Below are 115343 nucleotides of genomic sequence, written 5' to 3'. Positions count from 1 at the left end.
CGGCAAAAATGCTTTTAGTAGAACTGAATCGTTTTAAGCCACTACCCCAAAATTTAGATAAATGGGAATTAAATGTGCCAATAATATATGCACTAAAGGATTAAAAAATGCAATACTATTTAGATAAAGGTGGAGTAATTATGTATATATTATTCGCTATGGCAATAGTAGGAACGATAATAATAATATGGAAAATAGCTTCTATTACGCTTTTTAAATTTCGTACAAGAAATATTGATTTACCATCAGATAGAGCAGAATTAAGAGCAGCCGCTTTAATTGCACCACTTGAGATGGGGCTTACAACTCTTAAGATTGTATCAACGATATCACCACTTTTAGGGCTTCTTGGCACGGTTCTTGGGATATTTATGGCATTTGAAGGGATTATGATTCATGGACTTGGCGACCCAACACAGTTTGCAAAAGGTATTTCAACTGCACTAATCACAACGGTTGGTGGATTAGTTGTAGCGATTCCAGCTTATATATTTTACAATTATTTTATCGGTGAATTAGATAAAACAGAGCAGATATTAATACAAAAAATAGCAGGAATTTATGAAGCGTCGTGAGCCCTTAGGGTTAGATATGACTCCTATGGTTGATATTATATTTATTTTATTGATTTTTTTCTTAGTGAGTTCTGTTTTTAAAAAAGAGGAACTCGCTCTTATGCTTGAACTTCCTAACGCGGGAGCAAGTAAAGAAGTACAAGAGAAAAAAACTCTTAGTATTGAATTATCAAAAGACTCACTTGCAGTTAATGGAGATAAAGTAAGTTATGAAGAGATAATGTTCAAGGTACTGCCTTTAGCAAAAGATGGAAAGATGATAATGTTTTACATTGATAAAGATGTTCCATATTCTCGAGTAGTACGAATTTTAGACTTGTTAAAAACACACTCTTTAAATAAATTGGCATTGATAACAAAACAAGAGGAGTAGTAAAATTTAATTTATAAGGAGAGGGAAATAAGGGGTAAGTAGTTTTATAAAAAAGTAAGATAACTTTTTTATATTTGTTTAATGATAATGCTTATTATTATCATATGTAAAGGAAAGTAATGAAAAATAAAATATATTTAAGTTTGTTAGTAAGTAGTATATTAATAAATTCTATAAATGCAGCTGATGATTTAAGAGATGTTATTGTAACAGCAAAAACACAAAGAACAGCACTAGATACAGCAGGGAGTTTTTCTGTTATTACAGCAGAAGACATAAAAAAAACAGGGGCGTCATCAATACAAGAAATTTTAGAAGGTGTTGTTGGTTTAAATATGGGAATGAATGACTCCTCTATTAACGGTAGACAAAATATCAGTATTCGTGGTACCGACTCTAAAGATACACTTATTTTGGTGGATGGAGAGAGAATTTCTGGAAGTGACGCACAGATTGGTCATAGTGATTTTCAGTACAACTGGATACCTATTAATGCTATTTCAAAGATAGAAGTGATTCGTGGACCAATGAGTGCACTTTATGGTTCAAGTGCAATTGGTGGAGTTATTAACATAATAACTAAAAAACCAGTAGAAAAAATTCAGGGAGATATAACCTTAGAAGGAGGAGATAGCTCAAGAGATGGAGGGGAAAATATAGATTTTTCAGTTTCAGGAGGCGGTAAAATAACAGACAGCTTTTCAATAATTGGGTATGCAAATTCTAAAACCACAAAACCTGAAGATGTAGATAAAACTACAGAAGTAGAGGGTAAAAAGATTAAAAACTTGATGTTAAAAGCTTGGTTTGATATAGATGCTACTCAGCAAATAACAGCATTTGCAATTTTAGGAAATGAAATAAGAGAGACTAATGAGTATAAAGAGTTATATAACATTGATAAAACTCACTATTCGATAGGTTATCAAAAAGACTTTAGCGATATTAGTTTAAATGTAAAATATTACAAAAATACTTCAGATTCTCATACCGATCAGTTTGAATATACTCATAAAATGGGTGATGATACACTTAATGCAGAATTAAAAATTGCTTCGTTTGATAATAATTTCATAGTATTTGGCGGGGAGTATAGAAAAGAAAAGTATAGAAAAAAATATGATGATGCGGCAGATGACACAAGTAAAGGGTTTGAAGATTCAATAAACTATGCTTCTGTATATTTGCAAGATGAAATTGAAATAGGAAGTAGTACAATCCTTACCATAGGTGCTAGATATGACAAGCATGAGAGGTTTGGTGGAGAGTTTTCCCCTAAGGCAAACCTTGTATATAAGTTGAGTGATAATAGCAGACTTAAGGCTGGATATGGTCATGGTTTTAGTGCCCCAACGGTTACGCAGAACTCAAGTGAGTACGGTGTTGCAATTCCTGTAGAATTTTATCCAGCAGGACCTCCATTTAATGGAATGCCTAAAACTTTTCATAGGTTTCATGGTAATGACAATCTAAAACCTGAAAAATCTGATACATTTGAGATAGGATATGATTATGAAAAAGATCAGATAACATTTGTAGCAACTTATTTTCATACTGAACTAACAGATCTCATAGATAATCTTCATACAGGAGATACAATAGTTGGACCAATGACTTACAGAGAGTATCTTTACTCAAATGTAGGTAAAGCTAGAATAGATGGTGTTGAATTGGAATTTACTCAAAATAAAATCTTTGATACACTTGATTTTAATTTAAACTATACATTCCTTGACACTGAAAATAAAGATACAAAAAAGGAATTGCATAATCGACCTGCACACACAGCTAACTTAAAGCTTTCAATTGACCTTCCATGGGAGATTGGTAGTGATTTTAGAGTTAACTATGTAGGAAGTCAAAAAGCATCTGATGGTGCAACTATAGATGACTATGCTACTTTAGGTTTGCAATTTTCTAAAGAGTTTCTAGAAGATTTAACACTTAGAGCAGGAGCTGAAAACTTAAGTGATGTAAAACATATTGGTGAGGGACAAAATAAGTATTATATTAGAGGACGATATGTATATGCTAGATTAAACTACTCATTTTAGAGAAAAAAACTCAAATGTTGATTAAAGTCAATGATAATTAATATCATTACTGATATGATGCAATAATTAATATTTGAGGAAATAAAATGAAAAACTTTATAAATGTTTTTTTACTACTAACGCTAACAATTAGTTTGCTTCAAGCTAATGAGAAATTAGAAAAGATTGTTATTGCAGGACCTTTTGCATCTGTATCTCATCCTATCTTACATATGATTGAGAGAGGTGCATTAAAAGATGTTGCAAAAAAAGTTGAGTTTCGATTATGGAAAAACCCTGATGAACTTAGAGCAATCGTTATAAAAGGGGATGTTGATTTTGTAGCAATTCCTACAAATACAGCAGCGATTTTAAACAATAAGGGTGTAGATGTAAAACTTTTAAATGTTTCTGTCTGGGGAATTCTTGGCATGATAAGTCGAGATAAAAATCTGAAAACTTTAAAAGATTTTAAAGGTAAAAAGATTGCGATTCCTTTTCGTGCAGATATGCCAGACATCGTCTTTAAACAACTTCTAAAAAAACAAGGTCTAGACCCTAAAAAAGATTTTGAGTTAGTCTATGTAGCTAGTCCTATAGATGCTATGCAGATGTTAATAATGAGAAGAATAGACCACTCTCTTCTCGCTGAACCTGCGATTTCAGTGGCTCTTCGTAAAACAAAATCATTCCCTATTAGTATAGTCGCTCCTGATTTATATAGAAGTGTAAACTTGCAAGATGAGTGGGCAAAAGTCTTTAATACAGACAACAATGTTCCTCAGGCTGGAATGGCTGTACTTGGTAGAATGAAAGATGCTCATGTTATTTCTAGATTTATGCAAGAGTATGATAAATCACTTGAGTGGTATATGTCTAACCCTAAGCAAGCAGGTGTTTTAGTAGCAAAAGAGATAAAAATGCTAAGCGAAGATGGTGTAGCTGATTCTATTTCACATTTAAATATGAAAAGTATATCAGCTCGAGATTCTAAAGAAAAAATGGAATTCTTTTTCAATATTTTAAAAGAAGAGGACCCGAAGAGTATTGGTGGCAAACTTCCTCAAGATAGTTTTTATTACAAAGCTCCTTAGATGAAATTTGCTCTAAAAATACTTAAAGATTTTCCAGCTTACTTGTGGAGTGGTTGGGGGTCAATAGCATCTATCTTTCTTTTCATAGCTGTTTGGGATATGGGAAATCAAATTTATGGAGATTTGGTTCTTCCATCTCCAGAAGAAACCTTTAGAACACTTTATATAATGCTTGGCGATAAAGAAATCTTAGAGCAGATAAATATAACCTTGTATCGTGCTTCTGTTGGTTTTGGTATCTCTTTACTTCTTGGTTCTACTCTTGGACTTATTGCAGGTTTCTTTGTAACAGCATCTATGATGAGTCGTCCTATTGTTACTATTTTGGTTGGAATGCCTCCTATCGCATGGATAGTTTTAGCGATGATTTGGTTTGGTATGGGAGATGAGACTGTTATCTTTACTGTTATCGTTGCCTCTTTTCCCATAATCTTTGTTGGTGCACTTCAGGGGACACGAACACTTGATGGCGACTTAAAGGAGATGGCTGATAGTTTTAAGCTACCTTGGCACATGAAGTTTTTAGATGTTTATTTTCCTCATATATTTTCTTATGTTTTTCCTGCTTGGGTAAGTGCGCTAGGTATGGCTTGGAAGATAGTTGTAATGGCTGAACTTTTAGCTACAAGTGATGGCATCGGCGCAACACTTGCAGTTGCAAGAAGTCAGTTAGACACTCCAACCGCGCTTGCTCTTGTTGTCATTATGATAGGTTCACTTATGTTTATAGAGTACATAGTGCTAGAGCCAATCAAAAGAGAGGTTGAACTATGGAGAAGTTAGAGGTAAAAAAGTTAAATCATCATTTTGGTTTTACAGAGATATTAAGAGATATTAATTTTACTCTACATAAAGGTGAAGTCTTATCTATCGTTGGACCTAGTGGCGGTGGAAAAACTACACTTTTGCATCTTTGTGCAAACTTGTTAGATGTAGAAGAAGGAAGTGTGATTAACACATTTAAAAGTAGTGCTTTTGCTTTTCAAGATGCAAGACTTCTCCCTTGGAAAAATGTTATAGATAACATCTCTTTAGGTTTGTTAGGTGCAGGTGTAAATAAAAAAGAGGCAATAGCTAGCTCAAGAGAGATTGCTATAAAGTTTGGTCTTGAAGAGAGTGACTTTGAAAAATTTCCAAAAGACTTAAGTGGAGGAATGCGTCAACGCGTTAGTTTTGCAAGAGCCTTAGTTCTAAAGCCATCTCTTCTTTTTCTTGATGAACCTTTTTCTGCTTTAGATATAGGGCTAAAAAAAGAACTTCAAGCCATACTTATAGAAATGATTGAAAAAAAAGAGATAAGCATACTTTTTATAACACACGATTTGATGGAAGCGATTAGACTTAGCGATGAAATACTCCTTTTAAAAGCCGACCCAGGACATATTGTTAAAAAGTTTTCATATGCACTTGCTCAAAAGAAAAGAGATGATAAATATGTTTATAATGAGAGTGCTAAAATATTGCAAGATGAAGAGATCATAGATACATTTGAATTGGAGTTAAAGTAATGAGTGAAAAACAACAAGAAGAAAAATTACGAGCTACAAACCATTATCTTTACTATCCTGATGAAAAAAATGTTCCCCCATATTTAGCGTATGGATTTAGACCAATATTTTTACTTTTAGCTCCATACATAGTTATTAGTATGGTTCTTTGGGGGCTTGTTTGGAGTGGAACTTTAAGTATTCCTTTTATGCAAGATGTTTTAACTTGGCATGTTTATGAGATGTTATATGGACTTATAACAGCAGGTGTTTTGGCATTTCTTGCAACAGGACTTCCTGAACTTTTCCCTGGACTTGTTCCATTAGTTGGAAAACGACTAAAGTATGTTGTTATGCTTTGGTTAGCAGGACGCGTTAGTTTTTGGCTTATAGATATTACGGGCATCTATCTAACAGCATTTTTAAACCTTGCGATGCTTGGTTGGATTATTTGGTTTGCTAAAGATGCAGTTCTAGATAAACTTCAAAGACATGCATCTATCGGTTATACGGCAGTTGCTTTGTTTATTATAGAAGTATGGTTTTTTGCATCTCAGGCTGGTTTTGTGCAAACGACAGGACTGGATATCTTAAAAGTAGCACTTGGGGCAATTGTAGTTATAGTTTTGTTAGCTCTGAGACGAGTAAATATGGAAGCTATCAATGAACTTATGGAAGACAAAGGCATTGATGATGTTTTTATATCTCGTCCTCCAAAAACAAATTTAGCTATTTTTATGGTTATTATTTTTACAACTGTTGAATTTTTGTACCCTCAAAACTCAGCTTTAGCTTGGCTTGGTTTTGGAGCGGGAACCGCGATATTAGGCATAACAAGTGAGTATAAACTTAAAGATGAATTTATACTTAATCAGCCCTATGTTATATATCTAGCATCTATATATGTTTTGTTTAGTATTGGTTATGTACTTATGGCTTGGGATTTATTGAACCCTGATATCAATGGTATTAATCACTTTAGACACTTTATAACAAGTGGAGGAATCGGACTTTCCTATATAGTAGTTATGTTAATAATCTCTTGGGTACACACAGGACGAAAGCTAACATCAAATATATATACGCATCTAATGGTCTTTTTAATTATTTTAGCAACATTTATGAGAGGTTTGATTCCATTTTTTGATGAGTACACAAGCGAATTATATCTATACTCTTCGCTAATATGGAGCTTACCTTTTGTTATCTATATGGTACAGTTTTCTAAATTCTTGGTAAATGAAAGAGCAGATGGGATTAAAGGCTAGTTTTAGCCTTTAAAACCTTTTCTTATAACCATGGCAGTATGGTTGTGAGCCTTTTTTGTTATAGTAGTTTTGATGACCTTCATCTGCTTTATAAAACTCTACAGATGGAAGAATATTAGTTGCAATGTCAAATCCATTTTCATCTAAAAGAGCTATGAGTTTTTTAATAGTGTTTTTTTCATCTTCATTGTTTATGAAAACCGCACTTAAATATTGTTCACCAATATCAGGACCTTGACCATTTGTTTGAGTTGGGTCGTGAATCTCAAAAAATGTTCTTGCAATTTTTTCAAAAGAGATTTGACTTTTGTCATAAACAACTTCAACAGCCTCTAGATGCCCAGTTTTTCCAGCAACAACTTCATAGTATCCTGGATTTTTAACATGACCACCCATAAAACCAGAGCGAACTTCTTTAACTCCATCTAGTTTTTCTAAGTAATACTCAACTCCCCAAAAACATCCACCAGCAAAGTAAGCGTAAGACAGAGCAGAATCTTTTTTCTCTTTTTTAGCATCTAGATTTAAAGAGATAGAATTTACACAGTGTCTAGTGTTTTTATCTGTAAAACCTTCGCCCTCAAAAACATGACCAAGATGTCCACCACATTTAGCACAAACAATTTCTACGCGTCTTCCATCTGCATCTGGAACTCTTTTAACTGCTCCCTCTATCGCGTCATCAAAACTTGGCCAACCACAATTTGAATCAAATTTAGCACTAGATTTGTAAAGAGGAGTTTCGCATATTTTACAAGTATAAACGCCATTTGACTTTTCATTTGTGTATTTACCAGAGTATGGAGACTCTGTACCTTTGCTTATAAGTACATATTTTTCTTCATCACTGAGTGTATCTATTTTGCCCTTCCAAGGCTTCAAATCCATTGCATTCATCATAGTTAGTAGTAGTATAAAAGAAATAAAGAATTTCATACCACGCTCCTTAATTTATAATTTTACTTATTATATGAGAGAAGTTTTAAATAAAGTGCTTAAAAAATTCTACTACTCTTTTTTCAAGATAGTATTTAGGTTTAAAAAAGGAGCCTTGTATAAAACCAACATGACCGCCATTTTGATGTACTTCTAGTTTTACACATGGAGATATTTCATCTTTATTTGGAAGAATTTTTGGTGTCATAAAAGGGTCGTCTAAAGAGTGAATAATAAGAGTGTTAGTTTGTATATGTTTTAAAAACTGTTTTGAACTTGATTTTGTGTAGTAGTCCTGTGCAGATGCAAAACCATGAATAGGAGCAGTATAAGCATCATCAAAATCCCAAAAAGTTTTTAAGTTTTTTATATCTTTTTCTTCTAAATTTATGAGAGTTTTAAAATCATGTGTTTTAAACTTTTCTCTTAAAGAATCATTTAGATTTTTTACAAGGATGTATTGGTAAAATTTTGAAAAACCATTATCTATGTAATCTGCACAAATATCTAACTGCATTGGAGCAGATACTGAAATGGCTGCTGTAATAGGGGACTGCTCAGCTAACTCACCTAAAAGTTTTAAAAGCATATTTCCACCAAGTGAGTAGCCTGTACAAAAAAGTTTGTTATTTTTATACCTGTTTTTCAAGCTATCTATAAATTCTAAAGCATCATCTGTTTTACCGCTATGATAAGAGTTAGGACTTTTATTCATAACTCCAGAACAGCTTCTAAAGTGTACAACAACGCTATTGAAACCATTTTTATCTAGTTCTTGCATTGTTCCTTGGATATAGGGAGATTTATAGGAACCAGCAAGACCATGAAAAAGCATAACAATAGGTTTTTTGGATTCTATTTCTTGGAAGTTATACCAGTAACAATCTATAAAATCTCCATCACTTAACTCAAATCGCTCTATCTCAAACTTATGTGATTTGATTTTTCTACCCCAAGGGCACCTAGTAAACATAGATGAATAGAGCGTTTGAACATGCTCGTTTTTTAGTAAAAAAGAAGGTTTAAATTGATTAATCATAATAGAAGTTTAGCGAAGTTTTAGATATAATCAATAACTTATAAAAATAGGCTTTAATATGAACAGAAAAAAGATATATAATCCAGAATCAACAGAAGATGTAAACGATAGAAAAATATTTGGTGGAGATCCAACTGGTATATTTGAGTTAAATAATATCAAATATCAATGGGCATATAATCTTTGGGAAGTGATGCTAAACAACACTTGGTTTCCAAAAGAAGTAGATATGACTCGTGATATAAATGATTATAAAAACCTTACTGAGGCTGAAAAAGCAGCTTATGATAAGGCTCTTTCGCAGTTAATTTTCATGGACTCATTGCAAACAAATAATCTTATTGACAATGTAAACCCTTATGTGACTTCTCCAGAAATAAATCTTATTTTAGTTCGTCAATCATTTGAAGAAGCGCTTCACTCACAATCTTACGCAGTAATGGTTGATAGCATCTCCACAAACTCTGAAGAGATTTATGAACTTTGGCGTACAGATATGATGTTAAAGAGTAAAAATGATGCAATTGCCGCTATATATCAAGAGTTAGCAGCAAACCCAACTGAACACAACTTTGTAAAAGCATGTTTTGCAAATCAAATTTTAGAAGGCATCTATTTTTATAGTGGTTTTGCTTATATCTATACTCTTGCTCGTTCAGGAAAGATGCTAGGAAGTGCGCAGATGATTCGTTTTATACAAAGAGATGAAGTAACACACCTTGTACTTTTTCAAAACCTCATAAACACTCTTCGTAAAGAAAGACCAGACCTTTTTACCTCAAAGCTTAAAGAAGAAGTGATAGCGATGTTTAAAGAGGCCGTAAAACTTGAAAGTGACTGGGGTAAATATATAACTCAAGGTCAAATCTTAGGTTTAACAGATGAAATAGTTGAACAATATATACAGTTCTTAGCAGATGAAAGATTAAACGCAGTCGGATTTGAGAAACTTTATAATGTAGATAACCCTATTAAGTGGGTTGATGATTTTGCAAAATTTAACGATCAAAAAACTAATTTTTTTGAAGGCACTGTAACTAACTACTCAAAAGGTTCTTTAACTTTTGATGATGATTTTTAAGAAATAAAATTAAAGGAGCAAAGATGGCACATATAGATTTACCAGAGTTTGAGCAAATGAGTCCAGCAATTCAAGGTAAAGCTAGACCAATTTTAGAAAAAACAGGAAAGCTAGGAGAGATATTTAAACTCTTAGCAATTGATGAGAAAGTATATTTTGCAACTGATGTAATGATTCAAAAGTATCTTCTTGATGAGACTTCACTATCTTATGACATCAAAGAATCTATAGCACTTCTTATTTCAGTAGAAAATGGTTGTAAGATGTGCGTAGATGTACATAAAAGCATCGCAAAAATGCTTGGACTAACAGAGCAAAGAATAGAAGAAGTTTTAAAAGGTGTAGATGCTATAAGCACTACAAAAGAAGAAAAAGCACTTTTAAACTTTTGTATAAAAGCTTCTAAAAAAGATAATTATAAAATCTTAAAAGAAGAAATAACCGCTCTTAAAGAGATGGGTTATAGTGATGTCCAAGTTATAGAAGCTGTTGCAATAACAGGTTATTTTAATTATATAAATACTCTTTCAAATGTTTTTGCTTTAGGGGAATAGTTGTACACGCTAAACTCTTTGCTCTTTGACACAACAACAGATGACTATAACACTAACTTACAAACACTTTTAAAACTCATAGATGCGTGTGATAAAAACTCGCTGATAGTTGCTCCAGAAGTTTGTCTAACAAGTTATGATTATGAAAACTTTGAAAAGGTTTTAGATTTTGCTGATGAAGCAATAAGGGAGATTAAAAAAGCTTCTTTTTCTAAAATAATTATACTTACAATCTTAGAGCGAAGAGGTACAGAAGTTTTTAATTTTGCAAAAATCTTTCATAACGGTAAAATAGTTTATGAAAGAGCAAAAGCAAGACTTTTTCGTTTTGGTGATGAGCATAAGTATATGAGTGAAGGAAGTGATGAGAACATCAAAATAGTAGAGGTTGATGGAATTAAAATAGCCATTTTTATATGTTTTGAACTTCGTTTTAAAGAGTTATGGCAAAAGTCACAAGGGGCAGATGTTATAGCAGTCCCATCTTGGTGGGGAGTTTTAAGAACGGAGCATTTTGCCAATCTAACTCAAGCCTTAGCTATTATGAACCAATGTTATGTAGTTGCAAGTGATTCTTTAAATGAAGATTGTACAAAAATGAGCGGAATTATAAGCCCTCATGGAATGGTACAAAGAAACATAGATAACCCTTGCTTAAGCCTTGAATATAGCCCCAAAGAGATAAAAGTAATGAGAAAATATATGGATGTTGGGATAGCGTAAGATAACTCTAAAGTTTTGTTATTCTCCGTAATGAGTCCACATTCTTGATATTCTTACAAGTTTTTCATCTTCAATAATTTCATAAACTATTCGATGTTTAATATTTACTCTGCGTGAGTATGAACCGCTTAAGTTTCCAACTAGTTTTTCATATGGAGGTGCTTTTTGAAATGGATTGTTTTTAATAAGTTCAATTAATTCTTTGGCTTTTTTATCTAAAGAAACAGATGAGAGTTTTTTTGCATCTTTTAAAGCTTGTTTTGAATAAGTAACTTTGTAGGCTACCATTCAATATCTTCACTAAATTCGCTATTAGGAGCATCCATAGCTTCTTTTATAGAAGTTGCCATACCTGGTATAGCGTTTAAGAATAAGGTCTCTTCAATTGCATTCCAGTCTTCTTCACAAAGCATTACAACATTATTTCTTTTTCCAGTAATCATAATAGGTTGATGTGTTTGGGCCGTTTCATCCATTATTTTATAAATGTTTATTCTAGCTTGACTCACTGTCATTACCTTTGTCATAATCAATCCTTTTTATAATAGTACCAAATATAGTACGCTTAGTCAAGTTTTATTAGATTAGAGATAGTGGTTGACTTGAGTCAATAAATTTACATAATTACCATAATGTACATTTTTTATTTTCTACAATATTAATCACAGAATTCTGTTTATCTATAAGTTCATTTATTTGATTATTATCAAGTTTTAGTTTTTGCATATAATATAAAGTTTTATAGTAGTCTTTTTTATTTTCATTAAGATTATTTTCTTCTAATAGTTCATTGATATCCCACCAATCAAGTACCAAAATACTCTTACCAATAGTCTCAAAATTTTCAATTATCAAACTTCTATCAAGTTTCATTGTCTCATATACAACATCAAAGTATTTTTCTGTGTAATTACAATAATTAAGTTTGAAATATTCAAACAGTATGTCATCTTTGTTATCTCTAATATACTTTATGTAAGTTTCTTATAATGCCCCTAAAATCTAAGACACAAATTCAGTAAGATTTATTTTCAAAAAAGCTAAAATAAGTAAGAAATATGGAGATAAATTATGAGTAGAAAAAAAGGGCAAACTTATACTGCCGAACAAAAAACAAAAATAGTCTTAGAAATGTTAAAAGAAGAGATGACAACAAGTCAGATTGCAACTAAGTATAAAATCACTTCTCAGTCTTTGGGGAAATGGAAAACTCAATTTTTAGAAAATGCATCTTTAGCATTTGATGTAGCTGGAGCAACTAAAGCATATAGAGATGAGATAGAAGAACTGAAAACTGAAAATGATGGACTAGCTAAAGCACTTGGAAAAGCAACTATCAAAGCGGAGTGGGCAACGGGAAAGTTAAAGAGCTTGGACTTTGATAATAAAAAGTCTCTAATAGAGTCTAAGCATAATAAAATATCTGTGTTAGAGCAGTGTGAAAGTCTTGGTATCAGTAGAAGTAGTTACTACTATCAACCAGTGCCAATGAGTCAAGAGAAGATAAAGTTACTTCATAGGATTGATGAAGTAGCTACTGAGAATTCTGAGTATGGTTATAGATTTATTTATGAATAACTGAAAGAAGATGGCTATGCCATCGGTAGAAATAGAGTGTTAAAATATATGGGTATCCTTGGCATACAGGCGATATATCCAATGAAGAGGAAACTCACTAGCCTCAAAAATCAAGCACATCCAATTTATGCATATCTACTCAAACAATATTGGACTAAAATTGGAAGACGAAAAACTGTATATGTACCAACTCCAAACGAAGTGTGGAGTGGCGATATTACTTATATTCGTATCAATGGTGGCTTCATGTACTTAGCTGCTGTTATAGACTGGCACTCTAAAGCTATCTTGTCCTATAAAATTTCAAACTCTATGGATACGACATTAGCAACTGATGTTCTTGAAGATGCACTTGCTAAATATCCTAAACCAAAAATATTTAACACCGATCAAGGGAGTCAATATACAAGTTATGAGCATACTCAGGTACTTAAGAATCATGACATAAAAATATCTATGAATGGCAAAGGCAGAAGTATAGATAATATTGTAATTGAAAGATTTTTTAGAACTCTCAAGCATGGCAATATTTACATCAACGATTATGAGACAATTCGAGATTTAAAAGAAGGAGTAAAATCATATATTTACAAATACAATTTTAAGAGATTTCATTCAAGTTTAGATTATAGAAAACCTATGAATGTCTATCTTGATTATTTAAAAAGTGTAGGATAAAGTAGCAGTTGCTTATGAAATTAAATCTTTAGAAATGTTGTCTTGATTTTTAGGGGCATTATAAATATCCTTAATTTTGAATAATCAACTACTTTATTTAATATGTATTAAAAATGCAAATCCAAGAAAGTCAAAGCATAGTGCAAATATGAGTTTTAAGATATAATTGCATCTAATAGATTTTAAAATATGGATGTTAGTATTGGATAGAATAACCGCGAGTAAAACACAAAGATTGGCAGATGAGTGTCATCAAAATTTTTCTTTAAGTAATGAGGTAAAAAATGCCATCGCTAAAACAAATAGAGAAGAGTTTGTTCCAGCTGGATTTAAGCATAATGCTTATAAATTAGATGCTTTGCCAATAGGTGCTGCCCAATATATAAGTTCTCCATTAACAGTTGCCAAAATGACTCAATATTTAGAGCCAAAAGGGGCAGATAGAGTCTTAGAAATTGGTTGTGGAAGTGGTTACCAAGCGGCAGTTCTCTCACATCTTTTTCGTGGAGTTTTTAGTATAGAGAGGATAGAATCCTTGATGTTAGAAGCAAAAAAAAGATTTAGAGATTTAAATATTAACAATATTCACACAAGAACAGATGATGGACAAAATGGATGGATTCAGTACGCTCCTTATGATAGGATTCTTCTTTCTGCTTCTACCAAAGAAATCCCACAAAAGTTGTTTGAACAGCTATCGGATGGTGGAATTTTAATTGCTCCTATCCAACAGGCAAACAAACAAGTCATAACCAGTTTTAAAAAAATCGGAAGCTCAATCCAAGTTAGTGAACTTGAATCGTGTTTGTTTGTTCCTATCTTAGATGGAATCCAAAAGTAGGGCTTAACATGAAAATATTAGTAACACTAACTCTTTTAATAACCCTTCTTTTTTCTTCTTCTGTGAAGTTTGAAGATGCTTATACGCTATATAAAAATGGTGACTTCGAGAAGTCCTTTGTTATGTTTGATACTTTAGCAAATAAAGGAGATTCAGATGCTGCTTATTTTCTAGGTAAAATGTATGAAAATGGAGAGGGTTGCGACAAAGACAAAGAACTTTCTGCTAAATGGTATAAAATTTCTTCAAAAAGTTACTATGAGCAAATAAAATATGATTCAAGAAGAGATATAGACAAAGAACAACGCGAACTATATAAAAGCATAGAAAAATCTAATGACTCTCAAACTCAAGATACAATAAGACAATATACACAATCTCTTTATAATATAAAAGCCTATAAAGCAAACTATTTTTTACCGATTAGTTATTTGGCTAATGGAGTATATGCTGATACGAATAACCATGAAGCAAAAGATATGGAAACAGAGTTTCAAGTCAGTATAAAGTTTGATTTTGCTTCAGATTTATTGGGATTTGGAGAGATATACTCTGTTGCATATACTCAACTTGCTTTTTGGCAACTCTACACAGACTCGGCATATTTTAGAGAAACCAACTATAATCCAGAGCTTTACATTATGATTCCTACCTCCGAATTTAATGATGGTAAATTTTTAAAAGCTGTGAAATTTTCATTTGAACATGAGTCAAATGGCAGAGGTGGTGAGGAAGAGCGGTCATGGAATTCTTTAAGCAGTAGTTTATATTTTCAATATAAATATATGTTTACAGAGTTAAAGCTATGGTATAGACTTTCTGATAATTTTGACTATAATCCAGAACTTTTGGATTATCTTGGACATGGGCATCTAAAGTTTATGTTTCCATATAAAAAGCATTTAGCAGAGGTAAAACTTAGGCATAATTTTTCTAATCATGGCGCGATAGAATTAAATTATAGTTATCCTGTTCTTGGTAGAAAAGATTTGTTTTTATATGTAAAAGGCTTTAGTGGTTATGGCGAGAGTTTGATAGATTATGACAACAAAGTAGATAAAATCGGAATTGGTTTTAGTATATCAAGATAAGAGTAAAGACAAATTATAGTAAAATATCGATAATTAAATTTAGGGAAGATGTATGGAACAAATGTATGGCATCGAGTATTCTAAACCAGAGGTGATTTTACTTCAAGATACAGGTATAGGTGTTGCAGAAACAGCAGCTAGAACTTGTTATGACTCTTTTTCAAACAGCGAAAATGAAGTTATAAATTATATAGAAAATAATCTCCCAGATTCAAAGATGTGTACTGATATAAACGCTATTGAAGAATCAAGTCTTTTAGGAGATTTATCTTGGACATATTTTCATCACTCTATTTTAGAACATGCTAATTTGTCTTTTTTAATAAGAGGAACTTCAAGAGGAGTACTTCAAGAACATGCTCGTCATCGCATCCAAGCTATAAGTGTACGAAGTACCCGTTATACAATGAGTTCTATTATAAATGCTTTTGTTGCAGCACAGGGTGATAAAGAATTTTTTATAAGTAAGATTTTGAGTTTTGATATGTTTGTTACTTGTGATGAAGGTTATAACAGAGTTGAGATAGCTTCTATGTTTGATAAACTAGTGTATCAGCAAACAAAGGTAGAAAATTTTAACTCCATCGCTATTGCTAAAAGTTCACTTGGCTTTTTGTCGGATTTTAACAATGACTCAGAGGGACTTTTTGTGGCACTTCAAAGTGGAAAGAAAAAAAGAAATGTTGGAGATGCTTTTAAGCATATTATCACTGATAATGTAAAAGTAGATATGGTTGTTACTTTTAATCTTAGAAGTCTAAAGAATTATTTTACACTTAGAGATAGTGGTGCTGCATATTTTCAGATTCGTTGGTTAGCTCAAGAGATGATGAGAGTTACCCCAACTAAATATTTAGACTTGATTGTAAAAAAGAAATAAAATATTATGTATAAATATAGTTTAATTTTAGTATTTTTATTTAGCGGTTGTTCTCATTTCACCATCAATGCATCTATGTGTGACAAAATAGCTTCTGAACCAAATACTGTGGTGCCAGAGGAATGCAGAAACTACAATGAAAAAGAAGCGGACAAAGCTTTTAATCAGACTAAACATAAACAAGAGAGCAAAGACGAAGCCCTAAAGTTTAACAAGACTAAAAATTAAAAGATTGGTTTTTTAGAATTTTTAATTTTGTTACTTCTTTGTTGTTTTGAAGGTTTAGTTTTTTAGATGCTTCTTTAGAGATTCTTCTAACTCCTAGTGTTAGTGTTATTTTATCCCCGTCTAAAATTTTACTCTCAAAAATCACATCTTTTTTTGCATAGATTAGAGTATCTTTTAATGTTTCATTTGCTAACCAAGGCATAACTTCTTTGCCATCTTTTGCTAAAATTCTTGTAAATATAAAAGGTTTTAAACTAATAGTTTTACCATTTCTTAAGATAGTCACTTGTAAAACACCTTCTCTAAAAGCTTGACCAAAAAGAGCATGGTTTGACTTATTTATGATCTTAACGATAAAATTATTGTCTTTTTTATCTATGCTAAAATCAATATATTTGCCCATCTCTTTATTCATATGATAGATGCCAGCAATCCCGTGAAAAGCATGAGTTTTACTCTCATTTAGAGTAACTTTTGTTCCACTAACTTGAGGCATATGACAAGTTACACAGTTGTTTTTATCTTTTTTATCAATCATGGCATCTAGCATTGTTATATCAAAACTATGCTCATTATTTACATGAGAGTGGCATCCCATACAAACATTACCGTTGTAATAATTTTCGTTGTTATAGTCTATCTTATGAAAAGGGGAATTTTGCGATACTTTAACCAAACCAAAGAATGAGCTTTTTGTTTGATACTCAGCTTTTTTAGAACCCTTTTTATCAGCTTGTGCTGTATAGAACTCTCTTTTTTTGTTTGTTATTAGGTTAGTGTTTGAGTTAGTTCCTTCTTTTACATCTGTTATCGTATGACAATAAACACAAGAGATAGGTTCTTCTTTTTGAATTTTGTTTTCTTTTAAGATACCAGTTGCCATTAACTCTTTATCACTAGGAGAGTGACACTTAGCACAACTGTATCCATCGGCATCTTTTGGATGTTTGTCCCAAAGAGCTTTGTGGATAGGGTTATTCACAGTTGAAGCTTTACGGTGAGAAGACTTATAGTATTCATCATAAATGATAGGGTGACATTTTTGACAAACTTTACTTTCATTTGCATAAGAAAATGAAGATATTAGAAGGAGTAGGGTTATGTATATTACTTTTTTCATATGTGGATTTTAGCATAAGTCAAAATCTAAGTTATTAATACAAATCAAGAAGGTATAATTTGGTTAATAATTATCAAGGTAGCATCTATGAGTATAGAAAAAGAGTTAATATCAAGAAGTTCTAATAAGTGTGAACTTTGTTCAAGTAGTGAAGGTTTAAATGTTTTTGAGGTTGCTCCATCTGATGGAAGTGCGGATAAAGCCATCTATATTTGTGAAAAATGTTCTAGTGAGCTAGCGAAAGAAACAGACTTTGATGAAAATCATTTTAACTGTTTAAACGATAGTATGTGGAGTGAAGTTCCCGCGGTTGTAGTTATGTCTTATCGTCTTTTAAATGCTCTTGGACGCCAAGATTTAGTTGATATGATGTATATGGAAGAAGATGTTAAAACATACGCAGATGCACAAAGCATCGGAGTAGATGCAGATGCTCTTGTGTATAAAGATGCTAATGGAGTAACACTTAAAGCGGGCGATACTGTTGTAATCACAAAAGATTTAGATGTAAAAGGAACAGGTTTTACAGCAAAACGAGGCACAGCAGTTAGAAATATCACCCTTGTTTTAAATGATGTTGAGCATATTGAAGGTCGTGTAAATGGCGTTAAAATTCACATACTTACAAAATTTCTTAAAAAGTCTTAATATAGATGTTAGCAAATGAGCGATTTCACAAAATAGACAAAGATTTTAGAAACCCTTTTGCGAGGGATAGAGATAGAATAATTCATTCAGGTTCATTTAGAAAATTAGAGTATAAAACGCAAGTTTTTTTAAATCAAGAGGGTGATTTTTTTAGAACTCGTTTAACGCATTCTTTAGAAGTTTCACAAATCGCGCGTTCTATTACTTCACACCTTGGACTAAGAGAATCTTTGGCTGAAGCGATAGCTTTAGCACATGATTTAGGGCATACTCCTTTTGGACATATTGGTGGAGATACTTTAAATGAGTGTTTGAAAGAAGATGGGTTTAAAAATGGTTTTGAGCATAATTTTCAAAGCTTTAGAGTTGTTTCATCTTTAGAAAAAAGATATAAAAATTTTGATGGATTAAACCTAACTTTTGCTACATTAGAAGGAATTTTAAAACACTCTTATCCGTATAAAAAAAGTTTTTTACCTTCTTGGATTGATGGAGCGTTTAATCTTGATACGCATCCATCGGTAGAAGCTATGATAGTTGATAGGGCTGATGAGATTGCTTATATGAGTCATGATATAGATGATGGTATCAACTCGGGACTTATTAGCTTTGAAGACTTAAAAGAAAGTGAACTAATCCAAGAGATACTTCAAAAAGTTTATGATGAAGATATATCTTTAGAAGAAGATGAGATGTTTCGTTATAGATTTAGCTCCCACTTTATAAATCATTTGGTTTATTCTCTTTTAGATTATTCAAGAGAAAAGGTAGATGTTAAAGATGAGATTCCCATAGGTTTTGATGCCGTATTAGAAACAAAAATTAAAAAGCTTAAAAAGCTACTTTTAAACAAATTATATCAACATAAAGAGATAGTTATACGCATGTTTGCAGGAAAACAGGCTATAAAAGGTCTTTATAGTGCTTTAATGCAAGAGCAAAAGATGTTACCAAAGTTTTATTTTGAGCAGTTAAAAAAAAGACATAAACACCGTGTAGTGGCGGATTACATAGCATCTATGAGTGACAGATATGCACTTAGTTTTTACAATGAAATGTACGGGAAGCTATAACTATATAGTTTTGTATATAATAAAATATATAATGGTTGAATTGATATGAAAAATATAATATTTATACTTCTTATACTTCTTTTTCCTCTCTTTGCGCAGGAACTTCAAAATACGGAGAAAGTAGAGCAAGAGAAGCCAATAGAACTTGAAAGAAAAGATGATTCAACACTAATAGAGATAAAAGATACTTCAGGTTTATCCCAAGAAGAAGTTCGCGAGGCAGTTAAAAAAGAGGAACAAAAAAATGTTTCTATCTTTCAAGCTCCATGGGAAGATCTCTCCCCTCAAGCAAAAGCATATGATTGGATTCAAACAAAAAAAGGAGAGTGGTTTAAGGGTGAAATAAAAGCCATGTATAACAATAAGTTAGAATTTGACAGTAAGGAGATGGGACTTTATACTTTTGACTTTAAAGATATTTCTCAAATAAAAAGTTTTTATGTAATAGGTGTGAATATTGAAGATGTTGCAGAATTTTCAGGAATCATACGCTTTAAAAACGATGAAATCACAATAATTCAAGGCGATAAAAAATTTACATTTACAAGAACAGAGATAATAGCTTTTGCCCCAGAAGGTAGTAAAGAGTTTAATTATTGGTCAGGAAAAATATCATTTAATTTGGATATACGCACAGGAAATAAAGAACAGTATGATTATATAGCAAGTATCAATTTAAAAAGACGAACGAGCAGTAGTAATCTTTATTTTGATTATCTAGGTCGTATATCTTCTAAAGATAATGAAACAACAGCAAATGACCATCGTATCAATCAAAAATATGATAGGTATATAACACGAAACTTTTTTTGGACACCTCTTTTTTCAGAGTTTTATAGAGATGAGTTTCAAAATATAAAAAATCAATTTACTGCGGGGGCTGGTATAGGCTATACTCTTGTAAATAATGATAGAGCAGAGTGGGATGTGTCAGGTGGTCCAGCATATACACGCATAGAGTATATATCAGTTCAAAAGGGTGAAAAAATAACTACTTCTCCTGCGCTAGAAATAAGCACAAAGGCAAATATTGAGCTAAATACAAAAGTAGATTTTAAGTTTAATTATAAGCTGACATATTCAGATGAAAAGTCTGGAACATATAAGCATCACATGATTTCTACGCTTGAAAATGAACTTACAAGTTGGCTAGACTTAGATTTTAGTCTTATATGGGATTATTTATTGCGTCCTGAAAAAACAGAAGCTGGAATTATTCCTGCAAAGAGTGATTTTCAATTTTTAGTAGGTTTGGGAGTTGAGTTTTAAGAGAAGTAAGTTAAGCCCGAAGGCTTAATCTTATAGGCGTGATTCGTAGCGTCTCATCATATAAAGACGCTTAAGCATTTTCTTACGAGAAGCTATTTTGAATTTCTTACGCTTTTCAGTTTCAGTTTCGTGGAAACGGCGAGCACGAGCTTCTGTAACGATTAAGTTACGGTCAGTCTGCTTCTTGAAACGGCGGTAAGATGCATCAAAATTATCATCTGAACGAAGTACTATTCCTGGCATATCACATCACCCACTTTCTTTAAAATATAATGCCCGAAGACATTTAGAGTGGAATTATAGCTAAATTTTTCAAAAATGCAAATTTTTTTAAATCAGACAAAATTTGTCCTTTATTGATTTATGTCAATGCGTGAGTTTTTTAAATCGGATAGAATTTGTCTGATTTAAAAATTTAGAGTCTAATACGCTCTTACCAAGGATAAAAAAATGACAAAAATAATTATAGCAATAGCTTTAACTTTAGGTGCTCTTCAGGCTCAAGATGTAGTAAAATATGATACAAGAGACACAAAAAAACCTCAAATCACTAAACCAAATCACCCAACATCAAGTTTATATATAAAAAAATAATATCTTTACTCCTTTAATGTTTTTTTAGTATAATATAAGAATGATAGCGCAAGATTCCATAGAAGCCTTAAAAGCAAGACTTGATATAGTTGATGTTGTTGGTTCTTATGTGGAGTTAAAAAAGGCAGGTGCAAACTACAAAGCACCTTGCCCTTTTCACGATGAAAAATCCCCTTCTTTTGTAGTAAGTCCTCAAAAACAGATATATCATTGTTTTGGCTGTGGAGCTGGTGGAGATAGTATTAAGTTTGTTATGGAGTATGAGAAATTAAACTATCCAGAAGCCTTAGAAAAGTTAGCAGATACTTATAACTTTACACTTTCATATACAGATAACAAACATAATAAACCTCGTTCTCAATTAATGGATAAACTCAATGAATGGTATCAAAACCTACTAACATCAAAACAAACAGCACTAACATATATAAAAGAGCGTGGCATCTATGAGAGTAGTGTAGAGAAGTTTGGAATCGGTTATGCTCCAGATACTTCTTCAACAATCAACTATATAACATCTGAGCAATTTAGTATGAATGAAGCAGTTGAGATGGGAGTTGTTGGTTACAATGAAGACAATAGAAGTTCTTACGCTAGGTTTATCGAACGAGTTACTTTTCCAATTCATTCTGCCAATGGTTCAATTGTTGGTTTTGGTGGAAGAACTATAACCGGACATCAAGCAAAGTATGTAAACTCTCCGCAAACAGCATTTTTTAATAAATCGCGTCTTTTGTATGCTTATCATCATGCTAAACAAACACTTTATAAAACAAAAGAGATAATCGTTACAGAGGGTTATCTTGATGTTATTATGCTTCATCAAGCAGGTTTTAGCAACGCGGTTGCAACTTTAGGAACAGCACTAACACAAGAGCATCTACCCCTTTTACGAAAGGGTGAGCCAAGAATTGTTATGGCTTATGATGGGGATAAAGCAGGTCGAACTGCTGCTCTTAAGGCATCCAGACTTTTGAGTGCTGGTGGCTTTAGAGGTGGTGTAGTAATTTTTTCAGATGGACTTGACCCCGCAGATATGGTAAATAATGGTGCGATAGAAGAACTATCTATAATGTTTAGAGAAGCTAAACCTTTTATAGAATTTGTTTTAGAAGAGATTTTATCTTTATATAATCTTCGTGATCCAAAGGCAAAAGAAGACTGTATGCAAGATGGAGTGTCTTACCTTAAAACTCTCTCCCCTCTTTTACAAGAAGAGTATAAAACTTTTTTAGCATCTAGGCTTGGTGGTTTAGGTGTTAGCCCATCTTTAGTAAAAATCACACAAACTAATCAAAATGCTCCTCTTCTTCAAAAGAATACTCATAAAGATATGTGGGAATTAAGTCTTATAAAAACAGTTATAGAACAGCCAGAATTAGTAAATCAAATCTTAGATGCTATAGACGCATCTTTGTTGCAGTTTCATTCACAAGAGTTTTCACTTGCTCTTTTAGGAAAAACAGATGAACCGCAAATAATGGCGATTATGGTTGATGAGCAGATAAAAGCACTAAAAGATGAAAAAGCTTTAAAAGCAGAGCTCATTACTTTTTTAACAAGATACTATGAAAGAGAGTTAAAAAGAGTAAACCTTCAAAACTCTATTTCTTTTGAGCAAAAAGCATTTTATATTCGTAAGTTTCGTGGCAAAATAATGAAGCTAAAGCAGGGGGAATTAGTCCCTTTTGAAGCTTAATATTTTACAAATTTTAGATATACTGATACAATAAAATAAAATTAAGGAAGAACAGATGGCTGGTATTCACTTTGAATTTGAAGATTTTAAACAACTTCTTCGTTTAAATATAGGTATTGCTGATAGACTAGATGAAAACAGAGCAGAAAGTTTTACAATTTTATATTGTGATTTTTCTTCTCAAAAAGATGATAGAGTCGCAAAAGCATTAGAAAAAATACTAAGAACCTCTGACACCATAGCCAACAACTCCGCAGATTATTTTTTCGTTCTTCCTTATACCGACAAGTATGGAGCAGAAATTGTAAAAAAATTATTTGATGATTTTTTTGGTAATTTTATAAACTCTTTTCTTATTAGCTACCCCTCAGATGGGGAAAACGCAGATGAGCTTATAGGAGTATTACAAACTAGTGTAAAACATTTTTGTAAAAAAGATTTAGATTACTTAGATTCTTTAAAGTAGTCCTTAGAGTTTTTATAAAACTCTATAGCCTCAGATATTTTCTGTTCTTTATAAACCTTTTTATCGCACACTAACCTACATTTTATTTTTTTATTTTCAATAGCCTCTTTATTTTCAATACTCTTTTTTTTCTCAAAAACATAAAGGTCAAATTTTTTTGGCTCTTGTGTATCAAAGGGGCTTGAGGCAAAGAGTAAAAAAGGTACAAAAATATAAAACAGTTTAATCATGAGCATAGTATCGACAAAGATCAAGTTTTTTAAAATCTAAATAATGGAATAATTTATGCTTTAATATATGAAAATCCCTATTTACAGGGGAAACAAGGAGCAAAAGATGATTTCATTAGAAACAAAAACTGATGTAACTCCATCTTCCCCTTTAAGTTTAGCTACTCCAGATGAAGAGCCGACACTATCTTTTTCAGAGCTACTTAGAGGAGCTGGTAAGAAAGATGACAAAGTAATTCAAAATGGAGCTTTGGTTTTATCTTTAGCAAAAGAAGAAAAAGAAATAAAAGTCACTTTAAAATCAACTAAACAAGAAGATACCCTTCTTTCTTTGTTAAAAAATGATGACTTGTCCAAAACACAAACTAAAGAGATTGTAGAATTAAATCCAAAATTGATGCATAATTTAAGCTCAAAAGAGTTGAAAATTTTAATTGCAGATGCTAAAGAGTACTTAAAATCTAAAATCATTAATAGTGAGGGTTATAAAAAATTAGATTTACAAAACCTTCCGAGAACTCTTAAAGGTTTAGCAACTTTAGCTCAAAAAATTGGGATTGATATTTCTAAAATTAGTATGGAAGAAATAAGAGTAATAAAAAATATCAACTTAAAAAGTGATATGAAAGTTAGAGAGATAGATGCTAAAGAAGTAAAAATTACAGACACTAAAGAGCAACACGTTGTAGATGATAAAACTACAAAGGTGCAAAAAACAGAGATTGTACCAAGTGCTAAATTTGAAATTCAGAGTTCAAAAGCAATAAAGGCTCAAACAAATACTCAACAAGATAATGTTGTAGAAGATAAAAAACAAGTAGTAAGTAAAAGTACCCAAGAAGTAAAACCAACTTTACTTTTTAAAGCACAAGATACAAAAGAGCATACAACAGAGCAAATAGTTCAAGTAAAGCAGTTTAAGATGGAAGTAAAAACACCAAAAGAAAAAGCAGATGATACTTTAAAGCTACTTCTTCGTGGCGAAAAACCATTTCATAGTTCAATGACTGCTGATTTTTCTGTGGCAACTGCTAGAGTAATTGCTCCAAGTGAAACAACAAGGTCATTAGAAGCATTACTTCATGGTGAAAAACATGAGGCATCCTCAACTACTACAAAAACAGATGCTCTTACAACTCATAAATCAGATAGTTTTGAAGTAAAGTTAAATGAAGCAAAGCAAATGATTAAGTATATTTCTGCTGATGTAAAAACGGCGATAGAAGATTATAAATCTCCATTTACTAGAATCAAGATTCAACTAAACCCACAAAAACTTGGAGAGGTTGATTTAACAATAGTGCAAAGAGGTAAAAATTTGCATGTAAATATTAGCTCAAACAATGCAGCGATAAATACTCTCTCGATGAATGTAAATGATTTAAAAGTTCAGCTTGCTAATAATGGAATAAATAATGCTACATTAAACTTTAATAACTCTTCACAAAATGGAGAACAACAAGCTTCACAACAACAGCAAAGCCGCCAAAATGAGCGAAAAGCTGATGAAGAATATAACTATTATGATAATGAAGAAACAAATGAAGAGGTTTTAAGCTCTTTAGAAATTGTAGTTCCTAACTACGTATAAAGGATATGAAATGGCTATTAATTCAGTAGGTCAAAACCTAGCAACAAATGGTGAAGTGAATGCTAATAAAAAAGTTGAAAATAAAGGTATTTTAGGTAAAGATGATTTTATGAAACTTCTCTTAGTCCAGCTCCAGCATCAGGACCCGACAGAGCCTATGGATAGTCAAACTATTTTAACGCAGACTTCTCAGCTAGCAACCTTAGAAGCATCAGCAAATACCAATAAAGCTTTAGCAAGTTTAGCAGCTTCTTTAAAGTCCTCACAAAACTTTTCATCAGTTGCAGCGATTGGTAAAACAGCAGATTTAGGGAGCAATGCTATTGGACATAAAAAAAGTTCTACAAGTACATTTGAAGTTTATTTTCCACAAGAGATAAAAGTTGGTACTGTAGAAATTCTAGATAGTAAAGGTAAAATAATTGCTACTATGCCTATTGACATGAAGGATAAAGATGGTAAAGTCTTAGATAAAAAGGCTTCTGGTGTGTATAAGTTTGATTGGGATGGTAAACTTAAAAGTGGAGCTGCTGCTGAAAGTGGAATATATTATGTGACTGTTAGTTATAAGAATCCAAAGGGAGAAGCTCAAACTACAAGACTTGGAACTTATCCGATAACAGCTGTAAGGTTTGAAAATGGTGATGTACAAGTTAAACTCGGTTCAAACTATGTCCCATTAAATAAGATAAAAGAAATTTATTAAATATAAAGGAGTTCGTTATGATGACTCAAGCTTTTTATACAGGAATATCTGGTTTACAATCTAATCAGACAGGAATAGATATCCTTTCAAATAATATAGCAAATATTTCAACTGTTGGTTTTCGTGGATATAATGTAGAGTTTTCTTCTATGTTTGAAGAGTCTATGAATACAGCAGCCACTTCAGTAGTGACTTCTTCTATAGGTTCTGGTGTTAAAGTAGCTACATCTACAATGAATAGAGATAAGGGTGTGATTATTTTATCAGAAAGAAGTACAGACTTAGCGATTATTGGTAATGGTTGGTTTGGTGTTCAAGGTGAAGCAGATGTACAGTATACTCGTGCAGGTAACTTTACTTTTGATAGAGAAAGTGACTTGGTGACACCAGATGGATATTATGTTCTTGGAACGATGGGTGGAAATATTAGTAAAGATAATGTACTTACAAAAATTTTAGCAGAAGTTCCTCTTGGAGAAGTTGCTTCTCAGCAAAAACTTCGTTTTCCAAAGAGTTTAACTTATCCAGCAGAAGCATCTACTAAGGCAAAATTTATTGGAAATATAGGTTTTGATTCAAAAGTAAGAACGATTGGTGCCGGTGTAGTTGACCCACAAAACAATAAGAATCATTTGAGGTTAGAGTTTACAAAAAAGGCTGTACAAACACCACCGGGAAGCCAATGGGATGTAAAAGCTACAACTCAAACTTTAGATGGAACTACTATCTATGACACCAAGCTTGGTGTTGCAAACTTTGATTCAAGCGGTGCTTTGATAAACACTACCTTAACAAATATTGATAACAATGGTGCGAGTGTTGCTATTGATTTAGGAAGTGGATTTGATGGTGTAACAGCTATAACAAGCTTACCAATTAGTGCCTCTTCTGTATCAGATGGAACACAAGGCGGTGATTTAAGAGGTTATAGTGTAAATAAAAATGGAGAAGTTATTGCAACTTTTACAAATGGCTTACAAAGTAGTGTTGGTCGAATTGCTGTTTATCATTTTAGAAATGAGCAAGGACTTGAACGCGCAAGTGGAGTAAGATTTTTTGAAGGAAGTAACAGTGGCGCACCAATATTTTATAAAGATGCAAATGGTAAAAATATTATAGGAACAGATATAGTAAACTTCAACCTTGAAGGCTCAAATGTGACTATGACGAATGCTTTAACCGAGCTTATAATCCTTCAACGCTCTTATGATGCAAATTCAAAATCAATAACAACAGCTGATCAAATGATGCAAAAAGCATTGCAAATGGACGCTTAATAAGCAGTTTAAAGTTGGCACACTAAATGCTATATATTCTTTACTAATACTATCTTTTTTAGATAGTTAAATAAAGGATAGAAGATGCTTAAATCATTATTCTCCGGTGTATCCGGACTACAATCGCATCAAGTGGCAATGGATGTAGAAGCAAATAATATTGCTAATGTAAATACAGTAGGTTTTAAATACTCTCGTGCAAATTTTTCAGATCTCCTTGCTCAAACAAGGGCTATTTCAACGGCTCCTCAGGGAGCGTTAGGTGGTAAAAATCCTGTTCAAGTTGGACTTGGCTCTACTGTTTCTTCAATGACTCGTATTTTTTCACAAGGTTCAGTTCAAAATTCCGATAAAAACACAGATGTTGCAATTCAAGGAGATGGTTTTTATATAGTTTCTCCAGATGGAGGAAACACATATAAATATACTCGTGCAGGTGACTTCAAATTTGATGCAAGGGGAAACTTTGTGGATAATAATGGATTTATCGTTCAAGGTTGGTTGCGTGATTCATCAACTGGTAAAGTTAACGCAACGGCACCAATTACAAATATTAATATTCCTCCAGGATTAACAACCCCAGCAAGCGCAACACAAGAGGTCGTTTTAAAAGCAAATTTAAACTCTGGTCCACTCGTTCAGAGTTTTTCTCCAGCTTATCAAATAAGTTCAGGAAGCACAAATGTTCAACCAGCGGCTGTTGACGCAAATGGAAATGCAATTTCTGCAGGAAATATAGGTGTAATGTTTAATGGAGTAGGAAAAGCTTTTTCTATTCAAGAAGATCAGGGAGTTTGGGTTTCATTCTTAAGCTCAAAATTAACAGCAGGAACAGTTGTAGCTAATACAGCATTAGATGTAACTTTTAATGTAGACCCAGAACTGGGGATCCCTGGTAATGCTGTGCAAATTACAGCAGCTGCAGGAGCAACGGTAGCAGAGACAGCAAATAATTATGTAAATGCAATTAATGCAAAAATTGCAATAACGGGCGTTAAAGCTTCAGTAAATGCTGCTAATGAAATAACATTTGTTAATTTAAATGGTTCAGGTACAGCTTCTCATAATATAGATTTTGTTGTTGCTACTGGTTCAGGGTTGGCGTCAGGCACCAATGTTACTGCGCATAGATATCAGTATAATAAATCTTCGGCTACTAATATTGCCGGCGGAGATAAAACTTTTACATCCATGGCAGATTTGAGAAAATGGATGGAAGATGAAGCTAGGAATCAAGGTTTTATTAGTGGTGGTACCTTAACCAATGGTATTACGGTTGAAGTTAATGACGCTGGAAAATTTGTTGTTAAAAACCCAAATAATGGTGTTGATGATTTTGATATAAATCTTAAAATTACAGCATATAGAAATAAAACATCAGGTGCAGTTATAATTGCAAATACTAGATTTACGAGAAATATGGAAGCTTTAAATTCTACTCTTACTAAAGCTAGTGGAGGACAAGCTTTTTCTCAAAGTTTTAATGCAGCTACACATTCTAGTTCAATAGATCTTTTTGATTCGTTGGGTTCAAAGCATACTCTTAGAATGGAATTTAGAAAAACTCAACTTGATATTTCAACTGGTAGTACATGGGATATGCGAGTAAGTGTTCCTGTCCCAGCGACAATTGACACAATCGCACCATTTAATGAAAAAATAGGTTCTATTCGTTTTAACAATGACGGTTCTCTAGCAACTTATAACCCTCCAAATATTTCTTTTTCAGGAAATAATGGTTCTGCGCCAGACCAACAAGTAAATTTAAGCTTTGGTACTGCAAATTCTTTTGATGGAATGACAAGTTTTGACTCTAAGTCAGCAACCTCTGGAATCTCTCAAGATGGTTTTACTGGTGGAGATTTAATTGGTATTCGTATTGATCAAAGTGGTACTTTAGTTGGTTCATTTTCAAATGGTCGTTCGTTTGGTCTAGCTCAAATTGGTATGGCAAAGTTTACAAACAATGAAGGTTTATCAGTAGAAGGTGGAAATATCTTTATTCAAACAGCCAATTCAGGTGATCCTATTATTGGAACAGCTGCAACGGCAGGTCGTGGTTTTATTCAAGCTGCTGCTCTTGAAGCTTCAAATGTTGATCTTTCACGAGCGTTGACTCAGTTAATCATCATTCAAAGAGGTTTCCAAGCAAATGGTAAAACAATTACCACTTCTGATCAACTTCTTCAGACCTTAATTGGGTTGAAAAACTAAGTAAAAGACTAGTTACACCTCGAGAGAGGTGGAACTCTCTTGCAAACAAATTTTACGATATAATTCTTCTAATATTTTACATTAGGAAGTTATATGCAATTCTCCGCTCCCCTTAAATCAAACTCAAAAAAAGTAATGTTACTAGGTTCTGGTGAACTTGGAAAAGAAGTCGCTATTGAAGCTCAAAGGCTAGGTCTTGAAGTTATAGCAGTTGATAGATATCAAAATGCTCCCGCACACCATGTAGCACATCGCTCTTATGTTGTAAATATGCAAGATAAAGATGCTCTTTTAGAAATCATATATCGTGAAAAACCTGATTATATTTTACCAGAAATAGAAGCTCTTAGTATAGATGCTTTGTTTGCTGCCGAAGATAAAGGTTACAATGTTATACCAAATGCATCTGCAGTTAGTAAAACTATGAATAGAAAAAATATTCGTACTTTTGCTGCTGAAGTTTTAGGTCTTCAAACAGGTCCTTACGAGTTTGTTTCAACCGAGGAAGGACTTAGAGAAGCATCTAAGCGTATGGGTTACCCTTGCGTAATTAAGCCAATTATGAGTTCTTCTGGACATGGACAAAGTGTTCTTAAATGTGAAGAAGATGTAGGTAAATCTTGGGAGATAGCAAAAGAAGCAAGAGGGGATGCTAGTGAGTTAATAGTTGAAGCTTTTGTTGATTTTGATTATGAAATAACTTTGCTAACTGTTAGAAATGGAGAAGAAACAGTTTTTTGTGAGCCAATAGGGCATGAGCAAAAAGATGGAGATTATGTTTTTTCATGGCAACCGATGCAAATGAGTGAAATTGCAAAACAACGCGCAGAGGAGATGGCAAAAACTATCACAGACGGGCTTGGTGGTCGTGGTCTTTTTGGCGTTGAGCTATTTATCAAAGGTGATGAAGTATATTTTAGTGAAGTAAGTCCTCGTCCTCATGATACAGGAATGGTAACTCTAATAACTCAATCTCAAAGTGAATTTGCTCTTCATATGAGAGCAGTTTTAGGACTTCCTTTAGGTTTTACATTTTATGGAGATGGGGCATCTGCCGCTTTTAAAACAACAAAGCATAACTATGCTCCTGTTGTGGATGTAGATGATAGTCTTTTTAGTGAGAACTCCTTTGTACGAGTTTTCTCAAAACCTGAAGCACATGAGGGCAGACGCTTGGCTGTTGCTCTTGTCTTTGGTGAAGCACAAAGTGCGTTGAAACAATCTCGTGAGCTTATAGAAAAAATAACTGACGCTTAGGAGAAAAAATGAATATAGTCCTTTTAGATGCCTTAACTTTTGGCGAAACAAATTTAAATGCTTTTGATAATCTTGGCGATGTAAAAGTTTATAAAACAACATCTCCCCAGCAAGTGCAAGAGCGTATAACAGATGCAGATGTTATAGTAACAAACAAAGTTGTTATAACAGATGCTCACATGAAAGATGCACTAAGTTTAAAGCTTATCTGTGTAGCAGCTACTGGCATGAATAATATAGACTTAGCGAGTGCAAAAAATAGAAATATAAAAGTAAAAAATGTAGCAGGCTACTCAACCGCTTCAGTTATACAACATACCTTTTCTATGCTTTTTTATCTACTTGGAAGTTCAAGATATTATGATGAATATGTAAAAAATGAAGACTATTCAAAAAGTCCTATTTTTACAAATGTATCAAAGTCATTTTTTGAGATTAAAAATAAAAAATGGGGAATTATTGGACTTGGAAATATTGGTCAAGGTGTTGCAAGTATAGCATCTGCTTTTGGAGCTGAAGTTCTTTACTACTCAACAAGTGGAAAAAACAATTCACAGCCATACAAAAGAGTTGAGCTAGATGCACTTTTGAAAACTTGTGACATAATCTCTATTCACGCACCTTTAAACGAGCAGACAAACAATCTTTTAGACTATGAACAGTTGTTAATATGTAAAGATGGAGCAGTTGTTTTAAACCTTGGGCGTGGGGGTATCGTGAATGAAGACGCTATTGTTAAAATCATTGATGAAAGAAACATCTCTTTTGCTTTAGATGTTTTAAGTAAAGAGCCTATGAGTAAAAATCATAAACTTTTAAGTGTTAAAAATAAAGAAAATCTATATATCACTCCTCATATCGCTTGGGCATCTATAGAGGCCAGGGCTACCCTTATTGCATCAATAGTTCAAAATATAGAAGAAGAAAATCTTTAGTCATTATGGTTGAAGTAGCTCTTTTTTTAGCTGCTTTTTTAGCGGCAACGATTCTCCCTTTTTCTTCAGAACTAGCTTTTGTGAGTGCTTTGGCATCTGATATGCCTCCAAGCAGAGCAGTAATAGTTGCATCTATTGGAAATGTTTTAGCCATATGTTTGAACTACTGGCTTGGATATTTACTTTATGATAAAACAAAAAACAAACTACTAACATCTAAAATCGGAACAAAAAGTTTAGAGTATGGACATAAGTATGGGTACTTCGCACTTTTACTCTCTTGGCTTCCAATCATTGGTGATCCTTTAACTTTTGTTAGTGGTCTTGTGCGTTTGAAGTTTGTTTGGTTTGTTATAATTGCAGGAACACTTAGAGTGCTAAGGTACTACTTTTTAACACTTGTGGTATAATCTACCATGAAATATTTTACCCTGTTATTAATAGTTTTTTTGTCTTTATCTGCTGCACAAAAGCCTTTAGACAAAGTATCACTGCAACTTGTTTGGTTAGACCAGTTTCAATTTGCTGGTTATTATATGGCAAAAGAAAAAGGTTATTATAAAGATGTGGGACTTGATGTAGAGATTAAAAGATTTAAGTATTCAATGAATACAATTGAAGAAGTTTTAAGTTCTCGCGCTACTTATGGAGTAGGTCGTTCAAGTCTTATACGAGAACGCTCAAGAGGTAAAGAGATAGTTTTGTTATCTGCTATCTTTCAGTCTTCACCCTTTACCCTTTTAGCTCTAGAGTCATCAAATATAAAAGGTATTAAAGATTTTGTAGGTAAAAAACTCATGCTTATAAAAAATGTTGTTGAAACGGCATCTATACATGCCATGATTCTTTCAAATGGAGTTAGTGAAAGTGATATGACTTTTAAAGAGCATAATTTTGATCTTGAAGAGTTTATAGATGGAAAGATTGATTTATATGCAGGTTATATCTCAAATGAACCATATATTTTAGAAAAAAGAGGCATAGCGTATAAAATATTTTCTCCAAAAAAAGTTGGTTTTGATTTTTATAGCGATATTTTATTTACATCTGAGAAAGAGGCACAAAGAAATCCCTTAAGAGTAGATGCTTTTAAAGAGGCTTCACTAAAGGGGTGGAGATACGCTTTTGAGCATATCGATGAAGCCGTAAAAATCATATATGAAAAATACAATACTCAGAATAAAACCTTAGATGCGCTAAAATTTGAGGCAAAAGAGTTAAAAAAACTAGCATACGCAAATGAGCAAGAGTTAGGAACAATCACGCAGAAAAAAATCATAAGAATTTTTGATGTTTATAAAATAATGGGATTAACAAAATATGAGCTAGATGTATCTACTTTTATTTTTGATAATCATTCGATTTTTTTAACTGCCAAAGAAAAAGAGTATCTTAAAAATAAAAAAGAGATAAGAGTTTGTGTCCCGCCAGATTATTTACCATACAGCGGAGTTGTTGATGGTAAGTTTATTGGCATTGGCTCAGGCATTTTAAATATTGCAAAGAAAAGCTTAGGAGTATCATTTAAACTTGTTAAAACAGGTACTTGGCAACAGTCTTTAGAAAAATCAAAAAAAGGCGAGTGCGATTTACTTCCTATTGTAGAACCAACTCCATCAAGAAGAAAATATCTTAATTTTACAACCTCGTATCACCATGATCCACTTGTTGTTGTGACAAACAATTCGCAAAATTATATATTAGACATACAGACAGTTTTAGACAAAGAATTTGTAGTAGTAGAGGGAAATTCGTATGTAGAAAATTTACTTTTAAAATATCCAAAAATTAAATTAAATTTAGTTTCTTCAAGAGCTGAAGCGTATAAAGGAGTAGAAAGTGGAGAATACTATGGTTTTATAGATGTTATGATGGTTGCTGCTTACTATATGCAAGAATATTCAAAGCTTGATTTAAAGATTTCTGGGCGATTTGATGATAGTGTGACAAGCAGTTTTGGTGTTATAAAAGAAGATAAGATACTTTTTTCAATATTTGAAAAAGTAGCGCTGAGCCTTGAAGCAAGAGATATTCAAAAGATTTTAAAAGAGTGGGTTTCTATAAATTATACAACACAAAAAGAGTACGAAGGTGTAAAAAAACTTCTTATATTTATATTTATCGCTGGTGCTATATTTTTATATAGACAATATCTTTTAAAGAAGAAAAATTTTGAACTTGAAGAATTGCAAAATAAGCTTAGCGAATTAAATGCATCCTTAGAAACAAAGGTTGAAAATACAGTCCAAGAGATAGTAAAAAAAGATGCTTATATGCTACACCAGTCAAGACTTGCCCAAATGGGAGAGATGTTAAGTATGATAGCACATCAGTGGAAACAACCTTTAGGAGCAATTTCAAGCACTCAAATAGCATTAAAGATGACATTAGAGTTAGAAAAGTATGATTTAGATGATAAGATACAAAGAGAAGAATTTATAAAATTTTTAGATAAAAAACTTGATAAGATAGGCGCATATACTCAAAATTTAAGCCAGATTATTTCAGATTTTTCAGACTATTATAAATCAGATAAAAAATCAAAAATTTTAAATGTTGATGCAGCTATTGTAAAAGCATGTCGTTTGATAGAGGATAATTTGGTAAATTGTGCAATAGATGTGACTTTAAGTCTAGATGCAAAAAGTTTTGTAAAACTTTATGAAAATGAATTTATGCAAGTGGTGTTAAATATTTTAAACAACGCAAGAGAACAGCTGGAACAAAATAATATACAAGATAAAAAAATCAAAGTTAAAAGCTATGAAGAAAATGATTTTTTCACTTTAGAGATAAGTGATAATGCAGGTGGAATAGATGAATCAATAATATCCAAAGTGTTTGATCCGTATTTTTCGACAAAAATGGAAAAAAATGGAACAGGCTTAGGACTTTATATGTCTAAAAAAATTATTCAAGAGCATCTAGATGGAAGTATTGATGTAAAAAATAGTGAAAATGGAGCGGTTTTTACTATAAAAATTAAAATAGAGGAAAAAGAAAATATTGATACAGTGTGATGTTTTAATTATAGGCGCAGGAGGCGCAGGTTTGGTAAGTGCAATAAACGCTCACAAAAAAGGTGCTAAGGTTGTGATTGTCACAAAAGAGTATGCAACAAGAAGTCAAACTTGTATGGCTCAGGGTGGCATAAATGCGGCTTTTGGTAATGCTGGAGATGATAGTGTTGAGGCACATGTACAAAATACTTTAAAATCTGCTCATGGTTTGGCAAACGAAGAAGCAGTAAGATTTTTATGTGAAAATGCAAAAGAAGCAGTTGAATGGTTAGACAAACTTGGTGTATGTTTTTCACGAACTAAAGATGCAAAAATAGCACAAAGAACACTAGGCGGCGCATCTGCCCCTCGTGCTTGTTACGCCCAAGACTATACGGGACTAAAAATTCTTCATACACTTTATGATGTTTGTCTTGGTTTGGATATAGAGATTTTAAATGAGAGATATTTGCTTGATGTTTGTGTAGATGCCAATGGTGTGAGTGGAGCAAATATTTTAAATATACGCAGCGGCATCCAAGAACAATACCAAAGTAAATCAGTCATAATAGCAACAGGTGGATATAGTCGCATCTATGACAAGTTCTCTACAAACTCAACTTCTACGACAGGTGATGGAATAGCAAGTGCAATAAGAGCAGGAGCTAAAGTCAGTGATATGGAATTTGTGCAGTTTCATCCAACAGCTTTGAAAAACACAGCTATTTTGATTTCTGAGAGTGCTAGAGGTGCTGGTGGGCATCTACTAAATTCAAAAAATGAAAGGTTTGTAGATGAACTTTTACCTCGCGATGAGGTAGCTAGAGCTATCAATGATGAGATTTCTAAAGGTGAAGATATTTTTTTAGATATTCGTCATTTGGGAGAAGAATTTATAGATGAAGAGTTGCCACAAGAGAGAAAGTTAGCAAAATTTTATGAAAATATTGACCCAGTATATGATTTAATCCCTATAAAACCAGTAGCTCACTATACCATGGGAGGCATAGTGGTAGATAAAAACTCTATGACTAACATAAAAGGTTTATTTGCAGTTGGAGAGTGTGCTAATCATAGAGTCCATGGAGCAAATCGACTTGGAGGAAACTCTCTTTTGGAGTTAATTGTTTTTGGAAAACAAGCGGGAGAAAATGCTGCTAAATATGACAGAGATGTTGCTCTTTCACAAGAGTATAAAAAAGAGATAAAACTTGAAAGTTTTCATAAAAAAATAGAGATAAATTTTTATGAGATAAAGGAAAAACTAGGAAATTCTTTTTATAAAAATGTTGGTATTTCAAGAGATAAAAAAGGACTCCAAGAGGTTTTAAGTGAAGTTGAGGAGTACATATCGCAACTTCCAAAAATGGGAGTAGAAGATGACTCACAAACTTATAATACAAATCTTATAGAATTTTTAGAATTTAAAAATATGTTAGAGATAGCTAAGTTAATTTTAGTTGGTGCCATGAGTAGAAAAGAGAGTAGAGGTGCTCATTTTAGAGTAGATTTTCCATATGAAGATGGAGGGCTAAAATGAAGATTTTTATACAAAGACAAACTAAAGTAGAGTACGAAGTACAGATGCAAAATGCCACTCTTTTAGAAGTTTTACAAAAGATAAAAACGACTCAAGACGCAAGTTTAAGTTTTGCTAGTGGATGTAGAAGTAGTGTTTGTGGAAGTTGCGCCATGCGTGTCAATGGTAGAGAAGTTTTAGCTTGTTCATATAAAATACAAGAAGATGATTTTATAGAACCACTTAAAAACTCTTTAGTAATTCGTGACTTAGTTGTGAATATGGACAAGGCGTACGAGTTTAACAAAAAAGCAAAAGCTTGGCAAAATCCATTTCTTTCAGATGTAAAACCAACTCAAGAAAATGAAAAAATAAATGAGATTCAAAGTGACTGTATTTTATGTGGTTCTTGTTATAGTGCTTGTCCCGTGTATGAAGTAAATCCAGAGTTTTTAGGACCATTCTCACTAACAAAAGTTTGGAGATATGTGAGTGATGTTAGAGATAATGATGAGGTTTCTAAGATAGATGCCTTGCAGAAAAATGGTATCTGGGATTGTACGCTTTGTAATGAATGTACGCTTGTTTGTCCACAAGATATTTCAAGTAAAGCAGATATAGAAAAACTTCGTTCAAAGTCTATGATGTTAGGATACACTGACCCAAGTTTTGCTTCTTTTGGTAGTTTTGGCTCTTTTGATGGAAGTCCTAGTTTTTAAAACGACTAACAAACTTAGTAATATGTTATAATAATAAAAACTGTTATGAAATAAAATTAAGGAATTACTGTGGCAAAAGAACACTCATTTGATATTAGTGCAAAAATAGATATGCAAAATTTTAAAAATGCTATAAATATGGTAGATAGAGAAGTTGCTAATCGCTACGATTTTAAGGGAACTACATATGAAGTTACATATAACGAAAAAGCTAAAACGCTTATTCTAATAGCATCTAGTGATAATAAACTTGATGCTTTAAAAGATATAGTTGTAGCAAAATTTTTAAAACAAGGACTCTCTTCAAAAGTTTTAGAAGAGTTGAAAGTTGAAGATTCTTCTGGAAACAATAGAAAAATGACCTTTAAGGTTGTTGATTATATAGAGTCTAAAGAAGCTAAAAAAATAACAGCAGAGATAAAGAAGATGAAGTTAAAGGTGAACGCTCAAATAGAAGGAGATGCTATAAGAGTTAAGGGCAAGAATCTTGATGACTTGCAAAAAGTAATGGCAGAGATTCGTTCAGGTGAGTGGGAAGCACCACTTGTTTTTGAAAATATGAGGTAATAGATATGAGTAAAATGAGTATAGCAGATGCTGCTACAAAACTTGGTGTATCAAAAGAGGCAATTCATAACCGCATAAGAAGAGGCTCTTTACAGAGTGTTGTTGAAGATGGCATAAAGTATGTCCTTATAACAAAAAGTTCTCAAACAACTAACAAAACAAGTACAAGAAGAGTATCTGTTGTTCATACAGATGCTAAGTATTATAAGTTTTTAGAAGAACAAAACCAAAAGTTACAAACAAAAGTTGAAAAACTCGAAGGTGAAACAAAAACGCTAAGAGATCAAAAAGAGCAGATGCTAATATCTGAGCGAGAGAAAATAGAACAAATTTATAAAGATAAAGATGAGCAGTTAAAGAATATACTAAATACTATCTCATCAAAGTTTTTACTTAATGCTCCAGATGAAGAAGAGTTAGTAGAAGTAGAAATAGAAGCACAAGCTGAAAAAGAAGGTACACCGATTTCTCTAAAAAGTTATCTAAAAAATAATAATATTTCAAAAAAGAAGAGTTTAAAGATAAAAGAGAGATTTAAAAAGGTAGCTAAATCTGATAGTAGAATCATAAGAATAGGGAAAAAATACTATATCAATTTAACTAAATATGATTACAAGGACCTTTTAAAATAAAACTTATAAATCACTACTTTTTAGAGTTAAGCCTTTAAGATGCGATACTGGGTAAGAGTAAGATACACCATCTCCTTTTCCTACAATATCTAGTTTTCTCATCACAGCAAGTATAATAGCATCAACTTTTTTGCTAGGAACGACAAACATTAGATTTACATCTGTTGGCTCACTATAAAGTCGTTTGTAAAAGTTGTCCATTTCAAGAAGTCCCATACCGTGAGCATCCATAATAGTCACTCCTCCAGCACCTGCATCACGAGCGGCCATAAGAGCTTTATCTTGATTTTTTTTAGGTACTATGACATGAACTGCTGAAAAAGGCATTTTATAGGAGTGCCGTTCTCCCGTTCCTTCTATGTTGATAGTTGAGAGCCCCATATCATAAGCATGTTCGATGGCATCTTGGAGCTCATGTTTATGCATTTCCTCTATCTCTTGAACACCTTTTATTCCCATCCTGTCGGTGATGATACCATAGAGCATAACGGTAAGCATAGGAAAGAGTGAAGCAAAAGCAATCAAACCAAATCCATCAATAAGTGGGTCCCTTCCATCTATGTTTGTAGCTAGTCCAAGACCAAGAGCTGCAACAAGAGGAACAGTGATAGTTGATGTTGTAACACCACCACTATCATAAGCTATGGGGATGATATATTTTGGTGCAATAAAAGTAAGAGCTATTACAAAAAGATAACCTGCCATGATATAGTAAACAATTTCTCCACCAACAACAATTCTGTATGCTCCAAGGGAAATACCAATAGCAACACCAAGCGCAACAAAAAGACGAAGAACAAAGTCATTTATCTTGCCATCACTAATTTCTTTTGCTTTTTTTGCAATAGCAGTTAGGGAAGGTTCCGCCATAGTTGTAGAAAAACCAATAAGAAAACCAAAAGAGTATATGATAAAGTTGTTGTCATATTGAGTTAGCTCAAACGCCATCGTTTCACCAACAGAAAATAAACCCATTTCTAAGCCAACTACAAAAGCATCTAGACCGAGAATAACTAAACCAAAACCTATAATAACTTCTTTTAGATTGTCGATTTTTTGTTTAAGGATTACATATTGAAAAAAGATTATAATTCCCAAGATGGGCAGAACATCAATGATAACATCTATAAGACCTTGCAAAATACTAAGAATTTTAAAGTCAAATGCTAAGGGTGTTTTTGGAATTTCTGTTATTTGAGTGGTTATAGCTGTAGTTGCATCTACAAACTCATATACGAAAATTCCATAAAACTGTACAAATATCATAGGAGTTAAAGAAGCAAATGCAATAAGTCCAAAACCATCTAAAACAGGATTTCGACCTTTTATGGTAGATGCTAGACCGATCCCAAGAGCTGCTACAAGGGGAACGGTTACGGTTGAAGTAGTAACTCCACCTAAATCATAAGCAAGACCAACTATCTCTTTTGGTGCAAAGGCTGTTGCAGCTACAACCATGATGTATCCAGAGATGATATAGTAGTGGATAGGATGACCTTTTATAATCCGCCAAACACCAACAACAATGGCAAAGCCAACAGAAAAAGCAACAACGAGTCTTAAAAATGTAGCATCTATTCGCCCCGCACTAATACTAGCAGCTTTTTGTGCGATGACAATAAGGGCAGGCTCGGCGATAGTAGTACCAAAACCAATCATAAAAGCAAATATTATTATCCATTTTGTGGAGCCTTTTCTTGCAAACTCACTAGCAAGACCTTCCCCAACAGGAAAGATACCAACTTCAAGCCCTAAAAGAAAAACAGCAAGTCCAACACCAACAATAGCAAGTCCAATAGAAGTGCTTAACCAGTTTTCAGGTACACTTTGAATGATGGCAAGTTGAAAAAACATAATAACAAGAATGATAGGCAATAAATCTCTAAATGATTCTTTTAAGAGTTTTAAAAATGAAGCAATGCTTAGCATTCCTATCCTTTGTGAAATAATATGTGATTTTATCTAAAATAAGATAAAAATTTGATTTTTAAGAATGATAAAGGTAAGATGCGGTTTCTTTTTAATATATGGTCGAGTGTCCGAGTGGCCGATGGTGCAACCTTGGAAAGGTTGTGTGGGTGCAAATCCACCGTGAGTTCGAATCTCACCTCGACCACCATAGATAAATACTTATTAGTTTCTAGTCCATCTCTAAAACATTATCACCGTCAGAGTAGTCAATATTTGATTTTGGGATAGATTTTATGGCATCAGGATTTACTTCAAAACTTTTTAAATTATAAGCCTTCATGCTAATCATAATCAACATTATATACTATTTAACAAATAATAGAACTGTGTTGACTTTCTGTACCTCTTAAACTCTTTAAAATCACTATCTTAATTATTAACTCCACTCATGAGACAGATGATACTCACATACCAATTAACCGCTCCAATGACTCCACCCGATACGGGAAAGCAATATCGTGGATAGTGGAACGGGTAATGTGTATTTTGTTGTAGTGAAATGACTAACATGCTATAATCTAAATTATAAAAATATTCAAAAAGGAGACCTCATGCAATTAGCAATAGATATTAAAAATGAATCTATCGCAGATAAAGTTCTGTGGATGTTAGAACATTTTAAAAGCGATGGCGTAGAAGTTTTAAAATTAAATTCTCAAAATGAAAAAGAAGTAATAAGTAATTTTAGAGAAGGATTAGAAGAAATTAAAGCTGTTAATAATGGCGATTTACATTCAAGACCTGTAAAAGAACTACTTGATGAATTATAGCATTGAAACCATTCCTCGGTTTGATAAAGATGTTAAAAAATTAAAGAAACGATTTCCAAAAATAAAAGAAGATTTATCTCTTCTAATCGAAGAACTTAGTAAGAATCCAGAATTAGGGATAGCTCTTGAAAGTGGACTATATAAAGTAAGACTTCAAAACTCATCTATACCAACGGGTAAAAGAGCAGGTTTTAGAGTTGTGACATACTATGTCAATGGAGATAATTTATATCTTGTTACAATGTATGCAAAGAGTGATAGAGATACAATTTTGACTCATAAACTAAAAGAGATTATTCGTGATGAGATATAAAAGTATTATGTAATAATATATATAGTATCACCTTTTTTAAAATATTTCTTTTAGTCCATCTCTAAAACATTATCACCGTCAGAGTAGTCAATATTTGATTTTGGGATAGATTTTATGGCATCAGGATTTACTTCAAAACTTTTTAGATTATAATCCTTGCCTTTATAAAAAGTTTGCTCTTTTGCATACCTCTTTTCTTTTTCTATCTGTTTTTGAATTTCTTTATCCATTTTTGTTTCTTGCGTAGTATCTGAAGCTAATAAAATGGAGCTTAGTGTCATAAGTAGTATAAAAAAAAATTTCATAAAATCTTTCCTTTAGATAATCAATATTTATAATTATAATATAATTTTATTATAATTATGCTGAGTTTGCTCAAGTTTTATGATTAGTTCCAAAACTTTAATGGATTTGGATATAAAAAAGTATAGTTTAGTTTTTTGATGATAGCATCAGAGTTGATTATTTTAGAAGTTTTTTCTTTAAAACTCCCTAGCATGAAACCAAAGTTTTTTGCATTTTGTTCATGTACAAGTGAACGAAGGGGATGTTGTGGTGCGACAAGGTTAAAAATCCCATTTTTCACATCACTTTTAAGCAACTTTTTTATTATGTTTATAACATCTTCACGATGTATATAATTTACAGGTCCATCTTTAAACGAAGATACTTTTTTCCATTTTCCAGAGATCCTATCTTCGCCCATCAAACCGCCAAGTCGTAAAATAAGAAGATTTTTTCTTAAATTTTGCATTAACTCTTCTGCTTCTTTTTGAAGATTTTTTTGTGTTATATCTACATTTTCATCTAAGATAGAGTTAAATTCTCTATATACAGAGATAGAACTTAACAAGATGATATTTGAAGAAGTAGAGCTGAGTTTTGCGATTTTCTGTAGAGTTTTTAGATAGTTATCTTTTGTATTTATTGCAATTATTATTGTGTCGTTTTGCCAAAAAGAGGAGTTGTCTGAAGTTTTTTCTCTATCAAAACACTGGACTCTAGACTCTTTTTCAAGAGTCTTAGCTAACGGTTTACCCAACCAACCGCAACCAATGATAGAGATGCTTTTAAGCTGTATCATTTTTTAGGATTATTTTTAATGTAACTTTTTTTAATTAGTAAAAAATCATATAAAGACATCTCAGTTCCAGCATCTTGGATGAGTTTATCTGTGTCTTCAAATTGACCTTTTATTTTTTTAACTTCATCATAAGCACTTGGTTTAACTTCATTCATTGCTATGCTAAAAGAACCTGCCCACATAATGACAAGCATCAACCATATTGTTTTTTTTGCATTTGCATAAACACCAATAAAGTGAAAACCAATACTTAAAATAACACCAATAACAAGTATAATATTTAAACTCATTTAGTCATATCCTCCCCTCTTGGTTTCATCTCTATTCCCATCTCTTTAACCATGCCGTTGGCAAAACTCATAACACCAAAAGTTCCAGCTAACATAAGAACAACAACAACGAAAAGAAAAATAAGTGCCATTGAGTATCGTTTTAAAATTGCTAGCATCTACTTAGGTACTATTCCATCAAATTCTATACATCTTGAGGTATGAAAATCACGCTCATAACCATCATTTTTAAACTTATCGCCTTCAAGCCTCCATCCTAATTCTTTAGAAAGTAAAACTGATCTTGAAATAGTTCTACGCATTTTGTTTTCACAAATGATAGTTTCATTGTTGTTAAAAATCTCTTTTACGCCTTCCATTCTTGTGGTTGTCATATAGAAGTGAAAAGAAATCATCAAAGTTAAAAATCCTCCAACACCTAACATGCCTCTTTTAAAAGCAACCTTTGGCATAAAATCTCTAGTAGTTACAATAGCTGTTATTGTTAATATAAAAGCACCAATGATAAGATATACTATCTCTAATTCAAAAAAAAGTTCCATTTATTTTTCCTATTTACTATATTGTTCTTCCCAAGCTTCAATTGCTGGGGTGAAGTATTCTATGCGTATCTTTTTAAACTCTCTTGAGCTATAAAGAGGCATATGAGTTTTTGAGTCTATTTCCTGTGCCATTTCAGCAATTATACCATTAGTTTCTTTTTTTGTTTTACCATGAACCATAGTAAAAAGGTTAAATTGCCAGTTTGGATATTTTGGGCGAAGGTAACAGTGACTAACAGCGCTAAAAGCTGCCGCTATTTCTCCGATAGCTTTGCCTTTTTCTCCTTCATCAACATCCCAAACAACCATCGCGTTTGCATTAAAACCAGCTTTCCTATGATTAAGTATAGATGCAAATCTTCTCATTATTCCAGCATCTTGAAGTTCTCTTAAAATAGAGAAAAACTTATCATAGTCAATATTTAAATCATCAATAATCTTTTTAAATGGCTCACTTATCATCTCTATATCATACTGTGCCGTTCTTACTATTGCGTTATGTAGGGGTGTCATCTCTATCTCAGTATGAATAACTTTTTTAACTTTTTCTTTTTTCTCATCTTTGCCAGTTGTGTTTAATTTAACATTAATTTTAAAAAGTTTTAGAGTTGGAAGCATAATGAAGTCATCTGCCTCTGTTAGTTTTGCAAGTATCTCAACAGTTTTATCAAGTCCTAGTGTAGAATCAGGAGCGATACCAAGAGTAAACCAAATATTGAACTCATGGTTTCTCTCGTAATTGTGAGAGATTCCTGGGTGTGAATTTATGATTTTTACTGCACTATCTATTTTATCTTCTGCGATTTTAAATGCTACAAGAGATGATTTATAGCCTAATCTTTTTGTGTCAAATATAGCAGAAGTTTGGCGGATTATACCTTTATGCTTTTCTTCTTGCAAGATTGCTAAAACTTCAGCTTCACTCATTTCAAGTTCATTTGCAATAGTCTCAAAAGGTTTTGGGACAAGTGGAAACTTTTTTTGTATTCTCGATAGTATTTCATCTTTCATATTTATTATCTTTATTTTTAAATTTAGTTAAGAGGATTTTAGCTAATTTTTATTAATCTGAGTTGATGTTTGTCAAGTTTAGAATTTTTTAAATTATGCTATTATGTCGTTAAAAATTTAAAAGAGAATTATGGCTTATTTTCCTGCTTTTATCAAACTTGACAATCAACAAATACTTATCGTTGGTGGTGGCTATATAGCTTATGAAAAGTTAGATCATCTCTTAGATTTCACACAAGATATCTCTATAATAGCACTAGACTTATCAGATGATATGTCTAGTGCTATTAAAAAAAATAAGCTTCATTATGAAAAAAGAGCTTATAAAGAAGGGGATATCTCAGAATTTGGTATAGTTATTGTTGCTGTTGATGATATACCACTTCAAGCAGAAATCTTTAGCGAATCAAAAAAGTATAATTGTCTTTGTAATTCTGTTGATTCTGTTGATTATTGTGATTTTATTTTCCCATCTTATATAAAAAAAGATGATTTAACTATTGCCGTATCTACCTCAGGAGCGTCACCTGCGATGGCAAAACATCTTCGTATTTATTTGCAAAATCTTATTCCAGATAGCATAGGTGATTTTTTAAAAGAGATGAAAAATCTAAGAAAAACATTGCCAAAAGGTAAAGATAGAATGAAAATGTTAGATGAAAAAGCAAAAAATTATATACAAAATTGGAGTAGTAAATGAGTGAAGAAAAAAGTGAAATGAGTTTAGTAAAAAAGATTTTTGTTTTTGCTTTATTGGCTGGTTTTTTAATTATGGGTGTTTTGTCTATGAAAAGAGCGATGCCAGAGGCAAAAGAAGAGAGAATTTATAAAGCCATAAAGGTTTATAGTCCTTACGAACTAGAAAAAAGAATGGGTGGTTTAGCTATTTTAAATAAGCTAACTGATGAAAAAGAAAAACCAAGTAATGCTGAGATACTTCATCGTTTAGATGAGCTTGATAAAGAGTGGGCAAAAGAGTATATGAGAGTTGAAGGAAACGATGTTATTATCACAAGAGATGATGACACAGAGGTCAAAATTCTTATAGAAACACCAAAAGAAAGAGCCTTCATCAAAAGCTTTTTTGGCATCTAAAGCTTTTACTAATCCTTTAGTTTAAAAGAAAAATATAGTGATGAAAATAGCATAGCACTTGCTGTGCTATAAAGAATAGTGTAGTTAAAAAAGTGTAAAATAACTCCCCCAACAAGTGAAAAAAACAATCCAAATGAGATGATATTTATTTGCAAGGCAACATATACAGGTCTTTTATCAGCAGGTGCAAGGGCTAAAATAAGGTTTCCAGATGCTATGCGATTTCCATCTAGTGCAGCACCAACTAGAAAAAAGACAAACATATACTCATAAAGAGTAGATGCGTTAAAAGCTATAAATATTGCAATGATTTGTAAACTTATAGATATGTTTGCTGTTAATTTATTTAAGCCATTTGAGCTAAGTTTTCCCCATAAAAAGTTACTTAGCATCGCTCCTACCATTTGAGTTGTTATCAGACTCCCGATAGCTAGACCATCTAGGTCGATTTTTGTTTGAGCGTCTAGGATTATAAAAGGTAGAGCTATTAAATAACCATAAGCAAAAAGAAAAGTTTTTAGTTGGATTTGTAAATCTTTATCACCCTTTAGAAGCGTCCATGAGTTGTGCAAAAACTGCTTAAATGAGTTTTTCTCTTTTACTTACTTTTTCTTTTACAGGCTCATCAATAGTTCCAAAAGAAAGATATCCAAGTCCCATGATAAAAGAACTAATAATAAAAAGATAACCATAACTCATAGGTGCATCAAACGAAGCAATAATCCAACCAGCTAAAGCACCGCTAATTAGCCCACCTGCACCGCTAAAAAATTGTCTATAAGCCATGGTTTTGCCACGAAATTTATGAGAAAAAATCTTACCTATAATATCTTTAAAGTAAATAGCCCCAAACCCTGCACTAAAAGAGAAAAGAAAAAGTCCAAAACCGATGCAAAAAAGAGTCAAGGTTGGTGAATCTTCCCCAAATAAAAGGATAGACACACCTATGAAAAACCATGCTAAAAATCTAACCATAAAAACACGATGAAGATAAGGCATCATGAGGGTATAACTTTGTGCTTTAAATGCTGCAAAAAGCTGAACGATAATAGCTCCTCCACGAAGAAGAGCTGCAAAAAAACCAACAAGAATAGAACTGCCACCAAAATAGTTTACTATTAGGGGTAAGATTGTAGAGGGTTCTGCGATTGTAGTTCCGATTGTTAGGAAAAAACCATGCAGTATGTTTCTAATATGGCTAGAAGTTTTGTCCATCGATAACCTTTTGTAGTTTTCAAGAGCAAAAATTTCTCGTTTAATTATTTCACCCTTTTCATTATAAATTATATTTTCGCCGTGTAACTTCCCATTTTCATAAGATTTAGTACTTTTGATGCTGCCATCAGCTTTAGAGATAAAGTATTTTGTTTCTAATCCATGTCGTTTATCATCTACAAAATAGTTTAGCTTTGACAAAACACCTTTTTCAGTAAAATATTTAACTTTTTTAATCCCATCTTTTAAATAACTTAGCTCTTTAACATAAGCATCTTTAGCATTATAGTAATGCTTCTTTACAAATGTTTCACCATCTTGATAGGTTTCCATTTCTATATTTCCACTTTGATATTTGATTATTTTTTGATTTTCTTTCATGCTAATCCTTATTGATGAAATTGTATCATATAATTAAATCTAAACTACAGCTGTAAGATAAATTCCACAACGCTAAGTCGCTAATTCAAATAGCAAGTGCAACATATATATAAAATAGAAAAATTGGTTAAAGAGAGCATATAACTATAAAATAGTTTTCCTAAGAGCCTTTCTTGTGGCTCTATCCACAAGAGTAAAAATTTCATCTATCTCATTTTTTGCAGATGCCTTTTTATGACCTTTTACCTTGATAAACTCACAATCTAAAATATCTAAGTTCTTAAAAAAATCTTTATATAGTTTATGATTTTTTATAAGTACACCCTTGCTGGTCATATAGTTATTTCTCTCAAATCGCTCTCTTCTATCTTTGAGTCCTATAATATTTTGACAATCGGTATAAATCACTATTTTAAATTTTTTTAAACTCACATCATTTAAAGCCCATAAAAGTGTCTCTAGTTCTAATTTTGTGGAGGATGTATTGTCAAACTTTTTAATTTTAATTTCTTTTTCTAGTTGGGCAAAAGAGAACTCTAATTTATCTAAAAGTAAATATGCTCCACAGCCTATTGCGCTTTGAGGATTAACACTTCCGTCTGTAAATAAATAGATTTGCGATTTATTTTTTTTCATGATTTATTTTACTATAATATTTTACTATTTAAAGTTCAGTAAATATTTGCTATCATATACTAATTAGTTTCGTTAGATAGGATTTATTTACATATGAAAACAAAGTCAATTTTAACAGCCCAACAAAGAACAGATCAAGTAAAGGCATTTCAAGCTGAATTAGTAATATTACAAGATACAGATGTAATTGAACTTACTAATGAGCAAAACGACAAGCTAGATAAATACCACCAAAACCTTTTATCTAACTACTCTTTAGAGTTTGACATAGATACAACTAAAAATGAAAAACAGCTTAGTCTTGGTATGAAAATAGTTTCATTTTTAGCGGCTCTTGGACTTGCTTTTAGTATATTTTTTCTATTTTTACAGTTCTGGGGTAGTTTTAGAGAAAGTACACAAGTTTTCATCCTTATTTTTACTCCAACTATTTTACTTTTTACTACATATTACTTATCAAAACAACACAACAAAGACTACTATACAAAGATATCAGCTCTACTTACTTTTACTACATTTGCTCTAAACCTAGCTATGCTTGGTCAGATATTTAACATCACACCATCACCAAATGCTTTTTTTGTATGGGCACTATTTGCATTTTTACTAGCTTATGCTTTAAAGGCTAGACTACTTTTAGGAGTGGGAATCATATTTATTTCATTTTTCTTATCAGTAAAAGTTGGAGTTTGGGGCGGAGCTTATTGGATTAATTTCTCAGATTATCCTGAAAACTTTTTCCCAGTTGCTTTAGTTCTATTTTTACTCTCTTTTATAAACCATTCAAAACATACAAACTTTGATGTTGTTTACAGATACTTTTCCATGTTTTTATTTTTTCTGCCTGTTTTAATCTTATCAAATTACGGTTCCATAAGTTATATAAACATGAATGAAAATTTTATAGAAGGATTTTACCAAGTTGTGGGATTTGGCTTTAGTGCTTTTGCCATCTATATTGGTATAAAAAAAGGTTTATCAGAAGTTACAAATATGGGAAATATCTTTTTTGTCATTTTTCTTTATACAAAATTTTACAACTGGTGGTGGGCTTGGATGCCAAAATATGTCTTCTTTTTAATTATAGGTATAAGTGCTATTTTCATACTTATGATACTTAAAAAATTTAGAAATGAGTTGTTAAAAAATACACAGGAGAAAATATCATGAAAATATTAAACCCTTCTTCTAAGCTTTTTGCAGCAGCTTTTGCATTATTGATTTTAACTAACATTGTTGTACTTCTTGGCATCTATTTTAACAGGTCTGGAGAAACAACATCTGAGGCGATACTAACGCAAAGAGAACTTGAAATACCATACTCAATGAAAAAAGAAAACAATAGTATATTTCTTAAGCTTGTATATAGAAACATAAATAAATCAAAATTTTCACATCTTGGTAATTGGCTAAATGTTACTAAACTAAAAGAATTGGGTTTTGATACAGATAAATATTTAATCTACAAAAAAAATATAAAAAGACCAAGTAAAGAAGTCTTTATCGTTCTCGAATATAATTGTGAATCATATAAAAAATCTTTGAAATTAGCAGAAGAAGTATTTGCAGAACAAGAGGCTTTGTATAGTGCTGAGAAGAGCAAACAAAGGGCTTATAAAAATGCCAAAAGAAATCTTACTCGTGAACAAACATCAGCATCTAGACTTTTTGCTATAGATGCAGGGTTAGATTATGACGCGTTAAGACAAAAGTACACTAACAAAGCCAATTTTATTATAGTTAAAGGACTTGTGAAAATATCTAACAGCTATAAAGAGAAAATAATATATGGCTATATTCAACAACTTCACATACAAAAAATCAACCTGCCTTATGAGTTTAAACATCTTTTAAAAGATGTCAAACCAATAGACAAATATAATGCAAAACAAAACACCCATCCAAGCTACAAAGTAGAAGTAAAATATGGAAGTAGATATGAGCCGTGGATTAGCTCTGTAAAAAGAATATATTAGGATTTATTTGAAAGTCAATCAAAGATATTATTTAAAAATATTTTCAAATTCAGGATTTGATTTTTTTTGACAATCTTTTCTTAGTTTCTCATTCTTCACTATCTCTTTTTCTAGTTCTTTTTTCTTTTTCGTATCAAATATAGTATTTGGTACCATAAGAGTATCTGCTCTATGCTTAGTACTATAACCAAATACCTTTTTTCCTATAACTTTTTTTATGTCCTTTAGTACATTTAAAGCATTTCTTCCTTCACAATGAAAACTTGCTCCACCATTGACACATATACATTTTTTCTCCATACTGTATGAGCCTAAAGTATTTTGATACTGAAGTATTGGTATTGATTTTGATATATCACCTTTAATAACTACTCCAGAATGACGAGAAGAGTAAACTACAGCTTTTATTTTAACTTTGTATGGGTTTTTTATAATCCACTCTATGCTGTGGTATGAGTTTAGAACAAGAATGATAGGCTTAGATGATTTTGCAATTTTTAAGATTGTAGATTGACTTTTAGTATCACTTTTATATGCTCCAACGAATAAAACTTGGCTGTCTTTTAAATTATATTTTTTTAATTCTTTTTTCAATTCACGACTAGAATATTTTTTTTCTTTTTCTTTGATAACTAGCTTAAAGTTAGTAGTATGCCAGTTATTTACATACTCTACTTCTATTTTATGCTTTCCTTTAGTAAAAGTAAATGGTATCTGCGAGTTATTTGAACCTTCATATATAACCATTCCATCAATTATTATTCGTGTTTTTGCCCAACTTTGCGAAGTACTAAGATGCATTTTTTGTGTTTTGTCATAAGTAAAGTTTCCAACCCAGTAGCCACCAAAATCTTCAGATTTAATATCGTGGAACTCACTATATGGATAGTTCACACTAACCTTTGGTACTATTTCACTTGCTATAACTTTTCTAGGCTTATTTGTATTTATGTAAAAAGCTTTAAATTTATTTGTCGGAATCTTATTTTTTGGATTTAGGTATTTTCCCCAAGTTATTTTTGCTTTTATAGGAAGGTTTTGTTTCTGATAATTGTTTTTCATAGATTGAAATTTTACTTCAGGCATAGGTCTAGATTTTTGATGTAATGCATAAGCTTTATCATCCAATGCGTACTCAACTTCTATGGCTTGAAGATAGTCTTGAAGCACCACTTTTTTATTTTTATTTCTTCTATTATACCTATTACCATAAATATTGATATGCCCATTTTTTGCTGTCAAAACAATCTGTTTTATTCCCTTGATTGGCTTTTCCCAGATAATAACATTGTCAGATTCAAAACTTGGCTTAGATTTTATTAGTTTTTTATTTTTGTCACTTACCCATAGACCTAAAGGCTCTGAACCTATTTTAATCTTATAAAAAGAGTTTACTTCAAATGGTGATGGCTTACCCTTTGAACTAACTAATGCTCTATCATATATAAAAAGTTTTTTTACTCTACCTTCTTTGTTATAAAAAATATCCAGACCATTTATTCTTTTACAATACTTTCCACCTTTATAAGGCTGACATTGATTAGATACTCCATATTTAGCATCTATAAACTGTTTATTTTCATTTATATATGAAGCGATATCAAAGAGTTCATGATTTTTTATAAATGACTCAAGTCGCTTTCCTTCTAGTTTTTGTACATTACCTTTATTGTAAATAGAGATTTTTTGAAGTTTATTGTAGCAAACAATATTACCATCTCTTTTTTTTACTAAAGTTTTACCTGGCTTAAGAATTTTCATAAATGATTCTTGTTTTTCTACTTGTATTCTTTGTTGAATCCCATGAATAACTTCCTGTTCAAATACAGCTGGATAGGATACTCTACAAAGCATAGGTTCATTTGTGTCATTAACAATAGTATCATCAGCAAAAATCATAGCCGATAAAGCAAAAAGTAAAAGTAAGTATTTCATAGATAAACTCCTGTTATGTTTTAAAATAATCTGTTACGAGCTAAAGCTCTATCTGTTTTGGCTTTCCTAAGAAAAAACCTTGAGAATAATCTAAACCCATTTTCTTTACAATATTTAAAATTTCTTCATTGTAAACAAATTCTCCTATTGTTGCGATATTAAGGCGTTTAGCAAAACCTACAATCAATTCTGCAACAACTTTAGCATTTTTATCATGGGCAATATTTTTAATAATAGAACCGTCTATTTTAATAAAATCAACATTTAATCTCATCAAATAATAAAAATTTGAATATCCAGTACCAAAATCATCAATAGCAATTTTACATCCTAAAAACCTCATATTTTTTATAAATTCATTTACTTCTTCATAGTTTTCAATACCTTCATCTTCAACTATTTCAATAATCAGTCTATGACCTAATCCATCATGTTTGTTTATTTTTTTTACTAAATAATTTACTGTATCAGGGTTGAGAATATCTTCTAATGTAAAATTTATAGAAAAGTGGTCATCTTTATCTTTAAAATATTCAATAGCTTTTTTGATTACTATTTTTGTAATAGATGAATATAGTCTTGATCTTTTAGCAATGGTTAAGAACTTCATTGGAGATATAATCGTTCCATCAGTATCTATCATTCTTACTAAACATTCATACTTGTTTATTTTATGAGTAGTATTACATACAATTGCTTGAGTAAATACAACTATTCTATCTTTCTTTATAGCTTGTTTTATTTTATTTGTCCATTTGACATTATTTACTAACTGATCTTTAATATCTAAATTTTCATCAAAAAATACCAATTTTTTATTACTTATTTTTGCATGGTTTGTCGCCATTTCTGCATTTATCAAATAATCTCTTTGCATTGACACACCAGAGATAGCTCTAATATTAAACTTATTTCCATCTATTTTAAAGTTAAACTTTAGAATTAACTTTAAGATAACTAAGATAAGTTTTTTTAAATCATCTTTATTTGTTTTCTCGTCAACTAATATAGCAAACTCATCACTAGGAAGCTTATAGAGCTTTGTTTTGTATGGTTTTAGATGCTTAGATAAAAGGCTAGAAAGTTCTATTAAAAGTCTATCTCCTATATCAAAACCATAGTACTCATTAATCTCTTTAAATTTTTCTATATTTATAATAGCAAGTTTAAATTTTTTATCTTGCATCAAATCTTCCATTAATTTTTGTCTATTTGGAAGATGTGTCATTTGATCAGTAGTTTGAAATTTTATTTTTTTCTCTTGTAGTATCAAGTCAGTAACATCATGTCTTATTGCCATAAATTCTTTTATCTCACCATCATAATCTAAGATAGGTATAATAATTGATTTAACATAATATGTTTTATTTGTTTTCGATCTATTTTTAATTACACCTTTCCAAATTCGTTTATCTAAGATTGTTTTCCATAAATTTTTAAATAATTTATTTGGATTTTGTGGATGTCTTATTATATTATGAGATCTACCTAAAACTTCTTTTCTTGAATATCCTGAAATACGACAAAACTCATCATTTACATATGTTATAAACCCTTCTACATTTGTTTTAGTAACAATAGCACTTTCGTCAACTGCTTTTTTATATTCATTTAAAAGAGATAAGTTAATTAAAAGCTCTTTATTTTTTTTATATAATTCTTTCTTTAGTTTATATTTTTGTATTTTTTGTGATGTTATATCAGTTATAAACCCTTCTATGTGTAAAACATTGCCTTCTTCATCATAGATGCCAAGACCTTGCTCCCATACCCATTTAAACTCACCATTTTTTGTGTTGATTCTATACTCGTAGTTAAAAGCTTTTTTATCATTAAGTGCCTGAGTAACAATATCATAAAGAACAGTAGCGTCATCTTCATGTATTATAGACGCATAAGTTATATCTTTACTAAATAATAATTCTTTATTTTCATATCCTGTAAGCTCTTTACATCCATCACTAATAAACTCCATAGTCCAATCATTATTATACTTACATCGATACAACATACCAGGTAATTTATTTAATAAAGTTTTTATTTCATCTTTATGCAAATCTATTATCATTGTACTTACCTTTTTTAAATACTTAAATTATTATATCTAAAAATGAGATTTTATCTTTGGAGTATCGTACTTTGTTTTTAGTTGTCTCCTACAAAATGATCTAGCTTTAACATAAGCATCTTTAGCATTGCAATAATGTTTTGTTACAAATGTTTCACCATCTTCATAAGTTTCGGTTTGTGTATCTCTTTCATATTAGTCTCTAATGAAGTGAATTGTATTATATATAAAGTATAATACCTTATATGAATAATCTACCAATATATGAAGTTTTGCATGATATAAAAAACTCACTAAAGGCTAACTCTACTCTTGTTTTACAAGCTCCTCCTGGGGCAGGGAAAAGTACAGTTGTGCCTATCTCCTTACTTGATGAGACTTGGCTTGGAGATAAAATAATAATCATGCTAGAACCTCGTCGTGTTGCTGCTCGTATGGTTGCTACTCAAATGGCAAAACTTCTTGGAGAAAAACTGGGACAGTGTGTTGGTTATCAGGTTAAAATGGATAGTTGCTATACCAAACAAACAAAAATTTTAGTTGTTACAGAAGCTATTTTGGTTCGTAAACTCCAAAGTAATCAAACTCTAGATAATGTTGCTATGATTATCTTTGATGAGTTTCATGAGCGAAGTATTCATACCGACTTATCACTAGCACTATCTTTGCAAGTTCAAGAACTTCTGCGTGATGATTTAAAAATACTCATAATGTCTGCCACGCTTAACTCAAATGAAATCTCATCTTTACTAGGCAAAGTTCCAGTAATCACTTCAAAAGGAAAAATGTATGAAGTTCAAAATATATACTTAGACATCAAGACAAAACAACCAGATGCAAGGTCTTTGAACTCTTTACTTTTAAACACTACGCTAAAAGCCATAAAAGAGAATGATGGAGATATTTTAGTCTTTTTAGCAGGGGTTAAAGAGATAAAAAACTTACAAAATTCTCTTTTAAACTCCTCAGCATCTAAAGATATTTTAGTATTACCGCTCTACTCTTCACTACCAAAAAAAGAACAAGACACAGCAATAAGTAAATCAACAAAGAGAAAAATCATCTTAAGTACAAATATCGCTCAAACATCGCTAACCATTGAAGGTGTAAAAGTAGTCATAGATTCTGGTTTAGAAAAGCAGTCACGATACAACTATTCAAATGCCATGAATCATTTAGATTTAACCTTTATCTCTAAAGATTCATCCATTCAAAGAGCTGGTCGAGCTGGCAGACTCTCTAGTGGGGTATGTTACAGGCTTTGGCATGAGTCAAAAATACTACAACAATCAACAAAACCTGAAATACTACGAGCAGATTTATCTTCACTTATTTTAGATTTGGCTCTGTGGGGTATCGAGGATTTTGATGAGTTAAAATTTTTAGATATTCCAAGCCTAAATATCATAAAAAAATCTAAAGAAGTTTTACAAGAACTTGCCATGCTTGATAACTCATTTAAAATCACATCCTTTGGAAAAGATGCGCTTAGTTTAGGTCTGCATCCAAGATTTGCTTATATGATTTTAAAAGCCACTAGCCTAGGTTTTGCCTATGAAGCCTGCCTCTTAGCATCTCTTTTAGGTGAAAAAGATATATTTAAAAATTCAAGCAAAGATAGCGATATAGCTTCAAGGTTTATGCATCTAATCCAAAAAGATTTTGATAGCATCTATATAAATAGGTTTAGAGTTAAAGAGGTAATGACTTCAGCTGATTTCTTTTATAAAAAATTAAAAAGTATAAAAAAAGTGCCAAAGAAAAATAGTTCATTTAATGTAGAGATGCTTAGTGTACTACTTCTTTTTGCTTACCCCGATAGACTCGCTCGACAAAGAGGAAAAAACGACAAGAAATATATTATGAGTAATGCAAAAGGTGCGATACTTCACGAAGAAGATTCTTTGTTTAACCAAGAGTTTTTAGTGGTAGCAAATCTTCATGCACATGATAAAGACTCTGTTATAAACCTAGCTCTTAGTATTACAATGGCGGAGATTCAAGAGTATTTTTCTTTATTCATTGTAAACAAAGATTCTATAACCTACAACAAAGAGCTTAAGAAGTTTGACATCAGAGAAAATACTTACTTTTTAAAACTGCAACTTAGCTCAAAACCAGTTCAATCTACTAAAAATTTAAACTTTAAAAAACTACTTTTAGCGCTTGTTAAAAAAGAGGGCTTAGGGATTTTGACTTGGAGTAAAAAAGCTACAAGGTTAAAAGATAGAGTAAACTTTTTAAATCATCATCAGGACTTTATAGACTTTAGTGACAAGACTCTACTTAATACACTAGATGCTTGGTTAGAACCTTATTTATCAGGGGTTACAAGCATAAAAGCACTAGAAGCTTTAGATGTTTATAATATGCTCTTATCTCTTCTAGCATGGGACAAGCAACAGTTTTTAGACACTATGGCACCACTAAGTGTTAAAGTACCAAGTGGCTCAAATATACACATAGATTATGCAGACTATGAAAAACCATCTATGAGAGTAAAAATACAAGAAGTTTTTGGGCTTCACGAAACACCAAAAGTGCTGGCTAACACTCTACCTTTACAAGTGCATCTACTAACCCCAGCAATGACTCCTATGCAGATAACTTACGATTTAAAAAGCTTTTGGAAGAACTCGTACGCTGAGGTTAGAAAAGAAGTAAGAGGTAAGTACAAAAGACACTACTGGCCAGAGAATCCTTTTGAAGCTGTTGCTACAAGTCGGACTAAAAAGCATATGATGCGAAATATAACGAAGTAGATTTGGTGGTTACGAGGATTGATGCCCATACAAAAGTATGGGCATGTATTTGGTGCTATTGTTTGGACTCTTTTTTCATTACAGTACCGTCTAAGGCATTTACTTGAACTCTGTAATCTTTAGTTGTAGCCTTATAAATAAGAAAATCACCTGAATGTGTGAGTTTAATCTTCTCTACCTCTTGCGTAGTTTCTTCTTTAACTATTTTACGAGCTTCTTTGTCTTTGATATTACTAAGTTTTTTCTTTTTTTGCTCAGTTTTAATTTTAAGACTCGGGTTCTTGTTATATCCGTGAACAGAGCTATGCTCCATTGGTGTCATAGCTTGAGAAGCAAACGCAAAGATTGGAGCTAGTAGTAATGGTAAATATTTCATGATTAATCCTTTTGATTAGTAGTGTTAGTTGTATGCTCTTTTTTGTAAAAAAGCAGATATGTTGAAGGTAATATAAGTAATGTTAAAATTGTTGAACTTATAATCCCACCTGTTATAACAATGGATAAAGGGTATTGTATTTCACTTCCTACACCGCTGGCATAAAGAAGTGGAAGAATTCCAAACAAAGTTGTAAATGCCGTCATAAGTACTGGTCTAAGTCTAAGTAAAGCAGCATCTTTTAGTAAAATTTTTAGATCTACATTTGGAAACTTAAGCCGTAGTTCATCAATAAAGCTGACTAAGACTATACCGTTTAAAATAGCTATGGCAAAGATGGCTAAAAAGCCTATGATTGCAGATACTGACAAGTAGATGCCACTTGCAACTAAAGCGATAATCCCCCCTATAAAACCAAACGGTACATTTATAAGAATAAGCAAAGCTTTTGAGATGGAGTTAAATGCGGTAAATAAAAGTAAAATAACCAAAAATATAGTTATTGGTATGATGATTTTAAGCTTTTGTGTTGCTTCTTGCATATTTTTAAAATCACCTGCCCAACCTATGTAATAACCAGATGGAATGTTTACATTTTTTTCTATAAGTTTGTTTGCCTCTTCTACAAATGAAGCAATATCACGACCTTCAACTTCCATAGACAAAACCATATAACGACTTAAATTTTCACGCTTTATGAACGAAGCACCATGTTCGATTGTTATTGTACAGATTTGATCAAGTGAAACTAAATTTCCATTACTTGAGCGAATATTTAAGTTTTTAAGAGAAGCTATATCTTTTTTTGCATCTTTGATTTTCGCAACTATTGGAAATCTTCTGATACCTTCTATCTTTTGAGTAACTTGTTCCTCTCCGATGCCATTGTTAATAACTTGCATAACTTCATCAACTTTTATGCCATAACGAGCAAGTGCCAAATAATTAGGCTCTATTTTGATTTGTGCTTGTCCTAGTTGAGTTTCAACTTCTGCGCGTTGTAGTCCTTCAACCTCAGCGATGGTGTTGATGATTGATTTTGATATAGCATCTAGAGTTTTTTGATTATCTCCATATATTTTTATGGCAAGTTCTGCTTTTACACCCTCCAAAAGTTCTTCTATTCTCATAGCGATTGGTTGAGTTGGAACAAAGACGATATGCTCAAATGTATGTTCTAAATCTTCATTCATCCTATCTGTTAAAGCAGGTAAATCTTCTATATCATCTTTGAGTGTAAGTAAGACTTCCATATAGTTAGCCTGAGCAGTTTCACCTTTTTCGCTTCTTCCAATCATAGATAAAACAGAACTTACTTCATTTGGATAGTTTGAGAGTATATGTTTTTCAATCTCAGATGCATTTTGAACAGATTGAGAAAGAGCAGTTCCAGGAATTGCTATAACTCTATACATGATTGACTCTTCATTTAACTCTGGCATAAATTCACGACCTACAAAAGAGAGTACAATTGCCAAACTAACAAACACGATACTAACACTTGTTAGAAGCATCTTTGCGTGAGCGATAGAGTAAACTAAAAGAGGTGTATATGCTTTTTTGATTATTTGCATTAAAACAGTAGAGTTAGATTTACTAGGACGAAGTAACATAAATGCTAAAACAGGAACTAAAACAAGTGCTACTAAAAGTGAACCAAGCATTACAAAAACAATGTTAAGTGCCATTGGAGAGTAAAGTTTTCCAGCAAGTCCATCTAGTGAAAGTAGAGGAATGAAAACAGCTATGATGATTAAAACAGCGAAAGTAACAGGAGTTGCTACCTCTTTTGCCGATGTTGCTATAACTTCCATTTTATTAGCATCTGGCATATCGTGGAGCTTTCTAAAAGTATTTTCTACTATAACTATTGTGCCATCGACTATCATTCCCACCGCGATAGCTAAACCACTAAGACTCATTAAATTAGCAGATAGACTATAATAATCCATAAGCAAAAAGGCAATAAGCAAAGATATAGGTAAAGATACTATAACGATAAAAGCCGAACGAAGCTCAAACAAAAACACAAACAAAACAAACGCTACTAAAACAACACCAGTTAAAAGAGCAGATGTCATTGTATCAACAGCTTTTCGTGTTATCTCAGTTCTATCATAAACACTCTGAATACTTACTCCCTCTGGGAGTGTTGAGTTTATGGTTGAAAGTTTTTTCTTTATTTGCTCAACAACTTTAGCAGCGTTTGTAGCCGTTCTTTGAAGAACCATACCGATAACTGCTTCTTTACCATCGATGCTAATAGCACCAAAACGAGGAGCAGAACCTGTTTGTACATCTGCAATATCGCTGATTGTAACTGCGTGACCATTACTTGATTTTATAACGGTATTTCTAATATCATCTAGTGTTTTATAAAGTCCAGTGCCACGAATAAGATACTGTTCAGAATTAAATTCTAAGTATTGACCACCTGCTGCCTGATTTGCACTACGCAAGGCATCTATGATGTCTGCATAAGTCACGCCAATGTTTTGAAGTTTTTTAGTATCTACAAGAACATTGTATTGTTTTTCATCTCCGCCCCAGCCTATAACTTCTTCAACGCCAGTTACACTTTTTAAAAGAGGAGTAACTACATAGTCTTGCATCTCACGCAGTTGGCTTAGAGTATATTCTTTTGTTTCATCATTTAAACGATACCAAAAAACCTGACCTAATCCCGTCGTGTTTGGTCCAAGTTGAGGTGAACCCCACCCAGCAGGAATATCTACACTTCCTAGTCGTTCATTTACAAGTTGTCTTAAAAAATATATGTCCATATCATCTTGAAAAAATACAGATACATAAGATAGTCCAAAAAATGAGTTTGACATTATCATCTTTACACCAGCCATACCAGAGAGGGCTGATTCTATGGGATAGGTTATGAGTTTTTCTATGTCTTGGGCTGAATTCCCAGGACTTTCTGTGTAGATAACAACCTGTTTTGGTGTGATATCTGGAAAAGCATCTATGGGTATTTCAACATAAGCTTTGTAACCAAAAGCACTAATAGCTAAGAAAAAAGTAAGCACTAAAAACCTGTACTTTAAAGAGGTATCTATGAGTTTATTTAACATACTATCTCCCTAATGCCCATGTCCGCCAAGAGAAGATTTTAGTAGTAAAGATTTTACGAAGTAGCTTTTAGCACTTACATATTCTTCATCTGCTTTTAAACCTTCAATAGCTGTATATTTTTCGTCTTGAGTTATTATTTTTACAACTCTGACTTCATACTCTAGTTCTTCATCTTCATGCTCATCATGTTCAGCTTCTTTGTGTTCTTTTTCTTCTTCATCTCCATGTTCTTCATGTTCGCCATGCTCATCATGTTCTTTTTTCTCTTCATGCTTATTGTGCTCATCATTCTTTTTAGGAGTAAAAACAACCCACTCGTTATTGTAAAAAGATAAAGCAGATGTTTTAACAGCCGTATGTTTTTTTGTATTACTAAAGTACACAGTAGCATCTGCGTAAGCATTTATATATAGTTTTTCATTGGTAGCATCTATGCTTGACAAAAGAACAATGCGTTGAGTTTTTTCATCTACTTTTGGTAGTATTTGTGTTATATGAGAGATGATTTTTTTTATCATTATTATGAATAACTACCTTTTGAGAAATTTTTACTTTACTAGCGTACTTTAGAGGTAGGTAAGATTTAAAATAAAACGCTCTTTGTTTTACTAAAGAGATTATAGGAGTATCTTCTTTTACACTTGAGTGAAGCGGTTGAAGGATAGATGCCACAACACCATCGCTATGTGCATAAAGGATAAAGTTTGGGCTTGCTTTATCTATCTTATTTATGTTTATGTCCAATGTTTGAAGCTGAGATTTTAGTGCTGTAAGTTTTGCTAAAAGCTCATCTTTTTTTATACTTTGGGCATTCATCTTTACTAAAGAAGTCATACCTTTTTCATATAAACTTTTTGTTGCATTGTAGTTTTTTTCTTGAGAATCTAGTTGCTTTTTTAAAGATATAAACTCTGCTGTCATTTTTGATATCAAAATCGACTCTATAAGAACTATTTTTTGTCCTTTTTTTACACTTTGTCCAGCTTTTACAAAGTAGCGTTCCAAATGACCGCCAACTTGACTCATTACAGCTTGAGAAGCATTTGAAAGCTGAATGATTTGTCCATTAAGTTCAACAGATTTTGAAAACGCTCTTAATTCTACATGTTCAAGTGGTATTTCACTAGAAAATAAGTTGAAGTAAAGAAGTGCCGTAAGTAAAAATATTTTAGTCATTATATACCCCTGTGATATAGTTATGCCAAATGGCATTTTCGTTTAAAGAACTCTCAATATTAATAAGATTTTCTTTCGTTTTGATAAGCTTATTTTGTATATATTGAAGTTCTAATAAATTTACATTTGCTATTTTATATCCCTGTTCAAACATTTTTAAGACTTCAAGTTGAAGCTTTAAAGTGTTTTGATTTTGTGTCTTTAACAAAAGAAGTAAGTTCTCTTTTTTTGTGAGTTTACTTAGCTCTATTTTTAGTCTTTGACTTTTGTTTTGTGCTTGAAGGTCAAACTTGTCAGACTGCAGTTTTGCTATGCGTTTTTCTTGAGATTTTGTATTAAAAATAACAAGAGGTATAGATGCTCCTAGTCTAAATATATTTTGCTCTGGTTCTTTTTCATACTCGCCAACAATATTTATAAACTCTAATTTGTTAGAGTTTACTTTTGCGTTTGCAAGAGATTTGTTTTTTTGTTTTTTGAGATAGAGTAACTCAGGATTGTTGATATTTTTCATTTGTATTTTTGAAAAACTATGAGTAAAATCTATCTCAACCTCTTTTGTACTTTTTGTATATTCTAGTAAAGAAAAATAGCTTTCATTTGCTTTTAATTTAGCTTCTTGAATTTTTATCTCTATCATCTTATAGTCTATACTTGATTGAAGGAGCTCTCCTCTAGAAATCGTTCCTGCTTTGTAGCGCTCTTTTGAAATTTCATAGATGCGTTTAGCAATGTTGAGTTGTTCATTTGAAAGTAAAAGATACTTTTTATCGTGTGCATAGATGCTATAAAGTAAAGAAGTTGTGCGAGTAAACTCTGCTAAATTGAGAGTTTTTTGCATGTTTGCACTTTTGATTATGGCATCTGAGAGTTTTATTTTATCATTGCCAACACCCCAAAGTCTTAAGGGCTGTGTATAACTAAGTCTATAACCGCTATCTGCATCTCCACCTTGTGGTGAAAAGTTTGAATACTCTAACTCAAGAGATGGGTTTTCATATCTTGTTAAAATATCGCCTTGTTGTTTCGCCTGAGAAATACTTAAATCCGAAGATTTTAAGTAAGTAGAATTTTTTATAGCCTCTTTTAAGAACGCATCAAAATTTTGTCCAAATAGTGATAGGTTTAAAAGAATAATGGTTGATAATATCTTTATCATTGTTATCCTAAATTATTTTATTTGATTGTTAAAATTTAGGTTAGCAAATAGGAGGTTTTAGAAAGCTCTCACTTGGATGATAGAAGTAAAGTTTAGTGATAGATGACACTTTTAGAGTAGGAGTATGGTTAGTTTTTAGAAAAAATATATCTGTTAAGATGTAGGAAGTATGAAACTCACAGTGAAAGTCACAACTCTTATTTAGCTCATCATGTACATCATGAGAAAACTCACTAACATACTCTAAAGCGTCAGAGTGTTGCTCGTTTTTTATGATAAAACCATGAGAGATTGAAAAGCATAGTATTAACAATAGCAAAATATTTATAAGCTTTATTTTTTTCATTAATGCAATTGTAGCCAAAAATGATACAATAAGTTATGTAGATTTTGTAGCTTAAGGAATTTTTTAATGGGTTGGACTTGTCAGCATGATTATAAAGGTGAATGTAAACTAGTTAAAAAACCTTGTGTCCCTGGAATGAAAGGTTGTACTTTAAAAAGTAGTGAGTATGTTTTTAGCACAGGTAGTTACGAAGATGATAAAAAAGCTCAAGAACAAAAAAGAAGTAACTAAACTTTTTTATTTTAAAGACAAACCTAGTTTTTACCGATATAATACTAAGAAATTATATAGCAAAAGGTAAAAGTTGTGGAAATAACATTACTTATAAAATCAGTTATGGGTTTGATAGTAATCTTGGCTGTTTTGATATTTTTACTATTTTTGCCATCAACTAAAAAAAAGAAACAAGTATCTCAACAAAAAAATGACTCTTCCCCCGATTCTCCAATAGTGTCAAATGAAACTCAAAACACAAGCTTAGAGTATTTAAGAAGTGTCATTAAAAATAAAAAATCGACAACAAGTGAACTTAAAAATGCTCTTGAGTTAGTCATAAAACATCATGGCATAGTTCATGAAAAAATTGGAGAAAGAGCGCATCCAGATTTTGATATTTATATGGATATTTTGTTTACAATATGTAGGCATCCAAACACCAATAAAGATGTCATCTTAACTTTGACCGCTCTCTAGCAAGATTAAACCCTGCGTATAAAAAAGAGATAAATGAAGCTATGACAAAAGGTTTAAACTCACGAAGAGTTTAAACCTTTTTCATATCTATCATCTCGGTAGCTTTACCTTGAATGATGTGAATATCTTTTTCTTGAAGTCGTTTTAAAGTATCCATATCCATGACTCCTGTTGCAATCAAAGAGATTCCAACAGTATCGGTAATAAGTCTAAAAGCAGATAAAGATTGGTCACTTTGACTTAAAAAATAACCTGGTTCACCTTTTATATAAACTGGTCTTAAATCTTGAAGATATTGATAATCAACACTCTCGCCAATGAACTCAAAAATTCCCATTTCTATATCATATTTTTCAAAAAGAGCTTTGTAGCGTTTAATCTCTTTATTATTTCGTCTAACTAGTTTATCTGGCATTTCAATGATAAGTTTAAATCCAAGAGTTTTAGCAAATATTTCAAAAAGTCTACTCATATCTTCATAAGTATCATTTAACTCTAAATAATCAAACGGAAGCCTAAGAGAGCAAGTTGTCCCTCTTAACCTTGCATCTGGAGTTTTAAACATCTTGTTTAAGATGTTTTTATAGATTTTATTACCTAATCCTGCTTGATTTGCTGGCGCCATAAACTGCCCATAATAATAAGTAGTATCTTTATCTATGTTAAGGATTAAACTTAGAGCATTATGGTCTGTTTGTTTAGTCTTAGCGTTTACTGCCTTCCAAGATACAAAGTTGAAACAATTGTTTTGTATGGCTTCGTTTATGATTTTTCTCCAAGCTTCTTTACCCATAACTTCTACCGCATCTTCAGCTTTTTGTAGATGGATTTTGGAATCTTTAAACTTCGCTTGTGCTAGTGCATTGTCAGAGTGAGAAAGAAGTTGTCCTATGTTTTCCTTATAGTTATACTCATAAAGACCCAAGGCAAGATAGACATCATCTTTATTCAACTCTAAAGACTTAACAAGTTCTTTTGTTACTCCTGATATATTTTCTGCTATATCTATCGCATCAATAGATGCACAATCTGGAAGTAAGATAGAAAACTCCGTACCATTCATTCTCGCAACTATGGAGTTTTTGTAGTTGTCTGCATGAGCGCTAAATATATCTGATATATCAATAAAAAGTTTATCAACATCTCTATGACCTATCTGCTCATTTGCTTGAATGACCCCATTAAATGCTATCATAATATTTATACCACCACGAGAAGAGGCATCTATTTTAAGGTATTCTGGAAGTTTATCTATAAAGTATTTACGATTTCTAAGTTTTGTTGTTTTGTCTATATATTCAAGTTCTTTTTGGCGTTTTAACTCTTCGTTTCCTTTGTCAAACATAGCTTTTACTTTTGATACCATGTTATTCATTCCTAGAACAACATCTTTAAACTCTTTTGTGTAAGGAATAGTGGTTTGTATAATAAACTCATTTCGTATAACTGCTTCTGCTTGTTTTTGAACCTCTGATAAAGGTTTTAAGATAGCAGCTAAAAGTAAGTTTAGTATCACTAATCCAACAAAAGCAATAATACTAAAAGAGATGATAAGACTTTTTAAAATAGTATATAGTTGTTTGTACGCATAAGTTTCATCACTTTGTACATTTAACATTCCAACTTGACTCCACCCAGCAGAAACATTGGCAGATGCAACTGGTGCATCTATGTTTACAATATTTAAAAACCAATTTGGAATATTAGATAAATCACTCTCAATACTTCTATCATAAATTAAGGTATTATCAACATCAACAAGAGAAATGTAACGATAGTTACCGCTGTCAAAGTTCGCATTTATCATAGTTGACATCATGGAAATATCTCCATTTGCACTACCAAGAGAAAGGCTTAGAGAGGTTGCTGTGTTTTTAGCATCTTCATATAGTCTATCTTGTGCAGATTCATTAGCACTTTGAAAGTTTAGTGTTAAAACAGTTGTTAAAACTATGAGTAAAAATATAGAAAGCAGTATAGCTATTTGTTTAAAGAGGGTCATATTTTATGTCTTATTGGAGTTGCAAACTATGCAGGCTCGAATTTTAAAGTTAATTTTTTTAAAAAATTGTTTGAGCATTCACTCCCCTTCATCTAGAAATCATGTTAGTATAGATTATATTACCATTATAGCGTTTCTTAAAAAAAATATAAACCTTTTCATCGATTTAGTACCTTTCTTTATATATTTGATACTTTAAATTTGAGTTTTAAGTAGATACCTCCGTTTAAGTTTCATCAAACACAAATCAAACGCTATTTTGTTATAATAGATTATATAAGTAAAAACAAGTAATAAAAAATACGAAGGAGTCAATATGAAAAGTATATTTAAAGCATTAGTTATTGTAAGTTTCGTTGTTATGTCATCGTCACTTGCATGTACTACGATGATTATCACAAAAGGTGCTTCTAAAGATGGTTCAGTATTTGTAGCTCATTCAGATGACAGTGAGATGTTTGATAATAGGCTTGTCTTAGTACCTGCAAAAGATCATAAAGCTGGTTCACTCAGAGCAGTTTATTACGATGCTTCTTCTTTAGGAAATAGAGCGGAGTTTAATGCTAATGTACTTCAGCGATATGTTGGTGAAGATAGAGGAGAGGTATATAAAGATAAAACTAAACCTCAAAGTATTCCTTTAGGATTTATTCCACAAGTTAAGCATACTTATGCTTACTTTGAAGGTAACTATGGAATTATGAACGAACATCAACTGATGTTTGGAGAGGCTACAAATGGTGCAAAAATTACAGCTGAACCAAAGCCAGGTAAACTTCTTTTTTACAGTTCTGAACTTAGTCGTGTGGCACTTGAGAGAACAAAAACAGCTAGAGATGCCATCGCTCTCATAGGTGAATTGATAGAGACTTATGGTTATTATGGAACAGGAGAGACTCTCCCCGTAGCTGATAAAAATGAAGGTTGGGTCATAGAAATGGCACCAAGTCCAGAGGGCAAAGGTGGTCTTTGGGTAGCTAAAAGAGTTCCAGATGGAGAAATCTTTGTAGCTGCAAATGAGTTTAGAATTAGAGAAATAGATACAAACTCTCCAGATATGTTGTACTCAAAAAACCTTCATAAAATAGCAAAAAAGTATGGTTGGTGGAACCCTAAAGATGGGAAACTTGATTGGTTGAGAACAGTTAGTGAGGGAGAATATAGTCATCCTTACTATTCACTTAGAAGAGTTTGGAGAGTTCAAGATAAGTTGGCTCCATCTATGAAGCTAAGTCCTTGGGCAAAAGATGGTTTTACTTCTCAGTATCCATTTTCAATTAAGCCAGATAAAAAACTAGATGTTAGAGATGTAATAAATTTGTATCGTGATTATTATCAGGGAACTGAGTTTGACCAATCAAAAGGCATAACCGCGGGACCTTTTGGTAATCCTTATAGATATCCAGGTTCGATGGATGCTGGAAATGATACTGGGAATCCAAGTGCCAAACTCAAAGGTGCTTGGGAGAGACCACTTTCAATATACAGAAGCGGTTATAGTTTTGTACTTCAAGCTAGAAGTTGGTTACCAGACCCTATCGGTGGTATTGTATGGTTTGGACCAGATCAACCAATGAGTACAGTAATTACGCCATTTTATGTAGGAATAGATTCAATTCCAAAAAGTTACTATACTGGTCTTAGTAATAAGTTTGATCAAAAAAGTGCATGGTGGGCATTTAATTTTGTAGCTAATTGGGCAGGACTTAAATATAGCTATATCATAGAAGATATAAAACAAAAACAAAATGAGTTAGAATATACACAGCTACAAAGCATAAAAATTATGGATAAAAAAGCTTTAGCACTATATAAACAAAATCCACAAAAGACTAAAAAACTACTTAGTGAGTACTCTAATACTCAAGCAAATAAAGTTGTAGATGAGTGGTGGAGTTTAGCTTGGTATTTAGTTGCAAAATATAGTGATGGATATGTGAATGAATCTAACAAAATGGCTCAAGAAGTTGGTTATCCTAAAGAGTGGTATAAAAAATCAGAGTGGAAAAATGGTCCTACTGGATATGAAAAACCACGAAAGAAAACAACTAAATGACCATTAAACATACTTTTATGTTATCTTTTTTAGTAGCTGGTAACATGATAGGTGCTGGTATATTAGCAATGCCAATTAATGCAGGTATCTCTGGCTTTTGGCCATCTATGCTAATGATGGCATTTTTTTCTATAAGTATGTTTTTTTCAGGTATTGTTTTAGCAAAAGAGGTAAATAAAAAGAAAGATGATACTTTTAATTTTCCAAGTCTCTATCAGGAACATTTTGGAGTAGCTGGAAAATGGATAGCTTCTATAGCAAATCTTATCATTTTTTATGGATTACTCATAAGTTATTTAGTTGGTTCTTCAAAAATTGTTCTTATGGTTTTTAAGATAGATGCAGTTTTTGAACCTTTGGTACTTTTGGTTATTTTCGCAGTTTTTACTTATATAGCAATGTCAAGTATGTCTATTATAAAAAAATACAATACCATTCTTATGCTTTTATTGTGGATGGCTTTTTTGGTATTGATTTATATAGGAAGTTCAGGAATAGATGCCAATAGATTTTCTCATGTAAATTGGGAGTATTTACCAAGAGCTGTACCTATGATAATTGCAGCATTTGTTTTTCATCCTATTATCCCAACTATATGTAGAGATGCTAAATGGAGTGGTGATATATACAAACCTATAGCCATAGGACTTCTGATTGGTTTTGTTATGAATACAATATGGTTAGTAGTAGCAGTAGGGGTTGTTCCTGAATTTGGGCATATAAGTCTAAATGAAGCTAGATTAACAGGTATGCCTATTACCCTTGAAATGTCTAAAATTTTAAAATCAGACCTTTTTTTAATTATGGGGACACTATTTGCAATAATTGCTGTAGCAACTTCTTATGTATCTATAGGCATGAGTTTAAAAGATTTTTCTAAAGATATACTTGAAAATAGTTTAAATATTTATAATAAATGGCTTGTCTTTGTAGTAGCTTTTATACCTCCTTTAATAGTTGCATATTTCTTTGCAGATATCTTTTTAAAGGCTTTAAGTATTGTTGGAGGTATTGGTATTGTGCTTCTTTTTGGGATACTACCAACAGTTATTTATTTTAGAAAGATTAGATCAAAATTTGCTATATTAATAGCATCTATATTTTTAATAGCATTTAGCATTACTTTTTTAATTACACTACTGCAAACATTTGGAATGTTACACCTTAATCCATTTGGAGGATAATAGTATAATTGTTACTTAAGATATAGATACTAAAAATAATTTAAAATTGGAGAAAATAATGTTAGATATAAAACACGCTGACCTTACACTTAATGATCCTCAAGAACTTTCATGGCTATTTGCAAAAGCTGCACATTTAGCACCAGATAATCTTGCTGTAGTTCACAATGAAAACTCAATTACATATAGAGAATTAGACCTACTTTCAAACCGTTATGCAAAATATTTGAATCAAGTTCACAATATAGAGAGTGGAGATATGGTTTGTGTGGTTTATGATAGAGGAATTGACTTTATTATCTCTATTTTAGCCATCTTAAAGTGTGGTGGTACTTATGTTCCTATAGATACAAAAGAACCATCAACTAGACATAAGATGATTATTGAAGATGTAAATCCAAAACTAATGATTATAGATGATAAATATAGTAAAAATTTTGATTTTCCTAACTCTATTAGTATTAGAGAAGTTGAAAATATTGATAGTTATTCGGATGAGAGAAAACATCTTCATATTGGTGGACATAATATAGCGTGTGTATTTTTTACATCAGGTTCAACTGGTAAACCAAAAGGTGTGTTAATGCCTCATATGGGCATAACAGGGCTGATTAGAAGTCCTCATTATCTTACTATGGAGTCTAGTGATAATGTTTTATCATCTAGTAGTATCGCTTTTGATGCGGCTTCTTTTGAGATATGGACAGCACTGCTTAACTCAGCAACACTTGTTTGTATAGACTATGAAGTAATTATAAATCCTGAAGAGTATGCTAACTTTTTAGATCATCATGATATTACTGTTATGTGGGTTACATCTGCTCTTTTTGATCAACTTGTAGCTTTTAGAGCTGGAATGTTTAAAAAAGTAAAATATCTACTTTCTGGCGGAGATGTTGTAAATCCAAAAACTGTATATAAAGTTTTAAATAATGATGATGGTCGTCCAGATGCATTTATCAATGGTTATGGACCAACAGAGGCTGGGATACTTGCAACTTTTCATATTGTAAGAGAGCTTGAAGATGAGCATTCCCCTCTACCTGTAGGAAAGGCTCTTGCAGATACTGTTTTATATGTGCTAGATAATGAGCAAAAACCAGTTGCTCCAAAAGAAACAGGTGAACTATATATAGGTGGACATAGGTTAGCTAGAGGTTATTTGAATTTGCCAGAAAAAACAGCAGAGCATTTTATAGTTAATCCATTTACTAGTAATCCTACAGATATGCTTTATCGTACAGGTGACTTAGTTCATTTTGATGATGATGGTAGTTTGAAGTTTTCAGGTCGTGCAGATAGACAGATTAAATTTCGTGGATTTCGTTTAGAACTTGACGGTATAGAAAATGTACTAGTTTCTCATGAAAGTGTTGCTAATGCCGCTATTAAGATGGTTAAATATAAGAGTGAAAAAATACTTGTTGCTTATATACAGCTAGAAAAAAATCAAAAAGACAACTTCTTTTTATCTGAGTATATGCTTTATCTTAAATCTAAGATGCCAGCGTATTCAGTTCCAACAGAGATAGTGCTTTTAGATAAATTACCAGTTACACAACGCGGTAAAATTGATAGAAAAAATCTTCCAGACCCAGTTTTTAAAGAAATAGCTTGTGATAATATAGTCCAACCTCAAACTCAAACACAAAAAATTATCTATGGCGTATGGTCAGAGTGTTTAGGACGAACAGAATTTGGAATAAAGGATAACTTTTTTGAACTTGGTGGTTCATCTATTTTACTAGCAACTGTTTATGCTGGAATTAGAAGTAAGATAAACAAACCATTTTCCCTTAATACCTTTTTTGAGATGCCAACAATTGAAGGTTTAGCAACATCTATCGATGAGCATGGTGGTCAGTTTGACCACAATGATGAGTTTGTAAACGCAAAGAGAGATTCCATACTTGATAAGAGTATATTTCCAAATTGGAGTGATACTTCCAAGGCGTCTAAAGATGTGATATTACTTACCGGTTCTATGGGTTACTTAGGTGCGCATGTGCTCTTGGAATTGTTAGAAAAAACTTCTGCTGACATATATTGTTTACTAAGAAGTCATGAAAATATTTCTCTACATAAGCAACAATTACATGCATTAGAAAAATTAAAACTAGAAGACGCCTTAAAATTTAGTGATAGAATTCATACAATATCTGGTGATATTTCTAAAGAAAAACTAGGAATTAATGAAGATGATTATGCATTTATAGTAAATAATGCTACACATATTATTCACTGCGCAGCGGCTGTAAACCACATGTATGGATACTCTAAATTAAAAACTTCTAATAGTCTAAGTACTATCGAGTTTATAAAGATTGCTATGAATGGCAAAGAAAAGAAAATTTCTTATATTTCAACAGAGAGTGCAATAAGTCAAAGTAATGCTGATGGAGTTGGATATGAGACAAAAGTGAGTGAAACCCCAGCAGATTTTTTTGGTGGATATGCTCTAACTAAGTGGGTTTCTGAACGCTTATTAAAACAAGCTTTTGATAGAGGAATGAGTGGACTAATTTTAAGACCTGGTAATATCTTTTTAAATACAAAAACAGGTGTTTCAAGCCCACTAAATAGTAACTTTGCACTTTTGATGATGAGAGCTTATGTAGATACAGGTTTAGCCCCTGATTTAGGTTTTGTATTTGAAGCGGTTCCTGTAAATCAACTAGCAAAGGCAATAGTTAGTGTGAGTTTAGGCGAATCTAATAAAATGATGTTAAATCTTTCAAATCAAAATGAGATTTCACTTAAAGAGTATGTCAGTTTACTTGGCTCAATTACAAATAAAAAAATAGAAATTATTCCTTTTGATGAATGGAAAACGAGGGTTATAGTTCCTCTAAAAGAGACAAGTCCACTCTTTCCATTAAGACTATATTTTCAAGATGATGCAAGTGAAGAACTTATGCACTTTGATACTTCATTAGCACAGAGTGAACTTAAAAAGTATGATGTACACTTTGATGATAATTATGAAGAGTTACTGGGTAATGCTTTTGATAAAACTTTCAACAAAGCACTAAATATTTAATAGCTATGAATGCTTTAGAAAAAGTTTATAGTGATGAAAATTATGAAATATTTGTCTTTGCCATAGAGCAAAATAGTTCTATGGTTGACACTTCTATAATTCCTAACGAACAGCTAGACAAGATACAAAAGTATAAACAAGACATAGACAAGATTAAGAGATACTTAGCAAGAACTTTTCTTTTTGAGCATTGCGCAAAGAAATATGGTTTAAAAGATTTTTCTTTTATTTACACTAATAAGAAAAGACCAAAGTTTAAACATTCGAAAGTTGATTTTAGTATCTCTTATTCTAAAAATTTAATAGCTGTCGCATTATCTACAAATGCTACAGTAGGAGTAGATATAGAGTTTATGGAACCATCTATAGTATCTAAGAGTATAGCCGCGGAGTTTATGAATACAATACAACTCTCGAAGTTTAATACTTTGACAAAAAAAGATAGAGATAATTACTTTTACAAAATGTGGACATCTAAAGAGTCTTTACTTAAAGCTATGGGAGATGGACTTTACATTAATCCAAAAACTGTCACAAACGAGATAGGCGATTTTTTTTATTTTAAAGATTATATTATTAGTTTCACAAAAACCAATTTAAGGAATACAAATCATGGATAAATACTTAGAAACTTTTTCATCAATTTCCGTATTGGTTATGCTTATCTGTATTGTTGTATTGTTTCGTTTTAGCGGTGTATTGAAAAAAGAAGATGGCATGCTTTTTTCTAAAATTGTTACACATATAACACTTCCAGCGGTCATATTTTCTGTAATGTCCCACTCTAAGGCACTAGAATGGGAATATGCACTAGCTATACTCTTTGTGTTGTTGAGTGAGATATTGGTTTTGCTGATGGCTTGGTTTATTGGAATAAGACTAAATATAAGCAATGAGAAATTAGGAACTCTGATGATTGTATCAGCTTTTGGAAGTTCCGCTTTACTTGGTTATGCCGTTATTGGAGAAGTTTTTCCATCAAATGTAAAAGCTCTTTCCGAAGCGGTATTGATTTCGGAACTTGGTGTCGGAATAGGGTTTTTTACTATAGGTACAATGGTAGCTGTATATTTTGGAACAAACACATCCCAAAAGCAGACACCATTGCAAATTATAAGCATATTTTTAATATCACCAATATTTTTATCTATTATCGCAGGATTAGCATACTCATTATTAAATTTACCAACTCAAATCCCAATTATTAAAGAGATTTTTGATGCTATATCTCTAATAAGTAAAGCAAATACCTTTTTTGTAGCCTTAACGGTTGGTGTGATACTTCAGTTTAATAGTCTTCGTTCTATTATATCCTTGGCTATTGTAGTGGTTTTACTAAAATTATTAGTTAGCCCACTTTTAGTCTGGATAGCCTCTTTTAGTTTAGACTTAAGTAGTTCACAACTAGAAGTAGTAATGATAGAATCTGCTATGCCATCAGCGATGTTAAGTGTAGTTTTAGCAAAAAGATATGGATGTGACGCTGAATTGGCTTCTAAACTTGTATTTATTACTACTATATTTAGCATTCTTACAATTCCACTTTTATTGGGGGCATTATGAATGTCTTGATTAATTATATTATGGTTTTTATGTTAGCTGGTCATCTAGTTCTCTCTCTTGAAGCTAAAGAGTTTTCATTTATAGTCATGGGAGATACGAGAACTGAACCATACTTAACGGGTGGGAAGGAGCAAACACCACAAATTATAGAGATAATTCAAAAACGATATAACTGTGATAAGAAAGATATTGAATTAAATTTTGATGATTTAGGCTTGGAGCTTATTCAGGTAAAGATAGACATGCAAACATATAGTATTCTCATGAAATATGAAAGTGGTTGGGTAAAAGCACTTATATTTGTAGATAAGAAAAGTAAAAAAAGTCAGATAATGATGCGTGATTCAGGTAGAAAATGGGTTAATAATCAGATTATTTCTACTATGAGAAGAGAAAAATCTTCTTTTATTATCCATGGTGGTGATATTCAACTTTTTTCTTTTCAAGGTGAACATTTAAATTCCAATCCATACTATCAACTTTTCAATGATGAACTTTTAATGAGACTACCTGATGAGTCGAAGTTATTTCCTGTTATAGGTAACCATGAAGTTTGGGGCAGTGAAGAGAAAATTACTGGATTTAGGTCAACATTCCCGTGGTTAGAAGAGTTTGGTTTTAGTGTTGAGAACCGTATCTATAGTTTTATTTATGATAATAACAGTTTTATATTTTTAGATAGCGGTGGTTATGTAAATGGTAAGGAAAGATGGGGAAGTAAACATCCAGATTTCAGTACACAAATGAAATATTTAAAAGATAAATTAGAAGAGGCAAAAAGAGATAATATAGAGCATGTTTTTGTCACATACCATAAGCCATCTTTTAATAAGATTGGTCATAATCCATTACCAAAAGAGCAAAGTCCACATAAAATTTTAAAACAATATTCTAAGGACTTAAGTATATTTGTTTTTAGTAGCCATGTTCATACCACTGAGCATTATGTTGTAGATGGAATCAACTATCAGGTTATTGGTGGAAGTGGTGCACCACAAAAAATGGAACTTGCTAAAAATCCATCAAAAGAAAAAGAACTTTACTGGGGTACAAAAGACAGGTTTGAAGAGTACAACTATTTAAAAGTGGATGTAAATTCTTCAAAGATAAAAGGTACTATCCATAGATTCCGTCCACTTGATTCATGGAAACCATACAGTACTAAAGTTATTTTTCAAAAGAGTATAAAGTGATTCAAAAAGAGTCAGTTGTATTCATACATAGCGGGGCTATAGATAATTATGTTCTTAAAGAGTTTAAAAGAAACAATAAATGAAATTTATTAAATTATTTTTTGCAATGCTGATAATAGTGTCTTGTACTTTTACAGCTTCTATGGCAGAAGATAGTTTACAAAGTGCTTTTAAAAATGCTAAAGTTGAGGGGGAAATTCGCTATAAGTATGTTGTAAAAAACTCTAATGAAGAGGGTGAAGATGCTGAAGGTTCAGCTATTGGTGGAAGTTTTGGTTTAAAGACAGCACCTCTTTATGGATTTAGTCTTGGAGCCATGGCTTATACAACAAATAAAGCTACAGGAAGTGATGAGCCTTTTAGTACAGAACCCAAAAAACTTACAAATACGAGCTTATTGTATGGGGATAGTAGTTATACAATACTTGGTCAAGCATATTTAGAGTATAAAAATAAAAATTCTACTCTTAAAGTAGGTCGTCAATATTTAGCTACACCTTTTATAGATGGGGATGATGGCAGTATCATCCCAAATCTTTATGAAGCTTATATGTTTACCAATAGTGATATTAGTGATACTAAGATAACTATTGGTCATGTATCAAAAATGTCTGGTTGGGATTCTTATGGAGATATTACAACATTTGTATCCATGACTCAAGCAGCAGGTATCACATCTTCAAAAAACGGTGTTGAGCAATATAATAAAGGAGTGAGTTTAGCTTCTGTTATTTACTACGGCATCACTGATACAGTTTTAGAAGCATGGTATTACAAAGCACATGATTTGGTGGATATATATTACCTAGAAGGAATGTACGATACTAAAATTGGTAAATTTGGTTTGACATTAGGTGTACAATATTGGCAAGTACATTCTGCATCTAAGTATAACCAATGGGCTAGTGGAATAAAAGAAGAAAAAGTTGATTATAGTGTGTATGGTTTTATGTCAGCGATAGATATATACGATACAAAATTAATACTAGCATATCATAGTACTGATTTGAAAGATAGTCTTCCTACTATACATGGTAAATGGGGTGGATATCCTGAGTATGTTTTCTCACAAGAGGCTATTGTTACAACTTATAATGTTTCAGGTGTGCAAGCAATAAAAACAGGACTATCTCATGACTCTAGTTATGGAAAGTTTAGTGTTCATTATGTGATATTTAATTCTCGTAATGAAGCTTTAGAAAATAGTGAAGATGTACTATATGTTATCTATGGTCATGATATAAAGTATATTAATAATTTAAGTGTAAGTTTGTTATATGAAGCTATTAGAGCTAATACAGATAAAAGTAAGAATCAAGATTATGATTATTATAAAGCATCTATAACTTATACATTTTAAATTAGATTTTTTTCCTTTTCATGTTGAGTTTTAGTTGATCCCATTTTTTATGGGCTTTTTTACTTTTTACTTTTTTACCTTTTCCCGTTTTACTAGCTTTGTAAAGACTCTCTCCATTGAAGTTATAAATAGGAGTTAAATCTTTTCTCTTAGAAGCAGGGAAAATCTTTTGGTTGTTGTTGTCTAAAATAAGAGGCTCACTTCTTGGGGTTTTAAAGTATGTTAAAACCATGTGAGCCTGTTTAAACTTACTAGAACGAACATAAGTAAAAAAAAGCTTTTTAGAGTCTACGCCTAAATATCTAAGTGCAAAATATTTACTAATGACATAATCTTCACAGTCACCCATATCCTTACCCAAAAACTCCCAAGGAGTAGCCCAATAATCTTTTTTTCTATAAACTTTTATATCAGATGCATATCTAACTTCATTGTAAAATTTATTTACAGCATTTAGCTTGGCAAGTTCACTTTTACCTTTAACAGAATCCAGAGTTTTTTGAAGATAAAAGAACCTTTTTTTAGCAAATACCTTATATTTTTTACCTATTTTATTTAAGAGAGATTTCTCTACATAGGGCTTGTCTGCAAATGATACAGATACAAACATTAGTGATAAAAATATAAAAACTTTTAAGATACTCATAAGACAATTATATCTAAAGTTGTCTCTTGTTAAAACCAGCACTTCCCATTTTTGCTTTTACATTAAACTCTTGCGAAAAAGGCTTTAAGTAGCTTGGGATTGCTCTTCCTTTTAGCTTCATCATATCTTCGAGCATCTCTTGTGCCACATTCTCTTGGTTTAAGCCTTTAGCATCTACTAAATATTTAAACAAAAGTTCACCCAATCTTTGAAGTGAGATTTTGTAAGTCGAATCAGTTTGTATATACATCCATATACAAAAATCATAAAAGTTTTCATACACGCTTTGCTCTTGCCAAAGTAGTTTTACACTTTTTTTAAAATTACCACTATTATAAGTTAAATCCCAAAACCTTGAAAATCTTTTCATAATTTGAATGTCATTAAAACTAAGTCTTGAATTTTTTAAAATATCATAAGGAGGTATATCGCTATAAACCATCTCAAACTCTATGTCATGGCGATTTATTTCTGTACCTGAGAGTTTTTTTAAGATGCCGATTTGAATCTCACAACTACTAAGCCTTACCAACTCATCAAGATTCGCTCCAAAACTCTCTAAACTCTCATCTGGAAGACCAACTATTAAGTCTAGATGCATGTGAGCGTTTGTTTCAGTCTCTAAAAAACTTATATTTTCTTTGATTTTATCGAGTTTTAATTCTCTTGAAATATTGTTTGCGATTTGTGGGTTTAGCGTTTGGATGCCAATCTCAAGCTGCAAGGCTCCATCTTCGAATCGTTTTATTTTATCTTTTATAGATGATGGAAAATGGTCAGGTATAACTTCAAAGTGAGCAAAATATGGTGGCTCTTTAGCTAAAAAGAAGTCTAAAATCTTGTTAGCTGTTTTTATGTTTAGATTAAATGTTCTATCTATAAACTTGAAGTTTCTAGCACCTCTGCTCCAAAGTATTTCAAACTCATTTAAAACTTCATCTAAGTCAAAGGCTCGAACTCTCTCGTCCATTGAAGAGAGGCAAAACTCACAAGAAAAAGGACAACCTCTGGAAACTTCAACATAGACATAACGGTTTTTTATATCTGAATCTGTATAGTATTTGTAGGGTAAATTGATATTTTTTAATGAAGGCAGATTTATTTTTATGATTTTGTTTGTAGGGAGAGTATTGTTTTGTATATTTTTACACAACTCATAAAAGGCTATATCGCCTTCACCTTGAATGATATAGTCTGCCATATCAAAATTTACTCGAAATGGCTCATGAGTAACCTCAGGACCACCTAAAATAATGGTAGTTTTTGGAGAGATTTTTTTTAAAATATGTATGAGTTCAAAAATCTCTTTAGCATTCCAAATATAAACACCGATGCCAATAATATCGGGAGAATTAAAAAGAAGTTTTTCGGCTATTGATTGAAGGGCATCGTTGATACTAAACTCTAATATTTTAGCATCCCCTTGTAGTTCTTCTAAATTTGCGTATAAGTATCTAAGAGCGATGGAAGTATGTGTAAATCTTGAATTTAAAGTGCTTAAAATGATTTTCATAAATGGAGTTTAACATAATAGACTAAGTAAAAGGGAAGTGACTTAGTCTATTTAAAATTTATAGGAGTTTTTATTCTCTCTCGTGAAAGGGAAAAACACAATTGAGATGTAAAAGTATATGCAGTTTAAGTAAATACTAAGTAAATATTATTTGCTGCTTCTGTTATACTCTTTTAACATCTCATCTAGTTTAATAAATAACTCTCCAGATGCTTCTTCCATCACAGAGAAAGTATCATGAATTTTCTTTGGATTATCATATTTTAAAGTTGTTTTTTCTTTCACAAAAGGTAGAACTTTAAGAATAGAATCATGAACTTTTGCATGCGGAATATCCATATCTCTAAAGGCTTTAGTATGTCCAAAATGCTCTTGACCAATACCTAAGTACCATTTACCCATACGACATGATTTGTGATCAATAAAAACTTTATCAGTTTCAGAGTTTAAAACAGAGGAGTAAGCATCTGATTTAAATAGAATATGGTCAACTTTAACTAGAGTTGCAAACATTCTATTTTGTATATGAATAGCCGCACCAGATGCCTTTGTAGCAAGAGAGTTTAACTCTTTAAATGTTTCTTCAAATTTAACAATAACCTCACTAGAATTTTGAGCAATCTCAGAAATATTATCAGAATTTACTCGCATATCGTTTGTTTCTTGCTGAAGAGTTGAGATATTTATTTCTATCTCATTTGTTGCTTTTTGTGTGCGTTCTGCTAATTTTCTAACTTCATCTGCAACAACTGCAAAACCTCTACCATGCTCACCCGCACGAGCTGCTTCTATGGCAGCATTTAGTGCCAAGAGATTTGTTTGGTCTGCTATATCTTTGATAAGATTTACGACATCAGAGATTTCACTTGATCTTTGTTCAAGAGAGATGATACCTTCATGTGAAGATGCTATGGAATCAACTAAAATATTTAGTTTTTTGCCAAGTGTTACAACGCTATTTAAACTATTTTCAGATTTTTGAGCTGTTTGCTGTGAAATTTTTGCTATCTCTACAGACTCTTCTTGTGAACCAATTATATCTTTTTGTATAATTTGTAAACCAGCACCTATCCCGCCACCTAACTTTGCAAGCTTGCTGCCTAATTCTCCTCTGATTCTTGTTTCATAACTAGATGCAATAGAAGATATAGTTCCATTTAAGTTTGTAGCGGTTGTATGAAAAGTTCCATGCAAGCCACTTGCGTGAGTTCGTCTATAAGTTTTTCCAACTGAAGAAGCATTTATGGTAGCCACAGTATCTCGCATAAATGCTTCTAGTTGGTCTAGTGTATTGTTAATAGCCCAAGCACGAGCAGAAAGAGAGGAGTTGTTATTTGGAATGTTTGTGATGCGGTCTTCAAGATTACCCTCTCCCATATTTTGAAGAACTCTACGCATAGCATCTAGAAGAGTTTCATCAGCAGAACTTGCTTTTTTTACAGGAACTAAAATAGAAGCAACTAAAACGGCAAAAATAATTCCAGCTAAGGTAAAATCTCCACCAACAAGACTATAAATAGCAATACCAATAAGTGCAATAAATAGTAAAATAGTTCCGTTATTCCTGAATAGATAGGATAAGTTCATCATAATCAACTCCTTTTTCTGCCAATATATCTGTTAAAACTTTAAATGAGGCATTTACGCCATTACTTTTTTCAACCTCAAGCATTGTTTTATATAGTGGGATGATAATCTCAAGAGCTTTAGGATTAGGTTTTCTTCTAACAGAGTAGTAACCAATAAGTTTTCCATTAGCATCTAGAGATGGGGTAATATTTGCATAAACCCAATAGCCATTACCATTTTTAGTTTGGTTTATTACGAAAGCAAAGACTTCTTGTTTTGTTACTATTGTGTCCCATAAGTACTTAAAAACAGCCTTTGGCATATCGGGGTGGCGGATAATATTATGAGGTTTCCCTAAAAGTTCAACCTCTGTATATTCTGCCATTTCCATAAAGATTTGATTTGTATAAGTTATATGACCCTTGAGGTCAGTTTTAGAAACGATAAAATCATTTTCTCGCATTTCTTTTAACATGAATGTCTCCCTAAAATTATTTCTCGCATTTCTTTTAACATGAATGTCTCCCTAAAATTCTATAATGATAAGTATAGCATATAAAATTGATAAGTTTATCTCATAAATTGGTATAATGCGACATGTCTATACTTTTATCTATATTTTATTTTTTTTATTTTGCAATTATTGGTGTGTATATTATATTTTTACCAAAAATATTATCCCTTAGTGGCTACTCTGCTAGTGAGATAGGCATCATTTTTGCGGCTGGACCTCTTGTTAGATTTGTACTTCCTTTCTTTTTTACAAGAGGCTTGAAGCTTGATTTTAGAACCTTTAAAATCGCTCTTGGCTTTATGTTTTTTAGTAGCATCTCTTTTTATTTTTCTCTTGATAATTTTTATAAAATTCTTTTTTCAAATATTGGGCTTGGTATCGGTTTGAGTATAGTTCTTCCCTTTATAGAAGTTATCTCTTTGAGTACTATTGGCAAAGAGAGATATGGAAAGATTCGTCTTTTTGGTTCAGTTGGTTTTGTGCTTGTTGCCCTTGTTTTAGTTAAGTTTTTAAGTAGTGCTGCGGTGGCTTTAAACTATCTTTTAATTTTAACTTTTTTAACTGCTACTGTTGCTTTTGTAATTGGTAAAAATACAGTTGCTACGAAGCAAAAAAAGAAAGAAATAAAAAACGATATAAACTTAATAAAAGATTATAAATTATGGATAGGACTTACTCTTATGCAAGTGAGTTTTGGTGCATTTTATAACTTTTTTACGATTTATGAAACTGACTATGGAGTTAGTTTAGATATGACTATCTATCTTTGGAGCTTTGGAGTTGGAGCTGAGATAATAATGCTTTTTTCTCAAGCTAGATTTTTACGAGGAAATCTACTTTTGATTTTACAAATCACAACTTTTGTAACTTCTATAAGATGGTTCTTACTTTTTTTATTTCCGCAAAATCTAACCATCTTATTTTTATCTCAAACTTTGCACGCTCTTAGTTTTGCACTTTTTCATTCCGCTGCTATTAGCTATTTGTATCATTTGTACAAACATAAATCCTTAGCACAACAGTTTTTTTCAGGAATAACTTATGGTCTGGGTGGTTTTGTAGGAGCATTATATGCTGGGTATATTTACGAACTATACCCAACATATCTTTTTTTAAGTGCAAGTTTCATCGCACTTTTGGCATCTATGTTTCTTTACCTTTTTTCTAGGAAAAATAAAATTATTTATTAATAATCTATAATCAAGTTAGCCGTAAAGGTTGTGTCAGTATTTTTCTTTCCTGTTGGTGGAGAGTTTACATAGTCAGCTTTATAGCTTATACCAGCAGAAAACATATCTGAGATTTTACTAGAAAATGCTGTTTTTGAGTAAGCGAAGTAAACACTAGAGTCTTTAAACTCTGCTCTGTAAGTTAATTCTTGCTCAAACTTTAGGTTAGTTAGTATTTGCCAAGTATAAACACCTTTTGCTCTATACGCGCCATACCTATTTATCATGCCAGCTTTTGTGCTAGCCGTAGGAGTAGCACTTGCATTTGGATAAGATAGGACATTTCCACTTGCGTCATAGTTTGTATCTTCTACATCATCTTCAGAGTAAAGGATACTTCCCTCTAAGTTAAGGTTATGAGCATCTGTTTTGATAGCGAGATATTTTATACCAGGTCCTGTATAGGCTTGATAATCAAAACCAGAAAATTTATCTTGTTTATAACCAATAAGATAAGTGACAGATAGTCTATCTGTAAAAGAGTAGCCATACTCTAATTCAGCAAAGAACTTATTTTTGCTTTCTATATTATTATCTTCTGCATATTGACCATCAAATAAAATGCTAAGGAGATGCTTATCCCAACCTTTTTTAGCTTTAACTTCAAGAGCAAAAGTTTTTGTTTTTGTATTTCCATCTGTTTTTATAAAACCTAACTCAGTACGAGTTATAAGTTTTTCATTTGGTGGAAGTTTTGCCTCAAGTTCTTTTACTTTATCGTTTGCTTCTTTAGCCTCGGCTTTTGCAGCACTTATATCATCTTGTAGTTGATTTGCCATTATTAACGAATTAATAATTAACAGACTTAAAACTATCTTTTTCAAATTTAACCTTCTATTTTATTTGTGTGAACATCCATCTGAGGATAGGGAATTGAGATTCCTTTTTCATCAAAAGTAAGCTTAACTTTTTCAAGCATTTCAAAATATACATCCCAATAATCTTCTGTATTAACCCATGCACGAAATACAAAGTTTACGCTACTATCGCCAAGTTCACTAACAGCTACAAAAGGAGCTGGTTCGCTTAAAACTCTTGTATCATCAATCATAACTTGCATCAAGGTGTCTTTTGCAAGTTTTAAGTCATCATCATATCCGATGCCAAATACATGGTCAACTCTTCTTTGTTTTTTGTTAGAGTAGTTGATAATATTGCCAGCAATTATAGACGAGTTTGGAACTATAATAGTACGATTATCCAGTGGTGCGATTATAGTTGAAAATAGATTTACATCTTCAACTACACCAGTAGCCCCTCCTGCTTCAACATAATCACCAACCTTAAAAGGACGAAAGATGATGATAAGAACAGCAGCTCCAATATTGGCTAAAGAGCCTTGAAGTGCTAAACCAATAGCTAAACCAGCTGCACCAAAAACAGCGATAAATGATGTAGTATTTACGCCTAGCGTATTTAGAGATGCTAGAACAACAACAAGTAACAGGACAAAGTAGATTAAACTCTCGCTAAACTCTATGAGTGTTTGATCAATTTGAGCTTTTTGCATTAACTTTTTACTCAAAGATGTTAGCTTTTTAACAGCCCATCTTCCTATAAGAAAAATTAATATAGCAGCAATTATTTTGAGTCCATATTGACTAACATATATGATAATCATATCTGTGTATTTTGATATTTCCATGTTTTTTCCTAATATTTAATAAATGGAATTATAGCAAAATTTATCGAGATATTGAGTGATTTTGTAGTATTTTTTTAGATGAGGGGAGTCGATTTTATAAATCAAAGGTTTATATTTTAAGTAAGTTTTCCATACTTTTTGACTTGCCTCTTTTTTGCCTCTTTTTTTTAATTCTAAAGAAACAGATGCGTTTATGAAACCTTTTAAAAGCCTCATCTCATTGTCATCTTCAAAGCGTCTAGGAAACCAAATGATTTCTAGTGCTTCATGAGCGTCATAGTATCGCCCTTCTTCAAGACACAACAAAAAATCATCTAGATGCTTAGTCAATACTCTCTCTTGGTTCACTAAAATAGTAACCTTGCATATAGTCAATGTCAAAATCATCTAAAGTATCTAAAATCTCTTTTGTTGAAACAAACTCTGCTACAAGTTTTATATCTAAAGATTTAGCAAATTTAACTATGGCATCTACCACATAGTATTCATCTGAATTTTCGGTAATATTTTTAATCAAAGAGCCATCAATTTTAAGTAAATCTGGTTTCATTTGTAACATATACGAAAAGTTTGAGTAACCTGAACCAAAATCATCTATAGCAAAACGAACACCTTTTGCTTTCATTTTTTTAATAAAAGGAAGTACAAGATCAAAGTTACTTATTTCTTCTGATTCTAAAATCTCAAATATCAGTCTATCTCCAACATCATACCGTTCTAGTTGCTCTTGTATAAACTCAACTGTTTGGTTATTTTGAATATCGTCAATAGAAATGTTTACAGAAAAAACCGCATCTGAGTGGTGAAAAATTTCAAATGTTTTTTTAATCATAATCTCTGTTAGTTTTGAGTATAGTCTGCTCTCTTTTGCTATATTTAAAAACATATAGGGAGAGATAACATTGCCGTTATCAATCATTCTGATTAGACATTCGTATTTTTTGTTTTGTGGATTTTTTACATCTATGATTGGTTGAAAATATGGAACTATATTGTCATTTTCAACCGCATAAATTATTTTTTGTTTCCATAAGATATACTCAGTATGTTTATTCATATTTGGATTTTTTTCATTATAAATCATATAGAGGTATTTTTTGTTTTTGGCTTCATTTAGAGCCAAATCAGCATACTCTATAAGATTTTTTTCATCATCAGAAGCCCCACAAGTAAAAGATATCGTAGTATTTAAACTATGCTTATCACTTTTAAATTCTGTAGATGCTATAAGATGACTTAGGTTTACAACAATACTGTCGATTTGCTTATCTGACAGCTTGGCATTACTTAAAAGTATAAACTCATCAGAGCCGATTCTGTATGGCGACATATCATGTAGAGATGCAAACTCTTTAAGTACCTTTGCAAATCTTTTTAAGATAAAGTTTCCTGCTTGTGTCCCGTAGTAATCATTAATATTTTTAAATGAATTTATGTCAAACAAGAGTAACGAGTTAACTTCATTCTCTTTTATATCTTTATATAGAGATAACCTACTTGATAAACCTGTAAGGTCATCTTTAAAAAGCTTTTCTTCTAAACCTTGATTTAGTTTTTTTATAAAAGATGCCATGCTATTAAAAGAGTTACATAGTTCGCCTAACTCATCATTTGAGCCACATTTGATTTGATAATCAAAGTTTTTATTTTTAAGTCTTTGCGTACCAATGATGATTTTATTTACTCTTCTTGAGATGTTATTTGAGATAAGAATTGCTACATAGATGACGACAAAGATTAAGATAACAGTGATGAAAGACATAAGTCTTATTTGATTTGTTATTGATTTATATATTTTATCTGAAGTAGATTCTATACTCTCTTGTATGTTTGCATATTCTTTTTCTAAAACTGAGGCAAGGTGTTCTTTCGTTTTTATTGCAGCCTTATGAAACTCATTAGTATTTGCTCCCATAGTTATAAGACCAAAACCTTTTTTTGAATTTTTAAATCGTCCCGTGTAGTATGGTATTGGAGCTACTGCTGAAAGTTTCCATATATTACTCCAGTAGTTTAAAAAAGATCCATGTGCTCCATCTTTTGTTACTTCCTTCCAACCTTTACAGATGGGAGCAAAGTTTATATATTTACAATCAATACCAATTTGTCCTATTCTTATCTGCTCTTTATTTGGTTTTTTATCTAAAGATTGCTCAAAAAAGATGGGTTGAGTTTTTAAAAATTTATTTAAATCTTTTTCTTTGTTTTGTTTAAATTTTTTTGCTAAATTTTCATCTATCCATGGAGGAACTACTTCACCAGTTTTAGCATTATAGCCCATGATGAAGTAATCCCTTGGGTGAGAGATAGATAAAAAGTCATTGTCCCACATATAGGCATAGTTTCCACTACTAGCATCTGAAATATCTAAAGAGTTAGAAGATAATGGATCTACAAAATCAGTAAAGTTCATAATATGATGATGGTCAATGGCTAAAGTTAAGTAACCTTGTAAGTTCGAGTTTTTATAAACAGGAGTAACAAATCGAATGATTCCATTAAATTTTTTACCAAGTGGATTTTCTTTCCCCGCGTAACCGTATTTTGTAGGCTCAAATTTTATACCAGCTTTTTTTGCTTTTTCTCTTGTAAAATTCCCTATAACTGGAGAAGCAATATACTCCCCTATAACTTTTGAAATATATATTTCACCTTTTTTAAGCTTTTTTGCTTTTTTAAAATAATCTTCTGCATGTAGATAAGTATTGTTCTTTTTACTTATGTTTTTAAGTTCTTTACTTAGTGTTGAGATTTTATATATTTCTTTTCCATTTGCTTTATAAAAAGAAATTTCTTTATATAAAGGTATGAGTTTCGTTTTTACTTTTTGTTTTTTTATAGTATTAAAATTTTTAAATTTTTTGTTAGTATAAATTTTTGTAGTTTTTAATGAGATATTTTTAGATGAAATCCATTTATGATTTATTTCATCATAAATATAGTCACTCGCTATATAAACGCTTGCTTTTTTTTGATTGTAAAAATTTTGTAAATTTCTTTGATTTATAGTTAAACTTGATAAAAGTAAAATATCAGCATCTCTTTGATATAAAAAACTTGCCACATTTGCGGCAATATTTTTTGTTTTTTCTTCTAGGTTTGATTGAGATTTTTTATTAAGAGCAATCATACTATCGGAGATGACAATATTTGTAGTATTTTTAATAGAATTTTTACTTTGTTTGACTATTTTAATGGAGCTTTTTTTAAGAAGTTTGTCTATTTCCATAAAGCTATAAATGCCCAGGGCAGAGAGTATAGTAAGAGGAAGTACTTTAAAAACAATAAAAACAATTATAAGTTTTTCTTTTATTGTATAGTCATTAAAATTAAACATCAATTATTATAATGAATTGTATATTAAAAAAAACTTATTTATATTTTAGGTACAATTTCATATGGCTAAAAAAAATAAAAAAAGTTCTAAAATAAATCAAAAGATAAGACAGTATTTTGATGATGATCCTTTTGATGTTGGGATTACGCGTGTTAGTTCTCAAACGCTAAGTGAACTGTTCTCAGCTCTTGGTATCTATGATATTGAACATAACAATGAAGTAATGCTTAAAACTGCAAGAATGTTGTGGAGCGAAGCTGATAACAGTTTTCGAGCGGAGATTTTAAACTTTTTTGCAAATGATGGACAGTTTTACAAATCAGATAAACCAAAGCTTGTAAACCTTGAGAGAACTGATAAAATAGAACTTTTTTTACAAGATCTAGATGCTAATACCGATGAAGCAGTTCTTTTAAGAGATGCTTTTAGTGAGATGAGAAGTAAAAAAATAACCATTGTTAAAATGGAGGCAAAACTTAATCACATAAGGTTTGAGCAAAAACGCTTAGGACTTCAAAAGGTTCTTGATGGATTTTTTAACATAGATGATAGATTTGAGTTTAATGCATCTCTTCATTTCGTTGTTTATGAGCAAAGTTTTCATAAGATTCTCACTCTTAGTACAAAACCTTATGATGACCAATATATTCAAGAAACAGATGATGAAATTATCATCGCTAAGATTGAGCAAGATAAACAAAAAGTTTTAAATACAAAACAACAAAGCATAAACACTTTTATAAAAAATCTACCTTCTAAGCATCTATACTTAACACAAAAAGAGATAGTGTCTTCTCTTCGCTCTTCACCACCAAAAACAAAAACAAAATTTGCATTTTTAAAAGAGTCTATCTTGGATTCTATTATAGGAACTCACTTAGATATACTTCAGTTAGAGTTGCATGATGAAGAAGTTTTAATAAGCATACAACATTGCTATTCGCTTCCATTTTCTAATAAAAAACATAATTATATTTTAGAAGTTCACATCGAGTTAGACTCTATATTAAAAGATATATGGCAAGAAAATAAACTTGATTTTACTTGTGTTGTTGAAGAAGCTAGTAAGCACCAAGAAAAAGATTTTTTATTTGCTTTATCGCAGATGCTCCAAGAGTGTGAAAACTACGCAACACTCTTGCACCTAAATACAGAACAACTGCACCAAAAAATCTATCCTTTTTTACTTGAGAGATTGGGAGAAACTTTAAACCTAACTCCTAAAATCATAAAAAAAACTACAAGAGCTTTTATAAGAAGTACGCATGATGAAATCATTAAAAAACAGACTCAAGCACTTTTAGCTAGAACAATTCGTGATTTTAAAAACTTGTTTCCCATCGCAAGAGAGATGAGAAGAAAGCTCACTCTTCATATCGGACCTACAAATAGTGGTAAAACTTATGAGGCTATGAAAAAATTAAAAGATGCAGATACAGGATACTATTTAGCACCCCTAAGACTTTTAGCACTTGAAGGTTACGAAGGCTTAAAGGCAGACAATATAGAAGCCTCACTAATTACAGGAGAAGAACAGCTTTTAAATGAGGACGCAACTCATATAAGCTCAACCATCGAGATGCTAAACTTTGATGTTGATGTTGATGTTTGTGTTATAGATGAAGTTCAGATGATTGATGACCGCGATAGAGGTTGGGCATGGGCAAACGCTATCATAGGTGCACCTGCAAAAGAGCTAATAATGACAGGTTCTGCTAATGTTAAAGAAGCTATTATCGCTTTAGCTGAGTACCTTGGAGAAGAGTTAAAGATAGTAGAGTTTGATAGAAAAAATCCTTTAACTCTTTTAGACATTGCTACAAATCACAGAGATGTAGAAGAAGCAACAGCAATAATTGCTTTTAGTAGAAAAGATGTTTTAAGATTAAAACAAGAGTTCTCAAAAGATTTTAGTGTTAGTGTTGTTTATGGCAATCTTTCCCCTGAAGTTAGACGAGAAGAAGCTAGACGCTTTAGGGAAAAAGAAACTCAGATTTTAATAGCCACAGATGCCATAGCAATGGGAATGAATCTACCTATAAAAACTATTCTTTTTTCAAAAGCTGAGAAGTTTGATGGAGTAAGTCAAAGAAACCTTTTAGTGAGTGAGGTCTTACAAATCTCTGGTCGTGCTGGTCGTTATGGTTTAAATGAAGAGGGTTTTGTAGGGGCATTAAACACAGATGCTCTGCGTGTAGTTAAGAAAAACTTTTTTAAAGAAGCAAAAGAGATTTCTATACCTTTTAAAGTTATGGCGAACTTGGGGCATATACAACTTGTTTGTAGTATTTTAGAAGAGAATTCTCTCTATGAAATTTTAAAATTTTTCGTTGAAAATATGGAGTTTAATGGTCCTTTTCACGCTTCAAACTTAGATGATATGCTTGAAGTGGCTAAAATAGTTGATAGTTTTGATTTGGATATTGCAACTAAATATCATCTTTCGTGTGCGCCACTAACTTTAAAATCTCCATATATCGTGGCATCTTTTGAAAGGTATATTTTAGCATTAGAGAAAAAATTACCTGTTGTTTATGTTATGCCATCTTTGAGTGGAGAGTTTGCTACAACAACTGATGAACTTTTACGAGCAGAAGATATGGTAAAAGAGATTTCTCTTTATCTTTGGCTTAGTTATCGGTTTGATGATTATTTTTTAGATGAGCAAAAAGCACGAAAAGCAAGATATGTTTTAAACTCTTACATAGAAAATTCTCTGCAACAAAGTCATTTTGTGCAAAGATGTAGATTGTGTCAAAAGGCATTGCCAACAAATTCAAAATACTCTATTTGTCAGTCATGCTTTAAGAAAAACTATACCCGTAAGACTTTTAAAAAACCAAGAAGGTCTTAGCTTTTAAACTCATCGATAGTTGATTGTAATGAGTTAGCAATACCAACAAGTCTTACTAAGTCACTCTCAATACTTACGATGCTTGTGTTATTCGCAGTAGAAATAATATCTATTTTACCAATATCTTCGATTATAGTTTTAATATTTGAAGATATTTCAATGGTATCTTTTGCAGATTTGTTAGCAACTGTTGTTGAGCTGAGGATAGCATCTGAAGTAACAGTGATTTTATGATCTACTTCATTTGATATATTTATAAGACTCTCGATATTCTTCGCATTTTCATGCATTTTGTCACTTACATCATTTATAGACTGAACAATAATACTAACACTTGTATCTATTTCTGTTAGACTTTTTTGTGTTCTTTCAGCTAGTTTTCTAACTTCATCAGCAACAACAGCAAAACCTCGTCCATGCTCACCTGCACGGGCAGCTTCTATGGCAGCATTTAATGCAAGAAGGTTAGTTTGTTCTGCTATATCTTTTATAACAGTTAAAACATCTTTAACACTATCGGCGTCATTTTTCAAACTAAGAAGTTCACTTGTTAGCTCATTTTCTATTTCTACAAAAGAGTTTACTTCCGTACTTAGTTGATTAAGAGAATTTCTTGCATTACCTAACTCATCATTTGCATTTTGAATATTTTTTTGAGTTTCTCTTGAATCTTCCATATTATCTTCTAAAAGAGTTTGGATAACTAAACTTCTATCATTTGTTCTTGCAACTATCTCTCTTTCTTGAGCAGTGCTTTCTCGTATAACATGGCTTGATTGTTCAATCTCAGATGCGATAGATGAGTTTTGTTCACCCAAAGATTTTACTTCATTTATAGTTCCTTGAATCATCTCAATAAAGTTGTTTACTTCTTTGGCTGCATCTCCAAACTCATTTCCATTATGGTATGTTAATCTTTTCGTTAAATCTTTATCGCCACCAACAAGCTCGGAAATACGATTTTTAAGGTTTAAAAGAGGAGTGAAAATTTCTTTTGTAAAAAATATACTCGCACCCATAGCAAAGAAAAATGCACCTATTATAAGGGCTATAAGAAGTGTCATTTGCGTAGATTCTATCTCTTCATCATTTTGATTTAGAGATATTACTAAGTCCATCGCACCTAAAACATAACCCTCTTTTACATTGTAGTGACAAGATAAACATTTAGCTTCTGCTAACATTGGACGAATCATTCTGATAGTATGAATGCCATTTTTGTTTGTTTCTATAATCTTGGATTTTTTTGAGTTTATAGCTTCTATGATTAAAGCATCTGTTGTAAAAGACTCATTTGGAGAGTAAACTTCTATAATGGCTTTAGATTTTGCAATATTTAAACTCTCAATACCTTCTATTTTTCTAGCCGCTTTAAAAGCATCTTCAACAATAGCAGTATCACCCATCATCATACTACCTGTCATAGTTTGAAAGATTGATTCACTAAGCATTTTAAGTGATTTTTGAGTTGTTTCTTCTGAAAGTTGTTGTAGAGTAGTTGAGAGATAGTAGGTAATGCTAACCAGACCCACTATGCTTAATGATACAACCGATGCAATTACTTTAGTCTTTACTGTCGTAAACATTTAAAATTCCTATTAATAATTTAATTTAAAATTATATCACAAATATGACACAAACCTAATTTTTATGACGAATATCTTTTTCTTCTCGAATTAATTTACTTAATGTTGAAATAACTTCAGAAGAGGCTTTCTCAGCAGTGTTAAAAAAGGTCATAATATTTTGAGACTGTTGTGCGCATGTTCCATTTTTAACACATGCAACAGCTCTTTTAATCTTGTTATGTACTTCTTTGTAAGGTGCTTGCATTTTAGAAAAACTCGGGTAAGAAGCAAATTTTTGAAGAGTTTGCACTATCTTCACTAATTATAGCACCTTGATATAAAATTTTAATCAGCATAAAGCAAGGACAATGCTCTTTTAACATCACTTTTTGTTATATTTTTTCTTCCTTCACCAAAATATGCTTTTTTCTTTAACTTAGAAAAGTAGTAAGTATCTCCGCCTAGTTTTACTCCAAGCATAAGAGCCATAGCCGTTATAGGGTGACCAGCATTTGGTGAGTCATGTTTTTTTCCATCTTCATAAAAGGCAAAAATATTTTTCTTTTTAGCCACTATCATAATTAAAATAGCAGTAAGTCTTGAAGGAATATAGTTGGCAATATCATCTAAAAGTGCTGCTACTTTCCCATACTTTTCATATTTTTCATTTCTATACCCAACCATGGAGTCCATGGTATTTATTGCTTTATAAATGACAATCCCATCTAAACCAAAAAGAAGTAGATAAAAAAGAGGTGCTATAACTCCATCACTTAAATTTTCAGCGTAAGTTTCAATAGATGCTTTATATATATCACTTTCGCTCATATTTTGTGTATCTCTACTAACTAACATAGAAATGCTTTTCTTTTTGTTTGTACTAACTAAGATTTCTAGGACTGAATCATGTAACATTTTATGTGCTATAAACATAGATGCTAAAATAGATGTAAATCCAATATTTAGAACTATGTTCAAGTTATTTAAAAATGTGCTAATACTTATGGATACAAAACTAACGCAACAAATAACAAATAAAACAAGTAATAAACCTCTAAGTATGCTGTCTTTGTAAAATTTATGTTCAAAAAAACTAATAATAGAGCCAATAATTATGACGGGATGTTTTATAAAACGAAATTCTCCAAAGCGTTTATCAATTAGGTAAGCAAGAAAAGCTATAAAAATATTAATCATATAACTTATTTAAAATAGCATCTATATCTACATATTTATTTATATGAGATGCAAACTCTTTTATGGCTTTTTGTTTTTGTTTTTTAAAATTATAACCTTTATAGTTTTGGTTTATCTCTTTAAAAAATTTAGCTCGTATTTCATCAGAGTCAAAAAGTCCATGAACAAAAGTAGCATAAAGATTTTTTTTACTTTTAAAAAGTTTTTTTGTAACCCCATTGTGAATCTCATATCCATCAACCTTGCAATCAAATAACTGATAGCTTCCTTTTTTTACAATTTTTTTCTTTTTAAAAGTTACTCTACCTTTTAAACGACCAAGCCCATCAACCTTTTTTTCAGATGATTCTATTTGATTGGGGTCTAAAATCTTTTTAAACATCATTTCATAACCGCCACAGATAGCTACTACTTTTTGTTTTTTGTTTTTTAAAATCTTTTCAAAACCATTGTTGATAAGCCAAAGTAAATCATCAACAACTCTCTTACTTCCTGGTAAAACAAGCATGTCACAAGATGAAACCTCACTAACAGATGAGATAAAAGAGAGTTCTATCTCTTCGTCTAAAACTAAAGGCTCAAAATCTGTAAAATTACTAATATGAGGAAGTCTTATAACACCAACTTTTATGATGGATTTTTTTGTGTCTTGAACATAGTTCATGATTGACTCGCTATCTTCAAAACCAAGGTTAAAAGGTTTAAATGGCACAACTCCAAAAACAGGAATTTTAAATCTTTTTTCTATGATTTTTACACCTTCATCAAAAAGGCTCATGTCGCCTTGAAACTTGTTTACAATTACGCCGATGACATTTTTTCTAAGTTTTTTTGGCAAAAGATTATAAACTCCATATATAGATGCAAAAACTCCACCTCTTTGAATATCTGCAACTAAGATAATTTTTGTTTTAAATTCTTCAGCTATATAAATATTTGAGAGGTCTTTATCCATGAGGTTTAATTCAACTGGACTACCAGCTCCTTCAGCAACTATGCACTCATACTTTTTTTGTAAATTTTTAAAAGCTTTTTTGACATGAGGTTGTAGAGTTTTTATATCTCGGTAGTAAGACCAAACATCTTTATTGCCAACACTTTTCCCATTTACAATTATATGAGCTTTTGATTTTCCACCTGACTTTAAAAGAACTGGATTCATATCAGTTGAGGTTTTAAGTCCTATGGATTCGGCTGCAAAATACTGAGGGATTGCTATCTCTCCCCCGCTATCACAAACTTGTGAGTTGTTAGAAACATTTTGAGCCTTAAAGGGAGCGACACTAACTCCTCTGTTGTGAAAAAGATATGTTATAGCAAAGCTAAGAGTTGATTTCCCAGCATCACTACTTGTGCCGAATATACTTAGAGAGTTCATTTATTTTAACTTTTTAGAAGTTGTGTCAATAGTTTTAATGAAGTCTTTTTCTATATTTGAAAGGGAATTCTTAGTTTGTTCTTTATACTTTTCATATTCTATAGTTGCTTTTTTCATAGCTTGGTTATGGCTGATAGTTCCTGCGTGAGTTAGTATATCTTTTCCAGTCATTTTCAAAAAGTCATCAATTCTCTCCAACCAATCTTTCATATACATTGGTATTTGGTTCATTGCTTGTATCTCTGCAACCTCTAAGTAAGCTGTAACCATGCGGTTAAGTATGTTTAACTCATTTTCATTTAAATAATTTTTTGCTGTCTCTATTTCTTTTTTTAGAGGTTTATCACCTTTAAAAGATAAAAGACCCATATTTTCTTTTGAGCTGTCTGCTCTTTGGTAAAGTATCTCAGCAGCTGTATTGCCATGTGCAGCCCAGTGCATTTTATTTTGAATAGTTTGAAAAAATAGTATAGATGCTTCATCTTTTGCATCATAGTCTATGCTTGTTGAGTAGATATCAAGAACTTTTCTCCAAAATATCTTCTCACTACTTCGTATATCTCTAATGCGAGAGAGTAGTTCTTCAAAGTAAGTCCCACCACCTGCCTCTTTTAGAAGTTCATCATTCATAGTAAAACCTTTTACTATGTACTCTTTTAGTCTAGTGGTAGCCCACTGACGAAACTTAGTACCTTGTGGAGAACGAACTCTATATCCAACTGAAATTATCAAGTCTAGATTATAAAAATTTGTATTGTAATTTTTACCATCAGATGCAGTTGTTCGGAGATTCCGAACAACTTGATTTTCTAGGAGTTCTTCATCTTCAAATATTTTTTTTATATGTTCACTAACAGTAGACTTTGACTTTTGAAATAGTTCACAAAGTTGAGATTGAGTAAGCCAAACAGTTTCATCCTCTAAACGAGTTTGAATCTTTGTCTGTCCATCTTCACTTTGGTATATTAGTATGTTTGAGTTGGTCATTCTTCACTTCCCTTGTCTTATTAGTTCAAACTGTTTTAAAATATCTTGGGTTAGTTTTGTATAATTTCTTGATTATTTATTTCTACTTGCTCATCATCAATTTTTTTTTCATCTTTTTGTTTTCTCCAGTCAATAAATCGAGTCCATAATGATTTGTTGATATTGTAATCGTGCTCAATGTGAAACTCGCTCGACAAATATTCTCTTAGCAGTTGCATCTTTAGTTTCGTATGTAATTCAGATTTTTCATTATCATCTAAATTTAAACCATCAAAAGAAGTACTTGAAATATCTTTAGCGATAATACCTATTTTAGAAAAGTTTAACTTTTGATGATGTATTTCCATTATTTTTATAAAAAATATTTTTGTTATTTCATAACATACGAATATAATAGATGTAATAACTAGCACAAATGGTAATCTACTCCAAAATACAGTTGCTATATCCATATCTTTTTTTATTGTATAAATAGTAGTTAAATCAACAGTACCTTTTAATAATATGTATGTTAAAAATACTATTAGAAGCATTGGTATCATCGAAATAATAGTATATAATTTAATATTGTTGCTACCTTCTTTTAAAAATTCACTAAGCTCATAAGCAAATAGATTGTTGTTATTTTGGTTCTCTTTTAATATATCCTTTTCATTAGATATTTTTTTATTTAAAGAAGAAGATTCTTCTTCCCTTTGTTCTATACTATTTTTTATATCTGTTAAATTTTTATTTATACTGCTTTCTTGAGTTTTTAGCTCCTTTACAATTATTTTTAAAGATTCTGAAGACTCTGTATCTGATTTTATTGAAGATTTAAGTTCAATTAATTGACTGGTTAAGTCAGAGATGATAGATTTTTTTTCAGTGATGTCATTTCCAATAACTTCTAAATTTTGTTCTGTTTTTTCTTTTTTAGCATCTAAGTTAAGATTTTCAGTTTCAATAAAATTTATTTTACTTTTGTAAAATTCTTCAAGTTCTTTTTTTACTTCTTTACTTTCTTTAAACAGTGTGGAAATTGATGATAGTTCTGTAAAATTGTATCCATGTATAGTGATAGATTGTAAGTTTATTCTTAAGATCCTGAAAGGAGGTTTAATAGTAAAAGAAGAGATGACTCTATTGATATTAACTGCAATATGTTTATATTGTTTATAGTTTTCTATAGGTTTTTTAATCTTTTCCCCTGTAAAGTAGTCTGTTATTTCTAAAACTATATTTTTCAAGTTATTATCTGAAGACTTTAAACAAATCTTCTCAATAAAAATAGGCTCTTTTAAATGAAAATCATACTTTTTATTTTTCAGTTTATATGTAAAAGTTTCATCTGCATTGTTGATTAGTTTGGATTGCATATTGTTGTTATTACTTATAAATGTTGCATCTAGTATTAGCGTGTCTATATCATATAATTCTTCAATATCATTTTTTATTTCATTTAATTCTTTCAATTTATTCCTTTAAGAACAGTGACTATTTTGTTAAATTATATCTTTTTTTGAGTAAACTTGAAGATATATTACAAAATGCCATGAAAAGTAAAAACATTCTTTACCGTGTATTATTTTATTTGTTATGAGCGTTAGAGTCCTCTTTCCGATAATTGCAGTAATATTCATCTCATTAGTCTATAATAATAAAAAGGAGTCAAAAATGAAACTGCTACTTCTCATAGCCTTGCTATTTACACTCTCAGCATGTACAACTAAAATAAAAGTAAATAAAGAAAAGTCGGATAATAGGAGTAGTTTTTCAGAGGTTTGGAAACAAGTGGAGTCTGACCCTTTAGCAAAACTGCCTCAGAGAAGTGTTTCATATTTTAAACTCTTTACATTTAAAGAAGACATGATCCTTCAAGATGCACATAGAACGCTGAATGAGCATGCAGATATTTTACCCGCTTTTGAAAAACTGGCTCATCCAAATGGCATCTGCTTTAGAGGCATCTGGGAAATAGAGGAAGAAAACATATACAGCGGTTATTTTAAAAAGAGCAGTAAGGCTCTCATTATTGCAAGAGCATCTACTGCAACCTCAGATACTCTCAGAGGGAGCAATAGAGCGTTTGGATTTGCTGGAAAACTATTTGCTTCGATAGATGCAAATGAGGTAAATAGTGAGAACAGTGCAAACTTTTTTCTTATAGATGATTTAGGAGGTACAGATGCTAAACATTATAAAGATGTAGTTATGAGTAATGAACCTGACATAAGCATAAACTTTAGTATAGTCAAAAATTTGCTTTATGCTGTGAAAGTATCTCAAGCTTTTAAAGAAGCAGATACTAATCCTGGCATCAGACAACTATATGAAATATCTCAACTCGGAGAGAAATGGAGTAAAAATATCGTTACTCCAAAATGGATGAAGTTAGAAGCAGCGGATGATAAAAGAGTAGATGCTAAAGATTTCCGCGATGAGTTGAAAATCCAAAAAAATGAAAAATTAGTTTTCAATATTTTTGTAGCAAACAAAATGACAGGTACTAACAAAGCGTGGCAAAAGATAGGAACTATAACACTATACAAATCAGTAGTATCTGCATCGTGTGACCAAAGACTGCACTTCCATCATCCAAAATGGCGTTCGGATTTAAACTATGGAGATAAATAACAAAACCTAAAAACTCTTAAAAGCCTCTGTTAGTTTGTTGTGAGCGTTAGTGGTTTTAACTGCGAAGCGTAGATGCTCACTTGTTAAAAAATCAAAACTTTCACAAGGTCGTATAAGTATTTTATGACGGAGTAGATGCTTAAATATCTCTTTTGATTTTTTTGATTTTACCAGTATAAAATTTGTATCACTTTTGTAGATTTTATCAAAAAGTTTTGAGTTTTTTAAAATGTCAAAAAGTTCTTTTTTTTGCTTTTTATGAAGCTTTTTAGATTTACGCCCAAACTTCTTATCCATAAGCCTTAAAGTCAAAAACTCAGAGTCAAAAGATGAAATATTCCAAATAGGAATTTTTAGTTGTTCAATATTTCGTTTTTGTGAAAAAATAGCACCTATTCTTACTCCAGCACAAGCATAAAACTTAGAAAATGATTGGATTATATATAGTTTTTTGTAATTATCTATTTGATTTCTCAAAGAATGAAGGTTTTGGAACTCTAAAAATGATTCATCTAAAATAATAGTACATTTTTGCCTCTTCCAAAGGGCAAAAAGCTTACTCAAATCATAGTAAATCGCATCTGGAGTTGATGGATTTACAAACACTACAACAGAGCCTTTTTTTGGTTTTTTATAGAGGTTTTTAGAGCGGTTTATTTTTATAACTTTTGCCCTTTTACTAAGTGCTTTTTCATACTCACCATATAGCGGAGCATAGAGGTAAATTCTCTTTGCATCTAGGGATTGAAAAAGAGAATGTATAGCAGTTGTAGCACCATTATAAAGAGCGATTTGATTCTTTTTTATTTTGTATTTTTGAGTGATTGTACTTCTTAGATGTGGGTAAGAGGTGTTAGCATATTTAACTACCATGTTATCAGTTAGTGTTAGGTTTATTTTTTTAGTATAAAGATTTATGTTTGAAGAAAAGTCTATTATCTCATCTGCTTTACACTTTAGTTTATTAGCATATTTATATATGTTAGCACCATGTTTCATCATAACAACTCTTTTGCTTTGTTAGTGTTTTTGTATTCATAAACTCTCTTTAGAGCGAAAAAATGAGAGGCATTTTTCATATTTTTTATGAGTATATTTCTATCTATTTTTTTAATTGCTCGTTGATTATATGTTTTTAAAAATATATTTATAGCGTAGTTATTATCTTGTTTTATCCCAAAACCGACAAGCCCAACTGCCGTGTCAAATACAAAAGAGCCACACGAAGAATCTATAAAATCAAAAACTCCGATTTTCCCCCCATCAAAAACAGTATTGTCTTTAAAAATATCTCCATGAATTATGCCATCATTTTTAGGAGTAAAATCTTTTAAAAACTCAAACTTTTTATAGTAAAAGAAATAGTTATTTTTTGCATAGTTTAAAGCTTCTTTTATTTCATTTTTAAAAGTATCTTCTACTTCACAACTATTTTTCCAACTCACTAGATGCGTCTTGGCTAAAAATCTTGCAAGTTCTTGAAGATGATAGGCTTTTATATTTTTTGGTTCATCTCCTTTTAACATTTCATATAGATACCACGCATCTTTTTTATCAAGCATTAGCGGAACATTTAATCCAGATGCTTTTAAAGTTTTTAGTAGTTTAGCATCTAGAGTTATTTTTTGTAAGATATCTCTTTCGTACTTTTTTAAAATATAGGAGTCATTTTTGGTATGAAGTATGTAAGTAGTGTCGATGATGCCTGAACTTGTTGGAGTAAGTTTAACAAAGCCATAAGATTCAAAAAGTTTGTTTATGGCATCTAGGCTGATTTTACTCTTTACACCCATACGCTAGATGCTCTTACTTTTGTTTATAATAAGATATATGAAAAACGGACCGCCAATAAGAGCTGTCACGATGCCAATAGGAAGTTCACTTTGAGTTTGTAAGGCTCGTGTAATTGTGTCACAAAAAACAAGAAAAAAGCCACCAAATAAAGCTGTTTTAACTATGCGTTTGTTTACAGGTACAGGGTATAGTTTTGTGACAATATGAGGGATAATTAAGCCTACAAAACCGATAGGTCCACTAATGCTTACAAGTGTTCCGATGGCAAAAGAAGAGATGATAAGTAAAATAAATGTGATTTTTTTTGTATTTACTCCACGGAGTTTTGCACTTTCATCAGAGATGCTAAGAAGTTGAAGCTCATAACGAAAAAGATAAATAACGAAAAAAAGTATAAGTGAAATAATACCAATGGTGATAGGGTATGTCCAACCAATAACACTAAGTGAGCCCATAGTAAAACGAAGTAACATATCGTTTTGCATAGTGTTTCCAAGGTAAAACAAAATCATCAAAGCAGAAGTGTAAAAAAGTGAAAGAGCGATGCCTAAAAGTAAGAGTGATTCATAGTGAGAGTTTTGCAAATACTTTGCAAGAGTGATAAGTAAAAGTATAGTAAACATGGCACCTAAAAAACCAAAGATGCTAATAGCGGCGATGCCAAAAGCTAAACTTCCAAGACCTAGTTTTATAGCGATTCCAGCACCCAAAACAGCACCACTCGAGATGCCTAAAGTATAAGGAGTCATAAGAGCATTTCTAAAAAGTGTTTGAAATAGCAAACCACTTAAAGCTAAGATGACTCCTGCAAAAAAAGCAAATAAAACTCTAGGAATTCTAAGATCGAAAAATATGGAATTATCTAAGGTACCATTTATAAAAACTTCACTAACCTTTAAATTAAATGCACCTAAAAAAGGAGATATTATAAGAATAAGCAAAAGAAAAAACCAAAGAAGATATCTACTCATAACTAACCGCCAAGTCATTAAAGTCAACCTCATAAAGTTCTTTTAAATTTTCTTGATTGAAAAAATCTTTTTTATAGTACATGGCTTTTGAATCTTTGATAAATAAAGTATCTGAGTCTATAAATGAGGCTAGATGCAAATCATGCGTGATAAGAATAACTTGATGATAATCTTTTAAACCTTTGATATGTTGAGCGATAATCTTAGAGTTTTTAGGGTCTAAATTTGCAGTTGGTTCATCAAAGATGATAATCTTACTTTGTTGAGTTAAGGCACAAGCGATTAAAACAAGTTGTGATTCTCCTGAGCTAAGAGAGTTTATAGTGTGGTTTTTAAGATGTGAAATATTTAAAAATTTTAAAGTTTCTTTTGTGATTGTTTTATCTTTATCTGAGTAGTCAAAAAAGTTTTCTTTATGTGCAAAACGACTAAGGAGTACAAACTCTTCAACACTAATATAAGCATCATAAACTTCAAGTTTTGCTGGAATATATGAGATAAGTTTTGCTCTCTCTTTTAAAGAATACTCCTTGATATTTTTGGCATCTATACTCACACTACCCTCATACTTTATGAGATTACAAAGTGCTTTAGCCAAGGTACTTTTTCCAGAACCATTTGCCCCAAGAATACTTAGATGACTCTCAATATTTAAAGATATATTTGTAAGTATAGTTTTATTGTCATATTTGACACTTAGAGAGTCGAGACTAATCAATTTGTATTCTTGTTTGGTTTTGATATATTTTTAGGGCAGTTAATACAACCAGAATCTAATATATTAAATATATATTTATCTTTATAATATTTTTTTTCTATAGCAAATACTTTGGTATTATTTTTGTCTTTTTGAAAAACAAAATAAAGCTTCATATTGCTTGATATCGGTAAGTATTTTGTTTCTTTAGTTATTTTAATTTCATTAATTTCTTTAGTTTTAGAAAGTAAAATATCATCATAAGGACTAATCTTTGATAAAAATTTCTTATTTAAGAATAAATTTGTAGTTGAATTTTGATCATTTATTGAATTATTCCATATATCAGTATTTGAGTTATGTAGTAAAGTGAATGAAAGTACACTAATAAAGAAAAATACTGCAATGAAAAAAACAATTGGTCTAGTGTCTTTTATTGAAACTTTTTTTAAACTTTTGATTAAAAAGAATTCAGCAAATATATAGCTGTGTATAGTTGGTATCATTATGATAAGTAATAAATATAAAATATACTCTTGAATATTTGAGTGTCCATAATATAGCATTAAACCCCCAAAACCACAAAGAAGAGAAAGAGAAAGAATAATAAAAATTTTATTACTGTTATTAAAATATAGATCATAAAGAGTAACAAAAAGGTAGGCTATAAAGATTGGAGCTACTGCTGACATACAATAAAACAATATATTAGATTTTAATAGTTCTATATGTAATATTCCAAGACTTGATAATAATAGAATACTCATAAATATAAAAAAAAGAAATGGTTCATTAAGCTGTTTATCTTTTACTTTTGTTATAAAAAATACAGGAGAAGCACCAATGATAGCTATAACATATATTAAAAGAAGAATTATTACAGGAAGTAATAAAATTACAATAATTAAACTTGCGTTTGATAAGCTGATTGAAAATATATATACATCTAAAAATGCAGTGTGGTTAAAGTTAAAAATCTTTGTAAAAGTCCAATAGTCTAATAAGCCAAAAAAAACGATTAAGAAAGGGACGAATATCTTAATACCCATGGTATATAAATCATAAATATTTTTTACAATATTATTTTTTTCTTTTTTATACAAATCATCTTTTATTCTCTTTTTTAGATTGAATTTATTTTTAATCATTAACATAAAGCATCTCTGATGGTATCAGTGGATATAAACATAGGCATTATATTTGTATCTTTATCAGGTGAGTTTATAGCTTCAAAGCCAAGTTTTTTATACCATTCATGTTTTTTATCTTCAGCATCTAAGTAAAGTCCTTTAGCTCCGACTTCCTCAGAAGCTCTTAAAACGAGCTTAAAACAATGCTTTAAGAGTTTAGAACCATAACCTCTGTTCGCATATTTTTTATCTACTCCAAGCATTATTATCCTAAAAACAGGTACCGAACTTGGTGAAGATTTTAGAGGTATCTCAAAAGTAGATTTTTGAATGCTAAAAGTTGTTATTGTATAAAAACCGATAAATCTTTCTTGGTTATTTAAATCAAGTAAAATATAAGCAGCTGAATAGTCATTTTCAACTTGTTTTTTCATAGATTTTTTTACAAATCTATTTATGAGATCGTGGTTACAATCAAATTGTCTTAACCCATTGTAGGTTTTAGCAAAATCAAATCTTTCGATTATTACATTATCGCTCATTTAAATCATCTAGCTTCATTAAGTTATTCAACTCTTTAGTAGCTTTTGGAGGATGATTAATTATGTTCATAAATTTTTTATACCCATTATTGTTTAACGATAGTGATTCAGATTGTTGTATAACTTCTCTTGCTTTTTGAGTAGCAGCTGAGATGATAAAAGCTGATAAGTCCATTCCTTCTAGCGTTGAAGCTATCTTTAGCATCTCTTTTAACCCAGAGTTTATTTTAGTGTCAAAACGAGAATCTTTGCTAAATCCAATATCTACTTGTGCTGTTTGCATAATCTATCCTTTACGGTTGATGTACGGTTATTATATCATATTTTACGCTATTCTTTGTTTATATAGATGCTGTTGAAATTCTATAAATAATGAGCTTATATTTGCAACATCTCCTAAAATAGCTTTTGCATCTTCTAGTGATTGGTATTTACTTTCTAGTAAAATGGGAAGTTTATCTTGTGAAAGTTCTTCTACACCACTTTGGATATACTTTGATAAAACAAATTCTATAAATTCAGCTTGTTCTTTATTAAGAAGAGCAAATATACTTTTTTTAGCTTTGTTTACTCTATCTTGTCTTGAAATCGGTTTTATATCACTATCAAACACATACTTTAAGACATCAAAAATATCACTGTTATGGGCATCTATAAGCTTTTTAAGAGTGTTTAACTCATCTGCTCCGAAACCTGCTTCATTTAGTTTTTCTAAAAGCACTTTTCTAGTTAATGGCTTACTCCAAATAGTTCTTAGTTCTTCTTCATTTTTAAAAAACTTTGGTAACTCTCCAAAAAGATTTTGTAAAAATTCTTCACTAGAGATTGGCTTTCCATCAGCACCCCAAAAAGAGGTAGAGAGCATATGCTGTATCTCTCTCTCTTTTCCATCGCTTAGTTTTACTTTGATTTTTTTAGGTTTTGGATTTGGCTCTTTTGGCTCACTTGGAGTTTTTGGCTCATTTGGCGAAGTGATTGGCTCTGGCTCTAAAGGTTCTCCATCCCACTCTGGGTCTGAGAACCTTTGATACGCATCTACAAAATCATAAATCGTAAAAAACTCTTTGCCATCAAACAGCCTAGTTCCACGACCAATTATCTGTTTAAACTCTATGATTTGTTTTACTGGACGCATAAGAACAATATTACGAATGTTTCTAGCATCTACACCTGTTGATAGTTTTTGAGATGTTGTTAATATGGTAGGAATTAGTTTTTCATTATCTTGAAACTCTCGTAAAAATTGTTCGCCTATTTCGCCATCATTGGCAGTAACTCTAACACAATACTGAGGGTCTTTACTTGTTTTTTTATATTGGTTTACTAAGTCACGGACAGCGGCTGCGTGTTCTTGAGTGGCACAAAAGATGATAGTTTTGTCATTTTCATTTGCCGCGTCCATAAAGATTTTAACTCTTTTTTCTTCTCTTTGTTTTATCTCTATAATCTTGTTGAAATCTTCCTCTTTGTAAAGTTTCCCTTCTTCTATTTCACCTTCTATAATATTGTCATCATTGGTATATAAGTAATCATCAAGAGTTGTTTTGATTCGTTTTACTTTAAAGGGCGTTAAAAAACCATCATTTATGCCATCTTTTAAAGAGTAGATATATACAGGTTTACCAAAGTAATCATAAGTATCTACATTATCTTTGCGTTTTGGAGTTGCTGTAAGCCCTAGTTGAACAGCAGGTGCAAAATACTCTAAGATGCTACGCCAATTTCCTTCATCATTTGCTCCACCTCTGTGACACTCATCGATGATAATAAAATCAAAATAGTCTTTTGGATATTGCCCAAAATAAGGCTCATCTTTTTCACCACTCATAAACGACTGAAAGATAGTAAAAAAGATACTTCCATTTGTTGGGATTTTACCACTCTTTTTTATCTCTTTAGGTTTTATACGAACCATCGCATCTTCACTAAATGCTGAAAAAGAGTTAAAGGCTTGGTCTGCTAATATATTTCTATCTGCTAAAAAAAGTATGCGAGGTCTTCTCTTTGCATCTCTTTTTAGGTTCCACCTTGTGTGAAAAAGTTTCCATGCTATTTGAAAGGCTATGGCTGTTTTACCTGTCCCTGTTGCAAGTGTTAAAAGTATGCGGTTTTTGTTTTGCGCGATTGCTTCAAGAGCATTTTTAACTGCTATTTCTTGGTAGTATCTAGGTTGCCATGTTCCACTTTTGTTTTCAAAAGGGATAGATGCGAATTTCTCTCGCCAAAGGTTTTGGTCTGAGTAAGTCTTCTCCCAAAGTTCATCAGGTGTTAAGTAACTTGAAACTAAACTCTCTTTACCTGTTTTCATGCAGATGCTATAAATCTCTTTACCATTAGTGGAGTAAGTAGTTTCAAGTGAAAGTTTTTGTGCGTAAAGTTTTGCTTGTGCAACACCCTCGCCAACTTCTAACTCACTTCTTTTTGCTTCAACAACAGCAAGTTTAACACCCTTGTAAACTAAAATATAATCAGCGATAAGTGCCTTAGTTCTACCTCCACCCACTTGGATGCGACCATCAGTAATGCGACAAACATTCTCTTCACGAAGAATCTTAGAATCTTCTACAACTCCCCAACCACACGCTTTAAGTTTAGGGTCTATAAGTTCAGCTCTTGTTTGGGCTTCATTCATCATCATTACCTATTTTAAAAAGATTTGTTTTTGGTAGATAGTTCTTTTTTGTACTTACTTTTCTGCCTAACTCTTTTTCAGTTTCAGCTCTTGCATTTCCAGCGACTGCTCCACCACGAGAGGCTACTTTTTTACTTTTTTCTAAAGTATCTGGTTTTTCCTCTTTAGAAATTTCAGTAGTTACTCTTTCGCCTAACATAGAAAATATAAGTTCTAAATCATCCATGTGATCACGAAGATTTGCATTTGATTTTTCAGGTAAGTTTTTATGAGTTTTGTATTCGCTTGGAGTCATGCCAAAAGTGGCTTTTGAGATTTCAGCTGTTAAAATCGCAAAATCTTTATGCTCTTTTATACCTCTCTCTTTCCACTCATCTGTAAGATTTTGACGAATAGCAATTCCACGAAGTCGTTTGTCTATCCAGTCTTTTGGATAACCTTTTTGCTCATAAAGAATTTTCATACGCTCTTGTGCTAGTTCAGGGTTTTCTATCTCTTGGATGCGTTCATGTCCAACTTGTGCTAACCACTGCTTAAAAGGTTCAGCTTTTTTTGATGGTAGGGACTGGATAACTCTAAGGATGCCTTTTGTGTTGGCACAATCTGTTTTATAGTTTTTGCCATCTTTTGCTAGAAGTTTCAGTTGTACCCAAATTGGGGACAACTGAAGTTTAGTAAATTCTCTATCTTTAACTTTCCCCCAGTATTGCCTAGGAGTAGGGCTATCTGTAAGAACTTCAATGATATCAACTACAGAGTAAAACCACTCATCATCTTCCCAAATTCTTCTAATCTCTTTACTTTGAAATATTACTAATTTGTCGTTTTTATTCATGTTAGTTCTCCATTAAAGGCTTTTTGCAAGATGGATTTTTTTAATTCTTCTAGGTCTTGTAGTTTTTTGGTGTAGATGGATTCTAGTTTTTTTGTTTGTTCTTGGAGGGTGTTTAGTTTTTTTACTATTTTTTGTTGGGTTTTGATTATTGGTAGGAAAATTGGAATATTTTTTATTTTTGTTAAATTTAGGTTTTTTTGACGAACACCTCTTCTAAGACTTAAAATTTCTGGTTTAATAGAGTTAATAGAATTTAAAATAAATATTAAGTCTATATCTTTATTTGGGTGTACTCCTGCAATTGCTTGATTAAATGTTGCATCTCTATCAATTATTGACATTTTTAATGCAGCTGTATCATACATTCCTATCAGTAATGAGCCTTGTGGAAATAGTTTAGCAGTTGAATTTTTAATAGCTAAATTATTTATATATCTTTTAGGTTTTACTGTAAATAGTTCATTTAATTCGCCAGATGAATACCAGGCTATATTTCCTTCCCAATATTCTTTTTTTGAACGAGATGGAGTTCCTCCACTTTTTACATTAGCTAATTCACCTAAAGTTTTCTCTTCCCACCCCTCACCTTTATTCTCAAAAACACCTTGCAAATAAGATTCAAAAAGCTCTTTTGCGTTTTGTAAGTTTAACTCTGCATTTTCTTTTGCCTTAGCTATCGCCAAAAAAGCCTCATCTAAAATAGCTACTATTTTTTCTTGTTCTTGGAGAGGAGGGAGTACAATCTCAAAATTTCTTAGATATCCTAGTCCCACAAATTTTTGGGTTGTTCCTTTCGCATCTCTAAGCATTTTCTTTATTACTTGCTCAGAGTCTAAAAAATATTTTAAAAAATGACTATTTTGATTATCGGAAACTTTAAAGAGAGCTACATTTTTTATGGCAAAATCAGGTTCATTTTTAATGACAATAGGATTACCAATTGTCCCAATCATAGCAAATAAAATATCACCTACATCAACTTTACTTCTTTTGTTGATATTTACATAATCAATATGTGAAATATATTTAACTTTATTATAATTTAAAGTGTCCTGTTTTAGATTTTTTGATGTAATTAAAGGATAACCTTCTTCTATGTATCTAGGAGAATCGTGCGTTCCATCTCTTACATCATATACATCGCCAAGCCTCCGAATTTCCCACCCCTCTCTCAAAGCACTACCCTTATTTATCATTCTTAGTTTCTTTTTTACTTAAAAGTTTTTTAGAATTACTAGCATTTACAATAGCCTCGCCTGTTTCTTTTTCTATCTCTAGTCTTGCTGATTTGGCAGCATTGCCACCTTTTTTTGCTACTTTTTTGTTTTGTTCTAAGCCTTGTGGTTTTTGTACCTTTGAAATCTCTGTTGTTGAAGCTTCTGCTAACATATTTAAAACTAACTCTAAGTTAGACATGTTATCTCTTAGGTTCTCTTTTTTTAAACCTTTAAAAGCCTTGTATTCTTTAACGCTTTTTCCAGTCCAAGCACGAGTAAGCTCATTTGTTAGTATGCCAAACTCTAAACCCTCTTTTACCCCTCTTTGTTCCCACTCATCAGTTAGCTCTTTTCTAACTTCTATACTCTTTAGTCTTTGGTTTACCCACTCTTTTGAGTAGCCTTTATCTAAGTAGCTTTTCATCGCTCTATCAAAAGCTAACTCAGGGTCTTCTATCTCATCTATTCTTTCGCTTCCAACTTTGGCTAACCACATCTTAAATGGTTCAGCTTTTTTTGATGGAATAGATTGAATGATTCTTAAAAGTTCTTCTGTATTTGCGACATCAGTAAGACGCATCTTTCCATCTTTAGCTAACATTTTCAACTGGTGACAATTTGTCACCGTTTCATTTCCTTCATTTTTTAAACGCTCTTTTAGCTTATTCCAATACTTTCTTGCCGTTAAATGATTTTCTTGTTCAGTTAAAATAGCTACTATATCAATAAGAGAAAAAAAACCATTTTTCTTGACTCTCATCCCAATGGCTCCTAACATTTTTTGTTTCAAATATTTGGACTTTATTTTTCACACTAAGCCTTTAATAGTTTTAAGAATATTTTCACTCTCTTTATCTAACTCCGCCATAGCTTTTAAAATCTCTTTTGGTTTTCTTAGAGGTGCTTCTTCTGGAGTATTTGGATTTTTAGCACTCAAATCATAAGTAGTTTTATCTATATCTTTTAGTTTTAAAGTCCAAGAGTTTTCACTATCAGCTTTCGTTTTTTGTAACTCTACAAACTCTGCTAAATCTTTTGCATTTAGAGGGTTTGTTTTTCCTAGGTTTCTATCAAGGTTAAGAGAGTAAAACCAAACTTTTTTTGTGCTAAGACCTTTATCAAAAAAGAGAACGACCGTTTTAACACCTGCACCTGTAAAAGTACCTGCGGGTAAGTCTAAAACTGTATGCAAATTACAAGATGTTAAAAGCTCTTTTCTTAAGGCTATAGATGCATTGTCTGTGTTACTTAAAAAAGTATTTTTTATAACTACACCTGCCTTGCCTCCCGCTCGAAGTATTTTGATGAAATGCTGTAAAAATAGAGATGCAGTTTCTCCCGTTTTTATGGGAAAGTTTTGCTGAACTTCTGCTCTTTCTTTTCCGCCAAAAGGTGGATTTGCTAAAACAACATCATAACGGTCTTTTTCTTGTATGTCTGATAAATTTTCGGCTAAAGTATTTGTATGTATGATGTTTGGAGCTTCAACACCATGGAGTATCATATTCATAATGCCGATAATATAAGCTAGTGACTTTTTTTCTTTTCCATAAAAAGTGTTTTTTTGTAAAGTTGTAATGTCTGAAGTAGATAGTTTTTTACTTTCACTTAGGTATGCAAAAGCCTCAACCAAAAAACCTGCTGAACCTACCGCTCCGTCATAGATAGTATTTCCTATCTTAGGATGTACAACTTTTATGATGGTTTTTATGAGAGGTCGTGGAGTGTAATATTCTCCTCCATTTCGCCCTGCATTTCCCATGTTTTTGATTTTACCTTCATAAAGATGGCTCATCTCATGCTTTTGTATATGTGTTTGAAAACGAAGTTCGTCAATGTGGTTTACTACTTCACGCAAATTATAACCACTTTGGATTCTGTTTTTTAACTCACTAAATATTTCACCGATTTTGTACTCAATAGTGTTGGCACTTGCAGCATTTGCTTTAAACTTTTTAAAGTAAGGAAACAGCTCATTGTTTATAAAGTCAGATAAATCATCACCAGTTAAAGCATCATGGTCGATTTTTCCATTTGATAGTTTTGGAGCAGCCCAAGTTTTCCATTGAAACTCAGATTTTATAATATTTGTGTAAGTTGTTCCCATAAGTTCACAAGCTGTTAGTTTATCTTTTTCTAAATCATCAAGGTACTTTAAAAATAAGACCCAAGAGGTTTGTTCTACATAATCAAGCTCACTTCCACACCCTGCATCTTTGTGGAGAATATCGTCTATATTTTTAAAAGTTTGTTCAAACATATTTTATTTCTTCTTCATAGTTAGTTTATTAGTTTCACTATTATACACTACAAAAGAAGAGTAAGGAATAGAGTAAGAAAAAGCTTCTTCTAACGATATGTTTTTTACTATTGAGATAAATGTTTTTATAACACCACTGTGAGTCATAACTAAAATATTTTTGCTTTGCGTAGATGCTAGGGTAGTGAAAAAAAACTTCTCTACTCTTGCTTTAAAATCTTCTATGCTTTGTCCATCTAAGGCATCTATAAATTGAATAAAATTTTCATATTTTAGTGAGTCTTTTGTACAAATCTCATCAAAACTAAGTCCTTCATGTTTTCCCCATGATTTCTCTCTTAACTCTTTTGTGTAGGTTATGGCATCTGTACTTATAAATGCTTTTAGTGTTTCTTTTGCACGAAGAAGGTCAGAACAGTAGATGTCATCAAAGTTTGAGGCTTTAAAATGTTTGCCTAAGTCTTTGGCATCTGCGTAACCTTTAGTTGAGAGTCCAATGTTTAGATGCCCGTTATAACAACCTAGATATTTTTCTTCTACTTGGGCGTGGCGAACAAGAGTTAAAGTCATAGTCCAACACCAAGTAAGATGGCATTTAGTAAGATAAGTTCTGTAACTTCAATAGTAAAACCATAAATATCTCCACTAAAACCACCATATCTTTTTACAAAAAATGTTTTTATAACAAACAAAATTAAAATACTTAAAATAAAAAGCCAAAAACTAAATAGACTTAAAACCATGATATAGATAAAAGCTATGAGAACATGAGAACTTTTTAGCTCTTCTTTTGCTAAGGTACCCATGCCATTTTTAGAAATATAAGGAAATAAGTAGATAGCCAAAACAGCATTAAAACGAGAGAACATAAGAACTACTGGCAAAAGATAGTAAGCTTCAAAGGCTACAAAGGTAGATGCTTTTAAAATTAAAAAAACGATACTAAATATCATGCCCATTCCACCAGTATGAGGGTCTTTCATAACTTCAAGCGCTTTTTGCTTGGGTACAAAAAGTCCATCTATGGTGTCACTTAAACCATCTAGATGCAAGGCTCCTGTTAAGATAACTAAAAGTGTGAAAATGATTATGCCTAGATGCTCTGCTTGAAAATAGTTAAAAAGTAAAGAGTGAGTTAGCCATAGAGCAACCCCAAGTAAAAAACCTACAAGTGGGTAAAACATAACAGCATAACCGTTAATACCTTTGTAAAAATTGTGAACTTTAAAAAAAGGTAGGCTTGTTAGCATACTAAGAGATAGGGCAAAACCTTTTAGAATATTTTTCATTTTATTCTCGTAGAAATTCCAGCGATAGTATGGTAAACCTCATCGCAATTTTGGGATATTAGCTGAGAAATTATGCCACTAGCATCTATGAAATCACTGGCTAGTTTATTTTGAGGAATGATACCTGAACCAACATCATTCAAAACAAAAACTATTGTTTGTTCTAGTTTTAGAATTTTTTTGAGTTCTTTTTTCATATCCGCTAAATTAAAACCATGATGAAACATATTGTTTATCCACATACTAACACACTCAACTAACACAGGAGTTTTGTTAGCTTTTATACTTTTGTATATGCTAAGACTCTCTTCAACGGTGTTAAACTTATCGTGTCTGTTTTTTTTATGCTCTTTTATCCTTTCTTTTATACCCGCATCTATAAACTCTGTTGTCGCTAGATAGCATGGTTTAGAGCTTGAGAGTTTTAAAATATAGTTTTGAGCATTTACACTTTTACCACTTTTAATACCACCTATAAAAAGAGCTTTCATCTTTTTACATTCCATATATTAGAAGTTCTATGGCTTCTAAAAGTTGTTCATTTGTTATATTATTAGCCTTTGCATATCCTAGAGATGCCCCCGCTCCTACGCCTTCTTTTGCCTCACCTTCATCATATTTTTTTAAAATCGGGATCTCTGTTTGCTCAAAGGAAAATGAGGTGTAAACAGCATGCGGAGTGTAGCTAAGTTGTGAGAGTATCTTTTTAATATCAGAGTTTTTATCATCAACTACCCAAGCAGTAGTGGCTAAAGTTATATTTTCACTTTTAACTCTTATGAAAGTATCTTCTTTTAGTCTGTCAGCTACTAAAAGACAAGCTGCCATCTGTGTGCCTCCAGCTAAAACGATATGAAATCTTCTTGAAGCTTCTATGATGAAACCTGCACAAAAGATAAGCATATTATCACTAACAAGAGAGAGTTTTTCAAAGTTATTCATCTCATCATTCAAGAGTGCCATTGCTTTGTTGATAGTTTGGTTTTTTATATCATCTGGTACATTTAAAAAACTTGATGAAAAATCATCTCTTAAGCCATAACCCAAAGCTAAAGCAGTAGTTGCCGCTGTTGTTGTCCCGCTAGGCGTACTTTCTCCTAGTATGAGATAATTTCCTCTTAACTCATAGTTCTTCCCTGCAATCATTCCCTTTTTAAACATCTCTTTAGCATCTATCTTTGCTCCCGTTGTTATTGACTCTGAGGGGGAGATGCCAAAGTTCAAAATAGGTGTATTTTGAGGTATCGCATCTAGACCAAGATTTAAAATTTCAATATTTGAAAATGGTACAAGATTATGAACTGCTCTTGTTATGAGTGCTGGAGTTGGAACGCCTGTTGGAGTTTCAGCCAAATCAGGCATAGAGAAAACTTTTTCATTTATTATAAATTCAGCATCTAAGGTTGGGGTTAGTGGAATTTTCCCAGGGATGCCAGCTTGAGTTATACCCTCTATTTCACAAGTTCTTGTGATAGATGCCCCTAGTAAAAAGTCAGCTTTTCCTTTTGGAAGTGAATCAGTTTTGTTTGTAAAAATATTTAGTGTTTGCAATTAGTTTCCCTTTTTATAATTGTTGTTCATTTCAAGAAAAAGTCTTTTAATCGTTAATGCCACACGATGTGATGGAATGTGTAAATAATCTTCATCAACGATAGATATGTTTTTATTTCTTGAAGCATTTGTAGGTAAGCGATACCAAGCTTTAAGGGCTTTTTTAATATCTACATTTGGTTCTGTTGCATGTGAATGTAAAATGATAATTTGGTCGGGATTTAAAGCTATGATATTTTCATAATTTAGAACTGGTTGAGAAGTGGAGTTTGAGCTATAAGCATTTTTGTTTCCACTAAGTTTTATGATATCTTCAAAAAATATGTTATGTCCTGCTATGTAAGTCGATGAGCGTAAGTCTTCTCTTAAGCCATAAACTATCATAACGCTATGTGGAGCTATGTTTATAGGAGCATTCTTTATCTGGGCATCTATACTTTTTATAAGTTTTTCATACTTTTTTGAAGCTATTTCAGATGCAAGTATTGTTATTGATTTTTTAATATTTTCTATATTTTTCAGATTTAGCATCAAAGTTTTAATTTCAAAATATTTTAACTTTTCTAAAGTACTTTGATTAAAACTTTGTCCAACTACTAAAGTAGGCTCAAGTGCTAAAATTCTTTCAATATTTGGATTTTCATAACCACCTACTATGGGAAGCTTTTGCGCTTGTTTAGGGTAAAGAGAAAAAGAAGAAGTCCCAACAAGAAAATCACCTTTTTCAAGTGCATAGACTATCTCAGTTATGGAGGGGCTAAGAGAGATGATTCTCTCATTAGCACTTAGTATAAAGAACGATAATAGAAGTAAAATTAGTGTTTTCATATTACCTTTAGTATTTTAATTTAAAACCAACGAGAGCAGTTGTTGTAAAATTTACAGGATAAATAGAGTCGTTTCTTATCCAAATACCATTTTTTTGATTAAACAGATTATTTATTTTAGCAAAAACTTCCCAAGATTTTTTAGCATAAGTTGCTGAGAGGTCTGTACTCATATAAGCATCTTGTTTTTGAGAGAAGTTATTGTTGAAATCATTTGCAGCGTAAGCTTGAGAGCGATAAACTTGTGTTAGGGCGATTGTGCTAAAGTCATCTGGCATAAACCCAAGAGTTACTTTAACATTATGGTCTGAAACACCTGGTAGATGCTTCCCAGCATAATCAAATCCTCCCTCTTTTTCTTCATCTATGATAGCTTGAACATAGTTATAATTTAATGCTAAACTCCATTGTTTTGAAACAAGCCACATATCATATAAATCAAGCCCATATTTGTGTGACTTATCTATATTTGTATTTTTATTTGCTGAAGACAAAAGCGGTTGATAGTAGATTTCATCTTGTAAATCAATATAATAAGCTGTGATTTTAAACTTATTCGATTTTGTTATATAGTTAAATCCAAGGTTAAAGTTATTTGCCTGAGATGGATTTACATAACCTAAAAATACTCCTGTATTCCACTTAAAGAGTCTGTCTAAATCTGCTGATTGATAAGTATGTGCATAGTTTACAAAGATTGATTTTTCATTATCAAAAGTGTAGTTATATCCAAGTTCTGCGCCATGAAGCGTATCATATTGATTATCTCCTGTTTTACTCTCAAATGAAACTTTTTCATATCTATAACCAGCTTTAATAGAAGAGTTGTTTAGGGCATAACTACTCATAATATATCCAGCATTATTTTTCTTTGTTAAATCATTCTTTGGATTTTTTCTATTGTAGTTGTAATCATCATATCCAACTGAGAGATTGAAACTCTCACTTTCATAATCCACTTTTATCTTAACGCTGTCATACAGATAATGCGCTGGATCTCCTGAACCGTATTGAGATTTTTTTCTCTCTCTTGAACCATCTATATTTACAATAAGCTTATCGTTTATGTCATATCCCACTCCAGCACTTAGTGCATCTGTATCATAAGATTGTTGTGTAAAAGCAGACCAAGCATTACTCATTTGAGTTGGGTCTTCATCATACTCTGCTTGAGTTAAACTCCCAGCGTAGATAACATCTGTTCTAGCACTAGAGATTCCAGCTCTTAATTCTAAACTCTCAATAGGTCTATATGATATGTTGAGTGTTGCTGTTGAGAGTTGGTTTTTGTCTTTATTTCCATTTGTATCAATATCTCTAATACCATTATTTTTTTGAGCTTCACCACTTGCAGAAATAGCTAGTTTATCATCTTTGTGACCAAGATAAAATGAACCAGATGCTGTTCCATAAGTTCCTCCATAAAATGAAAGTTCTTTGTCATTGTTTTGTTTTGTAGTAATGTTGATAACACCAGCATTCGCGCCATCTCCCGCAACTACAATACCACTAGATTTTATAATTTCAATGCGACTGATAGATGTTGGTGAGATAGATGATAGTAGTTGAGGCACTCCATCTACATTGTTTAGTTTTCTACCATTAACTATGATAACGATATTTTGATAGCCATCTCCACCATATCCACGCATATCAAGTTTTTGAGAAAAAGGATTTCCATAGCTAGGTGTTGCTGTAACAGAAGTTTGTTGGTTTAAAAACTCATATACATTTCTTACATTGGCTTTTTGGATATCTTTTTGTGTATAAACTTCTACGGCATCTGTAGATCTTAACTCATCTGTTTTTATGGCAGTTGAGGTGATACTTAGTGGATTTAAAACTATTGTTTTTGTGTCTTGGGCGTTAAGAGAGCTTAAAAAAGCGACTAAAACTAATGATAGTTTGATTGTTTTTTGCATTATTATAATGTCCTTAATCTTTTAAATTTTATAGTATAAATTTTATAGATTACTTCACTTTGTTCGTAATGACAGTCATTGCGAGGAGGTACGATGAAGTAATCTAGATTAAGTTGAAGGCGGTGAGGTTATTTTAATTGTTAGTGGTTTTCCACTAAGAGTGGCAGTTGAAGAGAACATAGCCACAATTTTTTGTTGTGAAACATGGGCTTGTATTGCTGCTAAGGAGAAGTAATTTTTACCAAAACCTTTAGGGCTCATCTTTGTATCTCTTTTGAATTTTTTTGCAAGTATATCAAAAAATCTGATAAAATACTTTTATGAAACTATCGCATTTAAAACAAATAAAAAACTATCTACTTAAATTTAAAAAAATTTCTGCCATTTATAGAGTAAGTGATACCATTATAAAAATAGCTTTTGATAAAAATGATGAGCTTTACTTTGAGATGCAACGCTCAAACTCTAAGATGTTTAGATGCTCCTCTTACGCTCGTTCAAAAGTTTATAATGCTCCTTTTGATGTCATCTTGGCAAAACGCTTTAACAGAGCAAATATCTTAGGAGTGGAGCTTTTAAATGATGATAAAATCTTAAGATTTACTACCTCCATAGCATCTGCATATAAAGAAGAAACTACACTTTTACAGTTTGAATTTACTGGCAAATACACAAATGTAGTTATTTTAGATGAACATGAGGTCGTTCTTGAAGCCTTGCGTCATGTTGATTTGTTTTCTTCATTTCGTGAGATTAGAGTTGGACAAAAACTTTTAAATGTTTTACCTGCTCCTTTTGTGGCAAAAGAGTACCCACTTGAAGATGTAGAAAGATTTTTATATGATGAGTATGAAAAGGAAGTAAAAAACAGATTAGACTCGCTTAAAAAACAAAAGATTCTTTTTTTAAACAAAAAGCTTAAAAAACTACAAAAACTTTATGATTTACTTGATGATGAAACAAAACTAAAAAATGAAGTGCAAAAGTGTCAGCACCATGGGAATATAGTTTTAGCAAATATTCACAATATTAAATCTTATCAAAAAACTTTAAATTTAAATGATTATGATGGAACACCTTTGGTAATAGAACTCCATAAAGAGCTTTCAACCCCTGCTTTAATGGCATCTTCGCTTTTCTCAAGAAGTAAAAAAGCGAAACAAAAAGTTAAGCATCTATACATCGAAAAAGAGTCTTTAAGTTCTAAAATAGCACATATTGAGCTTTTTATACATACGGTTAAAGAGGCAAAAGATGTGGCAAAGATTCAGCTTCTTTTTCCTCCTAAAATTCAAACAAAGAAAATAAAAATAAATGATTCTGTTGAAATATTTTGGATAGAAGGCTACAAGGTTCAACTTGGTAAAA

General features: G+C 31.7%; 113 protein-coding genes, 1 tRNA gene and 1 pseudogene (2 of these 115 only partly in view). 55 read left to right on the top strand and 60 right to left on the bottom strand.

The window, feature by feature from the left end; all coding sequences use genetic code 11:
- The 8 genes from MOV50_RS06310 to MOV50_RS06275 all read left to right on the top strand — a co-directional run.
- Positions 1–104: the final stretch of a TonB family protein gene (locus MOV50_RS06310; protein WP_321779550.1), read on the top strand. It extends 592 nt beyond the left edge of the window; 104 of the gene's 696 nt are visible here — the last part of the coding sequence; its start codon lies beyond the left edge, outside the window; its stop codon occupies positions 102–104.
- A gap of 3 nt (positions 105–107) precedes the next feature.
- Positions 108–575 (top strand): MotA/TolQ/ExbB proton channel family protein, encoded by a 468-nt coding sequence (locus MOV50_RS06305; RefSeq protein ID WP_321779549.1) that lies wholly within the window; start codon positions 108–110, stop codon positions 573–575.
- Positions 562–948, top strand: coding sequence for a biopolymer transporter ExbD (locus MOV50_RS06300; RefSeq protein ID WP_321779548.1), 387 nt, complete (start codon positions 562–564; stop codon positions 946–948). Before MOV50_RS06305 ends, MOV50_RS06300 begins: the two co-directional genes overlap by 14 nt.
- A gap of 119 nt (positions 949–1067) precedes the next feature.
- A complete protein-coding gene (locus tag MOV50_RS06295) occupies positions 1068–3002 on the top strand; it encodes a TonB-dependent receptor plug domain-containing protein (protein ID WP_321779547.1) in 1935 nt (644 codons plus the stop codon).
- 86 nt (positions 3003–3088) lie between these two features.
- Positions 3089–4075, top strand: coding sequence for an ABC transporter substrate-binding protein (locus tag MOV50_RS06290; RefSeq protein ID WP_321779546.1), 987 nt, complete (start codon positions 3089–3091; stop codon positions 4073–4075).
- Positions 4076–4858, top strand: coding sequence for an ABC transporter permease (locus MOV50_RS06285; protein ID WP_321779545.1), 783 nt, complete (start codon positions 4076–4078; stop codon positions 4856–4858).
- A complete protein-coding gene (locus MOV50_RS06280) occupies positions 4846–5583 on the top strand; it encodes an ABC transporter ATP-binding protein (protein WP_321779544.1) in 738 nt (245 codons plus the stop codon). The genes MOV50_RS06285 and MOV50_RS06280 overlap by 13 nt, the downstream gene beginning before the upstream one ends.
- Complete coding sequence (locus tag MOV50_RS06275) at positions 5583–6830, top strand: NnrS family protein (protein WP_321779543.1); 1248 nt, start codon at positions 5583–5585, stop codon at positions 6828–6830. The genes MOV50_RS06280 and MOV50_RS06275 overlap by 1 nt, the downstream gene beginning before the upstream one ends.
- A gap of 9 nt (positions 6831–6839) precedes the next feature.
- Here MOV50_RS06275 and MOV50_RS06270 read toward each other — a convergent pair whose 3' ends face one another.
- Positions 6840–7766: a bifunctional methionine sulfoxide reductase B/A protein gene (locus tag MOV50_RS06270; protein WP_321779542.1), complete on the bottom strand. Its 927-nt coding sequence runs from the start codon at positions 7764–7766 to the stop codon at positions 6840–6842.
- Positions 7767–7812: 46 nt separating this feature from the next.
- Positions 7813–8805: a hydrolase gene (locus MOV50_RS06265; RefSeq protein ID WP_321779541.1), complete on the bottom strand. Its 993-nt coding sequence runs from the start codon at positions 8803–8805 to the stop codon at positions 7813–7815.
- Positions 8806–8863: 58 nt separating this feature from the next.
- Here MOV50_RS06265 and MOV50_RS06260 point away from each other — a divergent pair, with 58 nt between their 5' ends.
- The 3 genes from MOV50_RS06260 to MOV50_RS06250 are packed head-to-tail and all read left to right on the top strand — an operon-like array spanning position 8864 to position 11163.
- Positions 8864–9886, top strand: a complete 1023-nt coding sequence (locus MOV50_RS06260) for a ribonucleotide-diphosphate reductase subunit beta (RefSeq protein WP_321779540.1) — start codon at positions 8864–8866, stop codon at positions 9884–9886.
- 23 nt (positions 9887–9909) lie between these two features.
- Positions 9910–10440, top strand: coding sequence for a carboxymuconolactone decarboxylase family protein (locus MOV50_RS06255; RefSeq protein ID WP_321779539.1), 531 nt, complete (start codon positions 9910–9912; stop codon positions 10438–10440).
- Positions 10441–11163, top strand: a complete 723-nt coding sequence (locus tag MOV50_RS06250; protein ID WP_321779538.1) for a carbon-nitrogen hydrolase family protein — start codon at positions 10441–10443, stop codon at positions 11161–11163.
- Between the two features lie 18 nt (positions 11164–11181).
- Here the strand turns inward: MOV50_RS06250 and MOV50_RS06245 are convergent, their stop codons facing one another.
- The 3 genes from MOV50_RS06245 to MOV50_RS06235 all read right to left on the bottom strand — a co-directional run bounded on the left by MOV50_RS06245 (position 11182) and on the right by MOV50_RS06235 (position 12036).
- Complete coding sequence (locus tag MOV50_RS06245; protein WP_321779537.1) at positions 11182–11451, bottom strand: Txe/YoeB family addiction module toxin; 270 nt, start codon at positions 11449–11451, stop codon at positions 11182–11184.
- Positions 11445–11690, bottom strand: a complete 246-nt coding sequence (locus MOV50_RS06240) for a type II toxin-antitoxin system Phd/YefM family antitoxin (protein ID WP_321779536.1) — start codon at positions 11688–11690, stop codon at positions 11445–11447. The genes MOV50_RS06245 and MOV50_RS06240 overlap by 7 nt, the downstream gene beginning before the upstream one ends.
- Before the next feature lie 97 nt (positions 11691–11787).
- Positions 11788–12036 carry a hypothetical protein gene (locus MOV50_RS06235; RefSeq protein WP_321779535.1) on the bottom strand — a complete coding sequence of 83 codons (249 nt, stop codon included), beginning with the start codon at positions 12034–12036 and terminating at the stop codon, positions 11788–11790.
- Positions 12037–12234: 198 nt separating this feature from the next.
- Here MOV50_RS06235 and MOV50_RS06230 point away from each other — a divergent pair.
- The 5 genes and pseudogenes from MOV50_RS06230 (at position 12235) to MOV50_RS06210 (ending at position 16459) form a co-directional block, all read left to right on the top strand.
- Positions 12235–13419: pseudogene (locus tag MOV50_RS06230) on the top strand (IS3 family transposase).
- A gap of 193 nt (positions 13420–13612) precedes the next feature.
- Positions 13613–14260, top strand: a complete 648-nt coding sequence (locus MOV50_RS06225) for a protein-L-isoaspartate(D-aspartate) O-methyltransferase (RefSeq protein WP_321779534.1) — start codon at positions 13613–13615, stop codon at positions 14258–14260.
- Between the two features lie 8 nt (positions 14261–14268).
- Positions 14269–15351: a phospholipase A gene (locus MOV50_RS06220; RefSeq protein ID WP_321779533.1), complete on the top strand. Its 1083-nt coding sequence runs from the start codon at positions 14269–14271 to the stop codon at positions 15349–15351.
- Positions 15352–15403: 52 nt separating this feature from the next.
- The gene (locus tag MOV50_RS06215; protein ID WP_321779532.1) at positions 15404–16231 is read left to right on the top strand and encodes an FAD-dependent thymidylate synthase; all 828 of its coding nucleotides are present in this window, start codon (positions 15404–15406) and stop codon (positions 16229–16231) included.
- Between the two features lie 6 nt (positions 16232–16237).
- On the top strand, positions 16238–16459 hold the full coding sequence (locus MOV50_RS06210; RefSeq protein ID WP_321779531.1) for a hypothetical protein: 222 nt from the start codon (positions 16238–16240) through the stop codon (positions 16457–16459).
- Here the strand turns inward: MOV50_RS06210 and MOV50_RS06205 are convergent.
- Positions 16449–17579 (bottom strand): multiheme c-type cytochrome, encoded by a 1131-nt coding sequence (locus MOV50_RS06205; protein ID WP_321779530.1) that lies wholly within the window; start codon positions 17577–17579, stop codon positions 16449–16451. The two genes, MOV50_RS06210 and MOV50_RS06205, sit on opposite strands and share 11 nt — an antisense overlap.
- 87 nt (positions 17580–17666) lie before the next feature.
- Between MOV50_RS06205 and MOV50_RS06200 the strand changes: the two genes are divergently transcribed.
- Genes MOV50_RS06200 through MOV50_RS06190 form a run of 3 tightly spaced genes read left to right on the top strand, consistent with a single transcriptional unit; the run spans position 17667 to position 20569 of the window.
- The gene (locus MOV50_RS06200) at positions 17667–18227 is read left to right on the top strand and encodes a PhnA domain-containing protein (protein ID WP_321779529.1); all 561 of its coding nucleotides are present in this window, start codon (positions 17667–17669) and stop codon (positions 18225–18227) included.
- A gap of 5 nt (positions 18228–18232) precedes the next feature.
- Positions 18233–19300, top strand: a complete 1068-nt coding sequence (locus tag MOV50_RS06195) for a dGTP triphosphohydrolase (protein WP_321779528.1) — start codon at positions 18233–18235, stop codon at positions 19298–19300.
- A 45-nt stretch (positions 19301–19345) separates the two neighbouring features.
- Complete coding sequence (locus MOV50_RS06190) at positions 19346–20569, top strand: DUF481 domain-containing protein (protein WP_321779527.1); 1224 nt, start codon at positions 19346–19348, stop codon at positions 20567–20569.
- A gap of 30 nt (positions 20570–20599) precedes the next feature.
- On the opposite strand, the gene rpsU is transcribed toward MOV50_RS06190, so the two are convergent.
- Positions 20600–20812, bottom strand: coding sequence for a 30S ribosomal protein S21 (gene rpsU / locus MOV50_RS06185; RefSeq protein ID WP_008340937.1), 213 nt, complete (start codon positions 20810–20812; stop codon positions 20600–20602).
- Between the two features lie 207 nt (positions 20813–21019).
- Here rpsU and MOV50_RS06180 point away from each other — a divergent pair, with 207 nt between their 5' ends.
- The 3 genes from MOV50_RS06180 to MOV50_RS06170 are packed head-to-tail and all read left to right on the top strand — an operon-like array spanning position 21020 to position 23328.
- Positions 21020–21163, top strand: a complete 144-nt coding sequence (locus MOV50_RS06180) for a hypothetical protein (RefSeq protein WP_321779526.1) — start codon at positions 21020–21022, stop codon at positions 21161–21163.
- 40 nt (positions 21164–21203) lie between these two features.
- Positions 21204–22862, top strand: coding sequence for a DNA primase (dnaG, locus tag MOV50_RS06175; protein ID WP_321779525.1), 1659 nt, complete (start codon positions 21204–21206; stop codon positions 22860–22862).
- Between the two features lie 55 nt (positions 22863–22917).
- Entirely contained in the window at positions 22918–23328 is a 411-nt protein-coding gene (locus MOV50_RS06170) for a hypothetical protein (protein ID WP_321779524.1), read from the top strand.
- On the opposite strand, the gene MOV50_RS06165 is transcribed toward MOV50_RS06170, so the two are convergent.
- Positions 23307–23558 carry a hypothetical protein gene (locus MOV50_RS06165; RefSeq protein WP_321779523.1) on the bottom strand — a complete coding sequence of 84 codons (252 nt, stop codon included), beginning with the start codon at positions 23556–23558 and terminating at the stop codon, positions 23307–23309. The two genes, MOV50_RS06170 and MOV50_RS06165, sit on opposite strands and share 22 nt — an antisense overlap.
- A 106-nt stretch (positions 23559–23664) precedes the next feature.
- Here MOV50_RS06165 and MOV50_RS06160 point away from each other — a divergent pair, with 106 nt between their 5' ends.
- From MOV50_RS06160 to MOV50_RS06105, 12 genes are all read left to right on the top strand, one after another.
- Positions 23665–25149 carry a flagellar hook-length control protein FliK gene (locus MOV50_RS06160; RefSeq protein WP_321779522.1) on the top strand — a complete coding sequence of 495 codons (1485 nt, stop codon included), beginning with the start codon at positions 23665–23667 and terminating at the stop codon, positions 25147–25149.
- A gap of 10 nt (positions 25150–25159) precedes the next feature.
- Complete coding sequence (locus tag MOV50_RS06155; protein ID WP_321779521.1) at positions 25160–25855, top strand: flagellar hook capping FlgD N-terminal domain-containing protein; 696 nt, start codon at positions 25160–25162, stop codon at positions 25853–25855.
- Between the two features lie 17 nt (positions 25856–25872).
- Positions 25873–27132, top strand: coding sequence for a flagellar hook-basal body complex protein (locus MOV50_RS06150; RefSeq protein ID WP_321779520.1), 1260 nt, complete (start codon positions 25873–25875; stop codon positions 27130–27132).
- An 84-nt stretch (positions 27133–27216) separates the two neighbouring features.
- Entirely contained in the window at positions 27217–29346 is a 2130-nt protein-coding gene (gene flgE, locus MOV50_RS06145; RefSeq protein WP_321779519.1) for a flagellar hook protein FlgE, read from the top strand.
- A gap of 93 nt (positions 29347–29439) precedes the next feature.
- Positions 29440–30603: a formate-dependent phosphoribosylglycinamide formyltransferase gene (gene purT, locus MOV50_RS06140; RefSeq protein ID WP_321779518.1), complete on the top strand. Its 1164-nt coding sequence runs from the start codon at positions 29440–29442 to the stop codon at positions 30601–30603.
- Between the two features lie 8 nt (positions 30604–30611).
- Positions 30612–31538: a D-2-hydroxyacid dehydrogenase gene (locus tag MOV50_RS06135; RefSeq protein WP_321779517.1), complete on the top strand. Its 927-nt coding sequence runs from the start codon at positions 30612–30614 to the stop codon at positions 31536–31538.
- A gap of 5 nt (positions 31539–31543) precedes the next feature.
- On the top strand, positions 31544–31948 hold the full coding sequence (locus MOV50_RS06130; protein WP_321779516.1) for a YqaA family protein: 405 nt from the start codon (positions 31544–31546) through the stop codon (positions 31946–31948).
- A gap of 6 nt (positions 31949–31954) precedes the next feature.
- Positions 31955–34558: an ABC transporter substrate-binding protein gene (locus MOV50_RS06125; protein ID WP_321779515.1), complete on the top strand. Its 2604-nt coding sequence runs from the start codon at positions 31955–31957 to the stop codon at positions 34556–34558.
- A complete protein-coding gene (locus MOV50_RS06120) occupies positions 34545–36077 on the top strand; it encodes an FAD-binding protein (RefSeq protein ID WP_321779514.1) in 1533 nt (510 codons plus the stop codon). Before MOV50_RS06125 ends, MOV50_RS06120 begins: the two co-directional genes overlap by 14 nt.
- Complete coding sequence (locus MOV50_RS06115; protein ID WP_321779513.1) at positions 36074–36775, top strand: succinate dehydrogenase/fumarate reductase iron-sulfur subunit; 702 nt, start codon at positions 36074–36076, stop codon at positions 36773–36775. The genes MOV50_RS06120 and MOV50_RS06115 overlap by 4 nt, the downstream gene beginning before the upstream one ends.
- 69 nt (positions 36776–36844) lie before the next feature.
- On the top strand, positions 36845–37342 hold the full coding sequence (locus MOV50_RS06110) for a YajQ family cyclic di-GMP-binding protein (RefSeq protein ID WP_321779512.1): 498 nt from the start codon (positions 36845–36847) through the stop codon (positions 37340–37342).
- Positions 37343–37347: 5 nt separating this feature from the next.
- Positions 37348–37974: a DNA-binding protein gene (locus MOV50_RS06105; RefSeq protein WP_321779511.1), complete on the top strand. Its 627-nt coding sequence runs from the start codon at positions 37348–37350 to the stop codon at positions 37972–37974.
- 3 nt (positions 37975–37977) lie between these two features.
- Here the strand turns inward: MOV50_RS06105 and MOV50_RS06100 are convergent, their stop codons facing one another.
- Positions 37978–39903, bottom strand: coding sequence for a DUF1538 domain-containing protein (locus MOV50_RS06100; protein WP_321779510.1), 1926 nt, complete (start codon positions 39901–39903; stop codon positions 37978–37980).
- A 100-nt stretch (positions 39904–40003) separates the two neighbouring features.
- Here MOV50_RS06100 and MOV50_RS06095 point away from each other — a divergent pair.
- Positions 40004–40093, top strand: a tRNA-Ser gene (locus MOV50_RS06095).
- Positions 40094–40114: 21 nt separating this feature from the next.
- Here MOV50_RS06095 and MOV50_RS06090 read toward each other — a convergent pair.
- Positions 40115–40243: a hypothetical protein gene (locus tag MOV50_RS06090; protein WP_321779509.1), complete on the bottom strand. Its 129-nt coding sequence runs from the start codon at positions 40241–40243 to the stop codon at positions 40115–40117.
- Between the two features lie 253 nt (positions 40244–40496).
- On the opposite strand from MOV50_RS06090, the gene MOV50_RS06085 reads away from it, so the two are divergent.
- A complete protein-coding gene (locus tag MOV50_RS06085) occupies positions 40497–40715 on the top strand; it encodes a hypothetical protein (RefSeq protein WP_321779508.1) in 219 nt (72 codons plus the stop codon).
- Entirely contained in the window at positions 40705–41028 is a 324-nt protein-coding gene (locus MOV50_RS06080) for a hypothetical protein (RefSeq protein WP_321779507.1), read from the top strand. Before MOV50_RS06085 ends, MOV50_RS06080 begins: the two co-directional genes overlap by 11 nt.
- Positions 41029–41078: 50 nt before the next feature.
- On the opposite strand, the gene MOV50_RS06075 is transcribed toward MOV50_RS06080, so the two are convergent.
- The 6 genes from MOV50_RS06075 to MOV50_RS06050 form a co-directional block, all read right to left on the bottom strand.
- Complete coding sequence (locus MOV50_RS06075) at positions 41079–41333, bottom strand: hypothetical protein (RefSeq protein ID WP_321779506.1); 255 nt, start codon at positions 41331–41333, stop codon at positions 41079–41081.
- Between the two features lie 83 nt (positions 41334–41416).
- Positions 41417–42112, bottom strand: coding sequence for a hypothetical protein (locus MOV50_RS06070; protein WP_321779505.1), 696 nt, complete (start codon positions 42110–42112; stop codon positions 41417–41419).
- A complete protein-coding gene (locus tag MOV50_RS06065; protein ID WP_321779504.1) occupies positions 42109–42402 on the bottom strand; it encodes a hypothetical protein in 294 nt (97 codons plus the stop codon). Before MOV50_RS06065 ends, MOV50_RS06070 begins: the two co-directional genes overlap by 4 nt.
- Complete coding sequence (locus tag MOV50_RS06060; RefSeq protein ID WP_321779503.1) at positions 42399–42560, bottom strand: hypothetical protein; 162 nt, start codon at positions 42558–42560, stop codon at positions 42399–42401. Before MOV50_RS06060 ends, MOV50_RS06065 begins: the two co-directional genes overlap by 4 nt.
- Positions 42561–42944: a hypothetical protein gene (locus MOV50_RS06055; protein WP_321779502.1), complete on the bottom strand. Its 384-nt coding sequence runs from the start codon at positions 42942–42944 to the stop codon at positions 42561–42563.
- A gap of 9 nt (positions 42945–42953) precedes the next feature.
- Positions 42954–43955: an Lrp/AsnC family transcriptional regulator gene (locus MOV50_RS06050; RefSeq protein WP_321779501.1), complete on the bottom strand. Its 1002-nt coding sequence runs from the start codon at positions 43953–43955 to the stop codon at positions 42954–42956.
- Between the two features lie 130 nt (positions 43956–44085).
- Between MOV50_RS06050 and MOV50_RS06045 the strand changes: the two genes are divergently transcribed.
- Together MOV50_RS06045 and MOV50_RS06040 are read left to right on the top strand one after the other, a co-directional pair.
- Positions 44086–44655 carry a bifunctional precorrin-2 dehydrogenase/sirohydrochlorin ferrochelatase gene (locus MOV50_RS06045; RefSeq protein ID WP_321779500.1) on the top strand — a complete coding sequence of 190 codons (570 nt, stop codon included), beginning with the start codon at positions 44086–44088 and terminating at the stop codon, positions 44653–44655.
- Positions 44652–45050, top strand: a complete 399-nt coding sequence (locus tag MOV50_RS06040) for a hypothetical protein (RefSeq protein ID WP_321779499.1) — start codon at positions 44652–44654, stop codon at positions 45048–45050. The genes MOV50_RS06045 and MOV50_RS06040 overlap by 4 nt, the downstream gene beginning before the upstream one ends.
- An 8-nt stretch (positions 45051–45058) precedes the next feature.
- Here MOV50_RS06040 and MOV50_RS06035 read toward each other — a convergent pair whose 3' ends face one another.
- The 3 genes from MOV50_RS06035 to MOV50_RS06025 form a co-directional block, all read right to left on the bottom strand.
- A complete protein-coding gene (locus MOV50_RS06035) occupies positions 45059–45622 on the bottom strand; it encodes an MFS transporter (RefSeq protein WP_321779498.1) in 564 nt (187 codons plus the stop codon).
- Positions 45623–45629: 7 nt separating this feature from the next.
- On the bottom strand, positions 45630–46646 hold the full coding sequence (locus MOV50_RS06030; protein ID WP_321779497.1) for a hypothetical protein: 1017 nt from the start codon (positions 46644–46646) through the stop codon (positions 45630–45632).
- A gap of 144 nt (positions 46647–46790) precedes the next feature.
- A complete protein-coding gene (locus MOV50_RS06025; RefSeq protein WP_321779496.1) occupies positions 46791–47282 on the bottom strand; it encodes a ribonuclease HI in 492 nt (163 codons plus the stop codon).
- Positions 47283–47375: 93 nt separating this feature from the next.
- Here MOV50_RS06025 and MOV50_RS06020 point away from each other — a divergent pair, with 93 nt between their 5' ends.
- Together MOV50_RS06020 and MOV50_RS06015 are read left to right on the top strand one after the other, a co-directional pair.
- On the top strand, positions 47376–48452 hold the full coding sequence (locus MOV50_RS06020) for a DUF2157 domain-containing protein (RefSeq protein ID WP_321779495.1): 1077 nt from the start codon (positions 47376–47378) through the stop codon (positions 48450–48452).
- Positions 48449–49258, top strand: coding sequence for a DUF4824 family protein (locus MOV50_RS06015; protein ID WP_321779494.1), 810 nt, complete (start codon positions 48449–48451; stop codon positions 49256–49258). Before MOV50_RS06020 ends, MOV50_RS06015 begins: the two co-directional genes overlap by 4 nt.
- 27 nt (positions 49259–49285) lie before the next feature.
- On the opposite strand, the gene MOV50_RS06010 is transcribed toward MOV50_RS06015, so the two are convergent.
- Together MOV50_RS06010 and MOV50_RS06005 are read right to left on the bottom strand one after the other, a co-directional pair.
- Positions 49286–51193 carry a hypothetical protein gene (locus MOV50_RS06010; protein WP_321779493.1) on the bottom strand — a complete coding sequence of 636 codons (1908 nt, stop codon included), beginning with the start codon at positions 51191–51193 and terminating at the stop codon, positions 49286–49288.
- Positions 51194–51233: 40 nt separating this feature from the next.
- Positions 51234–53261: an EAL domain-containing protein gene (locus tag MOV50_RS06005; RefSeq protein WP_321779492.1), complete on the bottom strand. Its 2028-nt coding sequence runs from the start codon at positions 53259–53261 to the stop codon at positions 51234–51236.
- Between the two features lie 245 nt (positions 53262–53506).
- Here MOV50_RS06005 and hrpB point away from each other — a divergent pair, with 245 nt between their 5' ends.
- Positions 53507–56023, top strand: coding sequence for an ATP-dependent helicase HrpB (hrpB, locus tag MOV50_RS06000; RefSeq protein ID WP_321779491.1), 2517 nt, complete (start codon positions 53507–53509; stop codon positions 56021–56023).
- 55 nt (positions 56024–56078) lie between these two features.
- Here hrpB and MOV50_RS05995 read toward each other — a convergent pair whose 3' ends face one another.
- The 6 genes from MOV50_RS05995 to MOV50_RS05970 are packed head-to-tail and all read right to left on the bottom strand — an operon-like array spanning position 56079 to position 62164.
- A complete protein-coding gene (locus MOV50_RS05995; RefSeq protein ID WP_321779490.1) occupies positions 56079–56399 on the bottom strand; it encodes a hypothetical protein in 321 nt (106 codons plus the stop codon).
- Positions 56400–56401: 2 nt separating this feature from the next.
- The gene (locus MOV50_RS05990) at positions 56402–59482 is read right to left on the bottom strand and encodes a CusA/CzcA family heavy metal efflux RND transporter (RefSeq protein WP_321779489.1); all 3081 of its coding nucleotides are present in this window, start codon (positions 59480–59482) and stop codon (positions 56402–56404) included.
- A gap of 9 nt (positions 59483–59491) precedes the next feature.
- The gene (locus MOV50_RS05985; RefSeq protein ID WP_321779488.1) at positions 59492–60001 is read right to left on the bottom strand and encodes a hypothetical protein; all 510 of its coding nucleotides are present in this window, start codon (positions 59999–60001) and stop codon (positions 59492–59494) included.
- Positions 59949–60659: an efflux RND transporter periplasmic adaptor subunit gene (locus MOV50_RS05980; protein WP_321779487.1), complete on the bottom strand. Its 711-nt coding sequence runs from the start codon at positions 60657–60659 to the stop codon at positions 59949–59951. Before MOV50_RS05980 ends, MOV50_RS05985 begins: the two co-directional genes overlap by 53 nt.
- Complete coding sequence (locus tag MOV50_RS05975) at positions 60652–61818, bottom strand: TolC family protein (protein WP_321779486.1); 1167 nt, start codon at positions 61816–61818, stop codon at positions 60652–60654. Before MOV50_RS05975 ends, MOV50_RS05980 begins: the two co-directional genes overlap by 8 nt.
- Positions 61819–61858: 40 nt before the next feature.
- Entirely contained in the window at positions 61859–62164 is a 306-nt protein-coding gene (locus tag MOV50_RS05970; RefSeq protein WP_321779485.1) for a hypothetical protein, read from the bottom strand.
- Between the two features lie 66 nt (positions 62165–62230).
- Here MOV50_RS05970 and MOV50_RS05965 point away from each other — a divergent pair, with 66 nt between their 5' ends.
- A complete protein-coding gene (locus MOV50_RS05965) occupies positions 62231–62395 on the top strand; it encodes a hypothetical protein (protein WP_321779484.1) in 165 nt (54 codons plus the stop codon).
- A 75-nt stretch (positions 62396–62470) separates the two neighbouring features.
- Positions 62471–62857: a hypothetical protein gene (locus tag MOV50_RS05960; protein ID WP_321779483.1), complete on the top strand. Its 387-nt coding sequence runs from the start codon at positions 62471–62473 to the stop codon at positions 62855–62857.
- Between the two features lie 70 nt (positions 62858–62927).
- Here the strand turns inward: MOV50_RS05960 and MOV50_RS05955 are convergent, their stop codons facing one another.
- Positions 62928–64859 (bottom strand): LapD/MoxY N-terminal periplasmic domain-containing protein, encoded by a 1932-nt coding sequence (locus MOV50_RS05955; protein WP_321779482.1) that lies wholly within the window; start codon positions 64857–64859, stop codon positions 62928–62930.
- Between the two features lie 316 nt (positions 64860–65175).
- On the opposite strand from MOV50_RS05955, the gene MOV50_RS05950 reads away from it, so the two are divergent.
- The 7 genes from MOV50_RS05950 to MOV50_RS05920 all read left to right on the top strand — a co-directional run bounded on the left by MOV50_RS05950 (position 65176) and on the right by MOV50_RS05920 (position 75255).
- A complete protein-coding gene (locus tag MOV50_RS05950; RefSeq protein ID WP_321779481.1) occupies positions 65176–66915 on the top strand; it encodes a dipeptidase in 1740 nt (579 codons plus the stop codon).
- A complete protein-coding gene (locus MOV50_RS05945; RefSeq protein WP_321779480.1) occupies positions 66912–68099 on the top strand; it encodes an aromatic amino acid transport family protein in 1188 nt (395 codons plus the stop codon). Before MOV50_RS05950 ends, MOV50_RS05945 begins: the two co-directional genes overlap by 4 nt.
- Positions 68100–68157: 58 nt before the next feature.
- Positions 68158–71139, top strand: coding sequence for an amino acid adenylation domain-containing protein (locus tag MOV50_RS05940; RefSeq protein ID WP_321779479.1), 2982 nt, complete (start codon positions 68158–68160; stop codon positions 71137–71139).
- Positions 71140–71144: 5 nt separating this feature from the next.
- On the top strand, positions 71145–71759 hold the full coding sequence (locus MOV50_RS05935) for a 4'-phosphopantetheinyl transferase family protein (RefSeq protein ID WP_321779478.1): 615 nt from the start codon (positions 71145–71147) through the stop codon (positions 71757–71759).
- Entirely contained in the window at positions 71752–72702 is a 951-nt protein-coding gene (locus tag MOV50_RS05930) for an AEC family transporter (protein ID WP_321779477.1), read from the top strand. Before MOV50_RS05935 ends, MOV50_RS05930 begins: the two co-directional genes overlap by 8 nt.
- The gene (locus tag MOV50_RS05925) at positions 72699–73895 is read left to right on the top strand and encodes a metallophosphoesterase family protein (RefSeq protein ID WP_321779476.1); all 1197 of its coding nucleotides are present in this window, start codon (positions 72699–72701) and stop codon (positions 73893–73895) included. Before MOV50_RS05930 ends, MOV50_RS05925 begins: the two co-directional genes overlap by 4 nt.
- Before the next feature lie 79 nt (positions 73896–73974).
- On the top strand, positions 73975–75255 hold the full coding sequence (locus MOV50_RS05920) for an OprD family outer membrane porin (RefSeq protein ID WP_321779475.1): 1281 nt from the start codon (positions 73975–73977) through the stop codon (positions 75253–75255).
- Between the two features lies 1 nt (position 75256).
- Here MOV50_RS05920 and MOV50_RS05915 read toward each other — a convergent pair whose 3' ends face one another.
- The 4 genes from MOV50_RS05915 to MOV50_RS05900 form a co-directional block, all read right to left on the bottom strand.
- Positions 75257–75901: a transglutaminase-like cysteine peptidase gene (locus tag MOV50_RS05915; protein WP_321779474.1), complete on the bottom strand. Its 645-nt coding sequence runs from the start codon at positions 75899–75901 to the stop codon at positions 75257–75259.
- Between the two features lie 13 nt (positions 75902–75914).
- Positions 75915–77414 (bottom strand): B12-binding domain-containing radical SAM protein, encoded by a 1500-nt coding sequence (locus MOV50_RS05910; RefSeq protein WP_321779473.1) that lies wholly within the window; start codon positions 77412–77414, stop codon positions 75915–75917.
- Between the two features lie 147 nt (positions 77415–77561).
- The gene (locus tag MOV50_RS05905) at positions 77562–79004 is read right to left on the bottom strand and encodes a methyl-accepting chemotaxis protein (RefSeq protein WP_321779472.1); all 1443 of its coding nucleotides are present in this window, start codon (positions 79002–79004) and stop codon (positions 77562–77564) included.
- Positions 78973–79458 carry a PAS domain-containing protein gene (locus tag MOV50_RS05900; RefSeq protein WP_321779471.1) on the bottom strand — a complete coding sequence of 162 codons (486 nt, stop codon included), beginning with the start codon at positions 79456–79458 and terminating at the stop codon, positions 78973–78975. Before MOV50_RS05900 ends, MOV50_RS05905 begins: the two co-directional genes overlap by 32 nt.
- A 122-nt stretch (positions 79459–79580) precedes the next feature.
- On the opposite strand from MOV50_RS05900, the gene MOV50_RS05895 reads away from it, so the two are divergent.
- A complete protein-coding gene (locus MOV50_RS05895; RefSeq protein ID WP_321779470.1) occupies positions 79581–80687 on the top strand; it encodes an MFS transporter in 1107 nt (368 codons plus the stop codon).
- Here the strand turns inward: MOV50_RS05895 and MOV50_RS05890 are convergent.
- The 4 genes from MOV50_RS05890 to MOV50_RS05875 are packed head-to-tail and all read right to left on the bottom strand — an operon-like array spanning position 80684 to position 85708.
- Positions 80684–81550, bottom strand: coding sequence for a DUF481 domain-containing protein (locus tag MOV50_RS05890; RefSeq protein WP_321779469.1), 867 nt, complete (start codon positions 81548–81550; stop codon positions 80684–80686). The genes MOV50_RS05895 and MOV50_RS05890 overlap by 4 nt on opposite strands.
- Before the next feature lie 2 nt (positions 81551–81552).
- The gene (locus MOV50_RS05885) at positions 81553–82371 is read right to left on the bottom strand and encodes a mechanosensitive ion channel family protein (RefSeq protein ID WP_321779468.1); all 819 of its coding nucleotides are present in this window, start codon (positions 82369–82371) and stop codon (positions 81553–81555) included.
- 15 nt (positions 82372–82386) lie between these two features.
- Positions 82387–82719 (bottom strand): DUF309 domain-containing protein, encoded by a 333-nt coding sequence (locus MOV50_RS05880; RefSeq protein WP_321779467.1) that lies wholly within the window; start codon positions 82717–82719, stop codon positions 82387–82389.
- The gene (locus tag MOV50_RS05875) at positions 82694–85708 is read right to left on the bottom strand and encodes an EAL domain-containing protein (protein WP_321779466.1); all 3015 of its coding nucleotides are present in this window, start codon (positions 85706–85708) and stop codon (positions 82694–82696) included. The genes MOV50_RS05880 and MOV50_RS05875 overlap by 26 nt, the downstream gene beginning before the upstream one ends.
- A gap of 61 nt (positions 85709–85769) precedes the next feature.
- Between MOV50_RS05875 and MOV50_RS05870 the strand changes: the two genes are divergently transcribed.
- Entirely contained in the window at positions 85770–88562 is a 2793-nt protein-coding gene (locus MOV50_RS05870; protein WP_321779465.1) for an SUV3 C-terminal domain-containing protein, read from the top strand.
- Here the strand turns inward: MOV50_RS05870 and MOV50_RS05865 are convergent.
- The 6 genes from MOV50_RS05865 to MOV50_RS05840 are packed head-to-tail and all read right to left on the bottom strand — an operon-like array spanning position 88559 to position 95146.
- Positions 88559–90148 carry a methyl-accepting chemotaxis protein gene (locus tag MOV50_RS05865; protein WP_321779464.1) on the bottom strand — a complete coding sequence of 530 codons (1590 nt, stop codon included), beginning with the start codon at positions 90146–90148 and terminating at the stop codon, positions 88559–88561. The two genes, MOV50_RS05870 and MOV50_RS05865, sit on opposite strands and share 4 nt — an antisense overlap.
- Positions 90149–90203: 55 nt before the next feature.
- Positions 90204–90449, bottom strand: coding sequence for a hypothetical protein (locus tag MOV50_RS05860; RefSeq protein WP_321779463.1), 246 nt, complete (start codon positions 90447–90449; stop codon positions 90204–90206).
- 26 nt (positions 90450–90475) lie between these two features.
- Positions 90476–91327 carry an adenosylcobinamide-phosphate synthase CbiB gene (gene cbiB, locus MOV50_RS05855; protein WP_321779462.1) on the bottom strand — a complete coding sequence of 284 codons (852 nt, stop codon included), beginning with the start codon at positions 91325–91327 and terminating at the stop codon, positions 90476–90478.
- Positions 91320–92705 carry a cobyric acid synthase gene (locus MOV50_RS05850; protein WP_321779461.1) on the bottom strand — a complete coding sequence of 462 codons (1386 nt, stop codon included), beginning with the start codon at positions 92703–92705 and terminating at the stop codon, positions 91320–91322. Before MOV50_RS05850 ends, cbiB begins: the two co-directional genes overlap by 8 nt.
- Positions 92706–93692, bottom strand: a complete 987-nt coding sequence (gene rhuM / locus MOV50_RS05845; protein ID WP_321779460.1) for a RhuM family protein — start codon at positions 93690–93692, stop codon at positions 92706–92708.
- Positions 93693–93742: 50 nt separating this feature from the next.
- The gene (locus MOV50_RS05840; protein WP_321779459.1) at positions 93743–95146 is read right to left on the bottom strand and encodes a hypothetical protein; all 1404 of its coding nucleotides are present in this window, start codon (positions 95144–95146) and stop codon (positions 93743–93745) included.
- A gap of 202 nt (positions 95147–95348) precedes the next feature.
- Here MOV50_RS05840 and MOV50_RS05835 point away from each other — a divergent pair, with 202 nt between their 5' ends.
- On the top strand, positions 95349–96308 hold the full coding sequence (locus MOV50_RS05835) for a hypothetical protein (RefSeq protein WP_321779458.1): 960 nt from the start codon (positions 95349–95351) through the stop codon (positions 96306–96308).
- Between the two features lie 6 nt (positions 96309–96314).
- Here the strand turns inward: MOV50_RS05835 and MOV50_RS05830 are convergent, their stop codons facing one another.
- The 18 genes from MOV50_RS05830 to MOV50_RS05745 are packed head-to-tail and all read right to left on the bottom strand — an operon-like array spanning position 96315 to position 113975.
- Positions 96315–97310: an aminotransferase class I/II-fold pyridoxal phosphate-dependent enzyme gene (locus MOV50_RS05830; RefSeq protein ID WP_321779457.1), complete on the bottom strand. Its 996-nt coding sequence runs from the start codon at positions 97308–97310 to the stop codon at positions 96315–96317.
- Positions 97307–98101, bottom strand: coding sequence for a phosphotransferase (locus tag MOV50_RS05825; RefSeq protein ID WP_321779456.1), 795 nt, complete (start codon positions 98099–98101; stop codon positions 97307–97309). The genes MOV50_RS05830 and MOV50_RS05825 overlap by 4 nt, the downstream gene beginning before the upstream one ends.
- Positions 98102–98104: 3 nt before the next feature.
- A complete protein-coding gene (locus MOV50_RS05820; protein WP_321779455.1) occupies positions 98105–99073 on the bottom strand; it encodes an iron ABC transporter permease in 969 nt (322 codons plus the stop codon).
- Positions 99066–99791 carry an ABC transporter ATP-binding protein gene (locus tag MOV50_RS05815; protein ID WP_321779454.1) on the bottom strand — a complete coding sequence of 242 codons (726 nt, stop codon included), beginning with the start codon at positions 99789–99791 and terminating at the stop codon, positions 99066–99068. Before MOV50_RS05815 ends, MOV50_RS05820 begins: the two co-directional genes overlap by 8 nt.
- A complete protein-coding gene (locus tag MOV50_RS05810) occupies positions 99788–100918 on the bottom strand; it encodes a hypothetical protein (RefSeq protein ID WP_321779453.1) in 1131 nt (376 codons plus the stop codon). Before MOV50_RS05810 ends, MOV50_RS05815 begins: the two co-directional genes overlap by 4 nt.
- Positions 100918–101442 carry a GNAT family N-acetyltransferase gene (locus MOV50_RS05805; protein WP_321779452.1) on the bottom strand — a complete coding sequence of 175 codons (525 nt, stop codon included), beginning with the start codon at positions 101440–101442 and terminating at the stop codon, positions 100918–100920. The genes MOV50_RS05810 and MOV50_RS05805 overlap by 1 nt, the downstream gene beginning before the upstream one ends.
- Positions 101432–101725 carry a DUF1778 domain-containing protein gene (locus MOV50_RS05800; RefSeq protein ID WP_321779451.1) on the bottom strand — a complete coding sequence of 98 codons (294 nt, stop codon included), beginning with the start codon at positions 101723–101725 and terminating at the stop codon, positions 101432–101434. Before MOV50_RS05800 ends, MOV50_RS05805 begins: the two co-directional genes overlap by 11 nt.
- Positions 101726–101767: 42 nt before the next feature.
- Positions 101768–104074 (bottom strand): EcoAI/FtnUII family type I restriction enzme subunit R, encoded by a 2307-nt coding sequence (hsdR, locus tag MOV50_RS05795; protein ID WP_321779450.1) that lies wholly within the window; start codon positions 104072–104074, stop codon positions 101768–101770.
- Complete coding sequence (locus MOV50_RS05790; RefSeq protein ID WP_321779449.1) at positions 104067–104909, bottom strand: Bro-N domain-containing protein; 843 nt, start codon at positions 104907–104909, stop codon at positions 104067–104069. The genes hsdR and MOV50_RS05790 overlap by 8 nt, the downstream gene beginning before the upstream one ends.
- The gene (locus MOV50_RS05785) at positions 104906–106105 is read right to left on the bottom strand and encodes a restriction endonuclease subunit S (RefSeq protein ID WP_321779448.1); all 1200 of its coding nucleotides are present in this window, start codon (positions 106103–106105) and stop codon (positions 104906–104908) included. Before MOV50_RS05785 ends, MOV50_RS05790 begins: the two co-directional genes overlap by 4 nt.
- Positions 106095–106886 (bottom strand): BRO family protein, encoded by a 792-nt coding sequence (locus tag MOV50_RS05780; protein ID WP_321779447.1) that lies wholly within the window; start codon positions 106884–106886, stop codon positions 106095–106097. Before MOV50_RS05780 ends, MOV50_RS05785 begins: the two co-directional genes overlap by 11 nt.
- A 48-nt stretch (positions 106887–106934) precedes the next feature.
- A complete protein-coding gene (locus tag MOV50_RS05775; RefSeq protein ID WP_321779446.1) occupies positions 106935–108386 on the bottom strand; it encodes an N-6 DNA methylase in 1452 nt (483 codons plus the stop codon).
- A gap of 3 nt (positions 108387–108389) precedes the next feature.
- Positions 108390–108956: a histidine phosphatase family protein gene (locus MOV50_RS05770; RefSeq protein ID WP_321779445.1), complete on the bottom strand. Its 567-nt coding sequence runs from the start codon at positions 108954–108956 to the stop codon at positions 108390–108392.
- On the bottom strand, positions 108953–109675 hold the full coding sequence (locus MOV50_RS05765) for an adenosylcobinamide-GDP ribazoletransferase (protein WP_321779444.1): 723 nt from the start codon (positions 109673–109675) through the stop codon (positions 108953–108955). Before MOV50_RS05765 ends, MOV50_RS05770 begins: the two co-directional genes overlap by 4 nt.
- Positions 109672–110166 (bottom strand): bifunctional adenosylcobinamide kinase/adenosylcobinamide-phosphate guanylyltransferase, encoded by a 495-nt coding sequence (locus tag MOV50_RS05760; protein ID WP_321779443.1) that lies wholly within the window; start codon positions 110164–110166, stop codon positions 109672–109674. Before MOV50_RS05760 ends, MOV50_RS05765 begins: the two co-directional genes overlap by 4 nt.
- 4 nt (positions 110167–110170) lie before the next feature.
- Complete coding sequence (locus tag MOV50_RS05755; RefSeq protein WP_321779442.1) at positions 110171–111226, bottom strand: TIGR00303 family protein; 1056 nt, start codon at positions 111224–111226, stop codon at positions 110171–110173.
- Positions 111227–112054, bottom strand: a complete 828-nt coding sequence (locus MOV50_RS05750; RefSeq protein WP_321779441.1) for a helical backbone metal receptor — start codon at positions 112052–112054, stop codon at positions 111227–111229.
- A 7-nt stretch (positions 112055–112061) separates the two neighbouring features.
- Positions 112062–113975: a TonB-dependent receptor plug domain-containing protein gene (locus MOV50_RS05745; RefSeq protein WP_321779440.1), complete on the bottom strand. Its 1914-nt coding sequence runs from the start codon at positions 113973–113975 to the stop codon at positions 112062–112064.
- 320 nt (positions 113976–114295) lie between these two features.
- Between MOV50_RS05745 and MOV50_RS05740 the strand changes: the two genes are divergently transcribed.
- On the top strand, positions 114296–115343 hold the 5' portion of the coding sequence (locus tag MOV50_RS05740; protein ID WP_321779439.1) for an NFACT family protein. The gene runs 281 nt beyond the window's last position; 1048 of the gene's 1329 nt are visible here — the first part of the coding sequence; the start codon lies at positions 114296–114298; its stop codon lies off the right edge, out of view.

Origin of the sequence: Sulfurimonas sp., assembly GCF_029027585.1 — a bacterium.
GTDB lineage: Bacteria > Campylobacterota > Campylobacteria > Campylobacterales > Sulfurimonadaceae > Sulfurimonas.
The sequence above is the reverse complement of the archived record's forward strand: the minus strand, read 5'-3'. Positions and strand labels throughout refer to the sequence as shown.

What these genes read in the sequence shown, in the direction of transcription:
- MOV50_RS06305 (WP_321779549.1), top strand. Translation starts at nt 108, where the DNA reads ATGCAATACTATTTAGATAAAGGTGGAGTAATTATGTATATATTATTC.
- MOV50_RS06300 (WP_321779548.1), top strand. Translation starts at nt 562, where the DNA reads ATGAAGCGTCGTGAGCCCTTAGGGTTAGATATGACTCCTATGGTTGAT.
- MOV50_RS06295 (WP_321779547.1), top strand. Translation starts at nt 1,068, where the DNA reads ATGAAAAATAAAATATATTTAAGTTTGTTAGTAAGTAGTATATTAATA.
- MOV50_RS06290 (WP_321779546.1), top strand. Translation starts at nt 3,089, where the DNA reads ATGAAAAACTTTATAAATGTTTTTTTACTACTAACGCTAACAATTAGT.
- MOV50_RS06285 (WP_321779545.1), top strand. Translation starts at nt 4,076, where the DNA reads ATGAAATTTGCTCTAAAAATACTTAAAGATTTTCCAGCTTACTTGTGG.
- MOV50_RS06280 (WP_321779544.1), top strand. Translation starts at nt 4,846, where the DNA reads ATGGAGAAGTTAGAGGTAAAAAAGTTAAATCATCATTTTGGTTTTACA.
- MOV50_RS06275 (WP_321779543.1), top strand. Translation starts at nt 5,583, where the DNA reads ATGAGTGAAAAACAACAAGAAGAAAAATTACGAGCTACAAACCATTAT.
- MOV50_RS06270 (WP_321779542.1), bottom strand. Translation starts at nt 7,766, where the DNA reads ATGAAATTCTTTATTTCTTTTATACTACTACTAACTATGATGAATGCA.
- MOV50_RS06265 (WP_321779541.1), bottom strand. Translation starts at nt 8,805, where the DNA reads ATGATTAATCAATTTAAACCTTCTTTTTTACTAAAAAACGAGCATGTT.
- MOV50_RS06260 (WP_321779540.1), top strand. Translation starts at nt 8,864, where the DNA reads ATGAACAGAAAAAAGATATATAATCCAGAATCAACAGAAGATGTAAAC.
- MOV50_RS06255 (WP_321779539.1), top strand. Translation starts at nt 9,910, where the DNA reads ATGGCACATATAGATTTACCAGAGTTTGAGCAAATGAGTCCAGCAATT.
- MOV50_RS06245 (WP_321779537.1), bottom strand. Translation starts at nt 11,451, where the DNA reads ATGGTAGCCTACAAAGTTACTTATTCAAAACAAGCTTTAAAAGATGCA.
- MOV50_RS06240 (WP_321779536.1), bottom strand. Translation starts at nt 11,690, where the DNA reads ATGACAAAGGTAATGACAGTGAGTCAAGCTAGAATAAACATTTATAAA.
- MOV50_RS06235 (WP_321779535.1), bottom strand. Translation starts at nt 12,036, where the DNA reads ATGAAACTTGATAGAAGTTTGATAATTGAAAATTTTGAGACTATTGGT.
- MOV50_RS06225 (WP_321779534.1), top strand. Translation starts at nt 13,613, where the DNA reads ATGTTAGTATTGGATAGAATAACCGCGAGTAAAACACAAAGATTGGCA.
- MOV50_RS06220 (WP_321779533.1), top strand. Translation starts at nt 14,269, where the DNA reads ATGAAAATATTAGTAACACTAACTCTTTTAATAACCCTTCTTTTTTCT.
- MOV50_RS06215 (WP_321779532.1), top strand. Translation starts at nt 15,404, where the DNA reads ATGGAACAAATGTATGGCATCGAGTATTCTAAACCAGAGGTGATTTTA.
- MOV50_RS06210 (WP_321779531.1), top strand. Translation starts at nt 16,238, where the DNA reads ATGTATAAATATAGTTTAATTTTAGTATTTTTATTTAGCGGTTGTTCT.
- MOV50_RS06205 (WP_321779530.1), bottom strand. Translation starts at nt 17,579, where the DNA reads ATGAAAAAAGTAATATACATAACCCTACTCCTTCTAATATCTTCATTT.
- MOV50_RS06200 (WP_321779529.1), top strand. Translation starts at nt 17,667, where the DNA reads ATGAGTATAGAAAAAGAGTTAATATCAAGAAGTTCTAATAAGTGTGAA.
- MOV50_RS06195 (WP_321779528.1), top strand. Translation starts at nt 18,233, where the DNA reads ATGTTAGCAAATGAGCGATTTCACAAAATAGACAAAGATTTTAGAAAC.
- MOV50_RS06190 (WP_321779527.1), top strand. Translation starts at nt 19,346, where the DNA reads ATGAAAAATATAATATTTATACTTCTTATACTTCTTTTTCCTCTCTTT.
- rpsU (WP_008340937.1), bottom strand. Translation starts at nt 20,812, where the DNA reads ATGCCAGGAATAGTACTTCGTTCAGATGATAATTTTGATGCATCTTAC.
- MOV50_RS06180 (WP_321779526.1), top strand. Translation starts at nt 21,020, where the DNA reads ATGACAAAAATAATTATAGCAATAGCTTTAACTTTAGGTGCTCTTCAG.
- dnaG (WP_321779525.1), top strand. Translation starts at nt 21,204, where the DNA reads ATGATAGCGCAAGATTCCATAGAAGCCTTAAAAGCAAGACTTGATATA.
- MOV50_RS06170 (WP_321779524.1), top strand. Translation starts at nt 22,918, where the DNA reads ATGGCTGGTATTCACTTTGAATTTGAAGATTTTAAACAACTTCTTCGT.
- MOV50_RS06165 (WP_321779523.1), bottom strand. Translation starts at nt 23,558, where the DNA reads ATGATTAAACTGTTTTATATTTTTGTACCTTTTTTACTCTTTGCCTCA.
- MOV50_RS06160 (WP_321779522.1), top strand. Translation starts at nt 23,665, where the DNA reads ATGATTTCATTAGAAACAAAAACTGATGTAACTCCATCTTCCCCTTTA.
- MOV50_RS06155 (WP_321779521.1), top strand. Translation starts at nt 25,160, where the DNA reads ATGGCTATTAATTCAGTAGGTCAAAACCTAGCAACAAATGGTGAAGTG.
- MOV50_RS06150 (WP_321779520.1), top strand. Translation starts at nt 25,873, where the DNA reads ATGATGACTCAAGCTTTTTATACAGGAATATCTGGTTTACAATCTAAT.
- flgE (WP_321779519.1), top strand. Translation starts at nt 27,217, where the DNA reads ATGCTTAAATCATTATTCTCCGGTGTATCCGGACTACAATCGCATCAA.
- purT (WP_321779518.1), top strand. Translation starts at nt 29,440, where the DNA reads ATGCAATTCTCCGCTCCCCTTAAATCAAACTCAAAAAAAGTAATGTTA.
- MOV50_RS06135 (WP_321779517.1), top strand. Translation starts at nt 30,612, where the DNA reads ATGAATATAGTCCTTTTAGATGCCTTAACTTTTGGCGAAACAAATTTA.
- MOV50_RS06130 (WP_321779516.1), top strand. Translation starts at nt 31,544, where the DNA reads ATGGTTGAAGTAGCTCTTTTTTTAGCTGCTTTTTTAGCGGCAACGATT.
- MOV50_RS06125 (WP_321779515.1), top strand. Translation starts at nt 31,955, where the DNA reads ATGAAATATTTTACCCTGTTATTAATAGTTTTTTTGTCTTTATCTGCT.
- MOV50_RS06115 (WP_321779513.1), top strand. Translation starts at nt 36,074, where the DNA reads ATGAAGATTTTTATACAAAGACAAACTAAAGTAGAGTACGAAGTACAG.
- MOV50_RS06105 (WP_321779511.1), top strand. Translation starts at nt 37,348, where the DNA reads ATGAGTAAAATGAGTATAGCAGATGCTGCTACAAAACTTGGTGTATCA.
- MOV50_RS06100 (WP_321779510.1), bottom strand. Translation starts at nt 39,903, where the DNA reads ATGCTAAGCATTGCTTCATTTTTAAAACTCTTAAAAGAATCATTTAGA.
- MOV50_RS06090 (WP_321779509.1), bottom strand. Translation starts at nt 40,243, where the DNA reads ATGTTGATTATGATTAGCATGAAGGCTTATAATTTAAAAAGTTTTGAA.
- MOV50_RS06085 (WP_321779508.1), top strand. Translation starts at nt 40,497, where the DNA reads ATGCAATTAGCAATAGATATTAAAAATGAATCTATCGCAGATAAAGTT.
- MOV50_RS06080 (WP_321779507.1), top strand. Translation starts at nt 40,705, where the DNA reads ATGAATTATAGCATTGAAACCATTCCTCGGTTTGATAAAGATGTTAAA.
- MOV50_RS06075 (WP_321779506.1), bottom strand. Translation starts at nt 41,333, where the DNA reads ATGAAATTTTTTTTTATACTACTTATGACACTAAGCTCCATTTTATTA.
- MOV50_RS06070 (WP_321779505.1), bottom strand. Translation starts at nt 42,112, where the DNA reads ATGATACAGCTTAAAAGCATCTCTATCATTGGTTGCGGTTGGTTGGGT.
- MOV50_RS06065 (WP_321779504.1), bottom strand. Translation starts at nt 42,402, where the DNA reads ATGAGTTTAAATATTATACTTGTTATTGGTGTTATTTTAAGTATTGGT.
- MOV50_RS06060 (WP_321779503.1), bottom strand. Translation starts at nt 42,560, where the DNA reads ATGCTAGCAATTTTAAAACGATACTCAATGGCACTTATTTTTCTTTTC.
- MOV50_RS06055 (WP_321779502.1), bottom strand. Translation starts at nt 42,944, where the DNA reads ATGGAACTTTTTTTTGAATTAGAGATAGTATATCTTATCATTGGTGCT.
- MOV50_RS06050 (WP_321779501.1), bottom strand. Translation starts at nt 43,955, where the DNA reads ATGAAAGATGAAATACTATCGAGAATACAAAAAAAGTTTCCACTTGTC.
- MOV50_RS06045 (WP_321779500.1), top strand. Translation starts at nt 44,086, where the DNA reads ATGGCTTATTTTCCTGCTTTTATCAAACTTGACAATCAACAAATACTT.
- MOV50_RS06040 (WP_321779499.1), top strand. Translation starts at nt 44,652, where the DNA reads ATGAGTGAAGAAAAAAGTGAAATGAGTTTAGTAAAAAAGATTTTTGTT.
- MOV50_RS06030 (WP_321779497.1), bottom strand. Translation starts at nt 46,646, where the DNA reads ATGAAAGAAAATCAAAAAATAATCAAATATCAAAGTGGAAATATAGAA.
- MOV50_RS06025 (WP_321779496.1), bottom strand. Translation starts at nt 47,282, where the DNA reads ATGAAAAAAAATAAATCGCAAATCTATTTATTTACAGACGGAAGTGTT.
- MOV50_RS06020 (WP_321779495.1), top strand. Translation starts at nt 47,376, where the DNA reads ATGAAAACAAAGTCAATTTTAACAGCCCAACAAAGAACAGATCAAGTA.
- MOV50_RS06015 (WP_321779494.1), top strand. Translation starts at nt 48,449, where the DNA reads ATGAAAATATTAAACCCTTCTTCTAAGCTTTTTGCAGCAGCTTTTGCA.
- MOV50_RS06010 (WP_321779493.1), bottom strand. Translation starts at nt 51,193, where the DNA reads ATGAAATACTTACTTTTACTTTTTGCTTTATCGGCTATGATTTTTGCT.
- MOV50_RS06005 (WP_321779492.1), bottom strand. Translation starts at nt 53,261, where the DNA reads ATGATAATAGATTTGCATAAAGATGAAATAAAAACTTTATTAAATAAA.
- hrpB (WP_321779491.1), top strand. Translation starts at nt 53,507, where the DNA reads ATGAATAATCTACCAATATATGAAGTTTTGCATGATATAAAAAACTCA.
- MOV50_RS05995 (WP_321779490.1), bottom strand. Translation starts at nt 56,399, where the DNA reads ATGAAATATTTACCATTACTACTAGCTCCAATCTTTGCGTTTGCTTCT.
- MOV50_RS05990 (WP_321779489.1), bottom strand. Translation starts at nt 59,482, where the DNA reads ATGTTAAATAAACTCATAGATACCTCTTTAAAGTACAGGTTTTTAGTG.
- MOV50_RS05985 (WP_321779488.1), bottom strand. Translation starts at nt 60,001, where the DNA reads ATGATAAAAAAAATCATCTCTCATATAACACAAATACTACCAAAAGTA.
- MOV50_RS05980 (WP_321779487.1), bottom strand. Translation starts at nt 60,659, where the DNA reads ATGACTAAAATATTTTTACTTACGGCACTTCTTTACTTCAACTTATTT.
- MOV50_RS05975 (WP_321779486.1), bottom strand. Translation starts at nt 61,818, where the DNA reads ATGATAAAGATATTATCAACCATTATTCTTTTAAACCTATCACTATTT.
- MOV50_RS05970 (WP_321779485.1), bottom strand. Translation starts at nt 62,164, where the DNA reads ATGAAAAAAATAAAGCTTATAAATATTTTGCTATTGTTAATACTATGC.
- MOV50_RS05965 (WP_321779484.1), top strand. Translation starts at nt 62,231, where the DNA reads ATGGGTTGGACTTGTCAGCATGATTATAAAGGTGAATGTAAACTAGTT.
- MOV50_RS05955 (WP_321779482.1), bottom strand. Translation starts at nt 64,859, where the DNA reads ATGACCCTCTTTAAACAAATAGCTATACTGCTTTCTATATTTTTACTC.
- MOV50_RS05950 (WP_321779481.1), top strand. Translation starts at nt 65,176, where the DNA reads ATGAAAAGTATATTTAAAGCATTAGTTATTGTAAGTTTCGTTGTTATG.
- MOV50_RS05945 (WP_321779480.1), top strand. Translation starts at nt 66,912, where the DNA reads ATGACCATTAAACATACTTTTATGTTATCTTTTTTAGTAGCTGGTAAC.
- MOV50_RS05940 (WP_321779479.1), top strand. Translation starts at nt 68,158, where the DNA reads ATGTTAGATATAAAACACGCTGACCTTACACTTAATGATCCTCAAGAA.
- MOV50_RS05935 (WP_321779478.1), top strand. Translation starts at nt 71,145, where the DNA reads ATGAATGCTTTAGAAAAAGTTTATAGTGATGAAAATTATGAAATATTT.
- MOV50_RS05930 (WP_321779477.1), top strand. Translation starts at nt 71,752, where the DNA reads ATGGATAAATACTTAGAAACTTTTTCATCAATTTCCGTATTGGTTATG.
- MOV50_RS05925 (WP_321779476.1), top strand. Translation starts at nt 72,699, where the DNA reads ATGAATGTCTTGATTAATTATATTATGGTTTTTATGTTAGCTGGTCAT.
- MOV50_RS05920 (WP_321779475.1), top strand. Translation starts at nt 73,975, where the DNA reads ATGAAATTTATTAAATTATTTTTTGCAATGCTGATAATAGTGTCTTGT.
- MOV50_RS05915 (WP_321779474.1), bottom strand. Translation starts at nt 75,901, where the DNA reads ATGAGTATCTTAAAAGTTTTTATATTTTTATCACTAATGTTTGTATCT.
- MOV50_RS05910 (WP_321779473.1), bottom strand. Translation starts at nt 77,414, where the DNA reads ATGAAAATCATTTTAAGCACTTTAAATTCAAGATTTACACATACTTCC.
- MOV50_RS05905 (WP_321779472.1), bottom strand. Translation starts at nt 79,004, where the DNA reads ATGATGAACTTATCCTATCTATTCAGGAATAACGGAACTATTTTACTA.
- MOV50_RS05900 (WP_321779471.1), bottom strand. Translation starts at nt 79,458, where the DNA reads ATGTTAAAAGAAATGCGAGAAAATGATTTTATCGTTTCTAAAACTGAC.
- MOV50_RS05895 (WP_321779470.1), top strand. Translation starts at nt 79,581, where the DNA reads ATGTCTATACTTTTATCTATATTTTATTTTTTTTATTTTGCAATTATT.
- MOV50_RS05885 (WP_321779468.1), bottom strand. Translation starts at nt 82,371, where the DNA reads ATGGAAATATCAAAATACACAGATATGATTATCATATATGTTAGTCAA.
- MOV50_RS05875 (WP_321779466.1), bottom strand. Translation starts at nt 85,708, where the DNA reads ATGTTTAATTTTAATGACTATACAATAAAAGAAAAACTTATAATTGTT.
- MOV50_RS05870 (WP_321779465.1), top strand. Translation starts at nt 85,770, where the DNA reads ATGGCTAAAAAAAATAAAAAAAGTTCTAAAATAAATCAAAAGATAAGA.
- MOV50_RS05865 (WP_321779464.1), bottom strand. Translation starts at nt 90,148, where the DNA reads ATGTTTACGACAGTAAAGACTAAAGTAATTGCATCGGTTGTATCATTA.
- cbiB (WP_321779462.1), bottom strand. Translation starts at nt 91,327, where the DNA reads ATGATTAATATTTTTATAGCTTTTCTTGCTTACCTAATTGATAAACGC.
- MOV50_RS05850 (WP_321779461.1), bottom strand. Translation starts at nt 92,705, where the DNA reads ATGAACTCTCTAAGTATATTCGGCACAAGTAGTGATGCTGGGAAATCA.
- rhuM (WP_321779460.1), bottom strand. Translation starts at nt 93,692, where the DNA reads ATGACCAACTCAAACATACTAATATACCAAAGTGAAGATGGACAGACA.
- MOV50_RS05835 (WP_321779458.1), top strand. Translation starts at nt 95,349, where the DNA reads ATGAAACTGCTACTTCTCATAGCCTTGCTATTTACACTCTCAGCATGT.
- MOV50_RS05830 (WP_321779457.1), bottom strand. Translation starts at nt 97,310, where the DNA reads ATGATGAAACATGGTGCTAACATATATAAATATGCTAATAAACTAAAG.
- MOV50_RS05825 (WP_321779456.1), bottom strand. Translation starts at nt 98,101, where the DNA reads ATGGGTGTAAAGAGTAAAATCAGCCTAGATGCCATAAACAAACTTTTT.
- MOV50_RS05820 (WP_321779455.1), bottom strand. Translation starts at nt 99,073, where the DNA reads ATGAGTAGATATCTTCTTTGGTTTTTTCTTTTGCTTATTCTTATAATA.
- MOV50_RS05810 (WP_321779453.1), bottom strand. Translation starts at nt 100,918, where the DNA reads ATGATTAAAAATAAATTCAATCTAAAAAAGAGAATAAAAGATGATTTG.
- MOV50_RS05805 (WP_321779452.1), bottom strand. Translation starts at nt 101,442, where the DNA reads ATGAGCGATAATGTAATAATCGAAAGATTTGATTTTGCTAAAACCTAC.
- MOV50_RS05800 (WP_321779451.1), bottom strand. Translation starts at nt 101,725, where the DNA reads ATGCAAACAGCACAAGTAGATATTGGATTTAGCAAAGATTCTCGTTTT.
- hsdR (WP_321779450.1), bottom strand. Translation starts at nt 104,074, where the DNA reads ATGAATGAAGCCCAAACAAGAGCTGAACTTATAGACCCTAAACTTAAA.
- MOV50_RS05790 (WP_321779449.1), bottom strand. Translation starts at nt 104,909, where the DNA reads ATGAATAAAAACGACAAATTAGTAATATTTCAAAGTAAAGAGATTAGA.
- MOV50_RS05785 (WP_321779448.1), bottom strand. Translation starts at nt 106,105, where the DNA reads ATGATAAATAAGGGTAGTGCTTTGAGAGAGGGGTGGGAAATTCGGAGG.
- MOV50_RS05780 (WP_321779447.1), bottom strand. Translation starts at nt 106,886, where the DNA reads ATGAGAGTCAAGAAAAATGGTTTTTTTTCTCTTATTGATATAGTAGCT.
- MOV50_RS05775 (WP_321779446.1), bottom strand. Translation starts at nt 108,386, where the DNA reads ATGTTTGAACAAACTTTTAAAAATATAGACGATATTCTCCACAAAGAT.
- MOV50_RS05770 (WP_321779445.1), bottom strand. Translation starts at nt 108,956, where the DNA reads ATGACTTTAACTCTTGTTCGCCACGCCCAAGTAGAAGAAAAATATCTA.
- MOV50_RS05765 (WP_321779444.1), bottom strand. Translation starts at nt 109,675, where the DNA reads ATGAAAAATATTCTAAAAGGTTTTGCCCTATCTCTTAGTATGCTAACA.
- MOV50_RS05760 (WP_321779443.1), bottom strand. Translation starts at nt 110,166, where the DNA reads ATGAAAGCTCTTTTTATAGGTGGTATTAAAAGTGGTAAAAGTGTAAAT.
- MOV50_RS05750 (WP_321779441.1), bottom strand. Translation starts at nt 112,054, where the DNA reads ATGAAAACACTAATTTTACTTCTATTATCGTTCTTTATACTAAGTGCT.
- MOV50_RS05745 (WP_321779440.1), bottom strand. Translation starts at nt 113,975, where the DNA reads ATGCAAAAAACAATCAAACTATCATTAGTTTTAGTCGCTTTTTTAAGC.